The sequence below is a fragment of the Priestia sp. JNUCC 25 genome, assembly GCF_053667915.1.
In genome coordinates this window covers 4775763-4891105 of sequence record NZ_CM132211.1, presented here as the reverse complement: position 1 = coordinate 4891105, position 115343 = coordinate 4775763, and the positions used below count along the sequence as shown (strand labels likewise).

Below are 115343 nucleotides of genomic sequence, written 5' to 3'. Positions count from 1 at the left end.
AAATCCCGTTCAAGTACCTAGCCCAGCTGCTTTTCCTCTCTCAAAAATCGATACGTGGAGAACTCCACCTTTAAATCCTTCATACCCCTACTCTTTAGATCTTCAGCGTTCTCTAAGCGGAAAGCAACTTCTACTAACTCAGACTCCCTATCCTTTATCTCTCATTCATGAACATTATCTAAACGGATATATTTCCTATCAAAAAGCACTTACCCAGAAAGAAAACAGATATAAATGCAACCGGTGTGGAAGTGATAGCCCCTTTTATTTTGCTTCATTTCCATGCAGTAGATGTCACCAGGAGTGCTACTATTGCCGAGCGTGTATTGTAATGGGGAAAGTAAGTGAGTGCACACCTTTTATAAACTGGGAAGGACCAACAAGTAATGTCCTGCCAAAAAGCAGCGTGATGAATTGGAAAGGAATGCTGTCTAAAGCTCAAGAACGTGCTTCAAATGAACTCATTCAAGCTATAAAAAAGGATGAAGAGCTGTTAATTTGGGCTGTTTGCGGAGCAGGAAAAACGGAAATTTTATTTAAAGGTATTGAAGCAGCATTGAACAGCGGAAAGAAAGTCTGTATTGCTACTCCAAGAACAGATGTAGTTATTGAGTTAAAGCCAAGAATTCAATCGGCATTTCCGGATATGTCTGTGCTGGCTATGTATGGAGGCAGCGAAGACCGTTTTCATGAATCCTCTCTTATTATTTCCACCACTCATCAACTTCTGCATTATTATCAAGCATTCGATGTGCTGATTATTGACGAAGTAGATGCATTCCCGTATTCGACAGAGCCTATGCTGCACTATGCTGTTGCAAAAGCAGCTAAACACGCTGCATCAAAGATTTATTTAACAGCGACTCCAAATGAATCATTAAAAAAAGACGTTGAGCAAGGGAAAAAACAAGTAGTTAAAATTCCAGCCCGCTATCACCGAATGCTTATTCCTGTTCCTCGGTTTGAATGGTGTGGCAATTGGAAGAAAAAAATGAAAACAGATACTTTGCCTGCTAATGTTGAGAAATGGCTGAAAAAAAGAATAAATGAAGGGAAACAATGCTTTATCTTCGTCCCGCAAATTAAGTGGATTGCTCCGATCACAGACATGATTCGGAAGCTAACCGAAAAGGTAGACGGTGTCCATGCTGAAGATTCCCAGCGAAAAGAAAAAGTAATGAAATTTAGAGAAGGGCAGCTAGTTATTTTAGTAACGACAACAATATTAGAGCGAGGCGTAACGGTTCCCAACATAGATGTTGCAGTATTAGGAGCAGAAGAAACGATTTTTACTGAAAGTGCTCTTGTTCAGATTTCAGGAAGAGTGGGGAGGAGTGCTCAATTTCCAACGGGAGACGTGGTCTTTTTTCATTATGGGCAGTCTCTGTCTATGCGAAAAGCAAAAGAGCATATTGAATATATGAATGCTCTAGCTTATAAGGAAGGGCTGGTTGATCGATGACAATATGTCTGATTTGTTTTGAACCTCTTGTCTCTTCTTTCGATTGGAGATCATTGTTAAAACCTTCTTCAACGGCCAGGATTTGCACTGTTTGCTTGCAAAAATGTCCCATCATCACCAGTAGCATTTGCAGGGGATGCGGCCGTTCTCTTGCAGACCTCGCTTCTTCTCATTATGAGCTAGACACATGTATGGACTGTCAGAAATGGAATGATGCTTCTTTTTTCAACCGTTCTCTTTATACGTACAATGATTTTATGCAAAGCATAATAGAACGTTTTAAATTTCAAGGAGATTATGAAATTATCCAAGCATTCAAGGAGCAGTGGTATAAGTGCTATAAAAAAGAATGTAATCCAAAAGCTATACTAGTTCCTATACCTTTAACGGACGAGAGATTATATGAGAGAGGGTTTAACCAATCTTTAGCGCTAGCTGAACTGATCAGTGACAACATAGAAATGCCTCTTGTTCGCTGTTCAGGAACAAAGCAATCAAAGAAAAATAGGCGAAGTCGGCTGGCAGAAAGGCTGGAATTTAAAGTAGTCGATTCCTCAATGGTTACGAATCAAGAATTTCTCTTGATTGATGATATTTATACAACAGGAGCAACCGTGCGCCAAGCGGCAAGTTGTTTGCAGGAAGCTGGGGCACGTTCAGTTCGTTCGCTCACTTTAATTCGTGCATGAAGATGTATAATTTAAAACTTTGACCGATAGTAAAATAAAAAACAAATGAGGAGTTTCGAATATGGGAACGTTAGATAATTGCAGGGAATGCGGTCATTTATTTGTAAAAAGTGGATCAATAAACATATGTAAATCATGTTTTGACAAAGAAGAAGCTCTGTTTCAACGTGTTTCTTCATTCTTGAAGAAGAGAGCAAATCGTACAGCAACGACTTACGAAGTGATGAAAGAAACGGGCGTTTCAGATTCGTTAATTTATCAATTTATTCGACAAGGTCGCTTAGTGCTAACTAATTTTCCAAATATAAGCTATCCATGCATGCAATGCAACGCTCAGATTCGAGAAGGGAAACTTTGTCATTCATGCTCTCAAGAAATTAAACATGGGTTAGAAAAGCATAATCGTGAGATGATTCGTTCAAATGAAGAGCCGACGCGTCCCACCTATCGTTCTAACGAAAGGAAAAAAGAGTGAAAGTGTGCTGAGTGTTTGCAGATTCTCTATCTATAGACCTATGTTTAAGGTGGACTGTGAAAATGGTCTCAACTTCCTTGCCGATGCTAAAGGTTTAGGCGGAAATTCCGATATAATGAATAGAGATAACGGATACAAATATAAAAAGAGGTGAGAGAGATGAAGATTAACCCATCGAACTTATTTGGAATAAATCCGTACAAAAAACAATCAGAAAAAATAGAACAGGTCTCTAAAAAGAATCCACAAGATCAGATTCATATTTCATCTGAGGCGAAGAAACTTCAGGGAAATGAACCATCTCCAGAAAGACTTGAAAAATTGGAGAAACTAAAACAGCAAATTAACAGCGGAACATACGAAATTAACGGAAAAGAAATTGCTAAAAGTATTGTAGATTTCTATAAAAAATAAAAGGACTGACATTGATTGAACGTGCAAGAAATTCAAACGATACTAGAAAAACAAGTAACGCTTCACAAAAGTTTGTCTGTTATTGTTAAAGAGAAAACGAACTTTATTATTAAACAAGATGTAAAGGCATTGACGGCTTCTTTGCAAAAAGAGCAATCTCATATAGCTGCTATTTCTGCACTGGAAACAAAACGTATAGAAGCGATGGAAAAAAGCGGACATGCTGCTCGCTCCATTGAAGAAATAGCAGGCTCATTCTCTGAGTACTCCATCTTGATACCCTTTCAAAAACAGCTAATAGATATAATTCAAGATATAAAGTATGCAAATGACTTAAACAATCAGCTGCTCACACAGTCTTTGCAGCTGATTCATACCGAACTAGACCTTCTTGTTCCATCGAAACGAGAGGATTCGTTCAATTACACAAAAACAAATAATAGATCGTTTCAGTCCAACTCTATTTTTAATTCGAAGGCATAAAGAACGGAGGAAAGCAGAATGAGTTCAACATTTCATGGTTTGCAGGTGGCTAAACGAGGAATGGATGCCCAACAAGCGGCTCTTTACACGATTGGCCATAACGTATCTAATGCAAATACGCCGGGCTATACGCGTCAGCGAGTAAGTTTAGAAACGTTCCCAGCTTATCCAGCCCCAGGGATGAATCAGACTGGAACTGCGGGCCAAATAGGAATGGGAGTAGAAGCCAGCACGGTAGAGCGAATACGTGATACATTTTTAGATACCCAGTATCGAGATGAAACCATTAAAGTGGGGTATTGGGATGCGCGCGCTGGTGCTCTTGAAAAAATGGAGGAAATTATGAATGAACCTACTGAAGATGGACTTTCAGCTGTTTTTAATCAATTCTTTGAGTCCATTCAAGATGTAACTTCACACCCTTCAGAAGCAGGAGCCAGGTCTGTTATGATTGAACGAGCTGAAGCAGTAGGCGATACTTTCTCTTATTTATCTACTTCTTTAAAAACGGTTCAAGGTGATTTACAAAACGAGCGTGACGTAGTGGTAACACAAGTGAATTCTTTGTTAGAGCAAATAAGTAATGTGAACCAACAAATACAAAACGTAGAACCGAATGGCTATTTGCCTAATGATTTGTATGATGAAAGAGATCGGCTGCTAGATGAGATTTCTAAATTTATGCCGGTTTCTTTAGAGTATACAAAAAGCAGCGGGAACGCTTCTGCAACGTCAGAAGGAGTGGTAACGGTTCAGCTTCAAACGTCTCAAGGGCCTATTACTCTTTTAGATGGGAAAACTCATCAAGTAAATGCCATCAGTTTGAAAACAAATCAAGATTCCTATGTGACGGAAATTCATATAGGGGATGAGATACGGAACCCTGAGTCATTTCCTCAAGGAAAACTTAAAGGGTTAATTGAGGCTTCTGGATATATAGATAATAGTGGTAATAAAACAGGTGTTTACGCTTCAATGATTGATGATTTAGATGAAATGGCATATGAATTTGTAAATTGGTTTAATGATAAGCACCAACAAGGTGTCACGCTAGATGGTGATACTGGTATGTCCTTTTTTAATGAGATTTCTCAGAAAGAAGGAGCTGCAGCTGGAATTGTTATTGCTGATAAAATTAAACAAAACACAAACAATATTGCTGCTGCTTCTTCGGCCTCCTCTGGGGATGATGGAACTGGCCGCAAAGGAGATGGACAAAATGCTCAGCTATTGTCTCAATTTCGTCAAAAGGTGCTTATTAATTCCGGGAATCAAGCTGTTTCCCTAGATGGCTTTTATCAATCTGTTATTGGCCAAATGTCAGTAGATGCCCAACAAGCCAACCGCTTAAAAAGTAATTCAGAAACTCTTCAGGGAGCTGTAGAGCAAAGGCGCCAGTCTACCAGTGCAGTTTCATTAGATGAAGAGATGACCAATATGATTCAGTTTCAGCATGCATATAACGCTAGTGCCCGTATGGTGACTATGATTGATGAAATGCTTGATAAAATTGTAAACGGTCTTGGAACTGGAGGAAGGTAAAGATGCGCGTCACACAAGGAATGTTAGCGGCTAATTCATTAAAACAGATTAGCAATAGCTATAATAAGCTGGAGACACTTCAAAACCAATTATCAACGGGAAAGAAAATTACTCGTCCTTCAGATGACCCGATAGTGGCTACTAAAGGAATGGCTTATCGTTCTAATCTTTCTGAAGTAAATCAATATAAACGTAATTTAACAGAAGCTCAGTCTTGGTTTGATAGTTCAGAATCCGGACTTGAACAAGTCAACTCCATTCTTCAGCGCACTAAAGAGCTGGTCGTGCAAGGGTTAAACGGTACGAATGAAAGTGATGACCGCCAAGCAATTGCACGTGAAATTGAACAGTTAAAGCTGGATTATATGCAAGTAGGCAATACGCAGGTGGCAGGAAACTATATCTTTAACGGTGTAAATGTAGGAGCAGCGCCTATAAGTGAGAATGCAAGCGGTATGATAGAATCGAATATTAACCTGGATCCTTTTTCAGTTGAAGTCTCAAAAGGTATCCAGCTGAGAGTCAATATTCACCCTGAAAATATTTTTGGACAAGGTGCATTCGACTTAATGAACAATGTTCAAACAGCTTTTGAACAAAACGATGTAAACTCACTAAAAGATCTCTCTACACAGGTAGACACGCAGCTGTCTACGCTATTAGCGGAGCGATCTGAATTGGGAGCAAGAAGCAATCGGCTTGAGCTGATTGAAAACCGCCTTGATTCACAGGAAATTACGGCTACTAAGATGCTTTCAAATAATGAAGATGCAGATATTGAAAAAGTCATTACGGATTTAACCGTACAAGAAAGCGTGCATCGTGCTGCTTTGGGAGTAGGGGCTCAAATTATTCAGCCTACGCTGCTAGATTTCTTGCGTTAAAAAGTTCCTTCTAAACAGAAGGAGCTTTTTTACAATGAAAAAAGATAACAAGAAAAAATCAATTAGCAAAGGTGTGATGAGATGAAAATTTCAACAAGCTATCATGGAGATATAGAAATAGATAATCAGCAAACACTGACATTCAATCAAGGGATTCCAGGTTTTTTGGAAGAAACTGAATTTGTTATTTTACCACTTCCAGAAGCCGAAGCTTTCCAAGTTCTGCAGTCTATTCAAACCAAAGAATTAGCTTTTATTATCACGGATCCATTTCAGTTTTTTTTAGATTATGATTTTCAACTAGAACTTCAGGAAATCGAAAAACTTCAATTACAACAAGCGGAAGATGCAGCTGTTTACGTATTGCTTACGATGTCAGATTCTGTGGAAAAGATAACGGCTAATTTGCAGGCTCCTGTTATTATTAATACAAAGCAACAGCTTGCTAAGCAAGTGATTTTAATGAATACAGCTTACGAAACGAAGCACAGGTTATTTGAGTAAGATGAATAGATAAGGAGTGAGTCCATGCTTGTTTTAACACGAAAGTTAAATGAAACAATCAAAATAGGTGATGAAATTGAAGTGACCGTCCTTGCAGTTAATGGTGATCAAATAAAGTTAGGAATTCAAGCTCCAAAGTCTGTAGATATTCATAGACAAGAGATTTATGAAGAAATACGTAACGAAAATAAAAGTGCTTCTCAAATTACATTACATGCTATTGATATGCTGAAACAATTACCGAAAAAGAAATAAAACGATCAGTTTGAAAATCATCAAAAATATACAGTATAAATAATATCTAAATCGGGAAAGATAAACATATAGTATTCCCCACTATGTCTTAAGCCTTTCTCTTTAAGAGAAAGGCTTCTTTTTTATCAAAAAAATTGAACTGAATTTCTGTTTTTTTCCTTTTTATCGTGTATCATTAAATTTATTAAATATAATTCAAATAAATTTAACGAAAGAGGAGAAGAGTAAATGAGTGATGTTCAAGAGTATCATGATTTATTAAAAGAAGCAGAAGATGTGGTTGTCAGTGCTTTAGCTGATACAATGGATTTATATGGGGTCACACCTTCAGTAGGAAGGCTGTATGGCATGCTTTATTTTATGGATGAGCCTGTTACATTAGATCAAATGAGTGAAGAATTGGGTATGAGTAAACCAACGATGAGTACATCCATTCGTTCACTGCAAAATATTGATATGGTCCACAAAGTGTGGAAAAAAGGTGTTCGAAAAGACTTATATGAAGCAGAAAAAGATTTTTCTAAGTCCTTTTTTTCATTTTTCTGTAAGAAGTGGCAAAGAGAAATTTCAGTTAATTTAGAGGCAATCGAAGAAGCGGAAAACAAGCTGCAGATTCTCTTAAATAATGAAGATGTGCCTGAGGAGATCGCAGTAAAAGCAAAGCGTAATTTAGCGCAGATTATAGAGTCCAAACATTATTATCATTTCTTGAAAAAAGTAGTAAAAGTTTTTGACGACCGAAGAATCATCGATATTTTAAATGAAGAATTAGCGAAAGAGTAAATAAAAAAGGCTGTTGAAAAATCAACAGCCTTTTTATCATTTTTATACGGTTAATGGTGTAGCTTCAAAACAGCGGTTATAAATCCATTCGTAACTTTTTACAGTTAAATCACGAGGGTTACCAACTGTTTGTGGATCATTAAATGCTTCTTGAGCTAAGCGAGAAACCGCTTCTTTTGGAATACCTTGTTCTTCTAAAGAAGGGATTTGTACATCTTTAACTAGTTGATATACTTCACGAACAGCTGCTTGAGCTGCTTCTTCAAGCGTTAATTCGTGTGTATTAACTCCTAAAGCTTGAGCTATGCGCGCAAATTTTTCAGGCTCGCCCATCCAGTTATATTCCATTACAGGACCTAGCATTGCTGCTACGCAAGGGCCATGGGCAATTGGATAAATGCCTCCTAATGTTTGAGCCATCGCGTGAGCTGCTCCTGCAGATTCACTTCCATATGAAAGGCCAGCAAGCATAGCTGCATGCGCCATTCCATAGCGTGCTTCGATATCCTGTCCATTTGCAACTGCACGTCGTAAGTATTTTCCAACGTACTCAATAGCCAATAAAGCAACAGAGTCCGTCATTGGTTGTGCAAAGTGACATGTATAACATTCAATTGCATGAGCTAATGCGTCAATTCCTGTACCGGCCGTAATATGTGAAGGCATAGATACGTGCAGTTCTGGATCAATAATTGTTAAGTGAGCAGCAATTAAAGGTCCACCTGTATTAAACTTAAACTCACGAACAGGATCTGTAATGACAGCCCATTGTGTGACTTCACTTCCTGTACCCGCAGTTGTAGGAATGGTTGTTAAAGGAGGGATACGTTTTGTTAAAGGTTTTTTTCCTTCAGCTGCTTCATAATCTAAGACGGGAGCATTATGAGCTACTTCTACACCAATAGCTTTTGCCGTATCCATTGAGCTTCCGCCTCCAACAGCTACTAGTCCGTTGCATCCATTTTCTTTGTACATTTTTGTGCCGTCTGCTACCACGTGAATAGAAGGGTTGGCTTCTACTTGGTCAAATAGAATAACGTCTACGTCCGCTTCTTTTAAACTAGCGATTACAGGATCTGCTAAACCTACTTTTTTTACACCAGGATCTGTTACTAGTAAAACCTTAGATACACCTAGGTTTTTTACTTCTTCTCCAGTATGCTTAACAGCACCAATTCCATGTTTTACAACCGTTGGCATCTCAAAACTTTTTAAACGTTCCATTCTTTCAAATCGCATAAACATCTTTACATTCCCCCTTGAATTTTATTGAAACCAGCGCATTGGCTGTGGATTTGTATTCGTATAAATATGTTTAATTTCCGTATATTCTTCTAGCCCAATGTGGCTAAGCTCTCTTCCGATCCCAGATTGCTTATATCCTCCCCAAGGAGCCTGCGGGAAGTAGGGATGATAATCGTTAATCCAAGTTGTTCCCATACGGAGTGCTTTCACTACACGTTCAGCTCGATTCATATCCCTTGTCCAAACGGCTCCAGCTAATCCATAGATTGTATCGTTAGCAAGTGCCACCGCTTCTTCTTCGGTGCTGAAGCGCTCAATGGTCATAATTGGACCAAATGACTCTTCTTGGACAACTTTCATATCTCCATGACAGTCTGTAAAAATAGTTGGTTCAATGAATAAACCTTTTTGTAAAGACTCTTGAGTTGGACGTTTGCCTCCTAAAACAAGGGAAGCACCTTCTTGTTTGCCAAGCTCAATGTAATGTTCCACTTTAGCTAGGTGTTCTTTTGAGATGACGGGTCCCATTTGAGTGGCTTCATCCATGCCGTCTCCTAGCTTAATTTTTTTGGCTTGTTCAATAACTGCTGAAACAAATTTATCGTGAATATCATCTTGAACGAGTAATCTTGCACCAGCTGAACAAACTTGACCGGCATGAAAGAAGACCGCATTTAATGCATAGTCAACCGCAGTGTCAAAGTCAGCGTCAGCAAAGACGATATTCGGATTTTTCCCACCAAGTTCAAGAGCGATTTTTTTAAAGTTGCCTGCGGCAGCCTGCATGACTTTACGTCCAGATACACCGCCACCTGTAAAGGAAACTAAATCTACTAAGTGACTTTCTGCCATTTCTTGTCCAACGGTCGCACCCGGGCCGAGTACAATGTTAATGACGCCTGCTGGAAAGCCAACTCTTTCAAAAATTTTCATCATATGAATAGTTGTTAAAGGGGTGATTTCGCTTGGTTTAATAACAATTGTATTCCCAGCAGCAAGTGCCGGAGCCAATTTCCAAGAGGCTTGCAATAAAGGATAATTCCAAGGAGTAATTTGGCTGCATACACCTACAGGTTCGCGGACAACGCGGCTAACAGAATCGGGATTAGGTGACTCAATCATCTGTCCACCATCTTTATCTGCTAATCCAGCATAGTATTGAAAGACATCAGCAATTCCATCCATGTCTGCCAGGCTTTCAACGAGGGTTTTTCCAGTATTCAAGGTTTCAAGTTTTGCGAGTTCTTCACGATCATTACGAATTTCTTCCGCTACTTTAAATAGTAAAGAACCCCTTTGGGCCGCTGTAAATTTAGACCATTGACCTGCATCAAAAGCTTTTCTAGCTGCTTCAATAGCTTCTACAGTATCAGCACGATTTCCTTCTGTAACGACAGCGATAACCTCTTGATTAAAAGGATTTATAATCTCTCTTTTCTCGCCGCTGCGTGCTTCAACCCATTCGCCGTTTATGTGCATTTTTTCAAGCGTAAGTGTTTGTTCCAATAGCATCAACCTCCAAATAATAGAATTTGTTAAATTTATATTTAACGTTCTTAACAATTCGAATTATAGCATCGGTTATTTAATTTAGTCAAATCCAAAAACTCGGAATGTTCAGAATTTATTAGATTATCTGCTCTGTAAGAGACTAATCATTCGGATATTAAGAAAAAATTTAACAAAAAGTGATAAAAAATCACTGATTGCTATGTCCCTTGATACAAAAGGTTTTTTTATGTATGAGCTATGAGAATATTATTCTTTTTTTATATGAGAACACTCAAACTTTTTTGACAATATCCTAAACATTCAGATATATTAACCATAGTACTATATCTGCTTGCATACAAACCTTGAAAAACAAAGGATTTTGAATGTGGAAATTAAGAAAGGAGTTTAGATGGAAGATGAAAATAATTGTGAATTCAATAAAAAAATTCGATTTAAATTATTTTAATATAATTATATAAACGTAATTTCTCCCCTTCGCATTGGTATTTATAATCCAACTATTTATATTTTATTCTAAAAAATCTATTTTTAGGTTTAATTGTATGCTGGTAGGAAAAAGGAATAGAGGACAAGTTTGTCTTTAGATTTCTTTATCAATTTAAAGGATGTGAGACGATGCAAAATGCTAAAAAACCATTTCGTTCAGACACACAACAAGCCAGGCCTGAAAAGTCGAATGAGACTTCTGACTTTTCAGGGAAATCAAACAGGAACAACCGTCTACTAACCCCCTTATGGACAACTATTATAGGATTTTCCATCTTTATGGTTGTCGCATTTATCTATTCTCTCTATAATCCAGATCTCTATTGGCCAGGCCTCATTTTAATGTTCATTATGTATGGTGTTATTTATTTTATTGGTGCTCGAGCCGCTGCAAGTAAAAAAGGAAAATCAGATGATATGCTTGTTGCAGGAAGATCTATGCCGCTATGGATTTCAATGTTCACAATGACCGCCACTTGGGTAGGTGGAGGGTATATTGCTGGAACGGCCGAAACCGTTTATTCCTCAGGGCTGACATGGACTCAAGCGCCATGGTGTTATTCAATCAGCTTGATTTTAGGCGGTATCTTTTTTGCTAGAAAGATGAGAAGGTTTGAGTTTATGACAATGCTCGATCCTCTAGAATCTCGTTTCGGTAAGAAAATGGCTACGGTTCTTTATTTTCCAGCTATACTGGGAGAGCTGTTTTGGAGCGCAGCTATCTTAACTGCTTTAGGAACAACATTCGGTGTGATTTTAGGCCTCAGTTTTTCAATTTCCATCATTCTTTCCGCACTTATTGCCATTGCATACACCGTGATTGGCGGCTTGTGGGCAGTAGCACATACCGATATCTTACAGCTTTCTATTATGTTTTTAGGGCTATTTCTGGTGCTTCCCTTTGCATTTTCGAATACGGGAGGGGTGGGAGCCGTTTTTTCTACTTATTCAGAAGGCATGACTGGTTCTCTTCATTTATTTCCTCCATTAAAAGGCTGGGAAGATCCGAAATGGGGAAATACATATTGGCAATGGTGGGATAGCACATTTTTACTTATTTTTGGTGGTATTCCATGGCAAATTTATTTTCAGCGCGTGTTATCTGCTAAAAATGAAAAAGCAGCAATGTGGCTATCTATTACAGCCGGCATCTTTTGCGCGTTAGCGGCCTTGCCTCCAACATTAATAGGAATGATAGGTTATAGTGCAGACTGGTCTTCATTTGGAGCGTCAAGCCCTGAGAGCGCGTCCATGATTTTAACGTATGTATTTAAATACCTAACGCCCGATTTAGTAGGAGCGATTGCGCTTGGAGGCCTAGCTGCTGCCGTTATGGCTGCAGTAGCGGCTTCGTTGCTTTCAGCGTCGGGGATGGCAGCCTGGAACGTGTATCGTCCGATTGTAAAACCAAATGCGACACAGGCGCAGTTAGATAAAGTTATTAAACGTTCTATCATTATCATTGGAACGGGAGCAACTCTAATTGCTTTAAACTCTGAGAGTGTCTACTCTTTATGGTATTTATCAGGGGACCTAGTGTATTGTATACTTTTTCCGCAGTTGGTTTGTGCTTTATTCTTTAAAGGAGCTAACTGGTACGGATCTTTGGCTGGGTTTATTGTGTCTCTTGTTCTTCGAATAGGTGGAGGAGAACCGCTGCTTCATTTAAAAGCGCTACTTCCGTATCCGATGATTGAAGACGGAGTGGTCATGTTTCCGTTTCGTACATTTGCGATGGCAGGCGGGTTGTTAACCATTCTTATCGTTTCTTACGCGACGCGACGTATTTGCCCTCCTCAGCCGCTTCGAAATCTTCATCGTGACATATCGGTTGAGAAATAATCAAAAGCAAAATAAAAAAGCCGCATCTGCGGCTTTTTTATTTTGCAATATTTTCTGACTCGGAAAATTGATCGTCAGGTCGCTTGTTGTTTGTTTTTTTGATGAACGAGTATGAAAGAAGAACCACAGCGGTTAATCCAAGAGTTAAGAAAAACTGTGAGCGCATCGAATCAATAAATGCCATTGATAAGAAGATCACGGTAATAACAGCAATTGTTACGTATGTTAAATACGGGAACAACCACATTTTCATCCCTTTAATTGGCTGGTTTGCTCGCTTCATTTTCTTGCGCAGGCGTAAATGAGAAATAGCGATAGCTAAGTACACAATAAGAGCAATGGCTCCCGATGCATTAACTAAGAATAAAAAGAGTTTATCCGGCGAAACGAAGCTAAAAATAGCACATACATATGCGGCAGCTGTGCTAATCCATACAGCTCTTGCCGGCACGCCTGATTTGCTTACTTTTGCTAAAGCGCGAGGAGCTTGTCCTTTTTGAGCTAATGATAAAATCATTCGTGAGTTCGTATACAAAGCAGAGTTCAAGCAAGACAAAACGGATACTAATACGACTAAATTCATAATTTGTGCAGCTGCTGGAATATTGACCATTTCTAACATTGTTACATATGGACTTTTTAGTAAATCAGCTGAGTTCCAAGGTAAAAGAGTTACTAAAATAGCAACTGAACCAATATAGAAAATTAAAATTCGCCATACGACACTGCGAATAGCAGTGGTGATAGCTTTTGCTGGATTTTCTGATTCACTAGCTGCAATAGCCGCAATTTCAGCTCCAAAATAAGAGAAAATAACGGTAATAACTCCTAAAAAGATAGAGTTCGTACCTTTTGGCATAAAGCCTCCGTGGCCCGTTAAATTAGCTAGACCAGGTGAAGATGTACCTGGGATCAATCCGAAAATAATAGCTAAACCGATTCCCATAAAAGCAACGATTGCCACAATTTTAATCATAGCAAACCAATATTCAAATTCTCCAAATGATTTGACAGAGAACAAGTTTGTTAGAGTTAATGCAAAGGTTAAGGTTAAGCTTAAAAGCCAAATTGGTACGGAAGGGAGCCATTCATGAACAATTGCTCCTCCTGCAGTGGCTTCAATCGCAATTACAATTAGCCAGAAAAACCAGTAAAGCCATCCAACAGCATAACCTGCCCACGCGCCAATTCCTTGCTGAGCATATGTTGCGAATGAGCCTTTATCTGGGTTTACCATAGCCATTTCACCGAGCATACGCATCAATAGAACGACTAGCAGTCCGGCTGCTGCATATGAAACTACTGCTGCTGGGCCTGTTGCGTTAATAACGGATCCGCTTCCTACAAACAAGCCGGCTCCGATAATACCTGCAATGGAAATCATGGAAACGTGACGTTGCTTTAACTTTCCGTGTGATTCTGTTTTGTTTCCCATCGTATTCACTCCTTTAAAATTATCGAAAGACTATTAGAAAATAAAGTAAATTCTGAAAATATAAATAGAAATTCCTCCCCTTACCTTTATAATAAGCAAGAAGTGTGCCAATTATCAAATTCCTATAAAAATCGACTTTAAGTTACTAAAATTGACGCATTTTAAGTCAAAAAAGACTCGATTTATTCATCATAGACTTATTCGCCATTTGGGATGTCTGGTATATACGTACATTTTATACAAGTTTTCGACAACTATCTTATATATCTTGTATGATAAAAGAGAAATCGGTATTATATTCCAAGAAGAATGTTTGAGAGGGTGCGTGTGTTTGAAAAAATTTATAGCTGTTCTTTTTCTATTTATTATTCTTTTAGTTGGGGTGTATTTTTTCGTTAGTCCCGTTAGAAATGTTGAAAAGCTTGATCATACTGCTTCATTATCTTCACTGGCACAAGAAAAGTCCGATCATGCCACATCGCTAGAACTGAACGGCGGATCTCCTGTTCTAGGATACCGGTTAAGCGAGAGCGATGTTAATGATTATTTGCGCAGCTACCTTTATGAAAGTGATGAAACAGTTGACGGAGCAGAAGCCGAGTTGCTTCCGGAACATATAAAATTTTATATTAATAAACATGTAGTATCTTTTATGGAATCACAGTTTGTAGTTGACGTAACACCAAATGCCGAAAATGGAAAGCTTGTTTTAAAGGTGAATAGCGTGCATTTAGGAAGAATGCCGATTCCGATGTCTGTTGTATGGGATCGCTTAAATATTGATAAGGCTTCTGATGTCACGGTTGATAAAGAAATGAATGAAATTACTCTGCTCAATAATTTGCCAGATTCCATTTCGTTTGAGCAAGCAGATACAACGGATGAATATATAAATTTATCTGCCTCTGTAACCATTGATTCGTTACGAGATATTATAAATCTAGCACCATATCTTATTCCTAAGGATATTCAAAGAAATTTATCCCAGAAACTGAACTTGTTTGGCCAATAATAAAAAGCTCACTTATTGTAGAAAAATAAGTGAGCTTTTTCTATCTTGCACCATTTGACCTATGAAAAAAATGACTGTTTTACCGATACAAAATAGAGAAGTGTTGAACCTATAAACGAATAGGGTGATTCGAAAAAATATACTCATGTTTTATGGCTAACAGTTGATGAATAGATGAATAAAAAACGGTGGTGATGGTAAGTGGTAAGAGTAAGTGGGTTAGCAAGCGGAATGGATATTGATCAAATTGTCAGTGATTTAATGAAGGCTGAACGTATGCCTATTGATAAAATGAAAAAACAAAAGCAAACGTTAGAGTGGCAGCGAGATGATTATCGCTCTATGAACCTGCTGTTATCGGAATTTAATAATCTCGCTTTTAATATGACCTTGCAGTCTTCTTATTCATCCAAAACGGTATCTTCATCGGATGAAACGAAAGTAAAAGCAGCAGCTACTTCCTCAGCAGGTAACGCGTCTTATACACTTTCAAACGTGACAATGGCGACTGCTGCGCAAAATATCAGTAATGGGAAAATTTCAGAAGGCACTATTGACCCTGCTAAAAGTTTATGGGAGCAAAAAAACTTGCTTGGCAGTGCGTGGAGTGGAAAAGAGGTCAAGCAACCTGATATTACAATAAGTGATGATACAAAGACTGCCAAGTTATCCAAAGGAGCTATTTTCGAGGGAAGCCTGCCTTCTTCTATTCAAGTGAAAAATGGAGAATCTTCTCAAGAATTTAATATAAAAACTACAGGCGATCCTACTTTAATAGGAGAGAATGATGTATTCGTTAATATGAATACGGGCGAAATGACATTCGGTTCCACGTTAACAAACGGTAGCACTGTTCAAGGATTTACGTATAAGCAAAATGTCCTCCAGTTTTCTATTACAACGTATGACAGCAGCGGAAAAGCAACAGGAGATAATGCAGACGGCAGTATGTCATTTGAATTTGATGGCTCAGCGTCATTAAATACTGTTTTGACCCAACTTAGTAATTCAAAAGTAGGTATTTCAGCCTTTTACGATGAAGGAACAGATAAAGTTGTCTTTACTCGCAAAGACACAGGAGATTTGTCAAAAGCCGGTGGTGCAGGCGGTCAAAAGATGGTGTTTTCAGGAGCGTTTTTAACAAATTTCTTAAAATTAGATACTCAAAAAGAAACCGGTGGAACAGACGCAAAATTTACGCTAAACGGTCTAGAAACAACTCGTAAGTCCAATACATTTACAACGGGAGGCGTTACCTATACCCTTCAAAACAATTTCACAGGAGATGTGCGCGTTAACGTAAGCAATGATACGCAGAAAGTATTTGATACCATTAAAGATTTCGTGACCAAATACAATGAACTGATTGAGAAAATTAATGGAAAGATTACGGAAGAAAGAGACCGGAACTATCAGCCTTTGACTGATGAAGAAAGAGAAAAACTAACGGATAAACAAGCTGAGCAGTGGGATGAAAAGGCGAAAAGCGGTTTGTTAAAAGGAGACTCAATTTTATCAAGCGGGCTAAACCAAATGCGTTCTAACTGGTATGCCTCTGTATCAGGAGTGAGTGGAGCATTTTCGCAGCTAACCGACATTGGTATTTCAACTAGCGCAAACTATAGCGATCGAGGCAAGCTAGTCATAGAAGGCGATGGAACTAAATTAAAAGAAGCAATTGAAAAAGATCCGCAGTCTGTGATGGATTTATTTATGAAAAGTGGAAGTACAACAAGTGAAAAAGGGATTGTACGACGTTTACGAGATACGATTACTCAAACCGTATCCAAAGTTGAGCAGCGCGCTGGCCGTTCAACATGGACAAGTGAACAATTTTTGCTTGGGCGGAATTTAAAAAGCGTAAATAGCCAAATCACTAGTTTTGAAAGCAGGCTCACACAAGTAGAGGACCGGTATTATCGTCAGTTTACAGCAATGGAAAAAGCCATTCAAAATGCAAATGCTCAAAGCGCGCAGTTATCGCAATATTTTAGTTAAGAAGGAGTGAACGTTTATGGCAGCAAATAATCCATATCAAGCGTATCAGCAAGGAGCTGTTCAGACTGCTTCTCCAGGAGAGTTAACGCTTATGCTGTATAACGGATGTTTAAAATTTATCAAGCTTGCACGAACAGGCATACAGGAAAAAAATATTGAGCTGAAAAATACGAATCTGTTAAAAGCACAAAATATTATTCAAGAATTAATGATTACCCTTGATACAAACGTGCAAGTTGCTAAGTCTATGATGGCTATGTATGACTATGTTAACCAGCGTTTAATTGAAGCAAATACAAAAAATGACACAGCAAGCTTGGATGAAGCCGAACAATATGTAACAGAATTCCGCGATACATGGAAGCAAGTTGTGCAGCTTCACCGCCAGCAAGTCCATGGAAGCGGCGGTCAAGCATAAATATGATTAACGACCTATATCAGCTAACGGATGAGATTTATCGGCTTATTCAAACATTTTCTGACAAAAATCGAGAAGAAGGCATTCAAAAGTTAGAGTATCTTCTATTAAAAAGACGTGACCTCATAGAGAAACTGCCGCCAAAAAGTAGGGGTAATGAATCGATGGGTAAAAAAATTGTCGAAATGAATAAGGAAATTGATCAAAAGCTGATCTTAATTCGGCATCAAATTATGGTAGATCTCCGTTTGTTAAAAGCGAAAAAAAAGCATAGTAACAGCTATGTAAACCCTTACGAAACAAAAACGTTTGATGGGATGTTTTACGATAAAAAAAATTAATTCTACGTAAAAAAATACAACCCTTCTTCTTATGAAGAAGGTCTATTTTTTTGGTTTTTTCATAAACTTTTCTCAGGTTCCATAAATTTTCACTAAATTTTCAAAAAATTTTAATAGTTTAGGAAGGGATTGTGTCGGGTATTGTAGAATTGTAGAGGTATAGCAATGGATTAAAGGAGGAGTTCGAACATGATGTATAACATTCGCGGTGAAAACATTGAGGTGACTCCAGCAATTAGGGAATACGTAGAGAAAAAGCTTGGTAAGTTAGAGCGTTATTTCGACGAAACACCAACTGCTGACGTAAATGTAAACTTAAAAGTCTACAATAACGATCAAAAAATAGAAGTCACAATCCCAATGAATGATCTCGTATTGAGAGCTGAAGAGACACACAGTGATTTATACGCAGCTGTCGATCTTGTCCTAGATAAATTAGAGCGTCAAATTCGTAAACACAAAACAAAAGTAAATCGAAAAATGCGTGAAAAAGGCGCTGAGAAGTATCTGTTCGCAGCATTAGAAAGCGAAGCGAACGTAGCTGTTGCAACTGAAGAAGATGAATTAGAGCTAGTTCGTACAAAACGATTTAACTTAAAGCCAATGGATAGTGAAGAGGCTATTTTGCAAATGAATATGTTAGGACATAGTTTCTTTGTATTTACAAACGCTGAGACCAATATTACAAATGTTGTATATCGAAGAAAAGATGGACGATATGGATTGATTGAACCAAACTAAGATTATAGGCTCTCTTAAACAAGAGCAGTAAAGTAAAAGCAGCGTGCCTCCGCACGCTGCTTTTTAGCTGCTTAAAAAAATAGTTCCATCACTATATAGCGTGTAGAAGATTTGGTGAATACACGCGCCGTTTTTTTCATGTTGAACGCCTGATAAAAAGAGACTTTATTTTCTCGTGCGTTACACCAGACCTTTCGTACCCCAAGGTTCTTGGCTTTGAGAAAAACCTCCTCTAGTAGACGACTGCCATATCCTTTTCCTTGTTCTTTTTTGAGAGTAGCAAATTTTCGAAATTGAGCTTCATCACCTGTTATAAATAAGGAAACAACTGATTTTAACTCTCCTTCTTCAAACAGTCCATAGTGAATGCCTGATGGATCATCTTTAAGCTGAATATAACTGAAATCTTTATCAGGCCACATGACGGTATGTCTGACTTCCCAAGCTTGTTCTTTTGTAATCGATTGAACGTTCATTCTACATTCCCCTTTTTTATTGTAAGAGTGAGGTAGGGGAAATCACAATAGAAAATAACTCGTTAAGAGAGTACTACTCGTAAAGAGACAGACGAAAAAGGGTACAAGTTGCTACTTGTTTAGCTGCAATGTTACAATTTTACTCAGAATGTTTTATAATGAAAGATACAGATATGAATGAAAATAGTATAAAATGTACTGATTATAAATAGAGGAGCGTTTTAATATGCTTGGATTATTTAAAAAAGTGTTTGACGGCAATCAACGCCAAATCGGCCGTTTAGAAAAAATGGCGGACCAAATTGATGCGTTAGGTCCTGAAATAGCGTCTTTAACGGACGATCAGCTTCGTGAAAAAACAGCTGAATTTCAACAACGCTACCAAAATGGCGAATCGCTCGATAACTTATTAGATGAAGCTTTTGCGGTTGTACGTGAAGCAGCGAAACGTGTGTTAGGCATGTATCCGTACAAAGTTCAGCTAATGGGGGGTATTTCTCTGCATGAAGGGAATATCTCGGAAATGAAAACGGGTGAAGGTAAAACGTTGACAGCTACTATGCCTGTATACTTAAACGCTATTACAGGAAAAGGTGTACATGTAGTAACAGTCAATGAATACTTAGCGAGCCGTGATGCTAGTGAAATGGGTCGTTTATACGAATTCTTAGGCTTGAAAGTAGGATTAAACTTAAACCATTTAACGCGTGAAGAAAAGCAAGAAGCATATGCAGCCGATATTACGTATAGTACAAATAATGAACTCGGATTTGACTATTTACGTGATAACATGGTGCTGTACAAAGAACAAATGGTTCAACGTCCGCTTCATTTTGCTGTAATCGATGAAGTTGACTCTATCTTAATTGATGAAGCACGTACGCCGCTTATTATATCCGGCAGCGCACAGAAATCGACTGCTCTTTATATTCAAGCTAATGCATTCGTTCGCACGCTTGATAAAGAAACCGATTTTACTTTTGATATCAAAACAAAAAGCGTTCAGCTAACCGAAGAAGGTATGTCAAAAGCAGAGCGCGCATTTGGCATTGAAAACTTATTTGATATTTCACACGTAGCGCTAAATCATCACATCAACCAAGCGCTTAAAGCACATGTAACGATGCAAAATGATGTGGATTATGTAATTGATGAAGATCAGGTCGTAATCGTTGACCAATTTACTGGTCGTTTAATGAAAGGAAGACGTTTTAGCGACGGCTTGCATCAAGCTATCGAAGCTAAAGAGAACGTTGAGATTCAAAATGAAAGCATGACATTAGCTACAATTACATTCCAAAACTACTTCCGTATGTATGAAAAATTATCAGGTATGACGGGTACAGCTAAAACGGAAGAAGAAGAATTCCGTAATATCTACAACATGCACGTTGTTGTTATTCCGACAAACAAGCCAATTTCACGTGATGATAAAGCGGATTTAATTTATAAGTCAATGGAAGGCAAGTTTAATGCGGTAGTAGAAGATATTGCCGAGCGCCACGCAAAAGGACAGCCTGTCCTTGTTGGTACAGTTGCGATCGAAACATCTGAAGTTTTATCAGCTTTATTAAAGAAAAAAGGAATTCGCCATCACGTGTTAAATGCAAAACAGCATGAGCGTGAAGCGGATATTATTGAAAATGCGGGTCACAAAGGTGCGGTAACAATCGCAACAAATATGGCCGGTCGTGGTACGGATATCAAACTAGGTGAAGGTGTCGTTGAAGCTGGAGGTCTTGCTGTAATTGGTACAGAGCGTCATGAATCACGCCGTATTGATAATCAGCTTCGCGGACGTGCTGGACGTCAAGGGGATCCAGGGGTATCTCAATTCTATCTATCCATGGAAGATGAATTAATGCGCCGATTTGGTTCAGATAATATGATGGCAATGATGGATCGCCTTGGCATGGATGACTCACAGCCAATTCAAAGTAAAATTGTAACAAGAGCTGTTGAATCCGCTCAAAAACGCGTTGAAGGTAATAACTTCGATGCGCGTAAACAATTGCTTCAATATGATGACGTGCTTCGTCAACAGCGTGAAGTTATTTACAAACAGCGCTTTGAAGTGCTTGATTCAGACAACCTGCGTGCGATTGTAGAACGTATGATTGAATCAACGCTACAGCGTGTGGTTGAAGTAAACACACCGCGTGAAGAATTAGAAGAAGAATGGAATTTACAAGCGATTATTGATTACGTAAATGCTAATGTTCTTGAGGAAGGTGAAGTCACAGAAGAAGATCTTCGCCGTAAAGAGCCTGAAGAAATGGTAGAACTGCTGGTAGATCATGCAAAAGCTCGTTATAATGAAAAAGAAGAGCAGCTCCCTGAAGAACAAATGCGTGAATTTGAAAAAGTTGTTGTTCTTAGAGCGGTTGATTCTAAATGGATGGATCATATTGATACGATGGATCAGCTTCGCCAAGGTATCCACCTTCGTGCGTACGGTCAAACAGATCCTCTTCGCGAATACCAAATGGAAGGTTTTGCGATGTTTGAAAACATGATTGCAACCATTGAAGAAGAAGTGACGAAGTATATCATGAAAGCAGAAATTAACAACAACCTTGAGCGTCAAGAGGTAGCGCAAGGTCAGGCGGCTGTTCATCCAAAAGAAGGAGACGCGCCGGCTAAGAAGAAGCCAAAAGTAAATGCGATAGAAGTTGGCCGAAATGATCCTTGTATCTGCGGAAGTGGCAAAAAGTATAAAAACTGCTGCGGTAAAGAATCATAAAGTAAGAGTCAATTAGTATAGAATGAATTAGTACAGGAAGGAAATGAGTCTTCTCATTTCCTTCCTGTGCGTCAAAAATAAAATAGAGGTGTTCAACTCATGGATTTAGTAGAAATTAAGCAAGAACTTGACAAAACAGCTAAGCGATTAGCGGACTTTAGGGGGTCTCTTTGACCTCGATACAAAACAAGCTCGTATCGATGAATTAGATGAGACTATGGCTGATCCAAATTTTTGGAATGACCAGCAGGCAGCTCAGACTGTTATTAATGAAGCCAATGGTTTGAAAGATGCAGTAAATCAATTTAACCACTTGGATGAAACATATGAAAATTTACAAGTGTCTTATGAACTTGTAAAAGAAGAATACGATGAAGATTTAGCAGAAGAACTAGTTAGTGAATTAAAAGAGCTTATATCAGGCATGAATGACTTTGAATTACAGCTGCTTTTAAGCGAGCCGTATGATAAAAATAATGCCATTTTAGAACTGCACCCAGGTGCTGGTGGAACAGAATCACAGGATTGGGGTTCAATGTTACTGCGTATGTATACGCGCTGGGCGGAGAAAAAAGGTTTCAAAGTAGAAACGCTTGATTACTTACCTGGAGATGAAGCTGGTATTAAAAGTGTAACGCTTTTAATTAAAGGTCATAATGCGTATGGGTATTTAAAAGCTGAAAAAGGCGTTCATCGTCTCGTTCGTATTTCTCCGTTTGATTCATCAGGCCGTCGTCATACATCATTCGTCTCGTGCGACATAATGCCGGAATTTAATGATGAAATTTCAATTGATATTCGTACGGAAGATTTGAAGGTTGACACGTATCGTGCAAGCGGTGCCGGAGGTCAGCATATCAATACAACAGATTCAGCTGTTCGTATTACTCACCTCCCAACTAATGTAGTCGTATCTTGTCAGACGGAACGTTCACAAATTAAAAACCGTGAGCAAGCAATGAAAATGTTAAAATCTAAGCTGTATCAATTAGAAATTGAAAAGCAGCAAGAACAGCTAGCTGAAATTCGCGGAGAACAAAAAGATATTGGGTGGGGAAGTCAAATTCGTTCGTACGTATTCCATCCGTATTCATTAGTAAAAGATCACCGCACAAATACGGAAGTCGGAAACACGCAAAGCGTAATGGATGGAGATCTAGATCCGTTTATCGATGCATATTTACGTTCTCATATTTAATCAAAAGGCAGCATACTTAGGTATGCTGCCTTTTTTTAGTTGTTGGGAATTTGTGAAATTTGGATGAAGAAAAACGAGCGTAAAGAACTATTGTTAAAAAGAAAATTAAGAAAATGCAGAAATTTAAAGGTTGCTGTCGTCAGTTCGCTTATTTTGTCAATGAAACAAAATGGTTAAAAATACCTGTTTTGCAGTAAGTGCTTCTTTACAATCCTTTATATTCCTTTTACAAACAGTATTTATAATTTGAGTTAAATCATGAGGAAGGGGCATGTGCAGTGGAAAATAAATCGTTAAACGAATTAATAGAGCAAGTGAAACAGAATAGCTTTTCTTCGAGTAAAGGGTTTGATAGACGGCGTTTTTTGCAAGGAGCTGGAAAAGTAGCGGGAGTATCACTTGGCTTAACAATTGCTCAGTCTATTGGTTTAAATGCAGTAGAAGTTTCAGCTGCAGCGCCTAAATTTTCAAGTTATCCGTTCACTCTAGGCGTCGCATCAGGAGATCCTTTAGCAGATAGCATTGTTCTTTGGACAAGATTAGCACCAGACCCGTTGAATGGCGGGGGAATGCCTAATCAACCTATTCCAGTAAAATGGGAGCTTAGTGAAGATGAAGACTTTCATCGAATTGTCAAACGAGGAACAGAAGTGGCTAGACCTGAACTTGCTCATTCGGTTCACGTTGATGTAAAAGGATTGAAGCCGAGTCATATTTATTATTATCGATTTAAAAGCGGCCATGAGTTAAGCCCGGTTGGAAAAACAAAAACACTTCCTTCAGCAAATGCAGAAGTAGCCAGTATGACGTTTGCATTTGCTTCGTGTCAGCAATATGAACATGGGTACTTTACAGCCTATGAGCATATGGTTAAAGAGCAATTAGATTTTGTCGTTCATTTGGGTGATTACATCTATGAATATGGACCAAACGAGTACGTGGCTGCAAGCGGAAACGTTCGTACTCACAGCAGCGCAGAAATTCAAACGCTGCAAGACTATCGAAACAGGCATGCTCAGTACAGGTCAGATGCCAATTTGAAGTCTGCTCACGCTGTTTTTCCGTGGATTGTGACGTGGGATGATCATGAAGTAGAAAACAATTATGCAAATGTAATTCCTGAAAAAGGCCAATCAGTAGAAGCATTTATCCAACGCCGTGCGGCAGCTTATCAAGCTTATTACGAACACATGCCTTTGCGTCAAACATCTTTGCCCCACGGAGCGGATATGAGATTATATCGTGACTTTTCATATGGAAAACTAGCTTCTTTTCAAGTGTTGGATACGCGTCAATACAGAGACGATCAAGCAAACGGAGACGGAACAAAGCCGCAAACGCCAGAATCTCTTGATCCCAAACGTACGCTATTGGGGAATGAACAAGAAAAATGGCTGTTTACTAATCTTGAAAAGTCAGCGTGTCATTGGAACGTACTGGCTCAACAAATTTTCTTTGCGCCAAGAAAATTTGGAACGGCTGCTAAGCCTACATACAGCATGGATGCATGGGATGGGTATACGGCGAATCGTCAGCGCGTCATTGATTTTATTGAAAAGAAAAAGTTGGAAAACGTCATTGTACTAACTGGAGATGTACACGCTAACTGGGCTTCTAACTTATACGCGGATTTTGCTAACCTTAATTCAAGAATTATTGGTGCAGAGTTCATCGGCACCTCCATCACTTCCGGAGGGGACGGAGCAGATAAACGAGCTGATACGGATAAAATTTTAAGTCAAAATCCACACCTCACATTTTTTAATGATTACAGAGGATATGTAAGGTGTACGGTGACTCCTGATGTATGGCAAGCCGATTATCGCGTTGTGCCTTTTGTAACAGAACCTGGTGCAGAAATTTCAACTCGAGCTTCCTTTCAATATAAAAAAGATGGCAAAGGTATGAAGGAAGTTGAAGTAAATAACGTACCGCGTGGACTAAAGATTTCTAAGGAAGTAGAGGAAGATCGTATGCGGGCACACGGGAAAGCACATGAAAAACAAGAGTTGAAAAAGAAAGAAAAAGTCCAGCAGTAAACTGAGTAAGGAAAAGGAGGTCAAGTATGTTTTCTAATATTGGAATCCCTGGTTTGGTTATTATTTTAGTCATTGCCTTAATAATTTTTGGACCGTCTAAGCTGCCGGAAGTTGGACGAGCGTTTGGACGAACATTAACTGAATTTAAAGGAGCAGCAAAAGGGCTCGTATCAGATGATGAAAGTGTTAAAGAAAAGCAGACTGCAACCGTTTCTGAACAAAAAGAGAATGAATCCACATTGTAAGTAAGGAAATAGACGAGGAAACTCGTCTATTTCTACTTGTCAGAAAGGAGAGAAATACAATGGGAGAAATGAGCTTGATTGAGCACCTTGAAGAATTGCGTGTTCGTATTATTAAAACACTTTGTGCATTTGTAGTTTTACTTATTGTCAGTTTTGTATTTGTACAAGATATTTATCAGTGGCTAGTGAAAGATTTGGACGGCAAGCTTGCGGTACTTGGACCAAGTGAAATCGTATGGATTTATATGGTGATTGCATTTGTTTTTGCGCTTGCTTTTACACTTCCAGTAGCTGCTTATCAAGTATTTCAGTTTGTTTCACCTGGGTTAAAAAAGGAAGAATATAAGGTTCTGATTACCTTCATTCCATTCTTTTTTCTTTTGTTTGTAAGCGGGCTGGGGTTCGGTTATTTTATTTTATTTCCAATGGTTTTAGCATTTTTAACGGGCCTGTCGAATGATCAGTTTTCACTGATGTTTACGGCTGAGCATTATTTTCGTTTTATGCTTAATCTTTGTTTACCGTTTGGTTTTTTATTTGAAATGCCTTTAGTTGTTCTATTCTTAACGCGCTTAGGGGTTCTAAATCCATTAAGGTTAGCTAGAGCAAGGAAGCTATCATATTTTGTTTTAATTGTGATATCCGTACTTATTACTCCTCCTGATTTTATTTCAGATATTTTAGTTATTGTCCCACTTCTGCTTTTATATGAGCTCAGTGTGACAATTTCGCGCGTAGTATACAAAAAACGTTTAGGAAACGAATCAATTGCTTAATCGTATACATAAGTGTGATGAGAGAATTCATGAAATTGAAACAAAGTCCTTGTAAACAGAGTGTTTTAAACATTCTGGAGTAGGTTATAATAGAGTGAAAACTCTACAGCAAGGGGGAGAAGGCTTGAAAAAAGTATTACTGACGTTAACAATCGGTCTAGCGCTTGTTTTGTCCGCGTGCGGCGGAGGAAGCTCTAAAAATGAATCTGCTGGTGAATCTTCAGCGAGTGCAGAAGATATTGTGAAGAAAAACTGTACAGGCTGTCACGGTGTAGATTTAGGAGGAGCAAATGGGCCGAGCTTGCAGCATGTAGGCAGCAAGCACTCAGAAGCTGAAATTGAAAACATTATCAATAATGGTCAAGGCGGTATGCCAAAGGGACTGATTAATGAAGAAGATGCAAAAAAAGTTGCCGCTTGGCTGGCAAAGAAAAAATAAGACGGATATCCGTCTTATTTTTGTGTTAAAACTGCTTTAATTTTTGGTTTAAGACAACGGCCTGCTGTTGAGCTTTGACATCTTTCGCTATGTCTCCAGGTGCATTTGCTTCTCCAATGATGTATCCGCTAAAAGAAGAGCCAATAAAATCGACAATGTATTGAAATTGCATAATAAGAGGAAGAGCCTTTACAGATGCGCCTGTGCCTCCTACTACTAATACATACACGCGCTTATTTTTCATTTGTTCTTTAAAGTTGATTGTCGAATCTCTAAGACTTTCAGACCAACGATCCACAAAGTTCTTCATTAATCCGCTCATACCGTACCAGTAAAGAGGCGTAACAAATAAAATAGTGTCATGCGCTGCCATCTTTTTCGCTATATCATAATAATCATCTTGTTGATTGGTAAACCCAAGTTCATCGTGACGCATATCAGTAATGGGGTGAATGGTATGATGACGTAAGTAAACTTCTTCAGTATCAATGCCACTTAAGACTGCTTTAGCCAATTCTTCCGTATTTCCATTTTCTCGTGAACTTCCATAAATGGTGATCATGCTATCTCTCCTCATCTTTTTTCTTATTTATCATACCTTGTTTGTACAAAAGTAGACATAAATGTGCTCTGCCTAACGATATTCATAAGAAGCAAATAAACAGTAAAAAATAACAAAATTAAAAATAAGGATAAATTCTCATGCCTTACTAAAAATATCCTACTTATGTCATATTTGAAATAAAAATGTAATATTTTTGGGGCTTATTTTCACGAAGAGTGATGTTATAATGAGAAAGCGCGTGAGAAGAGTCGAATTTTTGGTTTGAATTGTAGAGTTTTGTCGTATTTTGACAAGTTTTACATAGTATTAAAATAACACACTTGATTAGGTGATTACTTATGATTGAAATGCAAAATGTATATAAAACGTATCCGAACGGTGTAAAAGCAATCAATGGCATTAGCATCAAGATTAATCAAGGTGAGTTTGCTTATATCGTAGGACCAAGTGGAGCAGGAAAATCCACTTTTATTAAAATGATGTATCGTGAAGAAAAGCCTTCTTCGGGAAATATCATTGTAAACGGTGCAAATGTAGCAAAAATAAAAGATAGCAAAGTTCCTATCTTTAGACGTCATATTGGTGTAGTCTTTCAGGATTTCAAGCTGCTTCCAAAATTAACAGTCTATGAAAACATTGCTTTTGCACTAGAAGTAATTGAGCAAAGTCCCGAAGAAATTAAAAAGCGAGTGCTAGAGGTGCTAGAGCTTGTTAAGTTAAAGGGTAAAATGGATTCTTTCCCTGATGAACTATCTGGAGGAGAGCAGCAGCGTGTGTCTATTGCGCGTTCAATTGTGAATAGTCCTAAGGTTGTCATCGCCGACGAACCGACAGGGAATCTTGATCCGGAGACTTCGTGGGAAATCATGGATATCTTTGAGGAGATTAATAAACGCGGTACGACTATTTTAATGGCAACGCATAACCGTGAAATTGTAAATGCAATTCGAAAGCGCGTAATTGCGATTGAAAATGGAAATGTTGTGCGCGATGAAGTAAGAGGTGAATACGGATATGAAGGCTAGGACATTCGGTCGCCACTTACGTGAAGGATCTAAAAGTTTAGGAAGAAACGGTTGGATGACATTCGCATCTGCAAGTGCTGTTACCGTGACGCTCTTGCTTGTAGGCGTATTTTTTATGTTGATGATGAATTTAAACCACATTGCTAAATTGATTGAAAATGATGTGGAAATTCGCGTTCACGTTGATGCTGCAGCGACAGCAGATGATCGAAAAGCAATGAAAGAAAAGCTAGATGCAATTAAGCAAGTTGATACGGTGACGTTTTCTTCTAAAGATAAAGAGTTAAAAGATTTAATTAATAGTATGGGTGATGAAGGACAAGCTTTTGAACCGTTTGAACAGCAAAACCCATTAAATGATGTATTTGTTGTTAAAACAAAAGAGCCGACTGATGTCGCAAAAGTAGCTAAACAAATTGAGAAATATCCGTATGCAGCAAAAGTTCAATACGGACAAGATCAAGTTGAAAAGTTATTTAAAGTGCTGAAAGTAGCTCGTAATATCGGAGTAGTGCTGATTTTAGGGCTTCTATTTACAGCAATGTTCCTAATTTCAAATACAATTAAAATTACGATTGTAGCTCGCCGTGAAGAGATTGAAATTATGCGCTTAGTTGGAGCCACAAACTCCTTTATTCGCTGGCCGTTCTTTATTGAAGGTCTGTTTTTAGGAGTGCTTGGTTCTATTGTGCCAATTGCAGTTATTATCGGTGTGTACAGCGTTTTATATAATGAAGTTCAACCTAAGTTTGATGGATTCTTCGAACTTTTACCTGCCTTTCCATTCGTGCTTCAAGTGTCGCTATTATTACTAGTGATCGGCGGTCTAATTGGGATGTGGGGAAGTACATTATCCATCCGTAAGTTCTTGCGAAAATAAGAATAGATTTTTAACATAATAGATTACAACAACCTCACATTTGATGCTTATCAAATGTGAGGTTGTTGTGTAATTACACATAAAAATAGAAAAAAGTGCTAATGGGGGTCTTACTAATGCCCGTTTATACGGGGAAATATGTGCAGATGGGGAGAAACAAATGACACGTAAGACATTAGTAATGACAGCAGCAGTTTTAGTTGGACTAAGTGCGGCTTGGATAGGTAATGAAAAAATTGCTTATGCACAAAGTGCCAGCACTACTAAACTCAGTGATTTAGAGAAAAAAAGTGATGATGTGAACCAAAATATTAATCAAAATAAAGAGAAATTAAAAGAGGTTCAAGAAAAGCAAAAAAACGAAGAAGCTGAGATCGCGCGCTTGGATTCAGAAGTCGGACAAACGAATGCAGATATCCGCAGCCGTGAATCTGAAGTAGAAAAAGCAAAGCAAGACATCGAAAAGGTGAAAAGCGAGATTGACGTTGTAAAAAAACGAATTGACAAACGAAATGAGCTATTAAAAAAACGTGCTCGTGCTTTACAGGAAAATGGCGGGTCTGTGGATTACATAGATGTACTGCTAGGCTCTGAAAGCTTCGGGGACTTTATTAGCAGAGTGAGTGCGGTTTCGACAATTGTAGGGGCTGACCGCGATTTGTTAATTCAGCATGAAGCTGATAAAAAGGCAAAAGAAGAGAAAGAAACAAAAGTTCAAAACAAGCTAACGGAAGTAAATCAAGCGCTTGAAGAACTTAAAAATCTTCGTGCGCAGCTGCAAAAACAAGTGGATGAAAAGAATCAGCTCATGCAAACGCTCAAAGATCAGGAAAAAGAATTTAATGAAGAAGCCGTTGGATTAGAAGAGCAAGCTTCTATTTTAGCAGATCAAAAAAATGCAGCACAAGCTCAACAGCAAGAAATTGAAAAAGCCGGGGCAACTGAGGAGGCACCCCCTGTTACAAGCGGGTCGTTTATGAGGCCGGCAAAGGGCCCGGTAACATCTCATTTTGGGTATCGAGAAACGTTTGGAAGAGGACACTACGGTATTGATATTGGAAAGCGAGGAGAAAGTGTGCCAGTTGTAGCCGCAGCAAGCGGAAGGGTAATTAGAGCATATCATTCTTCTTCTTTTGGTAATGCTGTATTTATTCGTCACAATGTAGAAGGTCAGACGTGGGTTACAGTTTATGCTCATTTAGAGAGCTACAGCGTCTCAAGCGGTCAATCTATCAATAAAGGTCAACAATTAGGTTATATAGGGAACACAGGACGTTCGTTTGGTGCTCACCTGCATTTTGAATTGCATAAAGGCGATTGGAAAGGCAAAAGTTCCGCTGTAAACCCTGAAAGTTATATTAAATTTTAAGTTCCTAGCATACGTGGTACAAGCTCAACATATAGTTTAACAAAAAGGCATCGCACTTGATTTGTGTGGTGCCTTTTGCTACAAATAACACATGCATCCTTTTTATTACATAGTTTTGGTTGTATCTATTATAATAAGAAGAGATGGCTTAAGGTTGAGGAGGATGAAAGAACTTGAATCGGAAAATCGTTGCACTATTAATGGCACTCTCCTTAGTTGTTGGAGCAGCAGGTACATATTTTGGCATTCAGTATGCAAATGCTGGAACGGTCAGTACCCCCCTTACAACTTCTTCAAATGATAGTAAAGTGGAAAAGGAAGAGCTAGACAAAATCAAGCAAGCTTATGAACTGATATCTTCAAAATATTACAAAGATGTAGATGACAAAAAATTATTAGATGGCGCAATCCAAGGAATGGTACAAACCTTAGGAGACCCTCACTCATCTTACATGGATAAGAAAACGGCACAGCAATTCACGCAGTCTCTTGATTCATCGTTTGAGGGAATTGGTGCTGAAGTAAGCATGGTAGATGGAAAAGTAACAATCGTAGCTCCGTTTAAACAATCTCCTGCGGAAAAAGCAGGATTAAAACCAAATGATCAGATTTTAAAGATCGATGGTAAAAGTATCGCGGGTCTGGAATTGAACGAAGCAGTATTAAAAATTCGCGGTAAAAAAGGCTCTACCGTGACATTAGATGTTCAACGACCAGGCGTGAAAGAAACGATGAAAGTAAAAGTTGTAAGAGATGAGATTCCAATTGAAACCGTCTATTCTTCTGTTAAAAATGTAAACAATAAAAAAATTGGCTACATGGAAATTACGTCATTCTCTGAGTCAACGGGAGACGAATTTACGAAACAGTTGAAAAAACTTGAAAATAAAAATATTGATGGCTTAGTTCTAGACGTTCGGGGAAATCCTGGTGGCTATTTAACGAGCGTTGAAAAAATGCTCGATAAATTAGTAACGAATAAAAAGCCATATATCCAAATTGAAGATCGTAACGGTGAACGTCAAAAAGTGGTTTCTTCAATGAAAAAGCAAAAGGATTATCCAATTGTGGCCTTGATTGATGGAGGAAGTGCATCCGCTTCTGAAATTCTTGCCGGGGCATTAAAAGAAGCAGGAGGATACAAGCTAGTCGGTGAAAAATCCTATGGAAAAGGAACGGTTCAACAAGCTGTTCCAATGGAAGACGGCAGTAATTTAAAACTAACGTTCTATAAATGGCTAACGCCTGATGGAAACTGGATTAACGAAAAAGGTATAAAACCAACGGTAGAAGTCAAACAGCCGGATTATTATTATGCAAATCCAATTCAAGTTGATAAAAAGCCATTAACACGTGATATGACAGGTGACCAAGTGAAGAATGCTCAAGTGATGCTAAAAGGCCTTGGCTTTGAACCTGGACGTACAGACGGATATTTTAGTAAAGAGACAGAAACAGCTGTAACTGCATTCCAAAAAGCCAATAAGCAAAAAGCTACAGGTGAAATCGATGAAGATACAGCAGCGCTTTTACAAACAAAACTTCTAGAAAAAATTAAATCAAAAGATGAAGATCGTCAGCTTCAAACGGCTTTAAAGCTAGCTAGTCAATAAGAAGTAGAAAAAGTTCCGTGCTTTTCCAAAGCACGGAACTTTTTTAGTAAAAACAACATTGTCGGTTAGTGATGCATTTTGATAAAATAAAGAAGCCTATGATACATAACAATCAATCGTAAATGTTGTAATAAAAATGTGAAAAATACAGGTGGTGAAAAAATGGATTTTGCATTAGAGCTCTTAAAAGGTATCGGGCGTTTGTTTTTGCATCCGTTAACGTATCTATTTCTGCTCGTCTCGTTTTTTGTAGGTCTTTCTCGCGTCAAGAGAGAGCGTCAGAATTTTCATGTTCGCGTGTTTGATTTTATTTTAGAAGCAAAATATTTATTTTTTCCAGGTATCATTATTGGGTTGATTTTATCCGTTGTTACCGTGTTGCTAGGTGTCTATGTATCTATAGGAATGATTGTGCTTGTAGCTGTTTTAACTTTTATCATAAGCGGCCCTTGGACGTTTAAATGGCTTTCTCCTTCTTACACCGTAGGACTGGCTGTGCTTGCAACCTTGGTTATTCCGGCATCTGGTTTCGGTGAAGGATTTATTCAAACGTGGTCTGTGCAAGCTCATAACGCAGATTTACCTTCTCTGACTATTTTAATGTCTCTGCTTGTATTAGCAGAAGGATATTTAATTTGGAAATTTGGAGCAAAAGGGACGTCTCCAGCCATTGTGAAAAGTAAAAGAGGGCAGGAAATTGGGGCTCATTACTCTCAAAAATTATGGGTTGTCCCGCTTTTTGTCTTAATTCCAGGCAGCGCCATTACGTCTGTGTTTCCATGGTGGCCTGTGTTATCTATTGACGGAACATCATTTAGCCTGTTTTTTGTTCCTTTTGCTATCGGTTTTTATCAGCGAATTCAAAGTATGGTGCCGTTTAAATCTATTGAATTTACCGGTAAGCGTGTATTAGCATTAGGCGTGGGATTAACGATCATTACGATTGCTGCTATTTTTTATCCTCTTGCCGCTGTAGCTGTTGTTATTCTAGCGATCATAGGAAGAGAGTGGATTCGTTTGCAGCAGCGTCGAAGCGATGAAAAGGCGCCCGCACTGTTTACTAAGCGTACACAAGGTTTGGTTGTATTAGGAATCATCCCTCATTCTCCGGCAGAGAAAATGGGTTTGAAAGTAGGAGAAGTGATTATTAAGGTAAATGGAATCGCTGTATCTGAGGTCCATAAATTTTATGAAGCATTACAAGTTAATAACCGTGCTTTTTGTAAGCTAGAAGTTATTGACGAAAATGGAGAAGTTCGCTTTACTCAGCGAGCATTGTATGACAACGAACATCATGAACTAGGTATTTTGTTTGTACACAATTATACAAAACGTGATTCACAAGCTGGTTAAAAGACGGATAAAAAGGAGAAATGTTTGTGGAAGTCAAAACGATTGCCGCAGTTTTTCTACCCGCCATATTGCTTGTTCTGTTTGCTAGAGTAACATATAACTTATATGTTGCCACAGCGCTGACGCTTTTGTTGATAGCTGTTTCTGTATATAAAGGGTACGCAGATTATCCGCTTATTATTTTAATAGATTTACTTTCAGCAGCCATCGGTTTTATATATGCAAAAAGCATGTTAGCTGCTGGAAAATAAAGATTGTTGCTTTGATGATAAGTTAATCGCTTATTATTAAACTGTACACAAAAGCTCTCTACACAACGTGGAGAGCTTTTTTATGTAAAAAAATGAGTTAGAACTTATAACAATATTGTTTCGGTTCATTTAATGAACGAGTATAATCAAATTAATTAGACAAATATGTTTATGTATAAAATATTTTAAACACTTGTGTATAAATCTATTTAAATAAGTGTACAGAAATGTGAGAAGGGTATAGAAAAATAAAATTATTAATCTGAAAATTTAGTTTATTTTTGTTTTTTAAAAATAAAAGGAGGTTTAGGATTAATGGAAGTATTAATGAGAACGATGTTTCAGTCGCTTGGCAAAAATCATTCAATGAACAAATTAGCTAAAAAGTATGGATTGAGGATGGGGGCAGCTCGTTTTGTTGCTGGAGACTCAACCGAATCAGCAATTCAAACATCCAAGGAGCTTAACAATAGTGGGAAAGTTGTTACACTCGATCATTTAGGAGAATTTGTTTTTACAGAAGAGGAGGCCAGGTTGTCTACTGCCATGTGCATTCAGGCACTAGAAGCCATTGCAGAATCGGGCGTTCAATCAAATTTATCATTAAAGATGACTTCTTTAGGATTGGATATTAGCAAAGAGCTTTGTATGGAAAATATGCGCAGAATTCTACACACGGCCAGGATGAATAATATTTTTGTTCGAATTGATATGGAAGACTACTTGCACTGCCAAATCTCCCTTGATATGTATAAAGAATTACGCAAAGAATTCGATAATGTTGGAATTGTGATTCAAGCGTATCTTTATCGTACAGAACAAGATATGAATGACTTACATCAATATCAAGCCAATTTACGTCTAGTAAAAGGAGCTTATAAAGAATCACCAGAAGTATCATTTCCGGAAAAGAAAGACGTAGATGAAAACTATAAAAAAATCATTAAAATGCATTTATTAAATGGGCACTATACAGCTGTAGCAAGTCATGATGAAGAAATGATTCAGTACACAAAACGATTAGTAAGAGAAAATGGTATTTCAAATGACCAATTTGAGTTCCAAATGCTTTATGGAATTTGTGTAGAGCTGCAGGACCGTCTAGTAAAAGAAGGATATAAAGTCAGGGTTTATGTTCCTTACGGCATTGATTGGTTTGGGTATTTCATGAGACGCCTAGCCGAGCGTCCCGCCAACGTATGGTTTGTGCTGAAAAACTTCGCGAAATAAATTTCTAATTAAAGGGGACTGGTTGAAATGACAGTAAGTACAAAAATCTCAGTTTTTAAAAATGAACCGTTTACTGATTTTTCGTTAGAAGAGAATAAACAAGCGATGCAAGCGGCGTTAGTGAAAGTGAAAAAAGAACTGGGACAAACATATCCTCTCACGATTGGAAAAGATAAAATCTCAACAGAAGAAGTGATTGTCTCTACGAACCCGGGAAAGGTAGATGAAGTGATTGGTAGAGTAAGCCGTGGCACTAAGGCTTATGCTGAGCAGGCAATGCAAGAAGCGTTAGCAGCATTTCAATTATGGAAGAACGTCCCGCCTGCTGAACGTGCTGATTATTTATTCAAAGCAGCAGAGCTGATGAGAGAAAGAAAGTATGAATTTTCTGCCATGCTCGTTTATGAAGTGGGGAAAAACTGGGCAGAAGCTGATGCGGATACCGCGGAAGCTATTGACTTTATGGAATTTTATGCGCGAGAAATGATTCGTTTAAGTGAAACGAATGAGCATCAACCTTTAACGCCGGTAGAAGGTGAAACAACAGAGATGACGTATATTCCTTTAGGCGTAGGAGTAGTCATTTCACCTTTTAATTTTCCGCTTGCCATCATGGCTGGAACGACTGTAGCGGGAATTGTATCTGGAAATGCGGTTATTTTAAAGCCAGCTGATTCTGCACCGGTTATTGCTGCGAAATTTGTTCAATTAATGGAAGAAGTCGGTCTTCCGTCTGGTGTTCTGAATTTTATCCCTGGAGATGGCATAGAAGTTGGAGAATATTTAGTCGAACATCCTCAAACTCGTTTTATTTCTTTTACGGGATCAAGAGAAGTAGGATGTCGCATTTATGAACGTGCCTCAAAAGTACAGTCTGGACAAATTTGGCTGAAACGCGTCATTGCTGAAATGGGAGGAAAAGATGGCGTTGTGGTAGATGAAACGGCAGATTTAGATGCAGCAGCGCAAGCGATCGTAGCATCTGCGTTTGGATTTCAAGGACAAAAGTGTTCTGCTGGCTCTCGAGCGATTGTTGTAGAATCTGTTTATGAAGAGATTGCCCAAAAGGTAGCCGCATTAACAAAAGAATTAACCGTCGGACTGCCTGAAGACAATCCTTCTATGGGGCCTGTTATTGATCAAAAAGCGTATGAAAAAGTATTAGCCTACATTGAAATTGGCAAAGAGGAAGGAAAGCTTATTGCCGGGGGAGCTAAAGCTCCTGGAAATGGCTACTATATAGAGCCTACAGTATTCAAAGATGTGGATTCAAAAGCACGAATTATGCAAGAAGAGATTTTTGGACCAGTCCTTGCGTTGACAAAAGCAGCTAACTGGGAAGAAGCCATTGAGATTTGCAATGAAACTGACTACGGTTTGACGGGAGCTTTTTTCTCTGAAAACGAAGAGAGAATTCAAAGGGCGTTAGCTACTATGCACTGCGGTAACTTATATATTAACAAAAAATGTACAGGAGCATTAGTTGGCGTTCACCCTTTTGGAGGTTTTAATATGTCCGGAACGGACTCGAAAGCCGGAGGGTATGATTATCTTCTATTATTTACACAAGGGAAGATGACAGCGAGAAAACAGAAATAAGTTCAGTCTAAAGGAAATCAAAAAATTCGACACGAAGCTAAAAATGCTTGTGTCGAATTTTTTGATTAGTTTAATCCATATTCTTTGATTTTGTTATAAAGGGTGCCGCGTGAAATGCCAAGCAGATCTGCTGCTGCACTTTTGTTTCCATAGGTTTTTTGAAGAGTCTCTTCTATTAGCCTAGCTTCTTGAAGAGAATCTTCCTCTTTTTGAACTTCTGTGAAAGAACTTGCATCCTTCAGGTTGTCAGGAAGGTGCGTAAGGGTAATCAATGACTGATCACTTAGAAAAATCATTCGTTCAATCGTATTTCTCAGCTCGCGAATATTGCCTGGCCAGTCGTATTGCATAAAGGCTTCGAGAACTTCAGAGCTGATGAAAGGAGCCTTCTTTTTATACTTTTTACTAAATTCCTGTACAAATTGCTGAGTCAATGCTTCGATGTCTTCTTTATGGTCTCGAAGCGGCGGAATAATAATGTTGATGACGGTCAGCAAATAGTAAAGATTTTCATGGAATTCACCGGCTTTTAGCAACTCTTCCAAAGGCGTCGTGGTAGAGGCTACAATTCGGGTTTGGACTTGAATTTCTTCCGTGCCTCCAACGTGATAAAAGGATCGTTCTTCCAAGTAACGGAGAAACTTCACTTGAATTTCAAGAGGCATTTTATCAATTTCTTCAATAAATAACGTCCCGTTATGAGCCTGCTCCAGTTTTCCCGCAATGGTCGTTGGATCTTCTGAAAAGACATCTTTTTGATGACCAAAGAGCTCAATTTCCAGGAGTCCCGATGGAATAGTGGCGCAATTTAAAGATAAAAAAGGTTCTTTATGTTTGGATCCCCCGTAGTGGATGGCCTGAGCCAGCATTTCTTTCCCAGAACCAGGTTCTCCTGTTAATAAAATAGGCATATCTGTAGATGCCACTTTTTTGGCAATGTCAACGGCTTGCTTAATTTCAGGACTGATACCCGCGAAAGAAGAAAATGGATTATCTTTCGGAATGAGAAGAGACACATCAATTTCTTCATTTAATCTTACAATATTGGTAATGTCATGTTCAGTTGCGACTCCACCTATGACTCGATTGTTTCTTATAATAGGAGATGCATTGATGAGCACGTGAGTTTGTTCATTAGGACGATGATACGTTCCGCGAACAGGGCGCCCTTCATTTAGAATCGTATGTAGAATGATGGATTCATCTTTGAAATGCTCTCCGATTTTTCTACCAATAATATCATCTCTCTGAATCTTATACGTATGTTCCGCAGCAGTATTCCACAAGATTACATTTCCTTCATTATCGACCGCTGTCACTGCATCATTAATGGTTTCTGCCAATGTATCAAAATAGGAAGCTAATATCTCATTTTGGCTATGCAAATGTGTAATCCACTGTGAAGGTGTTACAAGTCCTATTGTGGTTTCTTGGTTTTCTGCTTGAATGAGGACTGGTCTGTTCCAGTTTGTGTTGGCTTGTAAATTGGCTAATGTAGAAGTAGAAGATGAAGGCCAATTTGTATCCGCTATTACTTTCTTTATGGAAGATGCCCTGTCATGACCTGTTAAAAGGTATCGTTCATCTTTGTGTATTACATAAAAGGTATTTGCTGTGACTACAACGAAGTCATAGTTTGAAAGTTCAGATTTCACTTTAGCTAAAGAAGTTGATTCTTCAACTGTTGTAAAGGAGTTATTTATAAGAACTTGATCAACGCTTGCCATACTAAACCCCTCTCAGTACATATTTTTTATACTGTATCATAATTTAGAAATTGGCGCAAAAGCCTATCTTTTTCAAACAATAACGCAGCTTACTTTCTTTTGTTGCTTTCATCTAAAGAGTTGTATTCCCTTCGAAAAGGGTAGTATAAGAATTTAGTGGGTAATAAAGTAACAGGGTAAAAAATAAAAACAAACAAACACTATATAAGATTAATACTCACTAGTTTCATTTATGATTATAAAGTGATAAAATACGAATATCAGTTCGTGTTTTCGGTTTTTACATATCGTAATAAAAATAGATAAAACAAGAAAATAGAAACGGAGGCCTTCATTTGAAAGATCAGTTTGAATTAGTATCCCCATATCAACCGCAAGGTGATCAGCCAAAGGCAATTGAAAAGATTGTGAAAGGAATTAAAGAAGGTAAGCAGCATCAAGTTTTGTTAGGTGCTACAGGAACGGGAAAAACCTTCACCATGTCTAATGTTATTAAGGAAATAAATAAGCCGACACTAATTATGGCTCATAACAAAACGCTTGCTGGTCAATTGTACAGTGAGTTTAAAGAGTTTTTTCCTAATAATGCAGTCGAATACTTTGTCAGTTACTACGATTACTATCAGCCTGAAGCCTATGTACCTCAAACAGATACATTTATTGAAAAAGATGCGAGCATTAATGATGAAATTGATAAACTTCGTCACTCGGCAACTTCTTCTCTTTTTGAACGAAAAGATGTCATTATTATTGCCAGCGTATCCTGTATTTATGGCTTAGGGTCTCCGGAAGAATACAAAGAAATGGTCGTATCTCTTCGAGTAGGAATGGAAAAAGAGCGCAATCAGCTGCTTCGTACGCTAGTAGATGTACAGTACGAAAGAAATGATATTGACTTTAAGCGCGGAACGTTTCGCGTTCGCGGTGATGTTGTGGAGATTTTCCCTGTGTCTCGAGATGAACACTGTATTCGCGTCGAGTTTTTCGGCGATGAAATTGACCGCATCCGAGAAGTTGACGCTCTAACAGGAGAAATCATTGGTGATCGTGAACATGTAGCTATCTTCCCGGCATCTCACTTTGTCACGAGAGAAGAAAAAATGCGTGTTGCCATTCAAAATATTGAAAAAGAACTAGAAGAACAGCTAGAGAAGCTAAAAGAAGCAGGCAAGCTTTTAGAAGCGCAGCGCTTGGAGCAGCGCACGCGCTACGACCTAGAAATGATGAGAGAAATGGGCTTTTGTTCGGGAATCGAGAACTACTCTCGTCATTTAACGCTTCGTCCCGCTGGTTCTACACCTTATACACTGCTGGACTTCTTCCCGGAAGATTTCCTTCTTGTTGTGGATGAATCACACGTTACGATTCCTCAAGTTAGAGGAATGTACAATGGAGACCAAGCGCGTAAACAAGTGTTAGTGGACCATGGTTTCCGCTTGCCATCCGCATTAGATAACCGCCCGCTTAAATTTGATGAATTTGAACAGCATATTAACCAAATTGTTCATGTTTCCGCAACACCAGGTCCTTATGAACTTGAGAAGGCACCTGATGTGATTGAACAAATTATCCGTCCAACGGGATTATTGGATCCAAATATTGAAGTTCGACCAATTGAAGGGCAGATTGATGATTTAATTGGAGAAATTCATGACCGGATTAAGCGAAATGAACGAGTACTCGTTACGACGTTAACAAAGAAAATGTCTGAGGATTTAACGAACTACTTAAAAGAAATCGGCATTAAAGTTCAATATCTTCACTCTGAAGTGAAGACGCTCGAGCGTATTGAAATTATCCGAGAGCTGCGGCTTGGAAAGTACGATGTGCTTGTAGGAATTAACTTACTTCGTGAAGGTTTAGATATTCCGGAAGTTTCGTTAGTAACCATATTAGACGCGGATAAAGAAGGATTCTTGCGTTCAGAACGATCGCTTATTCAAACCATCGGACGTGCTGCGCGAAATGCTAATGGACATGTCATTATGTATGCAGATCGCATCACAAACTCCATGGACATTGCTATCAATGAGACCAAGCGTCGTAGAAGTATTCAAGAAGCTTACAATGAAGAGCATGGTATTACACCAACAACGATTCAAAAAGAAGTTCGAGGCTCAATTCGTGCAACAGTAGTAGCAGAAGATACAGAAACGTATGAAGAAGCACCGGCATTTGATAAGCTCAACAAAAAAGAAAAAGCAAAGCTCGTAGAAGAAATGGAACAAGAAATGAAAGAAGCAGCCAAAGCGCTTAACTTTGAACGCGCAGCTGAGCTTCGTGACTTGATTCTAGAATTAAAAGCGGAAGGGTGACAAAACATGGCGATGGAAAAAATCGTGGTAAAAGGTGCACGAGCCCACAATTTGAAAAATATCGATATTGAAATCCCACGAGACAAATTAGTGGTGTTAACAGGGTTATCAGGTTCTGGTAAATCTTCTTTGGCTTTCGATACAATCTATGCAGAAGGACAAAGACGTTATGTCGAGTCGCTTTCGGCATATGCAAGACAGTTTTTAGGTCAAATGGATAAGCCGGATGTAGATTCGATCGAAGGATTGTCGCCTGCTATTTCAATCGATCAAAAAACAACGAGCCGAAACCCTCGTTCAACCGTCGGAACTGTGACGGAAATCTATGACTATTTACGCCTTTTGTTTGCTCGTGTAGGAAAGCCGATTTGTCCTAATCATGGAATTGAAATTACATCTCAAACGATTGAGCAAATGGTAGATAGAATTTTAGAATACCCTGAACGCACAAAACTTCAAGTACTGGCACCTGTGGTATCTGGACGAAAAGGTACCCATGTAAAAGTGTTAGAAGATATTAAAAAGGAAGGGTACGTTCGCATTCGAGTAGACGGAGAAATGCGTGAAATAACAGAAGAAATTGAACTGGAAAAAAACAAAAAGCACTCCATTGAAGTAGTGATTGATCGCGTTGTTGTAAAAGAAGGTGTAGCCGCTCGTTTGTCGGACTCTTTGGAATCAGCTCTTCGCCTTGGAGAAGGGAAAGTAATTATTGATGTGATAGGTGAAGAAGAACTGCTTTTTAGTGAGCATCATGCTTGTCCAAAATGTGGTTTCTCCATTGGAGAACTTGAGCCCCGCATGTTTTCATTTAATAGTCCGTACGGGGCGTGTCCAACGTGTGACGGGTTAGGAACGAAATTGGAAGTGGATAAAGATTTAGTTATTCCTAACTATGACTTAACGCTTCATCAGCACGCAATTGCACCTTGGGAGCCAACAAGTTCTCAATACTATCCGCAGCTGCTTGAAGCCGTATGTACACATTACGGCATCGATATGGACGTGCCGGTGCGAGATATCCCGGAACATTTATTTGATAAAGTATTATATGGCAGCGGTAAAGAAAAAATTTACTTTCGCTATGAAAATGATTTTGGCCAAGTAAGAGAAAATCATATCGAATTTGAAGGCGTGCTTCGGAACGTAGAGCGCCGTTATCATGAAACAAGTTCAGATTATATCCGTGAGCAAATGGAAAAGTACATGGCTCAGCAAGCTTGTCCAAAATGTAAAGGAAATCGCTTAAAACGTGAAAGCTTAGCGGTGCTTATTGACGAAAAGCATATAGGAGATACAACCCGCTTCTCGGTAAAAGAAGCATATGATTTTTTTGAAAGTCTCAGCCTATCTGAAAAAGACATGAAGATTGCGGATATGATACTGCGTGAAATTCGTGAGCGTCTAAGCTTTCTCATTAACGTGGGACTTGATTACTTAACATTAAACCGCTCTGCTGGAACTCTCTCAGGAGGAGAAGCACAGCGGATTCGTTTAGCTACTCAAATTGGTTCTCGTTTGACGGGGGTTCTTTATATTTTAGATGAACCTTCTATCGGTCTTCATCAACGTGACAATGATCGCTTAATTCGCACGATGCAAGATATGCGCGATATTGGAAATACGTTGATTGTTGTAGAACATGACGAAGATACGATGATGGCAGCTGATTATTTAATTGATATCGGACCAGGAGCTGGCGTACACGGGGGTGCTGTTGTTTCTCAAGGTACGCCTCAGGAAGTGATGGAGGATGAAAACTCTTTAACGGGTCAATATCTATCAGGAGAGAAGTTTATTCCTCTTCCAGCGGAAAGACGGTCAATAGATAAAGATCGAATGATTGAAATTATAGGAGCAAAAGAAAACAATTTAAAAAATGTAAAAGCAAAGCTTCCGTTAGGTATGTTCACGGCTGTTACAGGTGTATCTGGATCAGGTAAGAGTACGCTTGTAAATGATATCCTTCATAAATCATTGGCGCAAAAGCTGCATAAAGCAAAAAGCAAAGCAGGAGAACATAAAGAAATCAAAGGCATTGAACACTTAGATAAAGTCATTGATATTGATCAGTCTCCCATAGGCCGTACGCCTCGTTCGAACCCTGCAACGTATACAGGTGTATTCGATGACATCAGAGATGTATTTGCCCAAACAAACGAAGCAAAAGTGCGTGGATATAAAAAAGGTCGTTTTAGCTTTAACGTGAAAGGCGGCCGCTGTGAAGCTTGTCGAGGAGACGGTATTATTAAAATTGAAATGCATTTCTTGCCAGATGTATACGTCCCTTGTGAAGTCTGCCACGGCAAACGATACAACCGTGAAACTTTAGAAGTGAAATACAAAGATCAAAACATTTCAGATGTATTGGATATGACCGTTGAAGACGCGCTTTACTTCTTTGAAAACATTCCAAAGATTAAGCGCAAGCTGCAGACAATTTACGATGTAGGACTTGGCTATATCACGCTTGGACAGCCGGCTACTACTTTATCTGGTGGAGAGGCACAGCGTGTAAAGTTAGCTTCAGAGCTTCACCGCCGCTCAACAGGAAGAACGCTGTACATTTTAGACGAACCGACTACCGGTCTTCATGTCGATGATATTGCACGATTATTAAAAGTGCTCCAGCGTTTAGTTGAAAATGGAGATACGGTTCTAGTGATCGAACATAATTTAGACGTCATCAAAGCTGCTGATTACCTGCTTGATTTAGGACCTGAAGGCGGAGATAAAGGCGGACAAATTGTGGCTGCGGGTACGCCGGAAGAAGTGTCAAAAGTAAAAGAATCCTATACGGGTCATTATTTGAAGCCAATTTTAGAACGTGACCGTAAGCGTATGGAGAAAAAAGTTGAAAAAGCAGAGGCATTAACTCGTTAAAAGACACCAGCATTGGTGTCTTTTTTATAAAGAATGAAACTTTTTAACTCATTAAACCGTAATACATGATATAAGGAGCTGATTATTATGGAAGGAAATCGCATACTATCTTCCTTAAATTATTTTAGCGTTTTCTTTGCACCATTTTTATTACCTATTATTATTTATTTTGTTGTTCATAACATAGAAGTAAAGAAACATGCAAAAACTGCATTTTTGTCACATTTATTACCTATCGCTACAGCGATCTTATTCTTATTTTTCTTGCTTCCTGCTCTTACTGGCTCTAGTGGAACGGTATTTATTCTTTTAATTGTAGCTTTAGTTGTTGTTTCTTTAGTTAATGTTGTTGTGTTTGTATGGAATATTGTAAAAGGGATACAAATATTAAGCAGGTAGAAAGTTAAATGACTAAAACGTAAAGAGGAGATGGAACGTATGAGTGAAAAGCGCAAACAAATTTTACAGATGGTAGAAGAAGGAAAACTTAGCGTGGATGAGGCTTTAACTTTGCTAAATTCACTGGAAAAAGACTCAGCTAATGATTCTTCCTATGCTACGCCTGATAAAGCTGAGCTATCCCCTTATGTAGGAGGAAAACAGAAAAAAACGTACGCTTCTAAATCATCTCAAAGCTCTTTAAAGGAAAAATTATTTACATTTGTAGATCAAACGGTAAAAAAAGTAAAAGAAGGAGATTTAGATTTTAACTTTGGGCCTTCGATTGACGTTCAGCACATCTTTCAACAATCAGAAGCATATATTCAAGAGATTGACGTAGATTTAGCAAATGGAAGCGTCCAACTCCGCCCTTGGGGAAGTACAGAAGTACGAATAGAATGTGAAGCTGCTATCTACAAAGTAGAGAATTCGGATGAAGCGCGCCGCACTTTCTTGCAGCATACGGCATTTTCCATTGAAAATGGCAAATTGCGCTTTGCAATTCAGCAAAAACAAATGAAGGTGAAGGCGATTATTTATATTCCAGAAATGGAATATGAACGCGTCAAGCTCCGTATGTTTAATGGTTCAATCGATGGGGAAAGACTAAGCGTACGAGACCTGAAAGCCAAAACAGCTAATGGTACCATCCGCTTTTACGATGTGAATAGCCATTCTCTTGAAATGGAGACATCAAATGGGCATATGGAACTTTCTCGAATACTCGCTTCAAAATGTGAGCTTGAAACAATCAATGGAACGGTTAAATTTGATGGGGACACAAAGAAAATTGACGTTCAAACATTTAACGGAGATATTGATACGTATTTAAAAGGAGAGCGCATTGAAAAAGCATTTTTCAAAACGACTACGGGGAGCATTACGCTCTATACGCCGCCCCACCTCTCCGTTGATGGAGATTTGAAATCTAACTTTGGGAATTTTACATGTACACTTCCTGAGATGGAAATAGTAGATGAGAAAAAAGAAACGGTGATGAAACAACTTCGTTTCAAAGCCAATATCGCTTCGCCTAAAGGCTATAAATTGTTAGCTGAATCCAAAACGGGCTCAATTGTTATAAAATAGAAAACGCTTGGTTTAGTAAAAAAGCAAAGGAGATGATTAACGTGCGAAAGTTGTATCGTTCGCGAACAAATCGCAAGCTTGCGGGTGTTATCGGCGGTATTTCTCAGTATATCGGAATAGATGCTTCACTACTGCGCGTATTGTTTATCATCAGTTTATTTTTTACAGTAGGTACCCCGGTCATTTTATATATGATTTTTGTGTTTTTAGTTCCAAATGAAGAAGGAGATTTCTAAAAATGTTATTACGTGGAATCATTAGTATTTTAATCAATGCCCTCGTATTAATCGTAATCGCAGGTTATATTGACAGCTTTCACTTGGAATCAGTCAGTGCAGCTATTATCGCGAGCTTGATTCTATCGATTTTGAATGTGTTTGTTAAGCCGATTTTAATTTTACTTACCCTGCCGGTGACATTTCTTACGCTTGGCCTATTCTTATTCGTTATTAATGCCATTACGCTGATGATTACACAAAGTGTTATGGGAGATTCTTTTAATATTGACGGGTTTGGTACAGCGCTTTTAGCCTCGGTAATCATGTCGCTTTTAAATGCGCTTATTCAACGAGTGATTGTTGAACCGCTTCAAAATAGAAGATAACTTTCTTGCAATACTTAATTTTCTAAAAAAGATGGTAAGGCGATGCAGCCTATGCCATCTTTTTTTCTTTTCTTTCCGTATTAATGATAAAATAAAGTGGCTAGTAGAACCAAACGCGACATAAAAGCGAGAGTTGGATATACTGTAGACATGAACAGGTATATGACTGTTCATAAAAGGAGGATGCACGGTGGTTAAAGTACGTACAAAAGACATCATTGAGAAATTTAAATTAGAGCTTATTAGCGGAGAAGAAGGAATCGACCGTCCTATTTCAACGAGTGATATTTCACGTCCAGGTATAGAAATGGCAGGTTATTTTACATATTACCCAGCGGAACGTATCCAGCTGTTAGGTAAAACAGAACTATCATTTTTTAAACAGTTAGATGATGAACAAAAAAAAGTTCGAATGGAAAAGATGTGTACAGATATCACGCCGGCTATCATCGTTTCGCGTGAAATGGATGTACCGAAAGAACTTATTGAAGCTTCAGAGCGTGAGTCAGTTCCTGTGCTGCGTTCAAGCTTTAAAACAACGCGACTTTCCAGCCATTTAACGAATTTTCTTGAAAGCCGGCTAGCACCTACTACTGCCCTGCACGGCGTATTAGTTGATATATACGGAATTGGTGTATTAATCATGGGAAAAAGCGGCGTTGGTAAAAGTGAAACAGCTCTAGAGCTTGTTAAGAGGGGACATCGCCTAGTAGCCGATGACTGTGTGGAAATCCGTCAAGAAGACCAAGACACGCTTGTAGGAAATGCGCCTGGTTTAATCGAGCATTTGCTTGAAATTCGAGGACTAGGGATCATCAATGTGATGACGCTATTCGGCGCAGGAGCTGTACGAAGCTATAAGCGAATTTCACTTGTTATTCAGTTAGAGACATGGGATCAGCAGAAACATTATGATCGCCTTGGTTTAGAAGAAGATAAAATGAAAATCATTGATACAGATGTTACAAAAATTACATTGCCAGTACGTCCGGGACGAAACTTAGCTGTTATCATTGAAGTGGCAGCAATGAACTTCCGCTTAAAGCGTATGGGTATTAACGCAGCAGAACAATTTTCTGCACGCCTAACAGATGTAATTGAAGAAGGAGATCGTGAAGATTTATAAGAAAGGGTGTTAACTTGTGGAAGCAACTATTCAGCCGTTAGATCGCGTTTTCCTTGAAATTGGCCCTCTAACGGTCTACTGGTACGGCGTAATTATCGGTGCAGGTGTTCTATTAGGTCTTTATATTGCGACAAGAGAAAGCGTAAGAAGAGGCTTATCAAAAGATACATTTGTTGATCTTATCTTATTTGCTGTGCCAATAGCTATTATTTGTGCGCGAATTTATTATGTATCCTTTGAATGGGGATACTATTCAAAGCATTTAAATGAAATACCTCAGGTTTGGCAAGGTGGGATTGCCATTCATGGAGGCTTAATCGGAGGCGTATTAACTGCCATTGTGTATTCGAAAGTAAAAAAGATTTCATTTTGGAAGTTGGCTGATATTGCTGCGCCTAGTTTAATCCTTGGCCAAGCCATTGGGCGCTGGGGCAACTTTATGAATCAAGAGGCACATGGGGGGCCGGTTACCCGTGCTTTTTTAGAAGGGTTGCACCTTCCAAATTTCATTATTAACCAAATGTATATTAACGGTACATATTATCATCCTACGTTTTTATACGAATCATTATGGGATTTTGCTGGATTTATCCTGTTGATGGTACTTCGCCGCACCAGTCTGCGAAAAGGAGAAATTTTCTTATCTTATTTAATCTGGTACTCAGTTGGACGCTTCTTTGTAGAAGGGCTTCGCACGGATAGCTTAATGCTGACGCATACACTCAGAATCGCTCAAGTTGTTTCACTTGCACTGATTGTAATAGCCATTATTTTAATTATTATCCGCCGCGTGACGGGAATGAGTAAACAGAAATACTTAGAGAATGAAGAAGAACAATCTAAGGCGTAAATGAAGAAAAGCTACAAGGTTTACACAAACTTGATTTGACGCAAGGGAAGGAAATGAATAATGACGATTAATACGGTTTTGTTTGATTTAGACGGTACGCTAATTGATACAAATGAATTAATTATTGCCTCTTTTACTCATACGCTTAATCACTATTATCCTGAACAATATACTCGTGAAGATATTTTACAGTTTATGGGACCTCCTTTATACGACACGTTTGTAGAAATGGATAAAACGAAAGTAAACGAAATGATTGAGATGTATCGCACGCATAATCTAGCCAATCACGATTTGCTTGTTAAAGAATTCGAAGGCGTACTTGAAACAGTTAAATGGCTGCACGAGCAGGATTATAAATTAGGTATTGTCACAACCAAGCAAAGAAATACGGTCATGATGGGGCTTAAGTTAACAAAGTTAGATCAGTTCTTTGATACGATTGTCGCAATTGAAGACGTGACAAATGCAAAGCCGCATCATGAGCCAGTAGAAAAAGCACTGAAGCTGCTTAATGCTAAACCTGAAGAAGCGCTGATGGTGGGAGATAACCATCATGACATCGTTTCTGGCCAAAGAGCTTATACGAAAACAGCTGGAGTTGCTTGGAGTGCAAAAGGGAGAGATCATATCGCTTCTTATAATCCTGATATTATTTTAGAAAATATGACGGATTTAATTGATATATTAAAAGGAGAACGTCAGTGAGAAAAACGACGCGCTATCCGGTTAAAGGAGCTAATTCCCTTTGGCATGTCTATAAGACCGTGCCTTTTTGGAAAGTAGTGCGCAACTTCCTAATCATTCAATGCGCTCGCTATACGCCTTTTCTTTCGATGAAAAACTGGCTGTACAAAGCGTGCTTAGGGATGAAAGTAGGACCTCAAACATCCTTTGCCCTTATGGTGATGCTCGATATTATGTTTCCTGAAAAAATACAAGTAGGACGCAATACGGTTATCGGATACAATACAACTATTCTCGCTCATGAATATCTGATAACGGAATATCGTCTTGGAGATGTCATCATTGGGGATGAAGTGATGATTGGAGCAAATAGCACCATCCTTCCAGGCGTAACAATCGGCAACGAAGCGGTTGTAGCGGCTGGAACGGTGGTTCATAAAGATGTAGCACCCGGTTTCTTTGTTGGAGGTAACCCTATGCGTGTCATCTATACAAAAGAAGAAATGGAAAAGCGCAGGGAAGCAGAACCTAAAGCCACAACTTAGCAAGAACTAAGCTGTGGTTTTTTTTGTAAATTTGAACAGCTGGCGGTTGACGGCTGACTTTATCGGGTGTAAACTATCAATAACTTTAATTTGTTATTTCGCTAATACATTAGCGCGATAAAGTAAAATCAACCTATCAATGGTTCCTTAATAGATAAAATCAAGCTTAAAGGACGTGTCGGAATGTCAAAGTTATTTATGTTTGAAAAACCTCTTGGAATGAGGGATACCCTGCCAGCTCTTTTTGAAAGAAAAAAACAAGTTCGCAATCAGCTGGCAGATGAAATCGGCAGCTGGGGCTATCAATATATGGAAACGCCTACTGTGGAATACTACGAGACGGTAGGAAGCGCATCAGCTATTTTAGATCAACAATTGTTTAAACTTTTAGATAAAGAAGGGCATACGCTTGTGCTGCGACCGGATGTAACAACACCATTTGCACGTGTGGCCGCTTCAAAACTTTTAAATAATTCTCCTTTGCGCTTAGCTTATGAAGCAAATGTATTCCGAGCTCAGCAGCGTGAGGGTGGCCGCCCGGCGGAGTTTGAACAAATAGGCGTTGAGCTAATTGGAGACGCTACGATGAGCAGCGATGCTGAAGTGATTGCTCTCATGATCGGCGCATTAAAAAGAGCGGGACTTAAATCATTTAAAGTGGCAATTGGCCACATCGGGTTTGTTAATTCGCTTTTTTTAGAAATTGTCGGAAATGAAGAACGTGCTAACGTGCTTCGCCGCTTTTTATATGAGAAAAATTACGTGGGCTATCGTAATCATGTAAAAGACTTGAATCTATCTTCTATTGATAAACAGCGTCTCCTTCAGCTGCTTAACCTGCGCGGAGATGAAAAGAAGATTGAAGAAGCGGTTGAACTAGTTGAAAACGAAGCTGGTAAAAAAGCAGCCGGCGATTTGAAAAAGCTATGGAATATGCTTGATGCATACGGTGTAACGGATGAAATTAAAATTGATTTTAACTTAGTCAGTCATATGAGCTATTACACAGGTATTTTATTTGAAGTCTTTGCTGAAAACGTTGGTTTCCATATCGGTAATGGAGGACGTTATGACCAGCTTCTTGAAAAATTTGCGTCTAAAACACCAGCTACAGGATTTGGAATTCAGCTGGACCGCTTAATTGAAGCGCTGGGCGAAGAAGTATATGAGCCTTCAGCAGTATACGGCATATTATATAGCCAGGAGCGTTTGGATGAGGCATTAGCTTTAGCTGCTGAACAGCGCAAGCAAGGATACCGGGTAGTGACTCAGGAAATTGCAGGGGTTGATGATGTTGATGTATTTACTGCACAGTTTGAAGAAGTCACGTTTCTAATTGGAAAACGAGGCAAGGGGGGACAATAATGAGTGAACTATTAACAATTGCAATGCCAAAAGGACGTATTTTTGAAGAAGCAGCTGAACTTTTGCGTCAAGCAGACTTTCAATTGCCGCCAGAATTTGACGATTCGCGCAAGCTGATTGTAGATATTCCTGAAGAGAACATGCGCTTTATTTTAGCAAAACCAATGGATGTTACTACTTATGTAGAATACGGAGTAGCGGATCTTGGTATTGCAGGTAAAGACGTAATGTTAGAAGAAGAACGAGATGTCTATGAGCTGTTGGATTTAAATATTAGTAAATGTCATCTCGCCGTTGCCGGTTTGCCTAATGCTAAAAAATCAGAAATTGCTCAAAAAGTGGCAACTAAATATCCAAATGTAGCATCTACTTATTTCAGGGAGCAAGGAGAGCAAGTAGAAATTATAAAATTGAATGGTTCGATTGAATTAGCGCCTTTAATCGGCCTGGCTGATCGGATTGTTGATATTGTATCAACGGGACAAACACTAAAAGAGAACGGACTTGTTGAATTGGAGCACATTGAAGATATTACATCGCGTTTGATTGTGAACCCTGTGAGCTATCGTTTAAAAGACGAACGAATTGATGATTTAGTGAATCGTTTAGCCCAAGTGGTTCAACCTGTATAAAAGAGGTGACATACATTGAAAATTACACGTGTAACAGAACAAGTGAGCTTAAAGCGTACGATTGATCAAGGGACAAGTGCTCAAAGAGAAATTGTCGTAAATATTTTAAAGCAGGTGCAAGAGCAAAAAGACGAAGCTTTAAAACGGTATACAGCCCAATTTGACGGCGTTGAGCTTTCTTCTTTGCTTGTGACAGAACAAGAAAAGAAGCGTGCTTATGAGCTGGTTGATGCAGATATGCTGTCAACCATTCGTGAAGCTGCTGACAACATTCGTGATTACCACGAAAGAATGGTCCAGCAGTCTTGGATGACAACAAAAGAAGACGGCACCATTTTAGGGCAGAAAGTAACGCCTTTAGATGCAGTAGGTGTTTATGTACCGGGAGGTCTTGCGGCTTATCCTTCTTCCGTTTTAATGAATGTCATTCCTGCTCAAGTGGCAGGTGTAAAACGTATCGTGATGGTTTCACCTCCAGGAAAAGACGGCGCGCTTCCTGCTGGAGTAGTGGTAGCAGCGAGTGAGCTTGGGGTCAAAGAGATTTATAAAGTAGGGGGAGCTCAGGCAGTAGGAGCACTTGCCTATGGAACAGAAACAATTCAATCCGTCGATAAAATTGTAGGGCCAGGTAATATCTTTGTTGCATTAGCGAAAAGAGAAGTATATGGCTTAGTAGACATTGACTCAATTGCTGGACCTAGTGAAATTGTCGTACTAGCAGACGATACGGCCAAGCCGAACGAAGTGGCCGCTGATTTATTGTCTCAAGCAGAACATGACAAATTAGCTTCAAGCATTTTAGTTACACCTTCTATGAAATTAGCCGAAGCTGTTAAAGAAGAAGTGGAAAGACAAGTGGAATCTTTACCTCGTAAAGAAATTGCAAAACCTTCTATTGATAACCATGGCGCTATTTATGTGACTGGGTCATTAGAAGAAGCGATTGAAGCTGTTAATCAATTAGCTCCTGAGCATTTAGAAATTATGACTGAAAGTCCGCTTGAACTTTTAGGTTCCATTCGTCATGCCGGTGCTATTTTTCTAGGAAGATACAGCTCAGAACCTGTTGGCGATTATTTCGCGGGACCAAACCATGTTCTTCCAACAAATGGGACAGCAAAATTCTCAAGTCCTTTATCAGTTGATTCATTTGTGAAAAAGTCTAGTATCATTTCATACAGCCAACAAGCTCTGCAGAAAAATGTCTCGAAAATCGCAGCGTTTGCTCGTTTAGAAGGGCTAGAAGCTCATGCAAGGGCGGTTGAAGAACGCTTTAAAAAATAAGGTGGAGATTAAAAGAAAAGAGTAGAAATGTTCTTTTCTTTACTTATTACATGCACAGTTGAAAGGAGTTTCACAATGAGAGAGTCAAGTATTAAACGTACAACAAACGAAACGGATATTGCATTAGCCATTGGAATCGATGGAGAAGGAAAAGCGAACATTGATACAGGCGTTCCTTTTTTAAATCATATGCTCGATTTATTTACAAAACACGGACAGTTTAACCTTGATGTAAAAGCAGATGGAGACACGGAGATTGATGATCACCATACAACGGAAGATATCGGTATTTGCCTTGGTCAAACGTTCAAAGAAGCGCTCGGTGATAAAAAAGGAATTAAACGCTATGGGAATGCTTTTGTACCAATGGATGACGCTTTGGCTCAAGTCGTAGTGGATTTAAGCAATCGTCCTCATTTTGAATTTAAAGGTGACATTCCCGCGTCGCGCGTCGGTACATTTGATACAGAGCTTGTGTATGAATTTTTATGGAAATTTGCATTAGAATCTCGCATGAATGTACATGTAATTGTACACTACGGTAAAAATACACACCACATTATTGAAGCGGTATTTAAGGCATTAGCACGTGCTTTGGACGAAGCGACAACGATTGATCCGCGTGTCAAAGGTGTGCCTTCCACGAAAGGGATGTTGTAAATGATTGGCATTATCGACTATGGGATGGGCAACTTATACAGCGTAAGTAAAGCTCTTGAACGATTAAACTATGACTATATTATCTCCGCAGATCCTGCAGAACTAAGAAAGGCAAAAGGGCTGATTCTTCCTGGAGTTGGAGCATTCAAAGATGCGATGGAACAGCTGAATCAAACAAAGCTGACGGACTTTATTAAAGAAGAAGTAGCAAAAGGAATGCCTTTGCTTGGAATTTGTTTAGGTATGCAGCTTTTATTTGAAGAAAGCGATGAGAACGGCGTAACAAAAGGACTGGAACTGTTAAAAGGGAGAGTGGAGCGTATTCCCGGCATTACTGCCAAAGGACAGACATATAAAGTTCCGCATATGGGCTGGAACTCTTTAGATTTTCATCAGCAGTCTGCTCTGCTTGATGGAATCAGTGAAGGTCACGTGTACTTTGTTCACTCTTATTACGTAAAAACAAATGATCAAGACGTGCTTTTAGCAACAAGTCCTTACGATGTTGAAGTTCCAGCAGTTGTTGGAAAAGAACACGTATTTGGCACTCAATTCCACCCTGAAAAAAGCAGTGCAATCGGAATGCAAATGCTGCAAAATTATGCAAACTTCTTAGAGAAAAGGAGCCCATCGTATGAGCAAATTTGAAATATATCCAGCCATTGATATGCGCGGAGGAAAGTGCGTCCGTTTGCTTCAAGGAGATTACACAAAAGAAACAGTGTACGGAGATTCTCCGGTAGATATGGCCACACAATTCGCAAGTGAAGGCGCTCAGTGGATTCACATGGTTGATCTGGACGGTGCAAAAGCGGCCAAGCGTGTGAATGATGAATTTGTGCTAGGCGTGAAAAAGAAATTAGATGTACGTGTGCAAATTGGAGGAGGCATTCGCTCAGAAGCTGACGTTGCTTACTATTTAGAAAACGGAATTGACCGCGTTATTTTAGGAAGTGCAGCTATTTCTAATCCTGAATTTGTGAAAAAAATGCTGAAGGAATATGGTGCGTGTATTGCTATTGGTATTGATGCACGTGATGGCTATGTTGCAACGGAAGGCTGGGTGGAAACATCTACAATCAAAGCGACAGAACTAGGAAAAGAATTGGCTAATGCTGGTGCGGAAACATTTATTTTCACGGATATTTCTACTGATGGTATGCTGTCTGGTCCTAATGTGGAAGGAATTGTTGAAATGGCTAAGGCTACTGGAAAAGGTGTGATTGCATCAGGGGGAGTTAGTAAACTTGCTGATCTAGATGCACTAAAGAAATATGAAGCTGACGGCGTTATTGGTGCGATTGTAGGGAAAGCACTTTATACCAATAAGTTTACAGTAGCTGAAGCACTTCAAGAGGTGAAAGCGTAATGATTACAAAACGAATCATTCCTTGTTTAGATGTAAAGGACGGCCGTGTGGTAAAAGGAGTTCAGTTTGTGGAACTTCGAGATGCAGGAGATCCTGTAGAGTTGGCGAAATTTTACGATGAAGAAGGCGCAGACGAATTAGTCTTTTTAGACATTTCTGCTTCTCATGAAGGACGCAAAACGATGGTACATGTTGTAGAAGAAGTAGCATCTCAGCTAGCGATTCCTTTTACGGTGGGCGGAGGAATTAATGCATTAGAAGATATGAAAAGAATGCTTCGTGCTGGTGCAGACAAAGTGTCATTAAATACAGCGGCCGTACTCAATCCAACACTGATTACAGAAGGGTCCGATTTTTTTGGAGCTCAGTGTATTGTGGTAGCCATCGATGCTAAGTACGATGAAAGCTTACAATCATGGCGAGTCTATACACACGGAGGCCGCAACGCAACGAACTGGGAAGTAATCGACTGGGCAAGAGAAGCAGTGAAGCGCGGTGCGGGTGAGATCTTGTTAACGAGTATGGATAAAGACGGTGAAAAGTCAGGGTTTGATTTAGCATTAACCAAAGCAGTCAGCCAAGCGGTGAGCGTTCCTGTTATTGCTTCTGGCGGCGCAGGAAATGGTCAAGATTTTGTCGATGCGTTTGAAAAAGGGGAAGCTGACGCGGCTTTGGCGGCTTCGATCTTTCACTATAAAGAAACATCTGTAAAAGAAATTAAAAGCTATGCAAAACAACAAGGAGTGAGCATTCGATGACGATTGAAAACATTAAATTCAACAGTGATGGACTTGTGCCAGCTATTGTACAAGATGCTGTGAGCAAAGAAGTTTTAACATTGGCTTATATGAACGAAGAATCACTTCAAAAATCAATTGATACACGTGAAACATGGTTTTACAGCCGTTCTCGACAAGAGTTGTGGCACAAGGGCGCAACCTCTGGAAACACACAAAAAATTGTGAGCATGGCATATGACTGTGATGCCGATTCTCTTGTTGTAAAAGTGGAGCCTCAAGGTCCTGCTTGTCATACGGGCGCTTACAGCTGCTTTAATGAAACAATTCTTGGCGAAAATAAACAAAACGATAATCGGTTTGCTATTATTAATGAGCTAGAAGAAGTAATCGCTAAGCGTGAAGCTGAAATGCCAGAAGGAGCTTATACGACGTACTTATTCGATAAAGGCGTAGATAAAATCCTCAAAAAAGTAGGAGAAGAAGCTGGTGAAGTGATTATTGCAGCAAAAAATCGTGACCATGATGAGCTGAAGTGGGAAGTTGCAGATTTATTGTACCACGTACTTGTTTTACTTCGTGAGCAAAAGCTGCCTTTAGACGATGTCCTATCAGTATTAAAAGAGCGTCACTCTAGCTAATAGCTACATAGTGAAAGGAGAGAAGGAGTTGTCTCATTTTAGATAAAAGAGGCAAAACCTTCTCTTATTTGTGTCAAGAAACGACTGCTTACAGGCTCCTTTTTTGAATAGAGGTATTAAACTTCTTGGCAAATGTGATATACTACGAACGTCGAAATTATCAACTTATTTGGAGGGCTTAATGGAAAAACACTCAAAAGTAATTCAAAAAATGGCACAAGTAATTCCATTTTCGCAAACGGGTGACTTCTATTTCGAAAAAGCGCTGCAGGCGTTTGAAGAAGAGGAGTCGGATAAAGCGCTCAAGTATTTAACGCGTGCAAACAAAGAGAATGCCCGTAATCCACAGCTTCTTACAAACGTTGGAGTAGCTTTAACGGAGCAGGGAGATTATCAAGATGCCAACGAGCTTTTTCTCCATGTGATTCATCATATGGACGATAAATTAGGAAGCTGTTACTACTATATAGCCAACAGCTATGCGCATCTTGGACTGTTTGAAGAATCAAAAAAATACGCGATGTATTACATTGAGCATTTTCCAAATGGTGACCTCTTTCGATCGGCTACAGATCTGTTAGATTTACTATCAATTGATGTGGATGAAGAAGATGAAGAGCCTAAAAATCAGCTAGGCGACATGCTGATTATAAAACAAGAACAAGCAAAACGACTGCTTGAAGCAACGAATTTTGAAGAAGCAGTGGATTTGTTAACTGAAATAATTGATGAGTATCCAGAATTCTGGTCTGCATATAATAATTTAGCGTTAGCTTATTTTTATTTAAATAAAATTGATGAGGCAATGGATTTGCTGAATGAAGTATTGGAAAAAAACCCTGGAAATCTTCATGCGTTATGCAATCAGCTGATTTTCTATTATTATTGCCATAAGCATAAAGAAGTTGAGGAGCTTACAGACGGGCTTAGCCGCGTTTATCCAATGTCATTTGAACACCGCTATAAGCTTGGAGCAACATTTGCATTGATTGGTCAATACAAACTATCATACAGATGGTTAAAAAAGCTTTATACACAAGGATTTCAAGGAGACAACTCATTTCATTATTGGCTCTCATATGCCTCTTACTATACTGGACGTGAAGCGTTCGCTAAAGAAATGTGGAAGCTGGCATTGGAAGACGTTCCTGATAAAGAAGGAGAGGAGCCTTGGAGCATCAGTCAAAAAGCTGCGAAGGTTTTTCAATCGAAAGTGGATGTTACAGCGAAAAAGAAGTGTGCAACAAAAAATGTTCACGATCAGCTTTACAGCTTGTATATGGCAAAAAAGCTTCCTGAACAGCAGCGTCTGCTTCTTTTAGAAGAAATCAAGTCGTCCATACATATGAGTACACTTTTGGATGAAGTATATACGTATGTATGGCAGGATAAACAACATGTGATTTTTGAGGTGGCAGATGTTATTGAACTGGAGATGGAATCGCAGAATGAAAGTGATACCCAGGATCTTTTAAGCTTTTGGTTTTATGTATATGTACAGGTATATAAACAATCCTATGATTTTCAGCATGTGAACGTAAATGCATGGGCCGCAGCCGTCACATATATATGGGCGAAAGAAAAAAGGCAGGCTATTACTCAAGCCGATGCGGCAAAACAATATTCCATTTCCGCTGCAACAGTTAGAAAGTACAGTAAAATTGTGAATACGTTATTAAATTGAGCAAAAAAATAGACGGTAATAGGAAGAACATATTAGGATAGTGGTAACGAAATAATTATCCATAAATTTGGAATCAACTACGAAGGAATTTCCTAAAAGGAGTGTAAAGCAATGACAGAAGAAAAAATTTATGATGTCATTATTATTGGGGCAGGTCCAGCAGGTATGACTGCTGCTGTATATACATCTCGTGCAGATTTATCAACACTAATGATTGAACGCGGAATTCCAGGCGGTCAAATGGCTAATACAGAAGATGTAGAAAACTATCCAGGTTATGATCATATCCTTGGCCCTGACCTTTCTAACAAAATGTTTGAGCATGCAAAAAAATTCGGTGCGGAATATGCGTACGGTGATATTAAAGAAATCATCGACGGAGAAGAATACAAGACAGTTCGTGCAGGCAGCAAAGAATATAAAACACGTTCAGTAATCGTTGCTACTGGTGCAGAATATAAAAAATTAGGCGCGCCAGGAGAAAAAGAACTAGGCGGCCGCGGCGTATCTTATTGTGCTGTATGTGACGGCGCATTTTTTAAAGGTAAAGAGCTAGTCGTTGTAGGCGGTGGAGACTCTGCGGTTGAAGAAGGCGTATATTTAACACGCTTCGCAACAAAAGTAACAATTATTCACCGACGCGATGAGCTTCGCGCGCAGAAAATCCTACAGCAGCGTGCATTTGACAACGAAAAAGTTGATTTTATTTGGAATACAACGGTCAAAGAAGTAAATGAAAAAGACGGTAAAGTAGGCAGCGTAACGTTAGTAGACACAAAAACAGGTGAAGAGCGCGAGTTCGGTGCGGAAGGCGTATTCATTTATGTTGGAATGGTTCCACTAACAAAACCATTCGAAAGCCTAAACATCACGAATAAAGAAGGATATATTGAAACGAACGAGCAAATGGAAACAAAAGTACCAGGTGTGTTCGCAGCTGGAGACGTTCGTGAAAAGGCTCTTCGTCAAATTGTAACAGCTACAGGTGATGGCAGCATTGCTGCTCAAGCGGCTCAGCACTATGTAGAAGAGTTAAAAGAAAAGTTAAAAGCTATTCAGCAATAAGGCTGAAATCAATCTTTTACAAAACGTAATTCGGTTTTAACTGTTCTGTAACACCTGTGAAACATTGATGGGGTACTATATAGATAGTAATTGACCCCCTTTTATAAAATATATGTATGTCGGGCATAGGACGTGTTCCTATGCCTCTTTTTTGTGACTATAACAGATTGAATTTCCGTATATAACAGCAATGGATCATTTTCAGAAAATTTAGTAATAGTTAGTTCATCTCCGTTGTGAGAGAAGTTTGTTTCGTAGTATAATAAAAGAAAATGTCAGTATACATATGATGAGGTGGAAAACATGCAAAGGGTCACAAATTGTGTATTAATGAAAGACGATAAAGTATTGTTGCTTCAAAAGCCACGAAGAAACTGGTGGGTGGCCCCGGGTGGGAAAATGGAGCAAGGAGAATCTGTAAAAGACTCTGTTGTGAGAGAATTTCGTGAAGAAACGGGAATTTATTTGAAAAATCCCACTGTAAAAGGTATCTTTACTTTTACGATGAAAGAAAACGATCAAATTTCATCTGAATGGATGATGTTTACTTTTTTTGCTACAGATTTTGATGGGACAAATGTGCTAGAATCAGAAGAAGGCAAACTCGGTTGGCATAATTTGAGTGAAGTAAGTGAATTGCCGATGGCACCGGGAGATCATCACATTATCGATTATGTAGCAAAAGGGTCGGGTGTTATTTATGGCAACTTTACGTATACAACGGATTTCGAGTTATTATCTTATCGAATTGATCCTTGTTAATGATAAATAGACATGTATGCATAGATTGAGGGGGATGGAAAATGAGTACTGGGTCTGTAAGCGATATTCAATTAGTGATTATTACTGGAATGTCAGGTGCAGGAAAAACAGTAGCAATTCAGAGTTTTGAAGATTTAGGGTTCTTTTGTGTAGATAATTTACCCCCTACATTGCTACCGAAATTTTTAGAACTCATGAAAGAGTCAGGGAATAAAATGAATAAAGTTGCTCTTGTTATGGACTTGCGAGGCAGAGAGTTTTTTGAAAGCCTGTTTGAAGCATTAGATAACATGAGTGAAACAACGTGGGTCACGCCACAAATTTTATTTTTAGATGCAAAAGATTCTGTATTGGTGACGCGCTATAAAGAAACGAGACGTTCACATCCGCTAGCTCCTTCGGGTTTACCTTTAGAAGGAATTGGTATGGAACGTGAGCTTCTTGAGGAGTTAAAGGGAAGAGCTCAGCTTATTTATGAGACGTCAGAGTTAAAACCAAGAGAGCTTAGAGAAAAGATTTTAACTCAGTTTTCGTCGCACGCTTCACAGGTTTTTACTGTTAATGTGATGTCGTTTGGTTTTAAATATGGTGTACCTATTGACGCTGATTTAGTCTTTGATGTGCGCTTTTTGCCAAACCCTCACTACATTGACCATATGCGTCCTAAAACAGGGCTTGAAGAAGAGGTTTCTTCTTACGTATTAAAATGGACGGAAACTCAAAAGTTCATTGAAAAAGTAGTAGACTTACTTTCGTTTATGCTTCCACAGTACAAGCGAGAAGGTAAAAGCCAGCTGGTCATTGCTATAGGATGCACAGGCGGACAGCATCGCTCCGTCACATTAGCTGAATATTTAGGTCACCATTTCCAGAATGAATACAAAACTCATATTTCTCATCGTGACATTGAGAGGAGAAAGGAAAATCATAGATGAGCAGTGAACAGCTTCCAAAAGTTGTCGTCATTGGGGGAGGAACGGGTTTACCAGTGCTGTTAAGAGGGTTGAAGGAATACCCTCTTGATCTTACAGCCATCGTAACCGTAGCAGACGACGGGGGAAGTTCTGGCCGATTGCGCGATGAACTTGAAATCCCTGCTCCTGGTGATATTCGAAATGTTCTAGTTGCTTTATCTGATGTAGAGCCACTAGTTGAAGAGCTTTTTCAGCATCGATTTGATACAGGAAATGAGCTTACAGGCCATTCTCTTGGCAATTTGTTGCTTGCAGCTATGACGTCTATTACTGGCGATTTTGTGCATGCTATACGAGAAATGAGCAAAGTACTAAACGTCAGAGGGAAAGTACTTCCAGCAGCTAATCAAAGTGTTGTGCTGCATGCGGAGATGCAAGATGGATCCATCGTAACAGGTGAATCTAAAATTCCAGAAGTTAATAAAAAAATTAATAAAGTATTTTTATCGCCCGCCGATGTGAAACCGCTTGTCGAGACAATAAAAGCGATTCGACGAGCTGATTTAATTGTGTTGGGGCCCGGAAGTCTTTATACAAGTATTTTGCCGAATTTACTGGTGCAGGATATTTGTAACGAGCTTTGTTCGACAAAAGCAAAGAAAGTGTACGTATGCAACGTGATGACGCAGCCGGGTGAGACATTGGGCTTTAAGGCAAGTGATCATATTAAAGCGCTTTACAATCATATGCCTTGTGCATTTTTAGATGCGATTATCGTCAATAATGCACCTATTCCAGCACCTTTGAAAAAGAAATACCAAGTAGAGCAGGCTCAGCCTGTAGAATATGATCGTGAAGTATTGCTAAAATTAGGGTTAGAAGTGATTGAAGATCAAATTATTCAGTATGACGGCAGCGTAATTAGGCATGATACAAAAAAAGTAGCAAAGCTTGTGTATTCTATGCTGACATCGCTGCAAGGTAAAACGAATACGGGTGTTTAACACTATTTCCGTATGTAGATTGGAGGTGAAGTTATGTCATTTGCATCAGAAACAAAAAAAGAGTTAACGAATTTAGAAGTCAAAGATTGCTGTGCAAAAGCAGAGCTTTCTGCATTAATTCGAATGAATGGTTCACTTTCTTTTTCGAATAAAAAATTCACGGTTGATGTTCAAACAGAAAACGCAGCGATTGCTCGGCGCATTTATGTCCTGCTTAAGAAAAATTATGATGTTTCAGTAGAACTGCTTGTGCGTAAGAAAATGCGGTTGAAAAAAAACAATGTGTATATTGTTCGATTAGTAGAGAAAACGAGAATGCTTTTGGAAGACTTAAAAATTGTAGAAGAAGGATTCACGTTTACACATCGTATTTCACCAGAGCTAGTGCAAAAAAAATGCTGTAAGCGATCCTACTTAAGAGGCGCATTTTTAGCCGGCGGTTCTATTAATAACCCAGAGACATCATCGTACCATCTTGAAATCTTTTCATTGTATGAAGAGCACAACGAAGCTTTATGCAATTTAATGAACGAATTTCAATTGAATAGTAAAACATTAGAACGGAAAAAAGGCTATATTAACTATTTGAAAGAAGCTGAAAAAATTACGGAGTTTCTAAATATCATTGGAGCCCATAACGCTCTGTTACGGTTTGAGGATGTAAGAATCGTCCGAGATATGCGAAATTCCGTTAATCGCTTAGTTAATTGTGAAACAGCTAACTTAAATAAAACGATCGGAGCGGCTATTCGTCAAGTGGAAAACATTCGTTATATTGATGAAACAGCTGGATTAGACATCTTACCAGAAAAGCTAAGAGAAATTGCTCGTTTGCGTGTGGAATACCAAGACGTTACGTTAAAGGAGCTTGGTGAGATGGTATCTGGAGGTCAAATTAGCAAATCGGGCATTAACCATCGGTTGCGTAAAATTGACCAAATAGCAGACAAGCTTCGCGCCGGTCAGCCAGTCACATAAGGGGAATTGCAAGGGGGAGGATTTTATCATGGAAAAACAAGTAGAAGTAAAATTAAAAACGGGATTACAGGCTCGTGTTGCGGCACTATTTGTGCAAGAAGCAACTCGTTTTACATCTGATGTGTACTTGAAGAAAGATGAGAAAGTAGTCAACGCTAAAAGTATCATGGGGTTAATGAGCTTAGCGATTAATAATGGGTCTCTTATTACGCTCATTGTTGAAGGGGTAGATGAAAAAGAAGCAATGGATGCGTTAGTAGCTTACGTAGAGAACGATGCATAAAAAAGCCTTTCCCAAAGTGGGAAAGGCTTTTTTCTTATTTAGGGTCGTTTTCTAATACTTTGTCAATTAGACCGTATTCTAAAGCGCGTTCAGCAGTCATGAAATTATCACGATCTGTATCACGTTGTAGCACTTCTAACGGTTGACCTGTACGCTCAGCTAAAATTGAATTTAGTTTTTCGCGTAAGAATAGAATACGTTTTGCCGCAATTTCGATTTCAGTAGCTTGTCCTTGAGCACCACCAAGAGGTTGATGAATCATTACTTCGCTGTTTGGAAGAGCAAAACGTTTGCCCTTTTCACCAGCAGCCAGTAAGAAAGCACCCATTGATGCAGCCATACCGATACAAATTGTAGAAACTTTTGGCTTAATGAATTGCATCGTATCGTAGATAGCCATTCCAGCTGTAATAGAGCCACCTGGACTGTTGATATAAAGTGAGATATCTTTTTCTGGGTCTTCAGCAGCTAAGAATAGAAGCTGAGAAACGATTGAGTTAGCTACATTATCGTCAATAGCACTACCTAAAATAATAATGCGGTCTTTTAATAAACGTGAATAAATGTCATAAGCACGTTCACCACGGTTTGTTTGTTCAATAACTGTAGGAATTAAGTTCATATTAAATTCCTCCTTAACAAGAATAATTTGTTATGTACCTATAATACACGTATGGTCAATAAAGGTCAAACAAAAGAACCTCTACTACACATATTCGCTTAAAAGACTATGTATTCCTCTTTGACATTATTAAAATTTTTCCCCCTTCTAAAAAAAATAAACGTAGTATTCTATTGAAAAGAGAAGTTTTCTCTCCTATAATGGAAGTTGTGACAAATATGCCCTCGTAGTGTAGTGGATAGCACAAGAGATTCCGGTTCTCTTAGGGTGGGTTCGAATCCTGTCGAGGGCGTCTTAAAACGTTGCGGATTACGCAACGTTTTTTATTTTGAGTAAAAAGGCTCATCTTCTCAAAAAATAATATTTATTTTCCTCCTATAACCCTTTATACGCGTAAGGAAGCAAGAAATTAATTCCATTGTACCGGTTGCGGAATTTGTCAGAATACTATAAAACAGTATATAAGGAAAAGAAACACGGAGGAGGAATAAATATGAAATATATGAACAAACTTTTCATTGTCAGTGCATCGGTAGCACTATTGCTGTCTGCATGCGGGACGAACGAAGATTCTGCTCAGCCGAAGTCTAATGATCAAGCAGAAAATGTTCAGCAGGACACAGCTTCTAAATCTGATCAAACATCAGGCGCTGCAAAAGAAGATTCGAAAAAAGATGCGGATTCTTCCGAGGTCTCAGCCAAACCTTCAGGAAGTCAATCATCAACTAGCGAAACAGCGGATGATGAACAGTCAACGTCTTCTTCAGAAACAAAACTAACAAAAAGCCCAGAACAAGATTATTCTATTCAAGTAATGGACGGTTATAAACTAACGGGTGAAGAACCAGGAAAAGATGCGTTAGTATTAACTTCAGATGATTCTCAATTTATGCGTATCGAAATGCTTTCATCAAAAGCATCGATGGACGACGCTGCTCAATCTGTTAAACAAACGGCAACAGCAGTTAATAAAAATGCAGCAGAGAAAAAGAATCTTGAAGAGAATGGAATCTTCAAAGATTCTGTTTGGTATGAAGCCACATCTGGCGATCATACGGTAAACGCTGTGTTGGTTAAAGGAAAGAAACCAATGAAGCTAACCATCTTCACGAAAAATGACGAAGAAAACTTGGACAAGTTTATGCAAATGGCACAAACCATTCAATAAGTAATTTTTCTATATATTATACACATGCAGAAAATTCGACATGACGAAGAAAACGTCATGTTGGATTATTACTCGGATCATGTGGTTGGTGCGAATTATAATGAAAAGTTATAAAGGTGCATAGCTCTATTACTTTTTTGATGGTTAGTAATTAAAAATAGGATGAACCGCTTCGTTAACAAAGGTTGACGGAGATTTTTTGATGAAAAAATTACATATAAAAAATAGTTACATGCTCTTTGAAAGCGTTTTTATAGTAAAATAGATGAAGGGGAGGGGAGAAATAATGGAGATTGGATTATTTCAGCAGCAGTCGTTAAAGCTGACGATGTCAAAAGAATTATCACAAGCTATTTCTCTTTTACAATATTCATCGATGGATATTGTAGCGTTTTTACATGAGCAGGCGCTTCAAAATCCGCTTATAGATTTTTCAGAGCTGCCCGTCTATACATCTCACAATCAAAAAAATCATGCAACTTCTGATTCAACAGATTATATGAGCAGTATACCAGCTCCTAAAGAAACGCTGTACGAACATTTAATGAATCAATCCGCATTGTTAAAATTAGATGAATGTGAGCAGGCAGCCGTTGAGTTTGTTATTCATAGTCTGGATGATGCTGGCTATTTGCACGATGAGTTAATCATACTTGCTAACCAGCTTGGCCAAGGTCAAGAGCAGGTTGAAAAGGCTCTCCAGCTTGTGCAGCAGATGGACCCGGCAGGAGTAGGGGCAAGAAGTTTACAAGAGTGCTTAATGCTTCAATTAAAAAGGAATAATCAATGGACAGAAAAAATAGAGCAAATTTTGACACATCACTTTGAGGAATTTGCGTATAAAAAATGGATGAAAATCTCAAAGTTATGTCAAATCTCACTTGAAGCTCTTCAACAATTACATGAACAGATTAAGAAATTAAATCCTCGTCCTGGATCGTTTTATATGAAGTCCAATGAACGATTCATTGTACCGGATTTTATTGTGAAAATTGAAGATGGAAATGTCGTTGCTTATGCAAATGAGGATTTGGAACCTCGACTTTCAGTGAATGAACAATACAAACTTCAGCTGAAAAATAGGCAGAACCAAGAAATGTTTTCTTATTTGCAAGAGAAATATCGTGAATTCCAATGGATTATGAAAAGTTTACACACACGCAAAGATACATTAAACGCATTAATGAATACCTTACTCGTTGAACAAGAAGCATTTTTTAAAAAGGGTCCTTCGTATTTGAAGCCGTTAACAATGAAGGAAGTAGCGGAACAAACGTCTGTGCATGAATCAACGATTAGCCGTGCTACTCGGCACAAATATATTCAAACGCCTTTTGGCACCTTTTCAATGAAATCTTTTTTCTCAACTAGTATTCAACTGGGCAACAACGAAGCGACTTCTACAACTCACGTAAAAGAACTGCTTAAAAAGCTAGTAGCAGAAGAAAACAAACAGCGTCCGCTTTCAGATCAGCAGCTGGCTAACGTCTTGCAAAGCAATTATAACGTTACTATTTCAAGAAGAACGGTAGCCAAATATCGAGACCAATTAAACGTTCTACCATCCAGTCAACGAAAACTTTTTGTGACGCAGTAAAGGAGTGAGAATGTGGAAGTCGTACTGTATACCAAAAATGGCTGTCATTTATGCGATGATGCAAAGAAGCTGCTTGCAGAGATGCAGTCTGAGTTTCCCTTGCAGCTTATTGAACGAGATATTTACAAAAACGATGAGTGGCTGGAAAAGTATCACCTTGCGATTCCTGTAGTAGAAATGGATGGAGAAGAAGTGGAATATGGAAAAATAACAGGTATTCCATTAAGAAAACGCTTACTTTTAAAAATAGGCAACACATGAGTTGAATAAAGGATTCACTCCTGTTAGAATAGATTTTGTAGCAGGGTGAATTTTTTTTGCGCAAAGTGGGACATAATATGTCTATACGGGACAAAATATGTCCAGCGAGTTTATGCCTTAAGGGGATTTTAACATGCGTTCTTTAATAGAAGTACAACGAAAATTATTACCTGAACTTCTCTCAGTTATGCAAAAGCGCTATCAAATCTTGCAATACATACGTTTAATGCAGCCGATTGGCCGCAGAAACTTAGCTGTAAGCCTTGGGCTAACAGAACGTGTGTTACGAAGCGAAGTAACATTCTTAAAAGAACAAGATTTGATTGACATTTACCCTAGTGGGATGACGCTTACAAACGAGGGAGAACTACTTCTAGCTGAATTAGAAGAAGTAATGAAGGAAGTTTCAGGACTTCGATTATTGGAAACAACATTAAAAGAGGCGTTTTCTTTATCAGAAGTTGTTGTTGTATCTGGAGATAGTGATCAGTCTCCTTGGGTCAAAAATGAAATGGGTCGAGCATCTGTTTCGTGTATCAAGGAGCGCCTTGTTGGTGAAAAAAATACCGTTGCTGTTACAGGTGGTACAACGCTTGCCGCCGTTGCCGAAATGATGACACCTGATTCAAAACACCCTGATATACTTTTTGTACCTGCTCGCGGAGGGCTAGGTGAAAATGTACAAAACCAAGCAAACACGATTTGTGCTAAGATGGCTGAAAAGTCCATGAGTCACTATCGCTTGCTTCATGTTCCAGATCAGCTTAGTGATGAAGCATACCGATCCATTATCGGTGAGCCATCTATTAAAGACATGCTTCATTTAATCAAGTCCGCTGGTATGGTTGTTCACGGAATAGGAGACGCTATGACAATGGCAGAACGCCGTAAAACACCACAGGCTGACTTAGAAAAAGTGAAAAATGGACATGCTGTAGGTGAGGCATTTGGATACTATTTTAATCATCAAGGCGAAGTTGTTCATAAAGTTAAAACAGTTGGCATACAACTCGATGATTTAAAGAACAATAAATGTGTTATTGCTGTTGCAGGAGGTTCATCAAAAGCAAAGGCAATTAAAGCGTTTATGCAACAAGCGCATGATTCGATTCTCATTACAGATGAAGGCGCCGCAAAAGAGTTAGTAAGGGATTTTAATTAATCCCTCATATAAAAAATACTTTTTACATTCAAGGAGGAAATACCCATGGCAGTAAAAATTGGTATTAACGGATTTGGTCGTATCGGCCGTAATGTATTCCGCGCAGCTTTAAAAAATGATAACGTTGAAGTAGTAGCAATCAACGACTTAACAGATGCTAACATGCTTGCTCACCTTTTAAAATATGATTCTGTACACGGAAAATTAGATGCAGAAGTAGTAGTAGATGGTAGCAACTTAGTAGTAAACGGTAAAACAATCGAAATCTCTGCTGAACGTGACCCAGCTCAATTATCTTGGGGCAAACAAGGCGTAGAAATCGTTGTTGAATCTACTGGATTCTTCACAAAACGCGCTGACGCTGCGAAACACTTAGAAGCAGGAGCTAAAAAAGTAATCATCTCTGCTCCAGCATCTGACGAAGATATCACAATCGTAATGGGTGTTAACGAAGACAAATACGATGCGGCTAACCACAACGTAATTTCAAACGCTTCTTGTACAACTAACTGCTTAGCGCCATTTGCTAAAGTGTTAAATGACAAGTTCGGTCTTAAACGCGGAATGATGACAACAGTTCACTCTTACACAAACGACCAACAAATCTTAGACTTACCACATAAAGATTACCGTCGTGCTCGTGCAGCTGCTGAAAACATCATCCCAACTTCAACTGGTGCTGCTAAAGCTGTATCTCTAGTATTACCTGAATTAAAAGGTAAATTAAACGGTGGAGCTATGCGTGTTCCAACTCCAAACGTTTCTTTAGTAGACTTAGTTGCTGAACTTGACAAAGAAGTAACTGTTGAAGATGTAAACAACGCTCTTAAAGAAGCTGCTGAAGGCGATCTTAAAGGCATCCTTGGTTACAGCGAAGAGCCACTAGTATCTGGTGACTACAATGGTAACATCAACTCTTCTACAATCGATGCATTATCTACAATGGTAATGGAAGGTAACATGGTTAAAGTTATCTCTTGGTACGATAACGAGAGCGGATATTCTAACCGTGTAGTAGACCTTGCTCAATACATCGCTGCTAAAGGACTATAAGAATAACTTAAAATTCGCTTCTATTTGATTCAATAAGACAGAAATCGACTAGACTTTCCTTTTTTATTGGATATCTGAAAATAGAACGACTATAATAAGACTTGCTAAGGAAGAGAGGGGCATACCCCCTCTTCCTTGATTTATGTATTGGCTTCTACATGAAAAAGCATCATAAGCAGCTAACTGGAGTTTCACTTTATATAGAAAGGCGCCAATATATAAAATGAAATGTACGGTGGTTTGTGGATTGATGATTACATAGAAGCCTACTTGCTTAGTACCATAAATACTTAAGGAGGCCTTTTAACGATGAACAAAAAAACGTTGAAAGACATCGATGTAAAAGGAAAGCGAGTATTTTGTCGCGTAGACTTTAACGTACCAATGAAAGACGGAAAAGTAACAGACGAAACTCGTATTCGTGCAGCTATTCCTACTATTCAATATTTAGTAGAACAAGGTGCAAAAGTAATTTTAGCTAGCCATCTTGGACGTCCAAAAGGCGAAGTTGTTGAAGAATTACGTCTAAATGCTGTTGCAGAACGTTTACAAGCTCTTCTTGGTAAAGACGTTGCAAAAGCTGACGAAGCTTTTGGCGAAGAAGTAAAGAAAACAATCGACGGTATGAGCGAAGGCGATGTTTTAGTACTTGAAAACGTACGTTTTTACCCAGGTGAAGAGAAAAACGATCCTGAATTAGCAAAAGCATTTGCTGAATTAGCAGACGTGTACGTAAACGATGCATTCGGTGCAGCTCACCGTGCGCATGCTTCAACAGAAGGAATTGCACAACATATTCCAGCAGTAGCAGGTTTCTTAATGGAAAAAGAGCTTGATGTGCTTTCAAAAGCATTATCAAACCCAGAACGTCCATTTACTGCAATCGTTGGTGGAGCAAAAGTTAAAGACAAAATCGGTGTAATTGACCACTTGCTTGATAAAGTAGATAACTTAATCATCGGTGGAGGACTTTCTTACACATTTATTAAGGCACTAGGCCATGAAGTAGGTAAATCACTTCTTGAAGAAGACAAGATTGAACTTGCAAAATCTTTCATGGAAAAAGCTAAGAAAAACGGAGTAAACTTCTACATGCCAGTGGACGTGGTAGTAGCAGATGACTTCTCAAATGATGCTAATATTCAAGTTGTATCAATTGAAGATATTCCAAGCGATTGGGAAGGCTTAGACGCAGGACCGAAAACGCGTGAAATCTATGCTGACGTAATCAAAAACTCTAAGTTAGTTATTTGGAATGGACCAATGGGTGTATTTGAATTAGATGCATTTGCTAACGGAACAAAAGCAGTAGCAGAAGCTTTAGCAGAAGCAACTGACACATATTCAGTAATCGGCGGAGGAGACTCTGCAGCAGCTGTTGAAAAATTCGACTTAGCTGATAAAATGAGCCATATTTCTACAGGTGGCGGTGCGTCACTAGAGTTTATGGAAGGTAAAGAACTTCCAGGCGTAGTTGCATTAAACGATAAGTAAGTTTATGTTTCAGTAAGACGGAGGACCGACCTGACGACTGATAATATAAAAAATTATCAAGCAGCGAAGATGGATGACCAAGAGATAAAAGGGACCGAATTACTTTTAACAGCACCCTCTTGGACATCCAACGCGTGAAGGGAAAACCCACAATAAACAAAGGACGGTGTTATACATGCGTAAACCAATTATTGCAGGAAACTGGAAAATGAACAAAGTACTTTCTGAAGCAACTAGCTTTGTTGAAGAAGTAAAAGGAGCAGTACCATCTCCTGAAAGCGTAGAATCAGTAGTATGTGCACCTGCACTATTTTTAGATCGTTTAGTAGAAGCGACTAAAGGCACAGACTTAAAAATTGGTGCACAAAACATGCACTTTGAAGAAAACGGTGCGTTCACTGGAGAAGTGAGCCCTGTTGCTTTAGCAGACTTAGGTGTGAACTATGTCATTTTAGGACACTCTGAGCGTCGTGAAATGTTTGCTGAAACGGACGAAACAGTAAACCAAAAAACAATTGCTGCATTCAAACACGGTTTAACACCAATCGTTTGCTGCGGTGAAACAAACGAAGAGTACGAACAAGATCAAACAAAAACAGTTGTAGCTAATCAAGTACAAAAAGCATTAGCTGGTCTAACTGATGAGCAAGTAAAACAAACGGTTATCGCATATGAGCCAATCTGGGCAATCGGTACAGGTAAATCTTCAACTGCTGAAGGTGCAAACGAAGTTTGTGCATACATCCGTAGCGTTGTTGCAGAACAATTCTCTCAAGATGTTGCAGATGCTGTACGTATTCAATACGGAGGTAGCGTAAAACCTGCTAATATTAAAGAATATATGTCTCAATCAGACATTGACGGAGCTTTAGTAGGTGGAGCAAGCTTAGAAGCAGATTCTTTCTTACAGCTTTTGGAGGCTGGTAAGTAATGAGTAAAAAGCCAGTAGCATTAATCATCTTAGATGGTTTTGCATTACGCGATGAAGATAAAGGTAATGCGGTAACACATGCAAAAAAACCAAACTTCGACCGTTTCTGGAACGAGTATCCTCATGCTACACTTCAGGCGTCTGGAGAAGCTGTAGGCTTACCAGAAGGCCAAATGGGTAACTCTGAAGTAGGTCACTTAAACATCGGCGCAGGCCGAATTGTGTACCAAAGCTTAACTCGTGTAAACGTAGCAATTCGTGAAGGCGAGTTTGAACAAAACGAAACGCTTCTAGCAGCTGTAAAGCACGCAAAAGAAAAGGGTACAAACCTTCATCTTTTCGGGCTTTTATCTGATGGCGGTGTACACAGTCATATCGAACATCTATATGCATTATTGCGTCTAGCTAAGAGTGAAGGCTTAGAAAAAGTCTACATTCATGGCTTCTTAGATGGTCGTGACGTAGCACCTCAATCTGCTGAAACGTATTTAAAAGAACTTAATGAAAAAATTGAAGAGTACGGCGTTGGTGAAATTGCAACACTTTCAGGACGTTACTACTCAATGGACCGCGACAAACGCTGGGAGCGCGTAGAGAAATCATACCGCGCAATGGTGTACGGCGAAGGTCCATCATATACAAGCGCTGAAGAGTGCGTAAAAGATTCGTATGACAATGGAATCTATGACGAATTCGTTTTACCTTCTGTTATTACAAAAGAAGACGGATCGCCAGTTGCGACAATTCAAGACGAAGATGCAGTTATTTTCTACAACTTCCGTCCGGATCGCGCAATTCAAATTTCAAATACGTTCGCAAACGAAGATTTCCGTTCATTTGATCGCGGTGAAAAACATCCAAAAAACTTACATTTTGTATGTTTAACTCACTTCAGCGAAACAGTTGACGGATATGTAGCCTTTAAGCCAATTAACTTGGATAACACGCTTGGTGAAGTATTATCTCAAAATAACTTAAAGCAGCTTCGTATTGCCGAGACAGAAAAATATCCTCACGTAACGTTCTTTATGAGCGGTGGACGTGAAGCAGAGTTTCCTGGTGAAACACGTATCTTAATCGATTCACCAAAAGTAGCAACATATGACTTGAAACCTGAGATGAGTGCTTATGAAGTGACGGACGCGTTGCTTGCAGAAATCGAAGGCGATAAGCAAGACGCTATTTTATTAAACTTTGCAAATCCTGATATGGTAGGCCATTCAGGTATGTTAGAACCAACTGTAAAAGCGATTGAAACAGTAGATGAGTGCTTAGGCAAAATTGTAGATGCAATTTTAGCTAAAGGCGGTACAGCAATCATCACAGCAGACCATGGTAATGCTGATGAAGTGATTACGCTTGAAGGTAATCCAATGACGGCTCATACAACGAATCCTGTTCCAGTAATCGTAACCAAACAAGGCTTAGAGCTTCGTGAAGACGGTATTCTAGGAGATCTAGCTCCTACGATGCTTACTCTTCTAGACGTAGCACAGCCAAAAGAAATGACAGGTAAAACATTAATTAAATAATTAATTATAAAGGAGAGTTTTAAAATGCCAGCAATTCTTGACATTTATGCACGCGAAGTATTAGATTCTCGCGGTAACCCAACAGTTGAAGTTGAAGTATATACTGAATCAGGCGCTTTCGGACGCGCTTTAGTACCAAGTGGTGCTTCTACTGGTGAATACGAAGCAGTAGAATTACGCGATGGTGACAAATCTCGCTACCTAGGTAAAGGTGTATTAAAAGCAGTAGAAAACGTAAACGAAATTATCGCTCCTGAATTAGTAGGTATGGACGTAACTGATCAAATCGGTATCGACCGCCTTATGATCGAGTTAGACGGTACTGAAAACAAAGGTAAATTAGGTGCCAACGCTATTCTTGGTGTATCTATGGCAGTAGCTCACGCAGCAGCTGATTTCGTAGGTCTTCCATTATACCGTTACCTTGGTGGATTCAACGCTAAGCAATTACCAACTCCAATGATGAACATCATCAACGGTGGTTCTCATGCTGATAACAACGTTGACTTCCAAGAATTCATGATCTTACCTGTAGGAGCTCCTACATTTAAAGAAGCAATCCGTATGGGTGCTGAAGTATTCCACGCGTTAAAATCTGTTTTATCTGCTAAAGGCTTAAACACAGCTGTAGGTGACGAAGGTGGTTTCGCTCCTAACTTAGGTTCTAACCGTGAAGCATTAGAAGTAATTGTAGAAGCAATCACAAAAGCTGGTTACGAAGCTGGTAAAGACATCCAATTAGGTATGGACGTAGCTTCTTCTGAGTTCTTCAACAAAGAAACTGGTAAATATGACTTAGCAGGCGAAGGCCGTACAGGCGTAACTTCTGCTGAAATGGTAGATTTCTACGAGCAGTTAGTTAACGAATTCCCAATCGTTTCAATCGAAGACGGTTTAGACGAAAATGACTGGGATGGTCACAAGCTATTAACTGAGCGCATTGGCGGAAAAGTACAGCTTGTTGGTGACGATCTATTCGTAACAAACACGAAAAAACTTGCTCAAGGTATCGAACAAGGCGTAGGTAACTCTATCCTTATCAAAGTTAACCAAATCGGTACATTAACTGAAACGTTCGAAGCTATCGAAATGGCTAAACGTGCTGGTTACACAGCAGTAGTTTCTCACCGTTCTGGTGAAACTGAAGATGCAACAATCGCTGATATCGCTGTTGCAACAAACGCTGGTCAAATCAAAACTGGTTCTATGAGCCGTACAGATCGTATTGCGAAATACAACCAATTACTACGCATCGAAGACGAGCTAGGTGTTCTAGCTGTATACGATGGCGCTAAATCTTTCTACAACTTAAAAAAATAAGTTGAAAGTATAAAAAACGGATGACGATTGTCATCCGTTTTTTTACGTTAAAATCCGTTGTATTTAACTGCCATTACTTGTACGAGAGGGTTTTTTATGATAAATTAACCTTAGCGTAGTGCGCGTACTTTATCCCCGGTAATGCCAATCAGAAGGGATGAAGAAACCCCGCTGATTGACTATTACTTGGTGTAGGAGGTGTGTCTTAGTGCATACATTGCTGATTACTTTGCTAGTGATTGTTTCAATTGCTTTGATTGTTGTGGTCGTTTTACAATCAAGTAAAACTACTGGATTATCTGGAGCTATTTCCGGTGGAGCTGAAACGTTATTTGGGAAACAAAAAGCACGTGGAATTGACTTAGTTTTACACCGTTTGACAGTAGTGTTATCTATCCTATTCTTTGTATTAACACTTGCTGTATCTTATTTCAAACTTTAATATGTTACTGGATAGACTGCCACCTAATGCATATGTACTTGGTGTATACCAACTTATGTATTAGGTGGTTTTTTAATGGGTGTGTTGAATACTTTAATTTCATTTTTAAGTAATGATATAATATAGCTTTAGAAAAAAGTACTAAATATAGTATAAAAGCGTAAAAGTTGATGGCCACATCTCTTGTTATGTGATGGCCGTCACATAAATACATGTTTTTTTCTATTAGGACTGCAGATATTATAACTAAAAGGAGTTAAATGATATATGAAAATTGCACAACCAAAGCCATTTACATTTGAAGGCGGCGAAAAAGCTGTTTTATTACTTCATGGTTTTACCGGAAATTCTGCTGACGTTCGTATGTTAGGTCGTTTTTTAGAGAAAAAAGGATACACATGCCACGCACCTCATTACAAAGGACATGGCGTAGCGCCTGAAGAACTTGTTCATACTGGTCCAAAAGATTGGTGGAAAGATGTCATGGACGGCTATGAGTTTTTGAAAAGCAAAGGTCATGAAAGTATTGCCGCTGTAGGTCTTTCACTAGGTGGCGTATTTTCACTGAAATTAGGTTACACTGTACCTATAAAGGGTATTGTGCCTATGTGCGCCCCTATGTATATAAAGAGTGAAGAAGTCATGTATGAAGGTGTTTTAGCGTATGCACGCGAATATAAAAAGCGTGAAGGTAAATCGTCTGAACAGATTGAACAAGAAATGGAAGAGTTCAAGCAAACACCAATGAACACATTAAAGTCTTTACAGGAATTAATCGCTGAAGTGCGAAATTCAGTTGATATGATTTATGCACCGACATTTGTTGTACAAGGTCGTCATGATCATATGATTAATACAGACAGCGCCAATATTATTTATAATAGCGTCGAGTCTCCTACAAAAGATATAAAATGGTACGAAGAATCTGGTCATACCATTACCTTTGATAAAGAGCGTGATCAGCTTCACGAGGATGTATATGCATTTTTGGAATCACTTGATTGGTGATAGAGATAATACGAATAAAGAAAAAGGAGGGACATGATGTGAAAGAAGAAAATCAGCCCTATATAAATGAAATATTGGATTTTATGAAAAGGGATAATTACAAACCTTTGACTGTCCAAGAGCTTGCAAAAGAATTTAATACTGAGGATGCAGAGTCATTCAAAGAGTTTGTGAAGGCACTTGTTATTATGGAAGAGAAGGGTTTAATTATCCGAGCAAGAAACGATCGCTACGGGCTGCCGGAACAAATGAATTTTGTCAAAGGGAAAGTAAGCGGACATGCAAAAGGATTTGCATTCGTAGTTCCTGAAGAAAAAGATGCGGGTGATGTATTTATTCCCCCTACTGAAACAAACAATGCTATGCACGGAGATATTGTGCTTGCAAGAGTGTCATCAGAATCATCAGGTGCTCGTCGTGAAGGAACCATTGTAAAAATCTTAGAACGAGGTACCCAGCAAATTGTAGGTACGTATACGCAAAGCAAAAATTTTGGCTTTGTGATTGCGGATGACAAAAAAATTGCAGGTGATATCTTTATTCCCAAAGCAGCAAGAAACGGTGCAGTTGAAGGCCATAAAGTAGTAGTAGAACTGACAACCTATCCGGAAGGCCGCATGAACGCAGAAGGAAAAGTTGTTCAAATTCTTGGACATAAAAACGATCCGGGGATCGATATCATTTCTGTTATCCATAAGCACGGTCTTCCTCAAGAATTTCCTGCTGATGCTTTAACACAAGCAATTGATACACCTGAAACGATTGACGAAAAAGATATCGGCAACCGCCGCGATCTTCGTGATCAAGTTATTGTAACCATTGACGGAGCAGATGCAAAAGATTTGGATGACGCCGTAATGGTTACAGAGCTTGAAAATGGAAACTACAAATTAGGCGTCCATATTGCAGATGTAAGTCACTACGTTAAAGAAGGTTCTCCGATTGATGTAGAAGCAGCAGAGCGCGGAACAAGCGTCTATTTAGTAGACCGAGTTATTCCGATGATTCCTCACCGTTTATCTAATGGAATTTGCTCATTAAATCCAAAGGTTAACCGTTTTACGCTTTCTTGTGAGATGGAAATCGATCCACAGGGTGAAGTAGTGAAACATGAGATTTTTGAAAGTGTCATCAAAACGACAGAACGAATGACGTATTCAGACGTTAACAAAATCTTAGTGGATAAAGACGAAGAAGTGTTAGAACGCTACGAGCCAATTGTTCCGATGTTTGAGCGTATGGAAAAGCTGGCAGCTATTCTTCGTAAAAAGAGAATGGATCGCGGTGCCATTGATTTTGATTTCAAAGAGGCAAAAGTATTAGTAGACGATGATGGCCATCCTCACGATGTTATTTTGCGTGAACGTTCGGTTGCTGAAAAGCTAATCGAAGAATTTATGCTAGCGGCGAATGAAACAGTAGCAGAACATTTTCACTGGATGAACGTACCGTTCATTTATCGTATTCATGAAGATCCAGATGCAGAGAAGCTTACTCGTTTCTTAGAGTTCATTACAAACTTTGGTTACACGGTGAAAGGAACAGGAAACGATATTCATCCGCGTGCGCTGCAGGATATTTTAGAAGAAGTAAAAGGTACGCCTGAAGAGATGGTTATTTCAACTGTTATGCTTCGTTCGATGAAACAAGCGAAATATGAAGCAGAAAGTTTAGGCCACTTTGGTTTATCAGCTGAGTTCTATACGCATTTTACGTCTCCAATTCGTCGTTATCCGGATTTAATCGTTCATCGTCTAATTCGCACGTATTTAATTGAAGGAAAAACAGATCAGCAAACGCAAGAAAAATGGCGCGAGCTTCTGCCTGATGTTGCTGAGCATTCTTCTAATATGGAACGTCGTTCAGTTGACGCTGAGCGGGAAACGGACGATATGAAAAAAGCTGAGTTTATGGCTGATAAAGTTGGGGAAGTATTTAATGGTATTATTAGCTCTGTTACTAACTTTGGAATGTTCGTGGAGCTAGAAAATACGATTGAAGGTTTAGTTCACGTCAGTGACTTAACAGATGACTATTATCGTTACGACGAACGTCACTATGCGATGATTGGAGAAAAAACGGGCAATGTCTTCCGGATTGGAGACGAAATTGAAGTGAAAGTCGCCGATGTGAATAAAGACGAGCGTTCAGTTGACTTTATTATTGTAGGAATGAAAGAAAGCCGCAAACGCTTATCTAAAGACCGTCCTAAAGTGATTAAAGCAAAACAAAAGTCACGCAAAGATGATAAAGGAAAAGGTCGCGAGGGCAGCCGAAGCAAAAATGAAGAGTGGTCTACTCAAAAGCCAAAGAAGAAAAAGAAAAAGAGATTCTTCGAGGGTGCCCCAAATGTTAAGCGCAAAAAGAAAAAGCGTAAATAATCGAAATCGACAGCAGTGAAGCAGAAGGGTATTCCTTCTGCTTCAAAACAGCTCCATTAAACGTTTTAGTTGTTGTTTAGATTTCCATACAGTAAAATGATACATAATATCATACATATACGTAAGTACGGCTGAAGGGAAGGAACGTTTTATGCCAAAAGGTGAAGGGAAATTAATTGCACAAAACAAAAAAGCCCGCCACGACTTTTTTATTGAAGAAACATATGAGACGGGTATTGTTCTACAAGGAACGGAAATCAAATCAATTCGTAATGGGCGTGTAAATTTAAAGGACTCTTTTGCTCGTGTGCAAAACGGAGAAGTATTTCTACACAATATGCACGTTAGTCCTTACGAACAAGGAAATCGATACAATCATGAGCCGTTGCGTACACGAAAGCTATTGCTCCATAAGCGTGAAATCAGCAAGCTAATTGGCTATTCAAAAGAAACGGGTTATTCATTAGTTCCTTTAAAAGTGTATTTAAAAAATGGATACGCAAAGGTTTTACTAGGGCTTGGTAAGGGTAAAAAGAAATATGACAAGCGTGAAGACTTAAAGCGAAAAGAAGCGAAGCGCGATATCGAACGAGCATTTCGTGATCGTCAAAAGATGTGACATTACAAAATCTTACAATTGCAAAATGCTCATTTTGTGATATAATAAGTATTGTTATCAGTTAGATTTCATTTTGCATACTGAAGTCGCTATCTGATGTAAGATTTTTTCTTACACATTCCGACTCCCTTTTATATGGGGACGTTACGGATTCGACAGGGGTAGTTCGAGCTTAGGTTGCGAGTCGAGGAGATGGCCTCGTTAAAACATCAACGCCAATAATAACTGGCAAATCTAACAATAACTTCGCTTTAGCTGCATAATAGTAGCTTAGCGGTTCCTCCCTCCATCGCCCATGTGGTAGGGTAAGGGACTCACTTTAAGTGGGCTACGCCGGAGTTCGCCGTCTGAGGACGAAGGAAGAGAATAATCAGACTAGCGACTGGGACGCCTGTTGGTAGGCAGAACAGCTCGCGAATTATCAATATGCCAACTACACTCGTAGACGCTTAAGTGGCGATATTTCTGGACGTGGGTTCGACTCCCACCGTCTCCACCAATACATATTGTATGGTGGCTTACCTTACTTATAACAGGAGTTAATCAAATGTATGTTCTTCATTTGATTAGCTCCTTTTTAATTTATGATGTATGTAAAAAGGATGCCTCTTACACAAAGAGACATCCTTTTACTTTTGTTTAAGCTGAACAAAAAGCAGCATAAGAAAGGAAAGAAAGACGATTGAAATAACCCATAGCCAAGCGAGATTCATGTTTCCAGAGTCAATCGCTACGTAGATAGCGGTAGGCACAGTTTGAGTTTCACCTGGAATATTGCCAGCAAACATCAAAGTGGCTCCAAACTCTCCGAGTGCTCTTGCCAGACTTAGCACTCCTCCTGTTACGATGGCTTTAGAAGCTAAAGGGATGGAAATAAAGAAAAAGACTTTCCATTCGCTTGCACCATCTACTCGAGCTGCGTCTTCAATTTCGTAATCTACGCCTTGAAAGCCTGTTTTGGCAGATTGATACATAAGCGGAAACGCAACGACAACGGATGCAATAACAGCTGCCCACCATGTGAAAATCACAGGTTGTTGAAAGACCCATTCAATTGCCCGGCCGAGCAGGCTGTGTTTCCCGAATATGACAATCAATAAAAATCCAACAACGGACGGAGGGAGCACCAACGGGAGCATTAACGCGGTTTCAATCATCACTTTTCCCTTAAAGTGTTTCCTGGATAACAGTTTTCCTATAACAGTGCCTAAAATAATAACGACAAATCCTGCTACTAATGCGATTTTAAGCGATAGCTGAAGAGGAGATAAAAATTCTTGAATCATAGCGGCCTCAATGTGCAGTGAAACCGTATTTCTTTAAAGTGTCAAGAGCTGTCTTACTTTGTAAAAATTGATAAAAAGCTTTTGCTTCTTGTGGATGTTTCGAATCCTTAATAACGCCTACAGGATATACAATTGGTTTGTGAGTGCTATTATCTGCAGTAGCGACAATCTTCACCTTTTTTGAAATCAAGGCATCGGTTTTATAAACCACCCCAGCTTCAACGTTTCCTGTCTCAACGTAGGAAAGCACCTGGCGTACGTCTTTCGCATAGACGGTTTTTGGCTCAATGTTTTTCCAAAGGTTCATGTGTTCAAAAGTCTCCTTCGCATACTGTCCGGCAGGAACGGATTCTGGTATTCCAAGTGCAATTTTTTGAACAGCCGGCTTTGGTAGATCTTCAAAATTTGTGATAGCAGACGTATTATTCTTTGGCACGATAAGCACAAGGTCATTGCCAACCAAGTCAGTACCATTCTCCTTGGAGATAGCTCCTGCTTTTACTAGTGCATCAAACTTGTCTTCTGCTGCTGAAAAAAATAAATCAACAGGTGCGCCGTTTGTAATTTGCTGTTGCAGCGAGCCTGAAGCTCCAAAATTAAATTTCAAGTCTATATTTGGATGCTTTTTTTCATATTGCTTTTGAATATCAGTGAGCGCATCTTTTAAGCTGGCCGCAGCGGATATCGTTAAGCTGATGTTTTTGTGCTGAGCTGCGGATTGATCGGTATTTGTTTCGTTCGAACAAGCAGCAGTAAACATAATTAAAAATAATAGTGCGAATAAGGGTTTAAAGTATTGTTGCATCGTGTCACCTCAGTTAGTTGTAGTAAAGCAATTTAGTATAACTATATCACGTTCATTTAAAATTTGACTTCCTAAAAAGAAAACAGCGACTTGAAAGGGGGAAAACTTTCAAGTCGCTGCTTCATTTATTCTTCCAACGCTTTGCCCATTCCTTTTAAAAAGTGAAGCCCAAATCCAATTGCACGATTGACATCTGGATCGTTTAGCGCTTTTATAAGAGCTAATGCACTTACTTTTTTTCCTGTTTTTACATACTCATTCGCTTCGTTCATACCAGCTGTTGCGCTATTTACAAGTTTAGCAGTTACCTCTGGATCTGCCTTCATCAAACCGCTGCTTGCACCCATAAGAGTATTAATTAAATTAGTTACCGGTTCTCTGGAAATTTGATGAAGCGCAATTTTTGAGATTTTTTCTTTCGCTTGAATCATTGAATCAGCAGCTTCAAGAACACCCATGTCGTTAAGTTCGCCAACAATACCGAGAATACGGTTCAACGCTTCTTCATTATCTGCCAGCAGAGAAGTTAAATCTTCTAATTTTTGTTGTTTTTCTTCTTCCTCGCTTAGAAGAGGTTTCTTAATTTCTGTAATAGGTTGTGCCATCTTTTCTCCTCCTATTTACTTGTTAAATGGACGTAGCCAGGACGGTTCCATTTACGCTGAACCTCGACCCCATTTTGAGGATGACGTTTTTTGTTACGCGGATTTGTAGACGGTAAAGGCGTTTCTCCACCTTTACTTAATACTTCCATCCGTACTTTTGTTTGTTTGTAAGCCGGCGTATTTGTTCGTTGGTCGACTGCAGGTCCCGTCAAGAAGTTAATAGCCGAATCTTTATGAACAGAGTGCATTGGAAGATACAGCTCATTCGCTTTTACTCGCTCTGTAATTAATGCCTGTACTTTTACTGTTCCAAACGGTGAGATTAATCTGACAAGCGAACCTTCTTCAATTTCACGCTCCTTGGCAAGCTGAGGTGAAATTTCTACAAATACTTCCGGTACTTTTGATTGGATGCCGCTCGATTTATTGGTCATATTCCCTTCATGAAAATGTTCTAACATTCTTCCATTATTAATGTGTAGATCATATTCTTCTGGGAATTCGGCAGGAAGTACCCAATGTGATAAAGCAAAGCGCGCTTTTTTATCTGGGAAATTAAACCCATCGACGTAAAGTAACGGCGTGCTTTTCCCCTCTAAGCTCCCCCATAAGAAGCTATTCCAGCCTTCAAGGTTTTCGTAGCTGGCTTGGCTGAATAGGGGTGATAGACTAGCCATTTCTGCAAAGATATCACCAGGATGTGTATACGTCCAGTTCGCCCCTAAGCGGTTGGCAATCTCTTGAACAATCCACCAATCCGGCTTTGAATCACCGAGCGTTGGTAATGCTTGATATAATCTTTGGACACGTCGCTCTGTATTGGTAAACGTTCCGTCTTTTTCAAGAGAAGGAACAGCAGGAAGTACAACATCAGCATATTGAGCCGTTCTCGAAAGGAAAATGTCTTGGACGACAAAAAAATCTAAATTTGATAATATTTCATGCACGTGGTTAGCATTTGAATCAACAAGAGCCATATCTTCTCCGACAAGGTACATGGCCTTCATTTTTCCTTCATCAATTGAATGCAGCATTTGAATATTATCAAGCCCTGGCTTATCTTTAATTTTTACACCGTATGCTTTTTCAAATTTCGCCCGGGCGACTGAGTCTGTGACGTGCTGATAGCCTGGAAGCCAAGCCGGAAGAGTTCCCATATCACATGCTCCTTGGACGTTATTGTGGCCTCGGAGCGGATAAGCGCCTGCTCCAGGGCGTCGATAGTTTCCAGTAGCAAGCAACAGGTTTGAGATAGCCGCTGATGTATCAGAGCCTCCCGTATTTTGCGTTACGCCCATGCCCCACAGCACACAGGTTCCATCGGCGTCTCGAATCATTTCAGCTATTTGAATGAGCGTTGCTGCTGGAATACCCGTAATTTGTTCAGCATATTCAAGCGTGTACTTTTCAAGCAAAGAGTGAAAGTCTTCAAAATAGTTGACGTTTTCTTGGATGAATTTTTCATTGTGCCATCCTTGGTCAATCATGTATTTTGTTACAGCCATTAGCCATACTTGGTCCGTACCTTGTTTTGGACTGATAAAAATGTCAGAGCGTTCAGCCATTTCGTTTTTGCGCAAATCTGCGACAATTAGTTTTTGGTCATGAAGCTTATGCGCGCGTTTGATACGAGTTGCTAATACAGGGTGACCTTCAGCAGGGTTAGCTCCAACGATGATAACCAGTCCAGCTTTTGCGATGTCTTTTATCGTGCCGGCATCGCCTCCCATTCCCACTGTTCGAAATAATCCATCAGTTGCAGGAGACTGACAGTAGCGAGAGCAGTTGTCTACGTCATTTGTTTCAAACATTTGGCGAGCCAGCTTTTGAATAACATAGTTTTCTTCGTTTGTAATCTTAGAAGAAGAAATAAAACCAACTGATCCATGTCCATACTGCTGATTAATAGAGCTTAACCTGCTTGCTACTAAGTCGAGGGCTTCTTCCCATGACGACTCTACAAATGCGCCATTTTTTCGGATTAAAGGCTTAGTAATACGTTTTTCAGAGTTTACAAAATCCCAGCCGAATTTTCCTTTCACACAGGTTGAAATAGCATTTGCGGGAGCATCAGAGCTAGGCTGAACTTTAAGGATTTCACGGCCTTTTGTCCATACTTCAAATGAACATCCAACTCCGCAAAATGTACAGACAGTTTTTGTTTTTTTCGTGCGTGTTTCGCGCATAGCGGCTTCCACTTCTGAAACAGCAAAAATTCCGCTGTATCCAGGTTCTACTTCTTTAACTAAATCAATCATTGGGTTTAAAACGTCTTTTGGAAGTCCAGTCATAAATCCAGCTTCTCCAAGCATGGATTTTTCCATTAAGGCATTACAAGGGCATACGGTTACACATTGACCGCAGCTCACACAAGAAGATTCATTGATTGCTACACCGTCATCCCAGAGAACGCGGGGACGTTTCGCTTCCCAGTCGATAGAGAGTGTTTCATTAACTTGAAGATTTTGACAAACCTCTACGCATTGTCCACAAGCAATGCATTGATTAGGGTCATAACGGTAGAACGGATGAGACATATCGACTTCATTCTCTGAGGCCTTTGGCGTATAGGGGTATTTTTGATGTTCAATCTCCATCATTTCAGCCGTGTTATGTAATTTACAGTTTCCGTTGTTATTATCGCAAACGGTGCAGTATAGCAAATGATTCTCTAATAAACGATCCATTGCTTCCGTCTGTGCCGCTTTTGCGGGTGCTGATTGTAATTCAATCTTCATGCCGTTTTCAGCTTTTGTAGAACAAGAACGAACTAACTCGCCATTCATTTCAACGATACATGTGTCACAAGTTTGAATAGGGTCTACTTCAGGCACATAACAAATCTGAGGGTGCTCAATGCTTTGCTGGTTAATAATTTCGAGTATGGTAGAGCCTGAAGCTGCCTTGTATTCGTTGCCATTTATATGAACAGTGATGGTTTCACGACTCATTTGTTTTCCTCCTTTATATAAAAACAAAAAACCACCATGAATACACACGCCTAATTAAATAAGGGAAGTGCAATCATGGTGGAATAGTTTACTAGCAGGTCTTACTAATATGCCAATCCGGCCCATTTATATCGTTAAGAAAAAGTGATAGAGTAATAACAATTCATTATTATTATTATTCCATCTCGGTTATTTATAATTATATCGCTACGTTTTTAAATGCACAACTTTTTTAAATACCCAACTCTCTTCAAAAGTTTTGCTGCAAAGATTTTAGGCTTTTATTTTTTGAAGTGTTGATTTATGATAAAAAAACTGTAGGAATAAAATGCACAATTTAATTTTAATCGGTGGGAGAGCGTTGATTATGTCAAAAACTATTCATGAATTTAATGATATTATTCGGAAGCTTCGAAAAGATTTATTTGGAAAAGGACCGGAAAGAATACATACGGTTTTTGTTGAAAATATGGCTGTCTCAACACTGTATGGAAATTTAACTCCGACAGAAACATTTATTGCAAGCACTTCTGAAGGATGTGACATGGTTCATCTAGCTCGAACAAAAATGATCCAAGATGTATATGCATCGAATCCGCCGGAAGGGCTAGAAGAATTGGTAGGAGCAAAGTTGGTTAATTTATTTTCAGATATGAAAATAAAAGAAAATATAGCGGTTTCCGTATTCGTTTTTGATAAAAACATTATTTAAAAAAGGAGACATCACATGAACTCGACCGTTAAGAAGCGTACAGTTCTTAGATTTAAAAATGGTCAAATGGAAAGCGTGGAAGATAAAATTGTAACGGAGTTTCCTGTGACTGTGAAAATTAATGAAGAAGAGTTTGTCACGATGGTATGTAGCCCACAATACATTGAAGATATGGTAATTGGCTATTTAGCATCTGAAGGGGTTATTCGAGCATACACAGACATTAAAAACATATGGGTTCAAGAAAAGGAAGGGTATGTTCATGTTACAATAGATAAATTAAACCCGTATTTTCAAAACCTTCAAAATAAACGATATATCACGTCTTGCTGCGGGGCGAGCAGACAAGGGTTTGTCTTTATAAATGATGCGCTGACTGCTAAAAAAATGAACGGTATATCGGTAGAACTTTCAATTAAGGATTGTTTTCAATTGATGAATAAGCTGCAGCAATCTGCTGCTACGTTTCAAGAAACGGGTGGCGTTCATAACGCTGCTATTTGTGATAAAAATGGCTTTATGCTTAGCAGAATGGACATTGGTAGGCATAATGCTCTAGATAAACTATACGGGTATTGCTTAAAACACCATATTTCAATTAGAGATAAAGTAGTCGTTTTCAGCGGCCGTATTTCTTCAGAAATTTTGTTGAAAGTAGCGAAGATCGGGTGTGAAGTGGTTCTTTCAAAATCTGCCCCGACTGAACTTGCTTTAAATCTAGCAGAAGAATTGGGAATTACAACGGTAGGGTTTATTCGAAATGATTCGTTGAATATTTATACATGCCCGGAAAGAATTTTAAGAGAGAGTTAATCTGCTGTGGAGAAGCTGACAGCTAGAGAGAGGAGAGATGAAGCAGATGTCATACGCTATAGTTGATACTTTAAAGCGTCCTTTACGAGACTTGCGTTTGTCAGTAACAGATCGCTGTAACTTTCGCTGTCGATATTGTATGCCTGAAGAAATTTTTGGGGCAGACTATCCATTTTTACCTGCCGAAAACATTCTTTCGTTTGATGAATTAGAGAGACTCACTAGATTATTCGCATTGCTAGGAGTAAAAAAAGTGCGTATAACGGGAGGAGAGCCGCTGCTAAGAAAAGGCTTGCCAGATCTAATCAATCGTCTGAAGCAAATTGAGGGTATAGATGATATTGCCATAACAACAAACGGCTCACTGTTAAAGAAGCATGCAGAAGCCTTATCAAAAGCGGGATTATCAAGAGTAACCGTTAGCTTAGACTCGCTTGATGAAGTGAGATTTCAAGAGTTGAATGGAAACCGAGGAAGCGTAAAACGAGTATTAGAAGGAATAGAAGCAGCAGCTCTTGCAGGGATTTCAGTCAAAATAAACATGGTTGTCCAAAAAGGCAAGAATGAGCAGGATATTCTTCGGATGGCTCAATATTTTAAAGACAAAAAACATACGCTGCGTTTTATTGAATATATGGATGTGGGAAATTCAAACGGATGGAAAATGGATGAGGTTATAACAAAGAAACAAATTCTTGATATAGTTGGAAAAGAAATGCCTCTTGAAGAAATTCCACCTCATTATACGGGAGAAGTAGCCACCAGGTATCGATACGTCGGGACAGAAGAGGAAATTGGTATCATTTCATCTGTCACAGATTCATTCTGTTCCACTTGTTCACGCGCAAGAGTATCGGCTGAAGGAAAGCTCTATACCTGTTTGTTCGCGTCAAAAGGATATGACCTCCGCACACTGATACGGTCAGAAGCCTCTGATCATACTGTTTGTGACACCATTTCTGATATCTGGAATCATCGGAAAGATCGGTACTCAGACGAACGAGCTAATGGAAGACAGGTCCAAGACGCTGAAAAAGTGGAAATGTCTCATATTGGTGGATAATTCAAAAAAGCTTTATACATGCCAATCACTGCGATGATTCACATTTATAAAAGTGGGATCTTCTGCTGAAAAAGGCACGCGAAGGACGTTTGTCTGATTCAACAATTGCGTAAGCCTTCTTTCACCTTGTGTAACGAGTTGTTCAATAAGAGGAAGCGTTCTACGGTGATAGAGTGCTAGAAGCGGGTGAATGTGATCAGGCTGAACAGGAAGAACAATGTCAGGTGAGTCCGTTTGAGTCAGTGTGATCATGTGATGAACAAACTCAGCATTAATAAAAGGAATATCGCAAGAAAGAATAAAGAACCATTCAGCGCAACAATCGATCGCAGTTAAAGCGTGATGAATTGCATACAAAGGACCTTGATACGGGCATTTTTCAACTGCAAATGCAACATCCTTTCTTTGAAAATAAGGGAGTAAATCTTGGTTGGTAGACACAAGTATAGGTGTGGCGTGATTTTCTTTTAGTGCATCTATACTATATTCGTAAAATGATTTCTTGTTATAGGTTTCAAACATTTTTGGTTGACCGTAGCGAGAAGATTTTCCTCCTGCTAATACAATGCCGGCAATGGACATTTATTAAATACCTCCATCAAAACATATTTGTATATTTATGCAAAAAAGCCTCCGTAAAGCAGCGTAGCTTTATGTGTATAATAGCATGTTTTTAAAGAAATATCTTTGACGAAGGAATAGATAGTGAAGTCAGAGATTGAATGAGAAAGGAAGAGAAAAGAGTGACAGAACGTTATTCACGTCAGCAGCTTTTCCAGCCCGTTGGAAACAAAGGGCAGCAGCAAATTAGAAGTAAGCATGTTTTAGTTGTAGGTGCAGGGGCTCTAGGCAGCGCTAGCGCAGAAGCCCTCGTGCGTGCTGGAATTGGAAAATTGACTCTTGTAGATCGTGATTATGTAGAATGGAGTAATCTACAGCGTCAGCAGCTTTATACAGAACAAGATGCGCAAAACAAACTACCTAAAGCTGTAGCAGCAAAAAATCGTCTGCGTCAAATAAATACGGAAGTGAAGATTGAAGCGCTGGTGATGGATGCTCAGCCTGCTAATTTAGAAAGTATCGTCCAAACAGCTGATGTAATCATCGATGCGACAGACAACTTCGACATCCGTTTTATTTTAAATGATTTGTCACATAAGTATGAAGTTCCATGGATATACGGCTCATGTGTAGGGAGTTATGGCGCCACTTATACCGTTATCCCAAATGTAACCCCTTGTCTGCACTGCATATTGAAAAAAGTGCCTGTCGGAGGAGCAACCTGTGAGACAGCAGGAATCATTAGTCCCGCTGTTCAAATTGTGGCAGCCTATCAAATAACCGAAGCATTAAAAATTTTAGTCGAAGATGTTGAAGCTTTGCGCCACACATTTCTAACCTTTGACGTCTGGAATAATCAGCATGCTGAATTTAAGACGGGCAAAATGAAAAGTGATAAATGTTCTTCTTGCGGATCGACCCAAACATATCCGTACTTAGCGTATGAAAATCAGCTTAAAACAGAAGTTCTGTGCGGCAGAGAGACGGTTCAAATCAGACCCTCGCAGCGCCATTTGTACAACTTCGATGAATTGGAAAAACGGTTAAAAAAACAGGGGAAAGTGGACCGCAATCCATATCTTCTGTCATGTCAGCTTCCAGAGCAGCGCTTTGTAATTTTTCAAGATGGCCGTGTATTTATTCATGGAACGAATGATATTCAATTTGCGAGAAGCTTATATTATCGTTTACTAGGATGAGTAAAGGAGTGAAAAGAATGAAAAGAATGAGAGAAAAGCGAACTCCTATTCCTGTCGGAGAATGCGTTGGACGAGTGATGCCGTATGCAAAAAACAGAAAGCAAGAAATCATTGCGCTTGAAGAAGCTCACGGCAGATTTTTAGCTGAAGATTTAATAGCAGATCATGATATTCCTGCTTTTGATCGTTCTCCATATGATGGTTTTGCCGTTCGGTCGCAAGATACGAAAGAAGCATCATCACTTCATCCAGTAGAACTGGCTGTTCGAGGAGAAATAGGAGCAGGTTCTGTTTTTGAACATACAGTCAGCGCGATGCAGGCTGTGCGTATTATGACAGGAGCTCCTATTCCCAAAGGCTGCGATGCGGTTGCCATGCTTGAAGTAACAAAAGAATATATAAAAGACAATCAGCCGATCGTTCAAATCAAGCGTTCGTTTAACAGCGGAGATAACATTTCTTTTCAAGGAGAAGAAACAACAAAAGGAACTGTGTTAGCTTCGAAAGGAACGTATATCACTCCGGGAGTAGCTGCTCTTTTAGCCACATTTGGCTATAGTAACGTAGCTGTCTTCAAAAAACCTGTAGTTGGATTACTTGCAACTGGAAGTGAACTAGTGGAAGTGAGTGATCCTGTTGAACGGGGCAAAATTCGTAATAGCAATGCTCATATGCTGCGTGCGCAAATTGAAAAAGCTGGAGGCGAAGTGAACTATTTTGGTATTATGCCTGATGATTTAAGTCAGTGCTACAATGCGGTAAAAGCTGCACTATCAGAAGTGGACATGCTGATTACAACGGGCGGCGTTTCAGTAGGAGACTATGATTATCTACCAGATGTGTATAAACAATTACAAGCCGAAGTTCTTTTTAATAAAATAGCGATGAGACCAGGCAGTGTAACAACGGTTGCTCGTATGGAAGAAAAGCTTTTATTTGGCCTCTCGGGAAATCCCACAGCGTGCTATGTCGGTTTTGAACTTCTGGCTCGTCCGGTAATCAGTACATATGCGGGTAAAAGAACCCCTCATCTTCGGAAAGAAAAAGCTTTGTTAGGAAAGGACTTCTTAAAGCCAAATCCTTTTATGCGATTTGTATCTGGGAGGCTTTCATACAGGGAAGGACAGCTGATTGCTTCTCCATTAAGCTTTACAAAATCTAGTGCTGTTTCTTCTTTAGCTCATGCGGATACGCTAATTATATTTCCTGGAGGGACGAGAGGATACAAAGAAGGAATGCTGGTTGACGTCTTATTGCTAGATGACGTGCGGGGAAGTGAATGGCCTTGGTAGCTTGTTGTACCGTTTTACAAGTAGTTGGATTTCAAAACAGCGGAAAAACTACTTTAGTGGAAAAGCTAATTAAAAGAGCGAAACAATTCAATCTATGTGTAGGTTCTATTAAGCACCATGGACACGGCGGACCTCCAGACAGCAGCAGTGAGCTAAAAGACAGTCATCGCCACCAGCAAGCAGGTGCCAATGTGGCAGGTGTAGAGGGAGGTGGAATCCTTCAGCTTACGGCAGATAGTAAAGACTGGAGCCTAAAAAAGCTGATTGATTTTTATCAATTTTTCTCGCCAGATGTCATTTTTGTTGAAGGATATAAAAAAGAACCCTATCCAAAAGCAGTCTTGATTCGAAGTGAAGAAGATCTTGTTCTGCTTTCCTCTCTAACCAATATTATATGCGTGATTAGCCACGTTCCGCTTAAAAAAGAAGTGCAGCGAGCATATCCAATATTTCACTTACAAGAAGACGAGCATTATCTTAATTTTTTATTGAAAGAAGTGGGGGAAAGAAGATGAACCAGCACTTATTTGAAGTAGTAAATCAGCCAATTGCCGTAGATGAAATAATTAAAAAAGTTTCTAGAAGAGACGCGGGAGCTATTACGACATTTATTGGAACGGTAAGAGAATTTACAAAAGGCAAGAAGACGCTCTCTCTTGAATATCAAGCCTATGTGCCAATGGCAGTGAAAATGCTTAGCCAAATTGGTGACGAAATTCAGGAAAAGTGGCCCGATGCTTTGACAGCTATTACTCATCGAATCGGGAAGCTTGATATAACAGAAGTCGCAGTAGTTATTGCCGTTTCTTCTCCGCATCGCAAAACAGCTTATGAAGCAAACGAGTATGCTATTGAACGTATTAAGCAAATTGTGCCAATTTGGAAAAAGGAATTTTGGGAAGACGGAACAAAATGGATTGGAGATCAGTTAGAAACGAAAGAATATCCTGAAGGAAAGCCAATGAAGGAGATGTAAAAATGATTAACGTCTTATTTTTCGCTGCTATACGTGAAGAGGCTGGAGTGGAACAAGTAACAGTTGATAAACAAGATATAACAGTGAAGGAATTAAAGGAATATGTGCAAGAAACGTATAAGCTGTCCTCTCTGAAGCAAACGATGACCGCAGTCAACGAAGAGTTTGTAACAGATGAAGAAACCATTGGAACGGGAGATACCGTCGCATTTATTCCGCCCGTTAGTGGAGGATAAAAAAAGGTGCTGAATATACAGCACCTTTTTTTATTATCTAAATTGAGCTACTTTTTCGATTGGTAAACGTACAGACGGGTAACCGCTATTTGCTGCTTTGCCGATTGAAAGTAACATAACCGGTGCATAGCGCTCTTTGTCTAAACCGAATGCTTCGGCAATTTGATCTTTTTCATAACCGCCAATAGCGTTTGTATCATAACCGTGAGCACGTGCAGCAAGCATTAACTGCATGGATACTAAACCGCCGTCAATTAATACTGTTTCTTTATTTAATTCTTCAGAAGCAGCTGCGTAGTGCGCTTTGATTTTAGGAATTTGCATGTCTCTAATTTCTTGTGGCATATAGCCTAGTTCAACAGCTTTATCGTAAATTTCATCTAAATTTTCTTCACTTTTTAAATCGCCGAATATCGCAATAACAGCTGCTGATGTTTCTACTTGTGATTGATTAAATTTAGCAAGCGGAGCTAATGTTGCTTTTCCTTCAGGGCTATCAATTACTAGAAAGCGCCAAGGCTGTGCATTAACAGAAGATGGAGCTAGCGTCGCTTCTGTTAAAATTTCTTTCATTTCTTCACGGCTGATTTTGACAGATGGGTCGTAATAACGAATAGATCTGCGCCCTGTAATAATATCTTGGAAATCATTGTTTAGTGTTTTTGTTTGTGTCATGATGAACTCTCCTTTATGTTAAAAATGTTATGACCGTTCAATGGCCGAAATGTTTACTTTTAAACGCTCGAGCATTTTGGAAAGCAGCAGCTGTTCTTCTTCGCTGAAATCTTTAAATGCTTCATCAATAAAGCGAGCTTTTTCGTTTCGAAATGCACCGATTTTTTCATGTCCGCTTTTCGTAAGCTTTACAAATGTTACGCGGTTGTCATCAGGGTTTTTACGGCGTGATACAACATCTCTTTCTTCGAGCTGCTTTAAATGCCTTGTAATTGCAGCATTGTCAATGTTTACTTGCTGTTGAAGCGCCTTTTGACTCATTTCACCTGTTTCATAAAGCTGATGTAAAATATCAAGACGTGATTGGCTAACACCGGTACAATGCTCAAACTTTTGATTAATTTGTTTATTAACTTCTTGCAGAGCATACAGAACATTTGCTTTTTCAGAACATGAATGTGACAAGAAAGTCGCTCCCTTTTTCTATGATATTTATAGATGGATTAATATTTGATACATCAATATTTGATACATCAACTAATATAAAATAAATAAAAGTGAAAGTCAAGAAAGTGAACGCTGGTTTTTAAAAATAATAAAAAAAGAGGCTGAGACGTAACGAAATGAATCCCATCCAAAGGCGAATAATCTGGATATATAATCTGGACTGCTTGCTCGACCGCAGTTGATTTCCGTGCAAGGCTTCGCTTTCCCCGGGCGTCCCGTGAGCCTTGCCCTCCAATCAACTGCTGGAAGGAACGAAACAGATAAAATCTACGTTCACCATAACAAAAAAAACGAACCACTAATCAAACTGTTTGATTAGTGGTTCGTTTTTCACTTCAGCTAAACTATTTTTGTCTCAGCCTCTTTAAGCTGAATGATTTTTTTTGCTAATTTGTTCATGCGTATAGGGAGATAGAAACGGAATACGCTTGATAATCAAATCGTGAATCCAGAATAATCGCTGAATAAGAGGAGCTGTTTTAGCTGAAACGTATATAATAAAGCATCCGATAGCTCCCGCAATCACCATGCCTCCAAGTACATCTGCTGGATAGTGAACGCCTACGTAAATACGTGAAAGGCCCGAAATGACAGCCCATATAAAAATGATGCTTCTCCATTTGTTTTTTCGTAACCACATGATCCAAGCAGCAGAAAAGACTAAAATCGAATGATCACTCACAAAAGATGAATTAGCCGGGTGCGGAATCAGCTTATGAACGTGATGAGTCACAAACGGACGCGGGTGGTAATACACCAGGTGAATGACTTCATTGATACATAGAGAAAGTACAATTGTAAACAACATGTATAAAGCCGTATAACGGTGATAAATTGTTCTTTCTGTTTTTCCGCTAAACCAAAGCAAAAGCAAACAAGCCATTATAAAATAAGGAACGCTATTCGTGATGATAATCATTACAGAATCCATTGCGCTGGATTTACCAGCAAACGAGTTAATCCATTGAAATACTTCGTAATTAAGGTTCATTTGTTTTCTCCTTATGCAGTACTTTTCACTCTTAGTTTAGATTGACACTCTAAAAAAACAATGAATTTCACATTAAAAATCAATTAAAATCCAAAATTTAAGGGCATTTAATGATATAAAAAGGAGAGGAAGAAACTGCTTTTAGAATAGGAGATGAAACAGTTGAAAAAGGTTTTATTTTTACCTCTTCTAAAAATGCCTTCTGGCCATCATCAAGTGGCAGAGGCGTTAATGGATATATTGGAAAGAAGAACAACAAATATTTGTTATAAAAAAATAGATTTGTTAAGCTATACAAACGAACTATTAGAAAAAGTGGTCACAGGCACATATTTGAAATGGATTCGTTATGCTCCAGAAACGTACAATATGGCATACAAACATCTCTTTTATGAACCGCCTGTTCATTCATTCAAATGGTATCATCACGTATTCGCAAAAAAAATGGAGCACTTAGTTAAAGAAGAAAATCCGGATTTAATTATATGCACACATGGGTTTCCTTCTTATTTGCTCAGTCAATTAAAAGCAAAAGGCAAGTGCGATGTACCTATTATAAATGTCTACACGGATTTCTTTATTAATAATTTATGGGGAAAAGAAGAGATTGATTTTCACTTTCTCCCTAGTGAAGAAGTAAAAAAAGGACTTCGTGCTCAAAGTGAAATTCCACTTCAAAATATGATGGTCACAGGAATACCGGTACATGAAGAAATAACAAAAACAAGAACATTTAAGCATCCTGGTAACCGAAATATTTTAATTGCTGGAGGCAGCAGCGGCTTAGGCAATATTATGGATTTCTACAATGATTTAAAAGATGCGCGCCATTTTCATTACTTTGTCTTATGCGGCAAAAATCAAAAGTTATATGAAGAAATCAAGGGATGGGAATTACAGCACGTTACACCAATTCCGTACATTTCATCACGCACAGAAATGAATGAACTGTATGAACGAGTGGATGCTATTGTAACAAAGCCAGGTGGTATAACGGTCAGTGAAGCTCTTCGCAAGAATTTACCGATTTTTGTTCATTCTGCTTTACCAGGTCAAGAAGAAGTGAATTTACGCTATTTAACAGAACGAAACTTAGTTCAAGAACTAAAGGCGGATCAATCGTTAGAAAGTCAGCTGCAGGCAGTGCTGCAGGATGCTGATAAAATGAGCACATTATATAACGCGATTGCTGCTTACCATAAAGAAATCGAAGCACAAACGCCTGAAGAACTTTTAGCAGTAGTCAATTGGATTTTAGGTGAAAAGCAAACGATTGGTCTTCATGCGTAAAACATTCATGTTTACAAACAATAAGGATAAGCTAAAAGACAAGTATGTTGAAAAAGTAGGGTTTAGATAAAAAAACAAACATCTTTTGAAAAAGGTGTTGTTTTTTTATCTAAAGAAGCTATTCTTTCACTTAAGACATGTGGTGAGAGGTGTATAACATGAAAGAGAAAATTTTAATTGTGGAAGATGAAGCGCAAATTGCGAAAGTGTTAAAGATTGAATTGGAATTTGAAGATTATGAAGTAGATGTTGAGTACGACGGGAAAGCGGGGTTAGAGACGGCAACATCGGCTCAATATGACCTCATTTTGCTAGACGTGATGCTTCCAAGTCTGAGCGGTATTGAGGTGTTAAGAAGACTTCGGAAAGCGGAAGTATTTACGCCAGTTATTTTATTAACTGCCAGAAATACGACGCTGGATAAGGTAATGGGCTTAGACCAAGGAGCTAATGATTATGTTACAAAACCGTTTGAAATTGAAGAACTGTTAGCACGGGTTCGCTCTTGTATTCGCTATCGTTCGCTCGTAGAAGCATCAGGAACGAAAGAAGCTGAAGCGGAGCTCTTAACGATCAGTGATTTGACCATTAATCTTGAAACAAGGGAAGTCCTAAGAAACAATGAATCCATTACGTTGACACCGAAAGAGTATGATTTAGTCGTGTATTTGCTTACGAACAAAAATAAAATTGTCACGAGAGAAGGAATTCTCACAAACGTTTGGGGCTATGAATATGAAGGAGAAACAAACGTAATTGATGTGTATATTCGCCACTTAAGAAAAAAAGTAGATGAAGGTTTTTCTACTTCTCTCATTCATACGGTGCGGGGCGTAGGATATATGATGAAAGAGGAGAAACATGAAGATCACGACGAAGATTAATTTGCTGACAACAGCATGGCTAGTGGTTATTTTATTAATCATGAACATCGTTGTTTTTTTCTCCTTTACTAAATCTACGGTGAATATGGAACAGGACATTTTATTCGAAAAAGCACGCGAGATTATTCAAAAAGGTCAACAAGATCATTCCGTGGAGCTCTCGCCAGAGTTACTAAAATTTTATTTGACCAACCATTCATTTATTCGAACAGTCTCAGAAAATTCTACGGTCATTAACCAAGTATCAAATGATCCTCATCTGGTGAAAATTAAGCCCGAATTTTCAAAGAAAAAAAAGGTGAAGCTTCGCAAAATCAGAGAAAAGCAAGTATTGGTTGTTCGCATGCCTGTCAAAGTCAATAATCAAGTCGTTGAAACGCTGGAAATTGGTGAGCTCCTGACTGGTTTTGAAACCCGTAAAGATATTTTGCTATCAATTTTGATTTTTTGTTCGCTTGTGTCCATTTTACTGTCGCTTTTAGGAGGAAGATGGTTATCACGCGTCATTATGCATCCTATTAAAAATATGGTCACAACGATGAAAGAGATTGAAGAGAGCGGTGTTCCTAAAAAAGTCCTCATTCAAACGGAAACGAGAGATGAACTGCAGGGTATGACCGTTACCTTTAATCATATGATTGACCGCTTGCGAGAAAATATTGAAAAGCAAAACCAGTTTGTTTCCGATGCTTCTCATGAATTAAAAACCCCTCTAACCGTTATTCGCAGTTATTCTAATTTATTAAGAAGAAGAGGGATTAAAAATGAAGAAATTACGCTGGATGCGATCGACACCATCTATGCGGAAGCAACCAAAATGCAAAAAATGATTGAAACGCTGCTTGATCTGGCAAGTGTGGAAAAAGAACAAACGCTTGATATGAAGCAAACAGATCTTGTTCTTATTTTTGAACAAATCGTTAAGCAGCTGCAGCAGGTATACAAAAGAGAATTAGTTCTTCATTATGATCAAACGCCCATTATGATTGAAGTGGATGAACTGAAAATGAAGCAAGTGTTGATTATTTTGCTTGATAATGCAATTAAATACAGTACGGATAAAATTGAAGTGACCGTTGAAAAAGAGCAGGAAGATGTCATTATCAAAGTAAAAGACTATGGAATTGGCATTCCAAAAGAAGATCTTGCACATATTTTTGAACGCTTCTATCGAGTTGATAAAGCTAGAAGCAGAGCTACGGGAGGAACGGGGCTTGGACTATCGATTGCACAAACTATTGTCCGTCAGCACAAGGGCGAGATTTTTATTAAAAGTGAAGAAGAACAAGGCACGGAAGTTGTTATTCATCTTCCCATTTCATCTACAAACTGAGAAAGCCGCCGTTAGGCGGCTTTTGTGTGATTATATGATTTTTCTCCGACTAAAGTATGAAGGTATTTCATTACAAAGTCGTTCGAAATGCAAGAAAAAAGCGAATAAGATAAGAGTATCAACAATCAGTGGAGGTTTTAGTATGAGTTATACTCTTTTTATAAAAGCAAATGACAGATCGACAAGTGAAGCCGTAAGCGTGAAACTATATGATGCGTTTTTAGAAAGCTACAAACAATCGCATCCAGGTGAAGAAATAATAGAATTGAATCTGTTCAAAGAAGAACTTCCTTATTTAGATGCAGACATGATAAACGGTCAGTTTAAATTAGCAAGAGGATTAGAAGTGACAGCAGCGGAAAATAAAGCAGCAGAAATTGCGAATCATTACTTAGAACAATTTGTGAAAGCTGATAAAATTGTCATTGCTTTTCCGCTTTGGAATTTTACTGTGCCGGCCGTTCTTCATACGTACTTTGATTATTTAAATCAAGCAGGCAAAACGTTTAAGTATACGCCAGAAGGTCCTGTGGGATTACTAGGCGATAAAAAGGTGATGTTATTAAATGCACGAGGTGGAGTATATTCAGAAGGTCCGTCAGCCGCTGTCGAAATGGCTGTTAAATATGTCAGCAGCATACTTCAATTCTTTGGCATCACAAAGGTGAACTCTGTTATTATTGAAGGGCATAATCAATTTCCAGATCGTGCTCAACAAATTATTAAAAGCGGCCTAGAACAAGCAGTACAAGCAGCCAAAACATTTTAAATAACAGTAGTAAAAGCCAGGCTTACAAAGTCTGGCTTCTTTATATTTCTATTGTATACTTCTAAAAATATAACCGGTAAAACGAGATTAGAAATAGCTGCTCATTATGATATCAAAGTGGAGGTAAATAAAGAAGGTTTAGTAGGAAATAAATAATAAGAAAAAAAAGACGCTCTAAAAGAGCGTCTTTTTTATGCGAGCTGCTTTTGTTTAGTTTCTTTTCCTAGAAAAACAACCGAAATGACACCAATCAAAATAGCTGCACAAAAGATTGAGAACGTAACGGTTAAAGACGTACCTTGCGTTGACATATATCCAACTAACAGCGGCCCTAAAATTCCTCCAATTCGTCCAAAAGAAGCGGCCATTCCAGCTCCTGTGCCTCGGATAGATGTCGGATATTGCTCAGGTGTATACGCGTATAAAGCGCCCCAAGCACCTAAGTTGAAGAAAGACAACAGCATACCTGCTGTTAGCAGCAGCCAAAGTGACTCCGCATTTCCGAAGATATATGCGCTGGCAGCCGTACCTAACAGATATGTGACCAATACGAATTTTCGGCCCATGCGTTCAATAAACCAAGCAGCCGTATAATAGCCAGGCAGTTGAGCTAATGTCATAATCAATACGTATTCAAAGCTTTTGATCAAGCTAAAACCTTTAATGACCATGACGCTAGGTAACCATAAAAACATGCCGTAATATGAAAATACAACGCAAAACCACAGAACCCACAGCATAATGGTAGATTGACGATAAGGCTTAGACCACACGCTTCTTACATTGTCCGCAATCGACGGTTTCTTTTCTTTTGTGGCTTCCACAAACTGAGGAGAATCGGGCAGTTTAATGCGCAAATAAATGGCATAAAACGCTGGAATAGCCGTTAGGATAAGCGCTAGCTGCCACCCGTAAGCTGGGATTACAAAGTAAGAAATAAGCGCTGCCAGTAGCCAGCCGAACGCCCAAAAACTTTCTAACAAGACGACCACTTTACCGCGTTTTTCCGGCGCCACGGTCTCAGAAACAAGTGTAGAAGCAACAGGCAGCTCTCCTCCTAAACCCATTCCAATTAAAAATCGAAATACTAAAAAAGCAGCAAGGGTAGTAGTAAGAGCCGAAAGGCCGCTTGCCACTGAAAAAAGAACAAGAGTTACAATAAAAACGGTTTTTCGCCCAATTCGATCAGCCAGCAACCCGAACACCAGAGCTCCAACCGCCATTCCGATCGAGTTAACGCTGCCTATCCAACTCATTTCAGTAGGGGAAAGTCCCCATTCAGCGTGAAGAGCTGCAATGATAAAAGACAAAATGCCAACATCCATTGCATCGAAGAGCCATCCGAGCCCTGCGATGCCAAGAAGCTGACGTTCTGATAATTGTTTTGTTTTCATGTCTTCCTCCTAGAAGCAAAGAATTTTGCTTTAAGTTTACACCTGTCTTGACATAATGTCACGTCTATTTTAAAGAAAAAATTCAAACGGAAAAGCTCTATACCTAATGGTATAGAGCTAATTTTATTCTTACATTTTATCGTACAGCATTTTTCCAGGCCATGTATACGCCATATGACCGCCGTCTACAGTAATGCAATCACCTGTTACATATGAGCTGTCATCAGATGCTAAAAATAATACAGCACCGGCTACTTCTTCCGGTTTGCCTAGACGGCCCATCGGATCGACCCATTCATATGCTTTTCTGAATTTTTTTCCTTCGTCAGCGCCTGATAAATCATCAAGAAGAGGTGTTTCGATTGTTCCAGGAGCAATTGAGTTAACGCGAATACCTTCACGAGCGTAGTCAATTGCCATAGTTCTTGTTAGATTAGTAATAGCACCTTTCGCCGCGTTATAGCCAGAACGGTCTAAGTCTGCTGCCAGTCCGGACACGGATGAATTATTAATAATCGATCCGCCATTTTCTAACATCAGCGGAATAACGTATTTGCTTACAAGAAATGTTCCGCGTAAATCTACCGACATTAAGTGATCCCAAAGTTCTACTGGATATTCGTGAAGCTTGCCGCCTTCTGTGTCTGTCCCTGCATTATTAAAAAGAATGTCCACTTTTCCAAATTTCTTTTCAATTTCCGCTGTGAATTCTTTTACTTTTTCTTCTTCAGCTACATCGATATAGTAGGCGTAGGCTTCACCGCCAGCATCTTTGATTTCTTGAGCTACTTTTTTCATACCGTCTAAATTAATATCGGCACAAATAACAGCCGCGCCTTCTTTCGCAAAGCGCTCAGCGGTTGCTTTTCCTATACCAGAGCTTGACCCTGTAATAACAGCAATTTTTGATTCTAAACGTCCCAATTGTATCCCTCCGAAAAAATAAATATATAAGTATGTATGTTCATGTACCCATCTATTATTTTGATAAAACGTTGCTAGTTTATACATATGTGAATAGAAATAAAGAGACGCAGCAAAACAAATCCATTGTATAATGAACAGCAGTATGTCAGAAAAAATGAGGTGTTTGCATGAAAGCAATCATAAAAAGTTTTATTAACGGACTCTTAACGATTGTCCCTATTATCCTTGTTATTTATATTTTGGTAAGAGTGTTTAATTTTTCAGACAGCATTTTAGGAAACGTATTGAAGCCCTATATGAAGCAGGATTATATACCGGGGGTTGGGATCTTAGCGACTCTTGTCTTAATTACGTTCTTAGGATGGTTATCCACTCGTTTTTTTGCAGGGAAAATCATTAACTTAATTGACCGATTGTTAGAAAGAATACCGCTTGTTAAAACGCTATATACCGTCATTAAAGATACGTTTCAATCTTTTCTTGGAGAGAAAAAGTCCTTTTCAAAAGTAGTTTTAGTGACGATGCCCGGCACGTCAATGAAAGTCATAGGGTTTGTGACCTCTGAAGAAGTAGAAGAGGTGATTCACTCGTTAAAAGACCATTTCGCCGTCTATGTTCCACAAACTTTTCAAGTAGCTGGTTTTACTTTTTTGATTCCAAAAGAAGAAATTGAATGGTTAGATATTAAGCCGGAAGAAGCAATGAAGTTCGTGTTATCTGGGGGAGTATCTAGTTCAAAAGCAGAAAAATAACAGAAGGCTTGTTGAAGCCTTCTGTTATTTTTGTTGGAGTAAGGCTGTTAAAAGATTAAGCGGTTCTTCCAACGATTTAAGTTCCGTTAAATTTCCAACCATGCCTTTTACAATAGCAGCGGTAGGCTTATCTTTTTTTAGCTCCGTTTGTAAAATGTGAAAGCTGTCTGCGTACTCATCAGAAATATGATCGCTGGTGTCTAGCAGATGTTTAATTTCCTCAAGAGCTTGTTTTACCTGCTCATTTTTACTTAGAAAAGTCGTTCGTTCCTTTCCGTATATATCTTCACCAAAAGAAGCGGGAATAAGGGGACGAGGTTTTCTAGCTAATAAATCTTCTACTAATACATCAACTCGGTCCATTATGTACTGTGCTACTTCTTTAAAGGTAAGCTCGAATTGATTGAAGATAATAATTTCTAAAAAGGAATGATGAATACCTTCAATCATTTTCGTTAAATCCGAGATATAAGGAGTTACGTCTTCTCCATATACGCTAACGAGGCTTTTGCGATGAAAGTAAAACGTTTCTCGTTGCATTTTATGAACAAAGGTCTCCACTTCTTTGTTAAATGGAATAGATTTTTCGCGAATTTGCATGATAATAAAATCTCTGTGCTCCGTAATAAATTCATAGAAATAGATGAGCTGATTCATATAGCGGCTGCGGGCATCGTTTACTTCCTCGTCGAGAGCATAAACAGAGCTAAAGAGCTTTTCATAGTAAAAGTTTAGAATTGATAATAAAAGTGCATCCTTAGATTTGAAGTGCAGGTAAAATGCACCTTTTGAAATGTTGCATTCATCTACAATTTCTTGCACAGAGGTAGCATTAAATCCTTTTTTGGCAAAAAGCTTAATCGAAGCTTCAATTATTCTCTTTTCTTTTTCTTTCATGTATTCTACCTCCTTTATTGAACAATTTAGCCATTCATTTCGTTAGATAATAGTATCATACACTAAAAAAGATAAAGGTATATATCAAAGTTAAAACCGGGAGTCAGTTCCTTTAAAAAACGATTTATCGTAAATATGTCTTTATTATGAACATGTTAGGAGAGAGCCTGCTTAGGGTTGACACTGACCGGTTAGTCATTTATATTTTAAGTTGTTGTGACCAATCAGTCAATTTTATTAGTATACATATATTTGAAGGAGGATATGCATTGGGGAAGTTTATTAAATTTTCATTGAAAAATAAATTTGCAGTATGGCTGTTAACACTCTTTGTCATTATTGCAGGGCTGTATTCAGGGTTTAATATGAAACTAGAGACCATTCCTGATATTTCAACGCCTGTTGTAACAGTCACTGCAACTTATCCGGGAGCCACTCCGGAACAAGTGGCAGATAAGGTGAGTAAGCCGATTGAACAAAAGCTTCAGGGACTGAGCGGCGTTGAGACAGTTAGTTCATCTTCTTATGAAAATATGGCTACTATTCAAGTTGAATATAGCTTTAGTAAAGATATGGAGAAGGCAGAAGACGAAGTTAGACGAGCTCTTTCAAACGTAGATCTGCCAGATGATGTAGAGGAACCAAATGTTTCAAGACAAAGCATTAGTGATTTTCCGATTATTTCATTAAGCGTTTCAGATGATAAAAAATCATTAGAAGAATTAACGAAGTATGTAAAAAATACCGTTGTTCCACAAGTTGAAAAAGTGCAAGGGATTTCTTCGGTCAGTGTGTCAGGAGAACAAGTTGAAGAAGCAGAACTTGTATTCAAACAAGACAAGCTCAAGCAGCTGGGACTCGATGAAGATACGGTGAAAAAGCTTATCCAAGCATCTGATGCAAAAGTGCCGGCTGGTACGTATACGATGGATGGATCTCAAAAATCTGTTGTGGTAGACGGAAAGATGACGGCAGAAAAAGATTTGGAAAACTTAGAGATTCCAGCTGTTCCTAGTCAAGGAGCTGCTCAAGATCAGCAACAAGGAATGAGCCAGCAGCAGACACAAGGAGCCGTGCAGCAGGCGCCGTCCGCAGCTTCTATTCCAACTGTGAAATTAAAAGAAATTGCGGATATTAAAGTGACGGGGAAAGCAGAATCTATTTCTCGCACGAACGGAAAACCTTCAATTGCTGTACAAGTTGTCAAAGCGAAGGATGCTAACACAGTAAATGTTGTAAATGATATTAAAGAAAAAATGAATAGCCTAGAAAAGAAAAATAAAGACCTTCACGTTGACAATATTTTTGATCAAGGTAAACCGATTGAAGATTCTGTTCATACGATGCTAAATAAAGCTATTATCGGTGCGGTCTTTGCGGTTATTATTATTCTTTTATTTTTACGTGATATTCGTTCAACGATTATTGCCGTTATTTCGATTCCGCTTTCGTTATTAATCGCCATTTTAGCGCTCAAATCAATGGATATCTCTTTAAATATTATGACGCTTGGAGCGATGACTGTAGCCATCGGAAGGGTTGTAGATGATTCCATTGTCGTTATTGAAAACATTTACCGCCGCATGGCTTATCAGGAAGAAAAGCTTAAAGGAAAAGATTTAATTGTCGCGGCGACGAAAGAGATGTTTGTTCCAATTTTCTCTTCTACAATCGTAACCGTGGCCGTATTCTTACCGTTAGGTCTAGTAGAAGGACCGGTAGGAGAGCTATTCTTACCGTTTGCGTTAACCGTTGTTTTTGCACTGTTAGCATCACTGCTAGTAGCGGTAACACTCGTGCCAATGCTTGCTCATTCGTTATTTAAAACAAATGTAAAAGTAAAAGAAGAAAAACCAAGCAAACTAGCGCACGGATATAAGCGAATTTTGAACTGGACGCTAAACCATAAGCTTATTTCCTTTGGGTTAGCCGTACTACTGTTAGTAGGAAGTTTATTCTTAGTTCCTTCTATTGGCGTGAGCTTCTTATCATCCGATCAAGAAAAAACGCTGACGCTTACGTATACACCGAAAGCCGGACAGTCTCAAAGCGACGTAGAAAAAGCAGCAAATCGCGCAGAAGCGTACTTGATGAAGCGAGATGGTGTCAAAACGGTTCAGTATTCGTTCGGTGAAGGTAACTCTTTTAATCCGGGAAGCAAAAATAACGTTTTAACATTTGTGCAATATGACGAGGATACACAAAACTTTGATAAAGAGCAGGATAAAGTATTAAAAGCTCTTAATAAACAAGCGAATCAAGGTGAATGGGGCTCAATGAATACGGCGTCTAGCGGCAGCAATAATTCATTAAACGTCCTTATTTACGGAGATAGCTTAGATGAAATCAAACCTTATGCTGATAAAGTTCAGCATGTTTTAGAAAAGCATAAAGAACTGAAAAATGTCGATTCTACGCTTTCAGATACGTTTGATGAATATACGCTAGTACCGAATCAAAAGAAAGCCGCTGAACTGGGCTTGTCTGCTAGTCAAATCGGCATGCAAATTTCGAACCTTGGACAGCGTGAAGTATTAACGACTATCCAAAAAGACGGAAACGAAATTAACGTATACCTTCCAAAAGAAAAAGAGGATTTCTCTACTTTTGCCGAACTTTCAAGCACAAAAGTGACCTCTCAAACTGGACAGGAAGTTACATTAAATGAAGTTGTCGATATTAAAAAGGGTAAAACATCGAATACGGTAACTCGCCGTGATAATAAAATTTATGCAGAGGTAAGTGCCGATATTAAGAGTGACGATGTAGGCGGCGTTTCTTCTAACGTCCAAAAAGAAGTGAAGAAAATTGATTTGCCAAGTGATATGGATATTAACTTTGGCGGAGCATCAGAGCAAATTAATGACTCATTTAGTCAATTAGGAATTGCTATGCTCGCAGCCATCGGTATCGTGTACTTCGTACTAGTACTGACATTTGGTGGAGGGCTAGCACCATTTGCTATCTTATTCTCACTTCCATTTACACTCATCGGTGCACTAGTGGCGCTTTTAATCTCTGGAGAAACGATCAGCATTTCTTCGATGATTGGAGCTCTTATGCTGATTGGAATTGTGGTAACAAATGCAATTGTGCTGATTGACCGCGTGATTCATAAAGAGCAAGAGGGTCTGTCGACGCGTGAAGCGTTACTAGAAGCTGGAATGACACGTCTTCGCCCGATCTTAATGACAGCTATTGCAACGATTGGTGCACTGCTTCCATTAGCTTTTGGATTTGAAGGTGGAGGCCTTATTTCAAAAGGGCTAGGGGTTACGGTAATCGGAGGACTAACAAGTTCTACGCTGCTTACGCTCATTATCGTTCCAATTGTCTATGAGTTTTTTATGAAGTTTAAGCACAAAAAAGTAAAAAAATAGAAGAAAAACAAATTTCCGCTTTTGAGGTGAATAGCGATGAAGTCAATTGATAAACTAATGAAACAGCTGATTCAACAAGGAATTAAAGCAAAGAAAGTAACGATTGATAAATCAAAGCGCCAGCAGTGGATGTCCATGTCATTGCCTAAAACGGCATGGCAGCATTCAAAATAAAAAAGAGCTGACTTAGAGTCAGCTCTTTTTTTATTAACGATCTGTATCTTCAAATGATCCTTCTTGATAGGCGTCGCTTACTTGCTCATGTGTTTCTGCTAGACCTTGTGAGAGTGCATCTTGTCGGTTATAATCTTCTGTTTCGAACTGACGGTCAGCCATTTCATTTGTATCAGGCTGCTTTTTAGGCTGTTTTTTTGAATTCATTTTCACCACTCCTATTTAATAAAGTGAGACCACGGTTAGTGTGCGATGAAAGGAAATACATTATACATGCAAAAAGAGCTTCGATTGGTCGAAGCTCTTTCTTTCATATTATTATTGTTTTTTATCTAAGAAGATTTTTTCAATATCATCAAGTACGATATTAGCTGCTAACACACCGCCTGCTGTATTCCAAGTAGCATCATCTACTTTATGAACATGGTCTTCTTGAGCTACTTTTAACTTTTTGAAAAGCGGATCGTTTATCCATTCTTTTTCAAGCTTTGTTGCTTCGCCGTCTCCCGTTTCATAAGAGAAGTAGAATAGCTGATCGCCTTCCATTGCCGGAATGCGTTCTTTTGTTGCATTCATTTCAGCAAAATCATTTTTGTCTTGAGATTCAGGGCGAGCAAAGCCAAGCTGATCTAAAATAACGCCTGAGAACGAATCTTTATGATAGATACGAACGTCTCCAGCTGTAAAGCGTACAACTGAGATTTTTTGTTTTAACTGATTACCAAGACGTTTCTTTAAATCAGCTACGCGATTGTCGTAGTCCGCTAATACTTCTTTACCTTTTTCTTCTTTATTTACAGCTTTTGCATATAGCTTAAAGTTTGATTTCCAGTCTCCGCGCAGTTCTTCAGAGAAGACAGTCGGAGCAATTTGACTCAGCTGATCGTATACTTTTTCTTGGCGCATTTTATTTCCGATAATCAAGTCAGGTTTTAAAGCTGCGATTGCTTCTAAGCTTGGCTCGCTTTCTGTACCTACACTTTTAACGCCTTTCATCTGACCTTTAATATGGTCATACCACGGATTTCCTAACCATGATTGAACAGCACCCACAGGCTTTACACCCATTGCAAGAAGAGCTTCAGTACCTTCGTTTGTTAAAACGACCACTCGTTTAGGTGTTCCTTTAATCTCTGTTTTATCCATTGCGTGTTTTACTGTATAAGTTTCGCCAGAACCTTCCGTTTTTTCTTTTTTATCGCCGTCAGCGCTGTTTGAATTACCGCAGGCTGCCAGCACAAGCAGTGTCATAATGGTAAGAATGGATAACAAATATGACAACTTGCCTTTAGAATATGTATTCACATCTCTTCCCCCTCTTAAGTGATAATGATTTTCATTAACAATTAAGATAATATTCTAACTTTTAAGCGGTGTCAATTAAAAATTGAAAATGATTCTCAAAATCATTGACACTTTTTTCAATGTTTCCTAAACTAAAGGTTAGATATATATAGGAATCATCTTAGAGGAGAGCAATGAAAATGATGCTACGCAGTGTTCAAATGAAAGTAATGGGGCTCATCATTGGAATCATGCTGCTTTTAATCTGTATTGGATTAAGTATCGTACTCGGATACACAGATACAAGTATCAAGACAGCATTTGAAGCTTTTCAAGCGTTTAACGGTTCGAATGAGCACATAGTTATTCAAAATATTCGATTGCCGCGCGCTATAATCGGTGCTGTGGTAGGTATTTGTTTAGGAATTGCAGGAGCAATGATGCAGGCGTTAACGAAAAACCCACTTGCTTCACCGGATATTATTGGTGTGAACGCTGGGGCCAGCTTTTTTATTGTTGTTGCAGTGATGATTTTTTCGGTCAATTCACTTCAAGCTTTTACATGGATTGCATTTGTAGGAGCGGCATTAACCGTAGTGGTTGTCTATTTTCTTGGGTCCATCGGAAAAGAAGGATTAACGCCTATTAAATTGACGCTCGCAGGAGCGGCTATTGCAGCCTTTTTCTCTTCTTTAACACAAGGACTGCTGGCTGTGGATGAATCTTCGCTTGATCAAGTTCTCTTTTGGCTGGCTGGATCTGTGCAAGGACGCAAGGTGGAAATGCTGTATGGCATACTGCCTTATATAGTACCAGCAATCATTGTCACGTTTTTTATCGCTTCAAAAATTAATATTTTAACGATTGGTGAAGATGTAGCTAAAGGATTAGGTCAAAGAACGGTTCTTGTCAAAATTATAAGCGGCATCATTATTGCCATTTTAGCTGGTGGAGCCGTTGCAGTAGCCGGTCCGATCAGCTTTGTCGGAATTATTGTTCCTCATGTTGTAAGAGCAATTGTAGGACAAGATTATCGCTGGGTATTTCCCTATAGTGCGGTTGCCGGCGGGATTTTAATTTTATTAGCTGATGTTGCGGCCAGGTATGTCATTATGCCTCAAGAAATCCCTGTTGGAGTCATGACTGCTGTTATTGGTACACCTTTCTTTATCTATATGGCAAGGAAAGGGGCCAAGGCGTCATGAAAACATACTTATCTCTTCGCTTAAAGCGGATTTCATTTTTAGTTAACATAAAAGCAGCTTTGATTATCACTGGTTTTTCAGCTGCACTTATTGCTCTTTTTTTATTAAGTGCAGGTACGGGTGACTTATTTATCAATCCCTTTCGTGTGATTAACATTTTAGCGGGTCATGGACTGGAGTTTGAACGGTTAGTTGTTACCTCCTTTAGACTTCCGCGCATTATCGTTGCCATTTGTGCCGGTATTTGTTTAGCCATTGCAGGTGCTATCTTGCAGGGGCTTGTGCGAAATCCGCTTGCTTCACCAGACTTGATTGGATTAACAGGGGGAGCGTCAGTCGGTGTAGTGTTATTTTTGACACTATTTAGTGATAAAAGCAACTCGTTAACCGTAAGTATTAATTGGATGCCTGTTAGCGCATTTTTAGGTGCATTGGCAGTGGCGCTTTTACTTTATGTGTTTGCCTGGAAAAATGGCGTCTCTCCTATTACACTAGTATTAATAGGAATTGGATTAACAGCGTTAACGAAAGCTATGACCACGCTGTTTATGATTATGGGTCCTATCTATCGCGCCAGCCAGGCAAATATTTGGATTACAGGAACGGTGTATGGCTCAAACTGGGCCAGTGTTTCCGTACTAGTTCCTGTTACAATAGGGCTGGTTATAATCACGATTTTAATGATTCGAAATTTAAATGTTCAAGAATTAGGTGAAGAAATTGCGACTAACGTTGGAAGTCGCGTTCAAAAAAATCGATTGGCACTATTACTGATGAGTACAGCTTTAACAGGAAGCGCCGTTGCATTTGCCGGCGGAATTAGCTTTGTAGGATTGCTTGCTCCACATATTGCCCGAAAGCTGGTAGGTTCTTCATTCGGAGCTTTAATACCGCTATCGGCACTAATCGGAGCGATTTTAATCACAGCAGCAGATTTAATTGGCCGAACATTTTTCTTGCCAATCGAAGTGCCAGCAGGTGTATTTACAGCTGCAATTGGCGCACCGTACTTCATTTATTTACTATACAAACAAAGAAACGTATAGCATTCTTTGTAGAAGGAGCGATTCGCATGCATTCGTTAGAAACAAAATCGCTAACATTATCATATGGAGAAGCGATGATTATAGATGAGCTTGACGTTACCATCCCAAAGGGTGAGATTACGGTTTTTATCGGCAGTAATGGATGCGGAAAATCTACGCTGCTGCGTTCACTAGCAAGATTATTAAAGCCACATGCCGGCTCTATTTTACTAGAAGGCTCTAAAATTTCCTCTCTTCCGACAAAGGAAATTGCAAAGCAGCTAGCAATTCTTCCGCAAGGTCCTGTTGCACCTGAAGGGCTGACAGTGCTTCAGCTTGTTAAACAAGGGCGCTATCCGTATCAAAATTGGTTCCGTCAGTGGTCTCAAGAAGATGAAGAAAAAGTACAAAATGCACTCGAAGCAACAGGGTTAGCAGACTTGGCTGATCGTCAAGTTGATTCGCTTTCTGGAGGACAGCGTCAGCGCGCATGGATTGCTATGACATTAGCACAAGATACGGATATTATTTTACTTGATGAACCGACAACGTATTTAGATATGACGCATCAAATTGAGATCTTGGACTTGTTGTTTGAACTGAATGAAAAAGAAAATCGTACCATCGTAATGGTGCTGCATGATTTAAACTTAGCCTGCCGCTATGCTCATCATATTGTGGCGCTTCAAGATAAAAAAATCTATGCACAGGGAAGACCAGAAGAAGTCATTAACTGCGATTTAGTACAGCGAGTCTTTAATATGAACTGTGAAGTGACGGTGGATCCGTTATTTGGAACGCCTCTTTGTATTCCTCATGGGCGCGGACGATGTATTGTGAATAAGCTGCGCGTTGAAACGCAGCATGCTCAATAAGAAAGAGCAAAGCGAGTTAGCAGAAAAATTCCGCTGTACGTTTAAAGATAACTCGCTGTATAGGTTGTCTCCCTCCAGCTGCATGGACGAAAGCACGCTGAGGATTCAGCTGCTATGGATTCAACAGACGATGGAGGCTGATAACTTGAGAGCAGCTGCCTCTATGTTAGCGAAGCGGTATAGCTTTGTTGTGGTGGCGGCTTTGTATTCATTTATCGTGTTTCAAAAAAAGATAAACACATCGACTAAAAATGTTTCGTTGCATACAGAAGACGCTGAAACGATCTGGCTCCCAAAAGTGTTCATCTCAGAAATTGAGACGAAAGAAGTAACAGAGGACAATCGGAAAATTCTTCTTGATGAACTTCTTGATGAATTGTTTGCTCATCACATTGAGCGGATATGGTCATCACTGCGTAAAGTCACAAAAATTTCAAAGCTGACTCTATGGGAAAACGTAGCTGTTTATATCCACTGGCTTTATGATTTGCTTTTAGCAAATGAAGAAATAGAAAATGTGCAAGTACAAAAGAATTTACGATATGTGTTGGAAGAAGCTGAGGGTCATCACTTTGGTTCATACCATCATAATCCGTTTGCTAGGTACAGTTCACCTCTTCAAGTAGAGAAGCAAAAGCAGGAGATAAGGGTTCGGCAAACGTGCTGTTTGTCTTACCAAACAGGAGATAAAAAGACTTATTGTCGAACGTGTCCGGTTATTTGTAAACCAAAGAAAGGAGTGAGTGTGCATGAGTAAAACCTTTCAAGAGCAATTCGACGGTTTAATTGAAAAGTATACGGAACTAATGGTTGGTCAAAGTGACGAACAGCTGCAGGAAAAAGTAAAAATGTGGGCACTTTACAACCATATCTCAAAATCCATGCCGCCTTTAACAAAGCATTGGAATCAATTATATCCGGAAGCAAAAGCGGAAATGGTGGAGATTGTAAAGGAAATCAAAGAGCTGAATGAAGCGCATCGAGCGTCACAGCGAAAACCAGAATAAAAACATTCATCACGAAGCTGATGGATGTTTTTTTATCCAAAAGCTCTCGGTCGCTTTTTGATTTTGTATGCATAGGTTAATAAAGGGTGTCTATCTATCTAGTTTAAAAAATGGTAAAATTAATGATAATTAAATAAATTTTGTGAGGCGTATGACAAGTGAAGGCGGGGGGTTGCTTTGGAACAAACGATAAGAAACTTTTTTTTATTGTTATCAAAAAGCAAAAAGTTAACAAAGCTGGCTAAACGCTATGGCTTACGTTTTGGAGCAGCACGTTTTGTTGCAGGGGAAACCATCGATGAAGCTGTTAGTGTGATAAAAAAGCTAAATGAACAGGGATTAAAAGTAACGATTGATTATCTTGGCGAGTTTGTGGAAAGTGAAGCTGAAGTTGATCATGCCGCAGCTCAATGCATAAAGGCCATTCACCTTATACACAAAGAAAGGTTAGATTCAGAAATTTCTTTGAAATTAACGTCTATGGGACTGGATATTTCAGAGGATTTGGCACTTCATCATATGCGGCGTATTCTTGAAGAAGCGGAAAAATATAGCGTATTTGTGACGATTGATATGGAGGACTATAAGCGATGCAGCAAGACGATTAAGCTATTTAAACAATTAAAAAATGAGTATGAACACGTAGGGACGGTGCTTCAAGCATACTTATATCGAACAGAAAGTGACATCCGTGAATTAGATGCTTATGCTCCTAAATTAAGGTTAGTGAAAGGGGCGTACAAAGAAGCAGCAGACGTGGCGTTTCCTGATAAAGAAGACGTAGACGAAAACTTCAAAAACATAATTGGGCTCCACTTATTAAACGGTCACTACACAGCAGTTGCTACTCACGATGAACGAATCATTCAGTATGCAAAAGAGTTTGTTAAAAAGCATGGTATTTCAATGAATCAGTTTGAATTTCAGATGCTATACGGCATTCGGTCAGAAAGGCAAGTTCAGCTCGTAGCAGAACAATATAAAATGAGAGTGTACGTTCCTTATGGAACGGACTGGTATGGGTACTTTATGAGGCGCCTTGCAGAAAGACCTGCAAATGTCGCATTTGTCTTAAAAGGAATTGTAAAAAAATAATAATGAAATGGTCGTGATGACAAAGTAAGAAATAATCAAAAATCGAACATGATTCGATTACTCATGTTCGATTTTGAGGTTAATGTCCTTGAGTGTTATGCTTTGTGTACTGTTGGTTTTGAGATGTCTTTTTGCCGCGTCCGTGCGGTTCATTGACCGGTCCAGCATTTCCTTTAACGCTTGCTGCGCTTACGCCTGCTGACGATGGATCCTTCTTTAATTTGCTCACAAAATCACCTCCTGTGTATTAAGATAACCAAACACATTAAAAATAGTTAGAGATAATATTGTGAATATATTGCGAAAATTTAAAAAATGTTTTATAGTAAAAACAGAGATTAACAGTGACTCTCTTTTTTTACGCATAAAATGAATGACCATTCATTCAATATATTAAAGGGGATGTGGGGATAATTATGAACATAAAAAAAGCCGCCGTTTTAGGTTCAGGAGTTATGGGCTCTGGAATTGCAGCTCATTTAGCAAATGTAGGAATTCCAACGCTTTTGCTAGACGTGGTTCCAACTTCATTAACAGCAGACGAGGAAAAAAAGCAGCTAACGCTTGAAGATAGGCAAGTGAGAAATCGGTTGAGTACAACTGCTCTAGCTAAATTAACGAAGCAAAAACCGGCGCCTTTAACGTCGAAGTCATCACTATCGTTAATTACTCCAGGAAATCTTGAAGATCATTTACAGCAGTTAAGCGACTGTGATTGGATTATTGAAGTAGTAGTGGAACGTCTTGATATTAAACAGCAGTTGTTTGAAAGAATTGACAGTGTACGAAAAAAAGGAAGTATTGTAAGTTCAAATACTTCAGGAATATCGATCCACGAAATGGCTAAAGGACGCTCAGAAGATTTTAAAGCGCATTTTTTAGGAACGCACTTTTTTAATCCACCGCGTTATTTAAAGTTATTAGAAATCATTCCAACTCATGACACAAAATCAGAAATTGTTGAATATGTGAAAACGTTTGGTGAAGATGTATTAGGTAAAGGAGTAGTTATTGCAAAAGATACGCCTAACTTTATCGCCAACCGTATCGGTACGTACGGTTTACTTGTGACCGTTCAAGAAATGTTAAAAGGTAATTACAGTGTGGGAGAAGTTGACTCTGTGACGGGCCCCTTAATTGGAAGACCAAAAAGCGCAACGTTTCGAACGTTAGACGTAGTGGGACTAGACACATTTATTCATGTGGCCAACAATGTATTTGACAAAGTAGAAGGCAAAGAAAAAGAAGTGTTCGATGTCCCTTTATTTATGAAACAAATGCAGGAAAATGGCTGGCTGGGAAGCAAGTCGGGGCAAGGCTTCTTTTTGAAGAAAGGAAAGGAAATTTTGGAACTTGATCCTAGTACACTTCAATACGTCGAGAGAAAGAAGTTAAAAACAGCTTCTACCGAATTAAGCAAGCAGGCAAAAGGGCTGCAAAATAAAATGAAAGCGCTTATATATTCGGGTGATCGTGCCGGCCAGCTTCTTTGGAATGTGATCAGTCCCGTTCTTGTATATGCAGCACAGTTAAAAAATGAAATCGCCGACGATATCGTGGCCATTGATCAAGCTATGAAGTGGGGATTTGGTTGGAAAATGGGTCCTTTTGAGACGTGGGATGCAATTGGTTTAGAAAAGTCAATTGAGAAGATGGAGCAGTCTGGCTTAGCAGTTCCGCAATGGGTAAAACAAATGCAGGAAAATGGATTTACAAGCTTCTATAAAGAAATGGAAGGTCAAACGCTTTACTACGAAGATGATGAGTATAAAGCAGTAAAAGAAAATAAAAAGGTGATTCACCTGTCATCTTTACGTTCTCAAAATAATGTCATTTTAGAAAACAGCGGAGCGAGTTTAATTGATTTAGGAGATGATGTGGCGTGCCTGCAGTTCACCTCTCCTAACAATGCAATCGGGCTAGACATTATTAGCTTATTAAATCAGTCTCTTGAAGAAGTGAATAAGAACTATAAAGGGCTGGTCATAGGAAATCAAGGGAAAAATTTCTGCGTTGGCGCTAACTTAGCTATGATTTTAATGGAAGCACAAGATGACAATTATTTTGAAATTGAATTTGTTATTAAACAATTTCAACAGGCAATGATGAAGGTGAAATATAATGAAAAGCCGGTTGTTGCAGCTCCATTTGCGATGACTCTCGGAGGCGGAGCAGAAATTTGCTTACCGTCAGCTAAAATCCAAGCTTCTGCTGAAACTTACATGGGCCTTGTAGAAGTAGGAGTCGGACTCATTCCTGGTGGAGGAGGTAATAAGGAGCTTTATATCAAACAGCTAAATGGTTTACCTAACGGTGTAACGCTCGATCTCCAGCAAATTGCCAATAAAACATTTGAAACAATTGCTACTGCAAAAGTATCTACTTCTGCTGCAGAAGCTAGACAGCTAAACTTTTTAAACCGCCATGATGGCATCAGCGTAAACGGAGATCACTTGCTGAATGATGCGAAGAACTCAGTCCTTGCTTTACATGACACGGGCTATAAACCACCCGTAAGAACTAAGATTCCTGTGGTTGGAGAAACAGGATATGCAACGTTGCTGCTAGGAGCCCAATCCATGAAGTATTCAGGATATATATCAGAACATGATTATAAAATTGCTAGTAAGTTAGCATTTGTGTTAGCCGGAGGACGTGTAGCGTTTGGTTCGGAAGTTGATGAAGAGTATTTACTGGACTTAGAGAGAGAAGCATTTTTAAGCCTTGTTGGAGAAGCGAAGTCTCAAGAACGTATGCAGCACATGTTAGTTAAAGGAAAACCACTGCGTAATTAAGGGGGAGAAAAAATGAGAGAAGCAGTTATTGTAGCAGGTGCTAGGACACCGGTTGGAAAAGCAAAAAAAGGTTCACTGGCAAGTGTTAGACCTGATGATTTGGGGGCCATTGCGGTTAAAGAAACTCTTCGCCGAGCAGGAGGATACGAAGGACCAATTGATGATTTAATTATTGGTTGTGCGATGCCTGAAGCAGAACAAGGTTTGAATATGGCTCGAAATATTGGCGCTCTTGCGGGTTTGCCTTATACGGTGCCAGCAATAACGATTAATCGTTATTGTTCATCAGGTTTGCAAAGTATTGCCTATGGTGCAGAACGAATTATGCTAGGGCAAGCCAAAGCAGTGTTAGCTGGAGGAGCAGAATCAATGAGTTTTGTTCCGATGTTTGGAAACGTAGCGCGTCCGAATGTTCAGCTGGTTGAAAATGCGCCGGAGTATTATATGGGCATGGGACATACAGCAGAACAAGTGGCCATGAAATACGGCATTTCACGTGAAGACCAGGACGCGTTTGCTGTACGCAGCCATCAAAAAGCAGCAAAAGCACTTCAAGAAGGGAAGTTTAACGACGAAATTGTTCCGGTGGAAGTGACGCTTCGAAAAGTGGATGAAAACAATAAGCTCCGTGAACAAAAGCTGATGTTCTCTCAAGATGAAGGAGTTCGTCCTGGCACAACTGCGGATGTATTAGGGAAACTTCGTCCAGCTTTTTCGGTTAAAGGATCCGTAACAGCTGGAAACTCTTCGCAGACAAGTGACGGAGCTGCATCCGTTTTTCTAATGGATAAAGAACAAGCTGAAGCAGAAGGGTTAAAGCCTTTGCTTAAGTTTCGCTCATTTGCAGTTGGAGGAGTTCCGCCTGAAGTAATGGGGATTGGCCCGGTAGCTGCCATCCCTAAAGCTCTTAAACTAGCAGGGCTGGAGCTTTCTGATATCGGATTGTTTGAATTAAATGAAGCATTTGCTTCTCAAGCACTTGGCGTTATTCGTGAATTAAATATTAATGAAGATAAAGTAAATGTAAACGGAGGCGCTATTGCCTTAGGTCATCCATTAGGCTGTACCGGAGCTAAGCTGACTCTTAGCTTAATGCACGAAATGAAGCGTCGAAATGAGCAGTTTGGAATTGTCACGATGTGTATTGGCGGAGGAATGGGAGCTGCTGGTGTATTTGAATTGTTAGCATAATCATTTCAAAGGGGGATATGAACATGTCAAATAAAACAAAACAAATGATTAAAGGTGGAAGCTTTTTAATTGAAGAAGGCGATGCAAGCCGCGTCTACACGCCGGAGGATTATACATCTGAACAAAAGATGATTGCCAAAACGACAGATGAATTTGTAGAAAATGAAGTCCTTCCACAAGTGGAATATTTAGAAAAGCATGAGTTTGACCGTTCTGTCAAGTTATTAAAACAAGCTGGTGAATTAGGGTTACTTGGTGCAGATGTACCGGAAGAATACGGCGGACTCGGTTTAGATAAAATTACCTCCGCTTTAATTGCTGAAAAAATGTCTCGAGCAGGCGGGTTTTCCATCACTCATGGTGCTCACGTAGGAATTGGGTCATTGCCAATCGTCTTATTTGGAACAGAAGAGCAAAAACAAGCATATTTACCTGCTTTAGCAGTTGGGGAAAAAATAGCCGCATATGCGTTAACAGAACCTGGTTCTGGTTCCGATGCCCTCGGTGCGCGCACAACAGCTCGCCTTAACGCCGAAGGCACACACTATGTGTTAAATGGAGAAAAGCAGTGGATTACGAATGCCGGATTTGCTGATGTGTTCGTGGTGTATGCGAAAATCGACGGCGATAAATTTTCTGCTTTTATCGTTGAACGCCAATTCCCAGGCGTTTCGGTTGGACCGGAAGAAAAGAAGATGGGAATCAAGAGTTCATCAACAAGAACGTTGATTCTTGAAGATGCGCTTGTTCCAAAAGAAAACGTGTTAGGTGAAATTGGAAAAGGCCATGTGATTGCGTTTAACATTTTAAATATTGGGCGCTATAAGCTTGGAG

113 protein-coding genes, 1 tRNA gene and 1 other RNA gene (2 of these 115 cut by a window edge) are annotated in these 115343 nt (G+C 39.1%); 94 read left to right on the top strand and 21 right to left on the bottom strand.

Annotation, left to right across the window (positions count from 1 at the left end):
* The 10 genes from JNUCC25_RS25695 to cudC all read left to right on the top strand — a co-directional run.
* Positions 1-1462 carry the 3' portion of a DEAD/DEAH box helicase gene (locus JNUCC25_RS25695; RefSeq protein WP_098196942.1) on the top strand. It extends 47 nt beyond the left edge of the window, so only the last 1462 of its 1509 coding nucleotides appear in the window; the start codon falls outside the window, past its left edge; the stop codon is at positions 1460-1462.
* A 191-nt stretch (positions 1463-1653) separates the two neighbouring features.
* Complete coding sequence (locus tag JNUCC25_RS25690) at positions 1654-2151, top strand: ComF family protein (RefSeq protein ID WP_035438584.1); 498 nt, start codon at positions 1654-1656, stop codon at positions 2149-2151.
* A 61-nt stretch (positions 2152-2212) separates the two neighbouring features.
* Positions 2213-2626 carry a TIGR03826 family flagellar region protein gene (locus JNUCC25_RS25685; RefSeq protein ID WP_013059766.1) on the top strand — a complete coding sequence of 138 codons (414 nt, stop codon included), beginning with the start codon at positions 2213-2215 and terminating at the stop codon, positions 2624-2626.
* Positions 2627-2785: 159 nt separating this feature from the next.
* Positions 2786-3040 carry a flagellar biosynthesis anti-sigma factor FlgM gene (gene flgM / locus JNUCC25_RS25680; protein ID WP_029319359.1) on the top strand — a complete coding sequence of 85 codons (255 nt, stop codon included), beginning with the start codon at positions 2786-2788 and terminating at the stop codon, positions 3038-3040.
* Positions 3041-3061: 21 nt separating this feature from the next.
* Positions 3062-3523: a flagellar protein FlgN gene (locus tag JNUCC25_RS25675; protein WP_223269021.1), complete on the top strand. Its 462-nt coding sequence runs from the start codon at positions 3062-3064 to the stop codon at positions 3521-3523.
* 18 nt (positions 3524-3541) lie between these two features.
* Complete coding sequence (flgK, locus tag JNUCC25_RS25670; protein ID WP_064472194.1) at positions 3542-5065, top strand: flagellar hook-associated protein FlgK; 1524 nt, start codon at positions 3542-3544, stop codon at positions 5063-5065.
* 2 nt (positions 5066-5067) lie between these two features.
* Positions 5068-5949, top strand: a complete 882-nt coding sequence (gene flgL, locus JNUCC25_RS25665) for a flagellar hook-associated protein FlgL (RefSeq protein ID WP_013059762.1) — start codon at positions 5068-5070, stop codon at positions 5947-5949.
* 81 nt (positions 5950-6030) lie between these two features.
* Positions 6031-6453, top strand: a complete 423-nt coding sequence (gene fliW, locus JNUCC25_RS25660) for a flagellar assembly protein FliW (protein ID WP_013059761.1) — start codon at positions 6031-6033, stop codon at positions 6451-6453.
* A gap of 24 nt (positions 6454-6477) precedes the next feature.
* Positions 6478-6708, top strand: coding sequence for a carbon storage regulator CsrA (gene csrA, locus JNUCC25_RS25655; protein ID WP_013059760.1), 231 nt, complete (start codon positions 6478-6480; stop codon positions 6706-6708).
* A gap of 228 nt (positions 6709-6936) precedes the next feature.
* Complete coding sequence (gene cudC, locus JNUCC25_RS25650; RefSeq protein ID WP_013059759.1) at positions 6937-7491, top strand: choline uptake/conversion transcriptional regulator CudC; 555 nt, start codon at positions 6937-6939, stop codon at positions 7489-7491.
* A 42-nt stretch (positions 7492-7533) separates the two neighbouring features.
* Here cudC and JNUCC25_RS25645 read toward each other — a convergent pair whose 3' ends face one another.
* Together JNUCC25_RS25645 and betB are read right to left on the bottom strand one after the other, a co-directional pair.
* The gene (locus JNUCC25_RS25645; RefSeq protein ID WP_064472193.1) at positions 7534-8736 is read right to left on the bottom strand and encodes an iron-containing alcohol dehydrogenase; all 1203 of its coding nucleotides are present in this window, start codon (positions 8734-8736) and stop codon (positions 7534-7536) included.
* A 21-nt stretch (positions 8737-8757) separates the two neighbouring features.
* Positions 8758-10248 carry a betaine-aldehyde dehydrogenase gene (gene betB, locus JNUCC25_RS25640; RefSeq protein WP_171843230.1) on the bottom strand — a complete coding sequence of 497 codons (1491 nt, stop codon included), beginning with the start codon at positions 10246-10248 and terminating at the stop codon, positions 8758-8760.
* Positions 10249-10866: 618 nt separating this feature from the next.
* On the opposite strand from betB, the gene JNUCC25_RS25635 reads away from it, so the two are divergent.
* Positions 10867-12579, top strand: coding sequence for a sodium:solute symporter family protein (locus tag JNUCC25_RS25635; RefSeq protein WP_013059756.1), 1713 nt, complete (start codon positions 10867-10869; stop codon positions 12577-12579).
* A 37-nt stretch (positions 12580-12616) separates the two neighbouring features.
* On the opposite strand, the gene JNUCC25_RS25630 is transcribed toward JNUCC25_RS25635, so the two are convergent.
* The gene (locus JNUCC25_RS25630; protein ID WP_454222608.1) at positions 12617-14014 is read right to left on the bottom strand and encodes an amino acid permease; all 1398 of its coding nucleotides are present in this window, start codon (positions 14012-14014) and stop codon (positions 12617-12619) included.
* Between the two features lie 331 nt (positions 14015-14345).
* Here JNUCC25_RS25630 and JNUCC25_RS25625 point away from each other — a divergent pair, with 331 nt between their 5' ends.
* The 5 genes from JNUCC25_RS25625 (at position 14346) to hpf (ending at position 18524) form a co-directional block, all read left to right on the top strand.
* Positions 14346-15026, top strand: a complete 681-nt coding sequence (locus tag JNUCC25_RS25625; protein ID WP_029319345.1) for a hypothetical protein — start codon at positions 14346-14348, stop codon at positions 15024-15026.
* Between the two features lie 201 nt (positions 15027-15227).
* Positions 15228-17024 carry a flagellar filament capping protein FliD gene (fliD, locus tag JNUCC25_RS25620; RefSeq protein ID WP_029319343.1) on the top strand — a complete coding sequence of 599 codons (1797 nt, stop codon included), beginning with the start codon at positions 15228-15230 and terminating at the stop codon, positions 17022-17024.
* A gap of 16 nt (positions 17025-17040) precedes the next feature.
* Entirely contained in the window at positions 17041-17442 is a 402-nt protein-coding gene (gene fliS / locus JNUCC25_RS25615) for a flagellar export chaperone FliS (RefSeq protein WP_029319341.1), read from the top strand.
* 2 nt (positions 17443-17444) lie between these two features.
* Positions 17445-17783 carry a hypothetical protein gene (locus tag JNUCC25_RS25610; protein ID WP_013059751.1) on the top strand — a complete coding sequence of 113 codons (339 nt, stop codon included), beginning with the start codon at positions 17445-17447 and terminating at the stop codon, positions 17781-17783.
* Between the two features lie 189 nt (positions 17784-17972).
* On the top strand, positions 17973-18524 hold the full coding sequence (gene hpf / locus JNUCC25_RS25605) for a ribosome hibernation-promoting factor, HPF/YfiA family (RefSeq protein ID WP_013059750.1): 552 nt from the start codon (positions 17973-17975) through the stop codon (positions 18522-18524).
* Between the two features lie 71 nt (positions 18525-18595).
* Here the strand turns inward: hpf and JNUCC25_RS25600 are convergent, their stop codons facing one another.
* Positions 18596-19000 carry a GNAT family N-acetyltransferase gene (locus JNUCC25_RS25600; RefSeq protein ID WP_013059749.1) on the bottom strand — a complete coding sequence of 135 codons (405 nt, stop codon included), beginning with the start codon at positions 18998-19000 and terminating at the stop codon, positions 18596-18598.
* A gap of 226 nt (positions 19001-19226) precedes the next feature.
* On the opposite strand from JNUCC25_RS25600, the gene secA reads away from it, so the two are divergent.
* From secA to cccB, 6 genes are all read left to right on the top strand, one after another.
* Positions 19227-21743: a preprotein translocase subunit SecA gene (gene secA, locus JNUCC25_RS25595; protein ID WP_013059748.1), complete on the top strand. Its 2517-nt coding sequence runs from the start codon at positions 19227-19229 to the stop codon at positions 21741-21743.
* Positions 21744-21842: 99 nt separating this feature from the next.
* A protein-coding gene (prfB, locus tag JNUCC25_RS25590) for a peptide chain release factor 2 (protein WP_115655064.1) occupies positions 21843-22941 on the top strand; the annotation gives its coding sequence in 2 pieces (ribosomal slippage) (positions 21843-21905 and positions 21907-22941; 1098 coding nt in all).
* A 305-nt stretch (positions 22942-23246) separates the two neighbouring features.
* Positions 23247-24980, top strand: coding sequence for an alkaline phosphatase D family protein (locus JNUCC25_RS25585; protein WP_373274946.1), 1734 nt, complete (start codon positions 23247-23249; stop codon positions 24978-24980).
* Positions 24981-25006: 26 nt separating this feature from the next.
* Positions 25007-25225 carry a twin-arginine translocase TatA/TatE family subunit gene (locus JNUCC25_RS25580; protein ID WP_013059745.1) on the top strand — a complete coding sequence of 73 codons (219 nt, stop codon included), beginning with the start codon at positions 25007-25009 and terminating at the stop codon, positions 25223-25225.
* Positions 25226-25284: 59 nt separating this feature from the next.
* Positions 25285-26001 carry a twin-arginine translocase subunit TatC gene (gene tatC, locus JNUCC25_RS25575; RefSeq protein ID WP_064472190.1) on the top strand — a complete coding sequence of 239 codons (717 nt, stop codon included), beginning with the start codon at positions 25285-25287 and terminating at the stop codon, positions 25999-26001.
* A 124-nt stretch (positions 26002-26125) separates the two neighbouring features.
* The gene (gene cccB / locus JNUCC25_RS25570) at positions 26126-26440 is read left to right on the top strand and encodes a cytochrome c551 (RefSeq protein ID WP_013059743.1); all 315 of its coding nucleotides are present in this window, start codon (positions 26126-26128) and stop codon (positions 26438-26440) included.
* 25 nt (positions 26441-26465) lie between these two features.
* Here cccB and JNUCC25_RS25565 read toward each other — a convergent pair whose 3' ends face one another.
* A complete protein-coding gene (locus JNUCC25_RS25565) occupies positions 26466-27002 on the bottom strand; it encodes a flavodoxin family protein (RefSeq protein WP_025601660.1) in 537 nt (178 codons plus the stop codon).
* A 341-nt stretch (positions 27003-27343) separates the two neighbouring features.
* Here JNUCC25_RS25565 and ftsE point away from each other — a divergent pair, with 341 nt between their 5' ends.
* The 8 genes from ftsE to pruA all read left to right on the top strand — a co-directional run bounded on the left by ftsE (position 27344) and on the right by pruA (position 36325).
* Positions 27344-28030, top strand: coding sequence for a cell division ATP-binding protein FtsE (ftsE, locus tag JNUCC25_RS25560; protein ID WP_013059741.1), 687 nt, complete (start codon positions 27344-27346; stop codon positions 28028-28030).
* The gene (gene ftsX / locus JNUCC25_RS25555; protein ID WP_014457813.1) at positions 28020-28910 is read left to right on the top strand and encodes a permease-like cell division protein FtsX; all 891 of its coding nucleotides are present in this window, start codon (positions 28020-28022) and stop codon (positions 28908-28910) included. Before ftsE ends, ftsX begins: the two co-directional genes overlap by 11 nt.
* A gap of 160 nt (positions 28911-29070) precedes the next feature.
* Positions 29071-30279, top strand: coding sequence for a murein hydrolase activator EnvC family protein (locus JNUCC25_RS25550; protein ID WP_029319334.1), 1209 nt, complete (start codon positions 29071-29073; stop codon positions 30277-30279).
* A 173-nt stretch (positions 30280-30452) separates the two neighbouring features.
* Positions 30453-31892, top strand: a complete 1440-nt coding sequence (locus JNUCC25_RS25545) for a S41 family peptidase (RefSeq protein WP_013059738.1) — start codon at positions 30453-30455, stop codon at positions 31890-31892.
* A 162-nt stretch (positions 31893-32054) separates the two neighbouring features.
* Positions 32055-33245, top strand: coding sequence for a PDZ domain-containing protein (locus JNUCC25_RS25540; RefSeq protein WP_013059737.1), 1191 nt, complete (start codon positions 32055-32057; stop codon positions 33243-33245).
* 26 nt (positions 33246-33271) lie between these two features.
* Positions 33272-33496 carry a DUF2198 family protein gene (locus tag JNUCC25_RS25535; protein ID WP_013059736.1) on the top strand — a complete coding sequence of 75 codons (225 nt, stop codon included), beginning with the start codon at positions 33272-33274 and terminating at the stop codon, positions 33494-33496.
* 315 nt (positions 33497-33811) lie between these two features.
* Positions 33812-34726, top strand: a complete 915-nt coding sequence (locus JNUCC25_RS25530; protein ID WP_025601664.1) for a proline dehydrogenase family protein — start codon at positions 33812-33814, stop codon at positions 34724-34726.
* A 27-nt stretch (positions 34727-34753) separates the two neighbouring features.
* Positions 34754-36325 (top strand): L-glutamate gamma-semialdehyde dehydrogenase, encoded by a 1572-nt coding sequence (gene pruA / locus JNUCC25_RS25525; protein WP_029319331.1) that lies wholly within the window; start codon positions 34754-34756, stop codon positions 36323-36325.
* Between the two features lie 65 nt (positions 36326-36390).
* Here pruA and JNUCC25_RS25520 read toward each other — a convergent pair whose 3' ends face one another.
* Positions 36391-38052 (bottom strand): sigma-54 interaction domain-containing protein, encoded by a 1662-nt coding sequence (locus JNUCC25_RS25520; protein ID WP_029319330.1) that lies wholly within the window; start codon positions 38050-38052, stop codon positions 36391-36393.
* A 335-nt stretch (positions 38053-38387) separates the two neighbouring features.
* Here JNUCC25_RS25520 and uvrB point away from each other — a divergent pair, with 335 nt between their 5' ends.
* The 25 genes from uvrB (at position 38388) to JNUCC25_RS25395 (ending at position 61970) form a co-directional block, all read left to right on the top strand.
* Complete coding sequence (gene uvrB / locus JNUCC25_RS25515; protein WP_013059732.1) at positions 38388-40367, top strand: excinuclease ABC subunit UvrB; 1980 nt, start codon at positions 38388-38390, stop codon at positions 40365-40367.
* Positions 40368-40373: 6 nt separating this feature from the next.
* Positions 40374-43250: an excinuclease ABC subunit UvrA gene (gene uvrA / locus JNUCC25_RS25510; protein WP_029319329.1), complete on the top strand. Its 2877-nt coding sequence runs from the start codon at positions 40374-40376 to the stop codon at positions 43248-43250.
* An 87-nt stretch (positions 43251-43337) separates the two neighbouring features.
* The gene (locus tag JNUCC25_RS25505) at positions 43338-43649 is read left to right on the top strand and encodes a hypothetical protein (RefSeq protein ID WP_013059730.1); all 312 of its coding nucleotides are present in this window, start codon (positions 43338-43340) and stop codon (positions 43647-43649) included.
* A gap of 39 nt (positions 43650-43688) precedes the next feature.
* Positions 43689-44780: a DUF4097 family beta strand repeat-containing protein gene (locus JNUCC25_RS25500; RefSeq protein ID WP_013059729.1), complete on the top strand. Its 1092-nt coding sequence runs from the start codon at positions 43689-43691 to the stop codon at positions 44778-44780.
* A gap of 41 nt (positions 44781-44821) precedes the next feature.
* Complete coding sequence (locus JNUCC25_RS25495) at positions 44822-45016, top strand: PspC domain-containing protein (protein WP_013059728.1); 195 nt, start codon at positions 44822-44824, stop codon at positions 45014-45016.
* 2 nt (positions 45017-45018) lie between these two features.
* Positions 45019-45384 (top strand): phage holin family protein, encoded by a 366-nt coding sequence (locus JNUCC25_RS25490; protein WP_029319326.1) that lies wholly within the window; start codon positions 45019-45021, stop codon positions 45382-45384.
* A 190-nt stretch (positions 45385-45574) separates the two neighbouring features.
* Entirely contained in the window at positions 45575-46510 is a 936-nt protein-coding gene (gene hprK, locus JNUCC25_RS25485) for an HPr(Ser) kinase/phosphatase (protein WP_013059726.1), read from the top strand.
* Between the two features lie 16 nt (positions 46511-46526).
* On the top strand, positions 46527-47360 hold the full coding sequence (gene lgt, locus JNUCC25_RS25480; protein WP_013059725.1) for a prolipoprotein diacylglyceryl transferase: 834 nt from the start codon (positions 46527-46529) through the stop codon (positions 47358-47360).
* A 60-nt stretch (positions 47361-47420) separates the two neighbouring features.
* Entirely contained in the window at positions 47421-48068 is a 648-nt protein-coding gene (ppaX, locus tag JNUCC25_RS25475; protein WP_029319324.1) for a pyrophosphatase PpaX, read from the top strand.
* Positions 48065-48592, top strand: a complete 528-nt coding sequence (locus tag JNUCC25_RS25470; RefSeq protein ID WP_013059723.1) for an acyltransferase — start codon at positions 48065-48067, stop codon at positions 48590-48592. Before ppaX ends, JNUCC25_RS25470 begins: the two co-directional genes overlap by 4 nt.
* 183 nt (positions 48593-48775) lie before the next feature.
* Entirely contained in the window at positions 48776-49957 is a 1182-nt protein-coding gene (locus JNUCC25_RS25465) for an ATP phosphoribosyltransferase regulatory subunit (RefSeq protein ID WP_029319322.1), read from the top strand.
* Positions 49957-50589: an ATP phosphoribosyltransferase gene (hisG, locus tag JNUCC25_RS25460; protein ID WP_013059721.1), complete on the top strand. Its 633-nt coding sequence runs from the start codon at positions 49957-49959 to the stop codon at positions 50587-50589. Before JNUCC25_RS25465 ends, hisG begins: the two co-directional genes overlap by 1 nt.
* A 15-nt stretch (positions 50590-50604) precedes the next feature.
* A complete protein-coding gene (gene hisD, locus JNUCC25_RS25455; RefSeq protein WP_029319320.1) occupies positions 50605-51873 on the top strand; it encodes a histidinol dehydrogenase in 1269 nt (422 codons plus the stop codon).
* Between the two features lie 75 nt (positions 51874-51948).
* Positions 51949-52533: an imidazoleglycerol-phosphate dehydratase HisB gene (gene hisB, locus JNUCC25_RS25450; RefSeq protein WP_013059719.1), complete on the top strand. Its 585-nt coding sequence runs from the start codon at positions 51949-51951 to the stop codon at positions 52531-52533.
* Positions 52534-53181 (top strand): imidazole glycerol phosphate synthase subunit HisH, encoded by a 648-nt coding sequence (gene hisH / locus JNUCC25_RS25445; RefSeq protein ID WP_029319318.1) that lies wholly within the window; start codon positions 52534-52536, stop codon positions 53179-53181.
* Positions 53168-53902 carry a 1-(5-phosphoribosyl)-5-[(5-phosphoribosylamino)methylideneamino]imidazole-4-carboxamide isomerase gene (gene hisA, locus JNUCC25_RS25440; RefSeq protein WP_029319316.1) on the top strand — a complete coding sequence of 245 codons (735 nt, stop codon included), beginning with the start codon at positions 53168-53170 and terminating at the stop codon, positions 53900-53902. Before hisH ends, hisA begins: the two co-directional genes overlap by 14 nt.
* Positions 53902-54660, top strand: a complete 759-nt coding sequence (gene hisF, locus JNUCC25_RS25435; protein ID WP_013059716.1) for an imidazole glycerol phosphate synthase subunit HisF — start codon at positions 53902-53904, stop codon at positions 54658-54660. The genes hisA and hisF overlap by 1 nt, the downstream gene beginning before the upstream one ends.
* A complete protein-coding gene (hisIE, locus tag JNUCC25_RS25430; RefSeq protein ID WP_013059715.1) occupies positions 54657-55280 on the top strand; it encodes a bifunctional phosphoribosyl-AMP cyclohydrolase/phosphoribosyl-ATP diphosphatase HisIE in 624 nt (207 codons plus the stop codon). The genes hisF and hisIE overlap by 4 nt, the downstream gene beginning before the upstream one ends.
* Before the next feature lie 181 nt (positions 55281-55461).
* Positions 55462-56964, top strand: a complete 1503-nt coding sequence (locus tag JNUCC25_RS25425) for a tetratricopeptide repeat protein (protein ID WP_029319314.1) — start codon at positions 55462-55464, stop codon at positions 56962-56964.
* Positions 56965-57075: 111 nt separating this feature from the next.
* Entirely contained in the window at positions 57076-58029 is a 954-nt protein-coding gene (gene trxB / locus JNUCC25_RS25420) for a thioredoxin-disulfide reductase (RefSeq protein ID WP_029319313.1), read from the top strand.
* A 303-nt stretch (positions 58030-58332) separates the two neighbouring features.
* On the top strand, positions 58333-58791 hold the full coding sequence (locus tag JNUCC25_RS25415; protein ID WP_013059712.1) for an 8-oxo-dGTP diphosphatase: 459 nt from the start codon (positions 58333-58335) through the stop codon (positions 58789-58791).
* A gap of 41 nt (positions 58792-58832) precedes the next feature.
* Entirely contained in the window at positions 58833-59726 is an 894-nt protein-coding gene (rapZ, locus tag JNUCC25_RS25410; protein ID WP_013059711.1) for an RNase adapter RapZ, read from the top strand.
* Positions 59723-60709, top strand: coding sequence for a gluconeogenesis factor YvcK family protein (locus JNUCC25_RS25405; protein ID WP_013059710.1), 987 nt, complete (start codon positions 59723-59725; stop codon positions 60707-60709). The genes rapZ and JNUCC25_RS25405 overlap by 4 nt, the downstream gene beginning before the upstream one ends.
* Before the next feature lie 33 nt (positions 60710-60742).
* Positions 60743-61687 carry a DNA-binding protein WhiA gene (whiA, locus tag JNUCC25_RS25400; protein ID WP_013085390.1) on the top strand — a complete coding sequence of 315 codons (945 nt, stop codon included), beginning with the start codon at positions 60743-60745 and terminating at the stop codon, positions 61685-61687.
* 28 nt (positions 61688-61715) lie between these two features.
* Positions 61716-61970, top strand: coding sequence for an HPr family phosphocarrier protein (locus JNUCC25_RS25395; RefSeq protein WP_013059708.1), 255 nt, complete (start codon positions 61716-61718; stop codon positions 61968-61970).
* A gap of 34 nt (positions 61971-62004) precedes the next feature.
* Here JNUCC25_RS25395 and clpP read toward each other — a convergent pair whose 3' ends face one another.
* Entirely contained in the window at positions 62005-62592 is a 588-nt protein-coding gene (gene clpP, locus JNUCC25_RS25390; protein WP_013059707.1) for an ATP-dependent Clp endopeptidase proteolytic subunit ClpP, read from the bottom strand.
* Positions 62593-62812: 220 nt separating this feature from the next.
* On the opposite strand from clpP, the gene JNUCC25_RS25385 reads away from it, so the two are divergent.
* From JNUCC25_RS25385 to ssrA, 15 genes are all read left to right on the top strand, one after another.
* Positions 62813-62884: transfer RNA gene (locus JNUCC25_RS25385), tRNA-Arg, on the top strand.
* A gap of 201 nt (positions 62885-63085) precedes the next feature.
* Entirely contained in the window at positions 63086-63760 is a 675-nt protein-coding gene (locus tag JNUCC25_RS25380; protein ID WP_053487807.1) for a hypothetical protein, read from the top strand.
* 286 nt (positions 63761-64046) lie between these two features.
* On the top strand, positions 64047-65357 hold the full coding sequence (gene rpoN, locus JNUCC25_RS25375) for an RNA polymerase factor sigma-54 (RefSeq protein ID WP_013059705.1): 1311 nt from the start codon (positions 64047-64049) through the stop codon (positions 65355-65357).
* A 12-nt stretch (positions 65358-65369) separates the two neighbouring features.
* On the top strand, positions 65370-65618 hold the full coding sequence (locus JNUCC25_RS25370) for a glutaredoxin family protein (RefSeq protein WP_025601476.1): 249 nt from the start codon (positions 65370-65372) through the stop codon (positions 65616-65618).
* A 133-nt stretch (positions 65619-65751) separates the two neighbouring features.
* The gene (locus JNUCC25_RS25365) at positions 65752-66780 is read left to right on the top strand and encodes a sugar-binding transcriptional regulator (protein ID WP_013059703.1); all 1029 of its coding nucleotides are present in this window, start codon (positions 65752-65754) and stop codon (positions 66778-66780) included.
* Between the two features lie 45 nt (positions 66781-66825).
* On the top strand, positions 66826-67833 hold the full coding sequence (gene gap, locus JNUCC25_RS25360; RefSeq protein ID WP_013059702.1) for a type I glyceraldehyde-3-phosphate dehydrogenase: 1008 nt from the start codon (positions 66826-66828) through the stop codon (positions 67831-67833).
* Between the two features lie 309 nt (positions 67834-68142).
* Positions 68143-69327, top strand: coding sequence for a phosphoglycerate kinase (locus tag JNUCC25_RS25355; protein WP_064472188.1), 1185 nt, complete (start codon positions 68143-68145; stop codon positions 69325-69327).
* A gap of 175 nt (positions 69328-69502) precedes the next feature.
* Positions 69503-70258: a triose-phosphate isomerase gene (gene tpiA / locus JNUCC25_RS25350; RefSeq protein WP_013059700.1), complete on the top strand. Its 756-nt coding sequence runs from the start codon at positions 69503-69505 to the stop codon at positions 70256-70258.
* Positions 70258-71790, top strand: coding sequence for a 2,3-bisphosphoglycerate-independent phosphoglycerate mutase (gene gpmI / locus JNUCC25_RS25345; RefSeq protein WP_029319301.1), 1533 nt, complete (start codon positions 70258-70260; stop codon positions 71788-71790). The genes tpiA and gpmI overlap by 1 nt, the downstream gene beginning before the upstream one ends.
* Before the next feature lie 24 nt (positions 71791-71814).
* Positions 71815-73110 (top strand): phosphopyruvate hydratase, encoded by a 1296-nt coding sequence (gene eno / locus JNUCC25_RS25340; RefSeq protein WP_013059698.1) that lies wholly within the window; start codon positions 71815-71817, stop codon positions 73108-73110.
* Between the two features lie 208 nt (positions 73111-73318).
* Positions 73319-73552 (top strand): preprotein translocase subunit SecG, encoded by a 234-nt coding sequence (gene secG, locus JNUCC25_RS25335; protein ID WP_013059697.1) that lies wholly within the window; start codon positions 73319-73321, stop codon positions 73550-73552.
* A 267-nt stretch (positions 73553-73819) separates the two neighbouring features.
* Positions 73820-74560 carry an alpha/beta hydrolase gene (locus tag JNUCC25_RS25330; protein ID WP_013059696.1) on the top strand — a complete coding sequence of 247 codons (741 nt, stop codon included), beginning with the start codon at positions 73820-73822 and terminating at the stop codon, positions 74558-74560.
* A gap of 38 nt (positions 74561-74598) precedes the next feature.
* Positions 74599-76941, top strand: a complete 2343-nt coding sequence (gene rnr, locus JNUCC25_RS25325; protein WP_029319298.1) for a ribonuclease R — start codon at positions 74599-74601, stop codon at positions 76939-76941.
* Between the two features lie 151 nt (positions 76942-77092).
* On the top strand, positions 77093-77560 hold the full coding sequence (gene smpB, locus JNUCC25_RS25320; RefSeq protein WP_013059694.1) for an SsrA-binding protein SmpB: 468 nt from the start codon (positions 77093-77095) through the stop codon (positions 77558-77560).
* A 137-nt stretch (positions 77561-77697) separates the two neighbouring features.
* Positions 77698-78059, top strand: a transfer-messenger RNA (tmRNA) gene (gene ssrA / locus JNUCC25_RS25315).
* Positions 78060-78189: 130 nt separating this feature from the next.
* On the opposite strand, the gene modB is transcribed toward ssrA, so the two are convergent.
* The 4 genes from modB to fdhF all read right to left on the bottom strand — a co-directional run bounded on the left by modB (position 78190) and on the right by fdhF (position 83207).
* The gene (gene modB, locus JNUCC25_RS25310; protein ID WP_013059693.1) at positions 78190-78846 is read right to left on the bottom strand and encodes a molybdate ABC transporter permease subunit; all 657 of its coding nucleotides are present in this window, start codon (positions 78844-78846) and stop codon (positions 78190-78192) included.
* Between the two features lie 7 nt (positions 78847-78853).
* Positions 78854-79651, bottom strand: coding sequence for a molybdate ABC transporter substrate-binding protein (gene modA / locus JNUCC25_RS25305; protein ID WP_454222596.1), 798 nt, complete (start codon positions 79649-79651; stop codon positions 78854-78856).
* 125 nt (positions 79652-79776) lie between these two features.
* Complete coding sequence (locus JNUCC25_RS25300) at positions 79777-80256, bottom strand: DUF1641 domain-containing protein (RefSeq protein ID WP_013085382.1); 480 nt, start codon at positions 80254-80256, stop codon at positions 79777-79779.
* 11 nt (positions 80257-80267) lie between these two features.
* Positions 80268-83207: a formate dehydrogenase subunit alpha gene (gene fdhF, locus JNUCC25_RS25295; protein WP_013059690.1), complete on the bottom strand. Its 2940-nt coding sequence runs from the start codon at positions 83205-83207 to the stop codon at positions 80268-80270.
* Between the two features lie 367 nt (positions 83208-83574).
* Between fdhF and JNUCC25_RS25290 the strand changes: the two genes are divergently transcribed.
* The 3 genes from JNUCC25_RS25290 (at position 83575) to moaA (ending at position 85795) form a co-directional block, all read left to right on the top strand.
* Entirely contained in the window at positions 83575-83919 is a 345-nt protein-coding gene (locus JNUCC25_RS25290; protein ID WP_013059689.1) for a DUF2294 domain-containing protein, read from the top strand.
* Between the two features lie 66 nt (positions 83920-83985).
* Positions 83986-84732, top strand: a complete 747-nt coding sequence (fdhD, locus tag JNUCC25_RS25285; protein ID WP_371388474.1) for a formate dehydrogenase accessory sulfurtransferase FdhD — start codon at positions 83986-83988, stop codon at positions 84730-84732.
* Between the two features lie 46 nt (positions 84733-84778).
* On the top strand, positions 84779-85795 hold the full coding sequence (gene moaA / locus JNUCC25_RS25280) for a GTP 3',8-cyclase MoaA (protein ID WP_013059687.1): 1017 nt from the start codon (positions 84779-84781) through the stop codon (positions 85793-85795).
* Positions 85796-85807: 12 nt separating this feature from the next.
* On the opposite strand, the gene mobA is transcribed toward moaA, so the two are convergent.
* Complete coding sequence (gene mobA, locus JNUCC25_RS25275; RefSeq protein ID WP_454222594.1) at positions 85808-86377, bottom strand: molybdenum cofactor guanylyltransferase; 570 nt, start codon at positions 86375-86377, stop codon at positions 85808-85810.
* Positions 86378-86538: 161 nt separating this feature from the next.
* Between mobA and JNUCC25_RS25270 the strand changes: the two genes are divergently transcribed.
* Genes JNUCC25_RS25270 through moaD form a run of 5 tightly spaced genes read left to right on the top strand, consistent with a single transcriptional unit; the run spans position 86539 to position 90059 of the window.
* Complete coding sequence (locus JNUCC25_RS25270) at positions 86539-87555, top strand: molybdopterin-synthase adenylyltransferase MoeB (protein WP_013059685.1); 1017 nt, start codon at positions 86539-86541, stop codon at positions 87553-87555.
* A 26-nt stretch (positions 87556-87581) separates the two neighbouring features.
* Positions 87582-88847 (top strand): molybdopterin molybdotransferase MoeA, encoded by a 1266-nt coding sequence (locus JNUCC25_RS25265; protein WP_064472259.1) that lies wholly within the window; start codon positions 87582-87584, stop codon positions 88845-88847.
* Positions 88835-89362, top strand: a complete 528-nt coding sequence (gene mobB, locus JNUCC25_RS25260; protein WP_013059683.1) for a molybdopterin-guanine dinucleotide biosynthesis protein B — start codon at positions 88835-88837, stop codon at positions 89360-89362. The genes JNUCC25_RS25265 and mobB overlap by 13 nt, the downstream gene beginning before the upstream one ends.
* Positions 89359-89823 (top strand): molybdenum cofactor biosynthesis protein MoaE, encoded by a 465-nt coding sequence (locus JNUCC25_RS25255; RefSeq protein ID WP_013059682.1) that lies wholly within the window; start codon positions 89359-89361, stop codon positions 89821-89823. The genes mobB and JNUCC25_RS25255 overlap by 4 nt, the downstream gene beginning before the upstream one ends.
* Positions 89824-89825: 2 nt before the next feature.
* Positions 89826-90059 carry a molybdopterin converting factor subunit 1 gene (gene moaD / locus JNUCC25_RS25250; protein ID WP_013059681.1) on the top strand — a complete coding sequence of 78 codons (234 nt, stop codon included), beginning with the start codon at positions 89826-89828 and terminating at the stop codon, positions 90057-90059.
* A 33-nt stretch (positions 90060-90092) separates the two neighbouring features.
* On the opposite strand, the gene JNUCC25_RS25245 is transcribed toward moaD, so the two are convergent.
* The 3 genes from JNUCC25_RS25245 to JNUCC25_RS25235 form a co-directional block, all read right to left on the bottom strand.
* A complete protein-coding gene (locus JNUCC25_RS25245) occupies positions 90093-90734 on the bottom strand; it encodes a nitroreductase family protein (protein WP_013059680.1) in 642 nt (213 codons plus the stop codon).
* A 27-nt stretch (positions 90735-90761) separates the two neighbouring features.
* Positions 90762-91199, bottom strand: coding sequence for a MarR family winged helix-turn-helix transcriptional regulator (locus JNUCC25_RS25240; protein ID WP_013085370.1), 438 nt, complete (start codon positions 91197-91199; stop codon positions 90762-90764).
* Between the two features lie 406 nt (positions 91200-91605).
* Positions 91606-92232 carry an undecaprenyl-diphosphatase gene (locus tag JNUCC25_RS25235; protein ID WP_029319284.1) on the bottom strand — a complete coding sequence of 209 codons (627 nt, stop codon included), beginning with the start codon at positions 92230-92232 and terminating at the stop codon, positions 91606-91608.
* A gap of 162 nt (positions 92233-92394) precedes the next feature.
* Here JNUCC25_RS25235 and JNUCC25_RS25230 point away from each other — a divergent pair, with 162 nt between their 5' ends.
* The 4 genes from JNUCC25_RS25230 to JNUCC25_RS25215 all read left to right on the top strand — a co-directional run bounded on the left by JNUCC25_RS25230 (position 92395) and on the right by JNUCC25_RS25215 (position 96508).
* Positions 92395-93522 (top strand): MGDG synthase family glycosyltransferase, encoded by a 1128-nt coding sequence (locus JNUCC25_RS25230; protein ID WP_013059677.1) that lies wholly within the window; start codon positions 92395-92397, stop codon positions 93520-93522.
* A gap of 158 nt (positions 93523-93680) precedes the next feature.
* Positions 93681-94406 (top strand): response regulator transcription factor, encoded by a 726-nt coding sequence (locus JNUCC25_RS25225; protein ID WP_013059676.1) that lies wholly within the window; start codon positions 93681-93683, stop codon positions 94404-94406.
* On the top strand, positions 94384-95739 hold the full coding sequence (locus tag JNUCC25_RS25220) for a sensor histidine kinase (RefSeq protein ID WP_029319281.1): 1356 nt from the start codon (positions 94384-94386) through the stop codon (positions 95737-95739). Before JNUCC25_RS25225 ends, JNUCC25_RS25220 begins: the two co-directional genes overlap by 23 nt.
* A gap of 142 nt (positions 95740-95881) precedes the next feature.
* Positions 95882-96508, top strand: coding sequence for an FMN-dependent NADH-azoreductase (locus JNUCC25_RS25215; protein ID WP_013059674.1), 627 nt, complete (start codon positions 95882-95884; stop codon positions 96506-96508).
* Between the two features lie 191 nt (positions 96509-96699).
* On the opposite strand, the gene JNUCC25_RS25210 is transcribed toward JNUCC25_RS25215, so the two are convergent.
* Both JNUCC25_RS25210 and JNUCC25_RS25205 read right to left on the bottom strand, forming a co-directional pair.
* The gene (locus JNUCC25_RS25210) at positions 96700-97902 is read right to left on the bottom strand and encodes an MFS transporter (protein ID WP_064472187.1); all 1203 of its coding nucleotides are present in this window, start codon (positions 97900-97902) and stop codon (positions 96700-96702) included.
* Positions 97903-98031: 129 nt separating this feature from the next.
* On the bottom strand, positions 98032-98826 hold the full coding sequence (locus tag JNUCC25_RS25205; RefSeq protein ID WP_029319272.1) for an SDR family oxidoreductase: 795 nt from the start codon (positions 98824-98826) through the stop codon (positions 98032-98034).
* Positions 98827-98996: 170 nt separating this feature from the next.
* Here JNUCC25_RS25205 and JNUCC25_RS25200 point away from each other — a divergent pair, with 170 nt between their 5' ends.
* Entirely contained in the window at positions 98997-99581 is a 585-nt protein-coding gene (locus JNUCC25_RS25200) for a DUF502 domain-containing protein (protein WP_029319270.1), read from the top strand.
* A 24-nt stretch (positions 99582-99605) separates the two neighbouring features.
* Here the strand turns inward: JNUCC25_RS25200 and JNUCC25_RS25195 are convergent, their stop codons facing one another.
* Entirely contained in the window at positions 99606-100478 is an 873-nt protein-coding gene (locus tag JNUCC25_RS25195) for a TetR/AcrR family transcriptional regulator (protein ID WP_029319268.1), read from the bottom strand.
* A 269-nt stretch (positions 100479-100747) separates the two neighbouring features.
* Here JNUCC25_RS25195 and JNUCC25_RS25190 point away from each other — a divergent pair, with 269 nt between their 5' ends.
* Positions 100748-103858, top strand: a complete 3111-nt coding sequence (locus JNUCC25_RS25190) for an efflux RND transporter permease subunit (protein WP_029319266.1) — start codon at positions 100748-100750, stop codon at positions 103856-103858.
* Between the two features lie 36 nt (positions 103859-103894).
* The gene (locus tag JNUCC25_RS25185) at positions 103895-104032 is read left to right on the top strand and encodes a hypothetical protein (protein WP_014457868.1); all 138 of its coding nucleotides are present in this window, start codon (positions 103895-103897) and stop codon (positions 104030-104032) included.
* A gap of 33 nt (positions 104033-104065) precedes the next feature.
* Here JNUCC25_RS25185 and JNUCC25_RS25180 read toward each other — a convergent pair whose 3' ends face one another.
* Positions 104066-104239, bottom strand: coding sequence for a YozQ family protein (locus JNUCC25_RS25180; protein ID WP_013085357.1), 174 nt, complete (start codon positions 104237-104239; stop codon positions 104066-104068).
* 111 nt (positions 104240-104350) lie between these two features.
* Positions 104351-105337 (bottom strand): ABC transporter substrate-binding protein, encoded by a 987-nt coding sequence (locus tag JNUCC25_RS25175; RefSeq protein WP_029319263.1) that lies wholly within the window; start codon positions 105335-105337, stop codon positions 104351-104353.
* Positions 105338-105516: 179 nt separating this feature from the next.
* Between JNUCC25_RS25175 and JNUCC25_RS25170 the strand changes: the two genes are divergently transcribed.
* The 6 genes from JNUCC25_RS25170 to JNUCC25_RS25145 all read left to right on the top strand — a co-directional run bounded on the left by JNUCC25_RS25170 (position 105517) and on the right by JNUCC25_RS25145 (position 110523).
* Positions 105517-106521, top strand: coding sequence for a FecCD family ABC transporter permease (locus JNUCC25_RS25170; protein ID WP_029319261.1), 1005 nt, complete (start codon positions 105517-105519; stop codon positions 106519-106521).
* A complete protein-coding gene (locus JNUCC25_RS25165; RefSeq protein ID WP_029319259.1) occupies positions 106518-107567 on the top strand; it encodes a FecCD family ABC transporter permease in 1050 nt (349 codons plus the stop codon). Before JNUCC25_RS25170 ends, JNUCC25_RS25165 begins: the two co-directional genes overlap by 4 nt.
* A 26-nt stretch (positions 107568-107593) precedes the next feature.
* Entirely contained in the window at positions 107594-108421 is an 828-nt protein-coding gene (locus tag JNUCC25_RS25160; protein WP_013059664.1) for an ABC transporter ATP-binding protein, read from the top strand.
* Entirely contained in the window at positions 108411-109178 is a 768-nt protein-coding gene (locus JNUCC25_RS25155; RefSeq protein ID WP_454222588.1) for an IucA/IucC family C-terminal-domain containing protein, read from the top strand. Before JNUCC25_RS25160 ends, JNUCC25_RS25155 begins: the two co-directional genes overlap by 11 nt.
* Positions 109171-109428 (top strand): YusU family protein, encoded by a 258-nt coding sequence (locus JNUCC25_RS25150; protein WP_013059662.1) that lies wholly within the window; start codon positions 109171-109173, stop codon positions 109426-109428. The genes JNUCC25_RS25155 and JNUCC25_RS25150 overlap by 8 nt, the downstream gene beginning before the upstream one ends.
* A 177-nt stretch (positions 109429-109605) precedes the next feature.
* Positions 109606-110523, top strand: a complete 918-nt coding sequence (locus JNUCC25_RS25145) for a proline dehydrogenase family protein (protein WP_016765834.1) — start codon at positions 109606-109608, stop codon at positions 110521-110523.
* A gap of 79 nt (positions 110524-110602) precedes the next feature.
* Here the strand turns inward: JNUCC25_RS25145 and JNUCC25_RS25140 are convergent, their stop codons facing one another.
* Positions 110603-110752 carry a YuzL family protein gene (locus tag JNUCC25_RS25140; RefSeq protein WP_013059660.1) on the bottom strand — a complete coding sequence of 50 codons (150 nt, stop codon included), beginning with the start codon at positions 110750-110752 and terminating at the stop codon, positions 110603-110605.
* A 184-nt stretch (positions 110753-110936) separates the two neighbouring features.
* Here JNUCC25_RS25140 and JNUCC25_RS25135 point away from each other — a divergent pair, with 184 nt between their 5' ends.
* The 3 genes in view from JNUCC25_RS25135 to JNUCC25_RS25125 are tightly spaced (at most 23 nt apart) and all read left to right on the top strand, a layout consistent with a single transcriptional unit that may run on beyond the window.
* Positions 110937-113318: a 3-hydroxyacyl-CoA dehydrogenase/enoyl-CoA hydratase family protein gene (locus tag JNUCC25_RS25135; protein WP_170960121.1), complete on the top strand. Its 2382-nt coding sequence runs from the start codon at positions 110937-110939 to the stop codon at positions 113316-113318.
* A gap of 12 nt (positions 113319-113330) precedes the next feature.
* Complete coding sequence (locus tag JNUCC25_RS25130) at positions 113331-114509, top strand: acetyl-CoA C-acetyltransferase (RefSeq protein WP_013059658.1); 1179 nt, start codon at positions 113331-113333, stop codon at positions 114507-114509.
* Positions 114510-114532: 23 nt separating this feature from the next.
* Positions 114533-115343, top strand: partial view of an acyl-CoA dehydrogenase family protein gene (locus tag JNUCC25_RS25125; RefSeq protein WP_029319253.1) — the 5' end (the start) only. 974 nt of this gene lie beyond the right edge of the window; only the first 811 of its 1785 coding nucleotides appear in the window; its start codon is at positions 114533-114535; the stop codon falls past the right edge of the window.

What these genes read in the sequence shown, in the direction of transcription:
- JNUCC25_RS25690 (WP_035438584.1), top strand. Translation starts at nt 1,654, where the DNA reads ATGGACTGTCAGAAATGGAATGATGCTTCTTTTTTCAACCGTTCTCTT.
- JNUCC25_RS25685 (WP_013059766.1), top strand. Translation starts at nt 2,213, where the DNA reads ATGGGAACGTTAGATAATTGCAGGGAATGCGGTCATTTATTTGTAAAA.
- flgM (WP_029319359.1), top strand. Translation starts at nt 2,786, where the DNA reads ATGAAGATTAACCCATCGAACTTATTTGGAATAAATCCGTACAAAAAA.
- flgK (WP_064472194.1), top strand. Translation starts at nt 3,542, where the DNA reads ATGAGTTCAACATTTCATGGTTTGCAGGTGGCTAAACGAGGAATGGAT.
- flgL (WP_013059762.1), top strand. Translation starts at nt 5,068, where the DNA reads ATGCGCGTCACACAAGGAATGTTAGCGGCTAATTCATTAAAACAGATT.
- fliW (WP_013059761.1), top strand. Translation starts at nt 6,031, where the DNA reads ATGAAAATTTCAACAAGCTATCATGGAGATATAGAAATAGATAATCAG.
- csrA (WP_013059760.1), top strand. Translation starts at nt 6,478, where the DNA reads ATGCTTGTTTTAACACGAAAGTTAAATGAAACAATCAAAATAGGTGAT.
- cudC (WP_013059759.1), top strand. Translation starts at nt 6,937, where the DNA reads ATGAGTGATGTTCAAGAGTATCATGATTTATTAAAAGAAGCAGAAGAT.
- JNUCC25_RS25645 (WP_064472193.1), bottom strand. Translation starts at nt 8,736, where the DNA reads ATGTTTATGCGATTTGAAAGAATGGAACGTTTAAAAAGTTTTGAGATG.
- betB (WP_171843230.1), bottom strand. Translation starts at nt 10,248, where the DNA reads ATGCTATTGGAACAAACACTTACGCTTGAAAAAATGCACATAAACGGC.
- JNUCC25_RS25635 (WP_013059756.1), top strand. Translation starts at nt 10,867, where the DNA reads ATGCAAAATGCTAAAAAACCATTTCGTTCAGACACACAACAAGCCAGG.
- JNUCC25_RS25630 (WP_454222608.1), bottom strand. Translation starts at nt 14,014, where the DNA reads ATGGGAAACAAAACAGAATCACACGGAAAGTTAAAGCAACGTCACGTT.
- fliS (WP_029319341.1), top strand. Translation starts at nt 17,041, where the DNA reads ATGGCAGCAAATAATCCATATCAAGCGTATCAGCAAGGAGCTGTTCAG.
- JNUCC25_RS25610 (WP_013059751.1), top strand. Translation starts at nt 17,445, where the DNA reads ATGATTAACGACCTATATCAGCTAACGGATGAGATTTATCGGCTTATT.
- hpf (WP_013059750.1), top strand. Translation starts at nt 17,973, where the DNA reads ATGATGTATAACATTCGCGGTGAAAACATTGAGGTGACTCCAGCAATT.
- JNUCC25_RS25600 (WP_013059749.1), bottom strand. Translation starts at nt 19,000, where the DNA reads ATGAACGTTCAATCGATTACAAAAGAACAAGCTTGGGAAGTCAGACAT.
- secA (WP_013059748.1), top strand. Translation starts at nt 19,227, where the DNA reads ATGCTTGGATTATTTAAAAAAGTGTTTGACGGCAATCAACGCCAAATC.
- JNUCC25_RS25580 (WP_013059745.1), top strand. Translation starts at nt 25,007, where the DNA reads ATGTTTTCTAATATTGGAATCCCTGGTTTGGTTATTATTTTAGTCATT.
- tatC (WP_064472190.1), top strand. Translation starts at nt 25,285, where the DNA reads ATGGGAGAAATGAGCTTGATTGAGCACCTTGAAGAATTGCGTGTTCGT.
- JNUCC25_RS25565 (WP_025601660.1), bottom strand. Translation starts at nt 27,002, where the DNA reads ATGATCACCATTTATGGAAGTTCACGAGAAAATGGAAATACGGAAGAA.
- ftsE (WP_013059741.1), top strand. Translation starts at nt 27,344, where the DNA reads ATGATTGAAATGCAAAATGTATATAAAACGTATCCGAACGGTGTAAAA.
- ftsX (WP_014457813.1), top strand. Translation starts at nt 28,020, where the DNA reads ATGAAGGCTAGGACATTCGGTCGCCACTTACGTGAAGGATCTAAAAGT.
- JNUCC25_RS25550 (WP_029319334.1), top strand. Translation starts at nt 29,071, where the DNA reads ATGACACGTAAGACATTAGTAATGACAGCAGCAGTTTTAGTTGGACTA.
- JNUCC25_RS25540 (WP_013059737.1), top strand. Translation starts at nt 32,055, where the DNA reads ATGGATTTTGCATTAGAGCTCTTAAAAGGTATCGGGCGTTTGTTTTTG.
- JNUCC25_RS25530 (WP_025601664.1), top strand. Translation starts at nt 33,812, where the DNA reads ATGGAAGTATTAATGAGAACGATGTTTCAGTCGCTTGGCAAAAATCAT.
- pruA (WP_029319331.1), top strand. Translation starts at nt 34,754, where the DNA reads ATGACAGTAAGTACAAAAATCTCAGTTTTTAAAAATGAACCGTTTACT.
- JNUCC25_RS25520 (WP_029319330.1), bottom strand. Translation starts at nt 38,052, where the DNA reads ATGGCAAGCGTTGATCAAGTTCTTATAAATAACTCCTTTACAACAGTT.
- uvrA (WP_029319329.1), top strand. Translation starts at nt 40,374, where the DNA reads ATGGCGATGGAAAAAATCGTGGTAAAAGGTGCACGAGCCCACAATTTG.
- JNUCC25_RS25505 (WP_013059730.1), top strand. Translation starts at nt 43,338, where the DNA reads ATGGAAGGAAATCGCATACTATCTTCCTTAAATTATTTTAGCGTTTTC.
- JNUCC25_RS25500 (WP_013059729.1), top strand. Translation starts at nt 43,689, where the DNA reads ATGAGTGAAAAGCGCAAACAAATTTTACAGATGGTAGAAGAAGGAAAA.
- JNUCC25_RS25490 (WP_029319326.1), top strand. Translation starts at nt 45,019, where the DNA reads ATGTTATTACGTGGAATCATTAGTATTTTAATCAATGCCCTCGTATTA.
- ppaX (WP_029319324.1), top strand. Translation starts at nt 47,421, where the DNA reads ATGACGATTAATACGGTTTTGTTTGATTTAGACGGTACGCTAATTGAT.
- JNUCC25_RS25465 (WP_029319322.1), top strand. Translation starts at nt 48,776, where the DNA reads ATGTCAAAGTTATTTATGTTTGAAAAACCTCTTGGAATGAGGGATACC.
- hisG (WP_013059721.1), top strand. Translation starts at nt 49,957, where the DNA reads ATGAGTGAACTATTAACAATTGCAATGCCAAAAGGACGTATTTTTGAA.
- hisB (WP_013059719.1), top strand. Translation starts at nt 51,949, where the DNA reads ATGAGAGAGTCAAGTATTAAACGTACAACAAACGAAACGGATATTGCA.
- hisH (WP_029319318.1), top strand. Translation starts at nt 52,534, where the DNA reads ATGATTGGCATTATCGACTATGGGATGGGCAACTTATACAGCGTAAGT.
- hisA (WP_029319316.1), top strand. Translation starts at nt 53,168, where the DNA reads ATGAGCAAATTTGAAATATATCCAGCCATTGATATGCGCGGAGGAAAG.
- hisF (WP_013059716.1), top strand. Translation starts at nt 53,902, where the DNA reads ATGATTACAAAACGAATCATTCCTTGTTTAGATGTAAAGGACGGCCGT.
- hisIE (WP_013059715.1), top strand. Translation starts at nt 54,657, where the DNA reads ATGACGATTGAAAACATTAAATTCAACAGTGATGGACTTGTGCCAGCT.
- JNUCC25_RS25425 (WP_029319314.1), top strand. Translation starts at nt 55,462, where the DNA reads ATGGAAAAACACTCAAAAGTAATTCAAAAAATGGCACAAGTAATTCCA.
- trxB (WP_029319313.1), top strand. Translation starts at nt 57,076, where the DNA reads ATGACAGAAGAAAAAATTTATGATGTCATTATTATTGGGGCAGGTCCA.
- JNUCC25_RS25415 (WP_013059712.1), top strand. Translation starts at nt 58,333, where the DNA reads ATGCAAAGGGTCACAAATTGTGTATTAATGAAAGACGATAAAGTATTG.
- rapZ (WP_013059711.1), top strand. Translation starts at nt 58,833, where the DNA reads ATGAGTACTGGGTCTGTAAGCGATATTCAATTAGTGATTATTACTGGA.
- JNUCC25_RS25405 (WP_013059710.1), top strand. Translation starts at nt 59,723, where the DNA reads ATGAGCAGTGAACAGCTTCCAAAAGTTGTCGTCATTGGGGGAGGAACG.
- whiA (WP_013085390.1), top strand. Translation starts at nt 60,743, where the DNA reads ATGTCATTTGCATCAGAAACAAAAAAAGAGTTAACGAATTTAGAAGTC.
- JNUCC25_RS25395 (WP_013059708.1), top strand. Translation starts at nt 61,716, where the DNA reads ATGGAAAAACAAGTAGAAGTAAAATTAAAAACGGGATTACAGGCTCGT.
- clpP (WP_013059707.1), bottom strand. Translation starts at nt 62,592, where the DNA reads ATGAACTTAATTCCTACAGTTATTGAACAAACAAACCGTGGTGAACGT.
- JNUCC25_RS25380 (WP_053487807.1), top strand. Translation starts at nt 63,086, where the DNA reads ATGAAATATATGAACAAACTTTTCATTGTCAGTGCATCGGTAGCACTA.
- rpoN (WP_013059705.1), top strand. Translation starts at nt 64,047, where the DNA reads ATGGAGATTGGATTATTTCAGCAGCAGTCGTTAAAGCTGACGATGTCA.
- JNUCC25_RS25365 (WP_013059703.1), top strand. Translation starts at nt 65,752, where the DNA reads ATGCGTTCTTTAATAGAAGTACAACGAAAATTATTACCTGAACTTCTC.
- gap (WP_013059702.1), top strand. Translation starts at nt 66,826, where the DNA reads ATGGCAGTAAAAATTGGTATTAACGGATTTGGTCGTATCGGCCGTAAT.
- JNUCC25_RS25355 (WP_064472188.1), top strand. Translation starts at nt 68,143, where the DNA reads ATGAACAAAAAAACGTTGAAAGACATCGATGTAAAAGGAAAGCGAGTA.
- tpiA (WP_013059700.1), top strand. Translation starts at nt 69,503, where the DNA reads ATGCGTAAACCAATTATTGCAGGAAACTGGAAAATGAACAAAGTACTT.
- gpmI (WP_029319301.1), top strand. Translation starts at nt 70,258, where the DNA reads ATGAGTAAAAAGCCAGTAGCATTAATCATCTTAGATGGTTTTGCATTA.
- eno (WP_013059698.1), top strand. Translation starts at nt 71,815, where the DNA reads ATGCCAGCAATTCTTGACATTTATGCACGCGAAGTATTAGATTCTCGC.
- JNUCC25_RS25330 (WP_013059696.1), top strand. Translation starts at nt 73,820, where the DNA reads ATGAAAATTGCACAACCAAAGCCATTTACATTTGAAGGCGGCGAAAAA.
- smpB (WP_013059694.1), top strand. Translation starts at nt 77,093, where the DNA reads ATGCCAAAAGGTGAAGGGAAATTAATTGCACAAAACAAAAAAGCCCGC.
- modB (WP_013059693.1), bottom strand. Translation starts at nt 78,846, where the DNA reads ATGATTCAAGAATTTTTATCTCCTCTTCAGCTATCGCTTAAAATCGCA.
- modA (WP_454222596.1), bottom strand. Translation starts at nt 79,651, where the DNA reads ATGCAACAATACTTTAAACCCTTATTCGCACTATTATTTTTAATTATG.
- JNUCC25_RS25300 (WP_013085382.1), bottom strand. Translation starts at nt 80,256, where the DNA reads ATGGCACAACCTATTACAGAAATTAAGAAACCTCTTCTAAGCGAGGAA.
- fdhF (WP_013059690.1), bottom strand. Translation starts at nt 83,207, where the DNA reads ATGAGTCGTGAAACCATCACTGTTCATATAAATGGCAACGAATACAAG.
- JNUCC25_RS25290 (WP_013059689.1), top strand. Translation starts at nt 83,575, where the DNA reads ATGTCAAAAACTATTCATGAATTTAATGATATTATTCGGAAGCTTCGA.
- fdhD (WP_371388474.1), top strand. Translation starts at nt 83,986, where the DNA reads ATGGAAAGCGTGGAAGATAAAATTGTAACGGAGTTTCCTGTGACTGTG.
- moaA (WP_013059687.1), top strand. Translation starts at nt 84,779, where the DNA reads ATGTCATACGCTATAGTTGATACTTTAAAGCGTCCTTTACGAGACTTG.
- mobA (WP_454222594.1), bottom strand. Translation starts at nt 86,377, where the DNA reads ATGTCCATTGCCGGCATTGTATTAGCAGGAGGAAAATCTTCTCGCTAC.
- JNUCC25_RS25265 (WP_064472259.1), top strand. Translation starts at nt 87,582, where the DNA reads ATGAGAGAAAAGCGAACTCCTATTCCTGTCGGAGAATGCGTTGGACGA.
- mobB (WP_013059683.1), top strand. Translation starts at nt 88,835, where the DNA reads ATGGCCTTGGTAGCTTGTTGTACCGTTTTACAAGTAGTTGGATTTCAA.
- JNUCC25_RS25255 (WP_013059682.1), top strand. Translation starts at nt 89,359, where the DNA reads ATGAACCAGCACTTATTTGAAGTAGTAAATCAGCCAATTGCCGTAGAT.
- moaD (WP_013059681.1), top strand. Translation starts at nt 89,826, where the DNA reads ATGATTAACGTCTTATTTTTCGCTGCTATACGTGAAGAGGCTGGAGTG.
- JNUCC25_RS25245 (WP_013059680.1), bottom strand. Translation starts at nt 90,734, where the DNA reads ATGACACAAACAAAAACACTAAACAATGATTTCCAAGATATTATTACA.
- JNUCC25_RS25235 (WP_029319284.1), bottom strand. Translation starts at nt 92,232, where the DNA reads ATGAACCTTAATTACGAAGTATTTCAATGGATTAACTCGTTTGCTGGT.
- JNUCC25_RS25225 (WP_013059676.1), top strand. Translation starts at nt 93,681, where the DNA reads ATGAAAGAGAAAATTTTAATTGTGGAAGATGAAGCGCAAATTGCGAAA.
- JNUCC25_RS25220 (WP_029319281.1), top strand. Translation starts at nt 94,384, where the DNA reads ATGAAGATCACGACGAAGATTAATTTGCTGACAACAGCATGGCTAGTG.
- JNUCC25_RS25215 (WP_013059674.1), top strand. Translation starts at nt 95,882, where the DNA reads ATGAGTTATACTCTTTTTATAAAAGCAAATGACAGATCGACAAGTGAA.
- JNUCC25_RS25210 (WP_064472187.1), bottom strand. Translation starts at nt 97,902, where the DNA reads ATGAAAACAAAACAATTATCAGAACGTCAGCTTCTTGGCATCGCAGGG.
- JNUCC25_RS25200 (WP_029319270.1), top strand. Translation starts at nt 98,997, where the DNA reads ATGAAAGCAATCATAAAAAGTTTTATTAACGGACTCTTAACGATTGTC.
- JNUCC25_RS25195 (WP_029319268.1), bottom strand. Translation starts at nt 100,478, where the DNA reads ATGAAAGAAAAAGAAAAGAGAATAATTGAAGCTTCGATTAAGCTTTTT.
- JNUCC25_RS25185 (WP_014457868.1), top strand. Translation starts at nt 103,895, where the DNA reads ATGAAGTCAATTGATAAACTAATGAAACAGCTGATTCAACAAGGAATT.
- JNUCC25_RS25180 (WP_013085357.1), bottom strand. Translation starts at nt 104,239, where the DNA reads ATGAATTCAAAAAAACAGCCTAAAAAGCAGCCTGATACAAATGAAATG.
- JNUCC25_RS25170 (WP_029319261.1), top strand. Translation starts at nt 105,517, where the DNA reads ATGATGCTACGCAGTGTTCAAATGAAAGTAATGGGGCTCATCATTGGA.
- JNUCC25_RS25165 (WP_029319259.1), top strand. Translation starts at nt 106,518, where the DNA reads ATGAAAACATACTTATCTCTTCGCTTAAAGCGGATTTCATTTTTAGTT.
- JNUCC25_RS25160 (WP_013059664.1), top strand. Translation starts at nt 107,594, where the DNA reads ATGCATTCGTTAGAAACAAAATCGCTAACATTATCATATGGAGAAGCG.
- JNUCC25_RS25155 (WP_454222588.1), top strand. Translation starts at nt 108,411, where the DNA reads ATGCTCAATAAGAAAGAGCAAAGCGAGTTAGCAGAAAAATTCCGCTGT.
- JNUCC25_RS25150 (WP_013059662.1), top strand. Translation starts at nt 109,171, where the DNA reads ATGAGTAAAACCTTTCAAGAGCAATTCGACGGTTTAATTGAAAAGTAT.
- JNUCC25_RS25130 (WP_013059658.1), top strand. Translation starts at nt 113,331, where the DNA reads ATGAGAGAAGCAGTTATTGTAGCAGGTGCTAGGACACCGGTTGGAAAA.